The 115,343-nt window shown below is 68.8% G+C and carries 92 protein-coding genes, 1 tRNA gene and 2 pseudogenes (2 of these 95 running past the window's edge); 36 read left to right on the top strand and 59 right to left on the bottom strand.

Annotated elements, in window-relative coordinates; all coding sequences use genetic code 11:
• The 3 genes from BN976_RS16785 to BN976_RS16775 all read right to left on the bottom strand — a co-directional run.
• Positions 1 to 747: the 5' end (the start) of a cation-translocating P-type ATPase gene (locus BN976_RS16785; RefSeq protein ID WP_036372114.1), read on the bottom strand. 2,073 nt of this gene lie to the left of the window's left edge; 747 of the gene's 2,820 nt are visible here — the first part of the coding sequence; it begins with the start codon at positions 745 to 747; the stop codon falls past the left edge of the window.
• Between the two features lie 147 nt (positions 748 to 894).
• A complete protein-coding gene (locus BN976_RS16780) occupies positions 895 to 1,137 on the bottom strand; it encodes a hypothetical protein (RefSeq protein ID WP_011780979.1) in 243 nt (80 codons plus the stop codon).
• A gap of 206 nt (positions 1,138 to 1,343) precedes the next feature.
• Positions 1,344 to 1,419, bottom strand: a tRNA-Asn gene (locus tag BN976_RS16775).
• A gap of 156 nt (positions 1,420 to 1,575) precedes the next feature.
• Between BN976_RS16775 and BN976_RS16770 the strand changes: the two genes are divergently transcribed.
• On the top strand, positions 1,576 to 1,827 hold the full coding sequence (locus BN976_RS16770; RefSeq protein WP_036372111.1) for a hypothetical protein: 252 nt from the start codon (positions 1,576 to 1,578) through the stop codon (positions 1,825 to 1,827).
• Here BN976_RS16770 and BN976_RS16765 read toward each other — a convergent pair.
• From BN976_RS16765 to BN976_RS16755, 3 genes are read right to left on the bottom strand one after another with little or no spacing between them, the layout of a single operon-like run.
• The gene (locus tag BN976_RS16765) at positions 1,824 to 2,129 is read right to left on the bottom strand and encodes a DUF7155 family protein (protein ID WP_036372108.1); all 306 of its coding nucleotides are present in this window, start codon (positions 2,127 to 2,129) and stop codon (positions 1,824 to 1,826) included. The two genes, BN976_RS16770 and BN976_RS16765, sit on opposite strands and share 4 nt — an antisense overlap.
• A 58-nt stretch (positions 2,130 to 2,187) precedes the next feature.
• Entirely contained in the window at positions 2,188 to 4,137 is a 1,950-nt protein-coding gene (dnaG, locus tag BN976_RS16760; RefSeq protein ID WP_036372106.1) for a DNA primase, read from the bottom strand.
• Between the two features lie 4 nt (positions 4,138 to 4,141).
• Positions 4,142 to 5,416, bottom strand: coding sequence for a deoxyguanosinetriphosphate triphosphohydrolase (locus BN976_RS16755; RefSeq protein WP_011780983.1), 1,275 nt, complete (start codon positions 5,414 to 5,416; stop codon positions 4,142 to 4,144).
• Between the two features lie 73 nt (positions 5,417 to 5,489).
• Here BN976_RS16755 and BN976_RS16750 point away from each other — a divergent pair, with 73 nt between their 5' ends.
• Both BN976_RS16750 and BN976_RS16745 read left to right on the top strand, forming a co-directional pair.
• Positions 5,490 to 7,472 (top strand): TPM domain-containing protein, encoded by a 1,983-nt coding sequence (locus tag BN976_RS16750; protein ID WP_036372103.1) that lies wholly within the window; start codon positions 5,490 to 5,492, stop codon positions 7,470 to 7,472.
• A gap of 199 nt (positions 7,473 to 7,671) precedes the next feature.
• On the top strand, positions 7,672 to 8,556 hold the full coding sequence (locus BN976_RS16745; protein WP_036372355.1) for a type IV toxin-antitoxin system AbiEi family antitoxin: 885 nt from the start codon (positions 7,672 to 7,674) through the stop codon (positions 8,554 to 8,556).
• 131 nt (positions 8,557 to 8,687) lie between these two features.
• On the opposite strand, the gene BN976_RS16740 is transcribed toward BN976_RS16745, so the two are convergent.
• Positions 8,688 to 10,094: a glycine--tRNA ligase gene (locus BN976_RS16740; protein WP_036372100.1), complete on the bottom strand. Its 1,407-nt coding sequence runs from the start codon at positions 10,092 to 10,094 to the stop codon at positions 8,688 to 8,690.
• An 85-nt stretch (positions 10,095 to 10,179) separates the two neighbouring features.
• Here BN976_RS16740 and BN976_RS16735 point away from each other — a divergent pair, with 85 nt between their 5' ends.
• Together BN976_RS16735 and BN976_RS16730 are read left to right on the top strand one after the other, a co-directional pair.
• Positions 10,180 to 10,542 carry an ArsR/SmtB family transcription factor gene (locus tag BN976_RS16735; RefSeq protein WP_011780987.1) on the top strand — a complete coding sequence of 121 codons (363 nt, stop codon included), beginning with the start codon at positions 10,180 to 10,182 and terminating at the stop codon, positions 10,540 to 10,542.
• Entirely contained in the window at positions 10,539 to 10,934 is a 396-nt protein-coding gene (locus BN976_RS16730) for a Fur family transcriptional regulator (protein ID WP_036372097.1), read from the top strand. The genes BN976_RS16735 and BN976_RS16730 overlap by 4 nt, the downstream gene beginning before the upstream one ends.
• On the opposite strand, the gene BN976_RS16725 is transcribed toward BN976_RS16730, so the two are convergent.
• From BN976_RS16725 to recO, 4 genes are all read right to left on the bottom strand, one after another.
• Positions 10,931 to 11,122: a hypothetical protein gene (locus tag BN976_RS16725; protein ID WP_036372094.1), complete on the bottom strand. Its 192-nt coding sequence runs from the start codon at positions 11,120 to 11,122 to the stop codon at positions 10,931 to 10,933. The two genes, BN976_RS16730 and BN976_RS16725, sit on opposite strands and share 4 nt — an antisense overlap.
• Positions 11,123 to 11,142: 20 nt before the next feature.
• A complete protein-coding gene (locus BN976_RS16720) occupies positions 11,143 to 11,550 on the bottom strand; it encodes a hypothetical protein (RefSeq protein ID WP_011780989.1) in 408 nt (135 codons plus the stop codon).
• A gap of 97 nt (positions 11,551 to 11,647) precedes the next feature.
• The gene (locus BN976_RS16715; protein WP_036372353.1) at positions 11,648 to 12,535 is read right to left on the bottom strand and encodes a decaprenyl diphosphate synthase; all 888 of its coding nucleotides are present in this window, start codon (positions 12,533 to 12,535) and stop codon (positions 11,648 to 11,650) included.
• The gene (recO, locus tag BN976_RS16710; RefSeq protein ID WP_036372092.1) at positions 12,480 to 13,313 is read right to left on the bottom strand and encodes a DNA repair protein RecO; all 834 of its coding nucleotides are present in this window, start codon (positions 13,311 to 13,313) and stop codon (positions 12,480 to 12,482) included. Before recO ends, BN976_RS16715 begins: the two co-directional genes overlap by 56 nt.
• A gap of 62 nt (positions 13,314 to 13,375) precedes the next feature.
• Here recO and BN976_RS16705 point away from each other — a divergent pair, with 62 nt between their 5' ends.
• The 4 genes from BN976_RS16705 to BN976_RS16690 all read left to right on the top strand — a co-directional run bounded on the left by BN976_RS16705 (position 13,376) and on the right by BN976_RS16690 (position 21,410).
• Positions 13,376 to 14,893: an amidase gene (locus BN976_RS16705; protein ID WP_036372089.1), complete on the top strand. Its 1,518-nt coding sequence runs from the start codon at positions 13,376 to 13,378 to the stop codon at positions 14,891 to 14,893.
• Positions 14,894 to 14,942: 49 nt separating this feature from the next.
• Complete coding sequence (locus tag BN976_RS16700; protein WP_049778244.1) at positions 14,943 to 15,389, top strand: CAP domain-containing protein; 447 nt, start codon at positions 14,943 to 14,945, stop codon at positions 15,387 to 15,389.
• Positions 15,390 to 15,495: 106 nt separating this feature from the next.
• Positions 15,496 to 18,123, top strand: a complete 2,628-nt coding sequence (locus tag BN976_RS16695) for a helix-turn-helix transcriptional regulator (RefSeq protein WP_036372087.1) — start codon at positions 15,496 to 15,498, stop codon at positions 18,121 to 18,123.
• 224 nt (positions 18,124 to 18,347) lie between these two features.
• The gene (locus BN976_RS16690; protein WP_409366017.1) at positions 18,348 to 21,410 is read left to right on the top strand and encodes an ATP-binding protein; all 3,063 of its coding nucleotides are present in this window, start codon (positions 18,348 to 18,350) and stop codon (positions 21,408 to 21,410) included.
• Between the two features lies 1 nt (position 21,411).
• Here the strand turns inward: BN976_RS16690 and BN976_RS32110 are convergent, their stop codons facing one another.
• The 11 genes from BN976_RS32110 to hrcA form a co-directional block, all read right to left on the bottom strand.
• On the bottom strand, positions 21,412 to 22,971 hold the full coding sequence (locus BN976_RS32110) for a PE-PPE domain-containing protein (RefSeq protein WP_051558448.1): 1,560 nt from the start codon (positions 22,969 to 22,971) through the stop codon (positions 21,412 to 21,414).
• A gap of 284 nt (positions 22,972 to 23,255) precedes the next feature.
• The gene (gene era / locus BN976_RS16680) at positions 23,256 to 24,173 is read right to left on the bottom strand and encodes a GTPase Era (protein WP_011780996.1); all 918 of its coding nucleotides are present in this window, start codon (positions 24,171 to 24,173) and stop codon (positions 23,256 to 23,258) included.
• On the bottom strand, positions 24,170 to 24,487 hold the full coding sequence (locus tag BN976_RS16675) for a cytidine deaminase-like protein (RefSeq protein WP_036372083.1): 318 nt from the start codon (positions 24,485 to 24,487) through the stop codon (positions 24,170 to 24,172). The genes era and BN976_RS16675 overlap by 4 nt, the downstream gene beginning before the upstream one ends.
• Positions 24,484 to 25,782, bottom strand: a complete 1,299-nt coding sequence (locus BN976_RS16670) for a hemolysin family protein (RefSeq protein ID WP_011780998.1) — start codon at positions 25,780 to 25,782, stop codon at positions 24,484 to 24,486. Before BN976_RS16670 ends, BN976_RS16675 begins: the two co-directional genes overlap by 4 nt.
• Positions 25,779 to 26,333: an rRNA maturation RNase YbeY gene (ybeY, locus tag BN976_RS16665; protein WP_011780999.1), complete on the bottom strand. Its 555-nt coding sequence runs from the start codon at positions 26,331 to 26,333 to the stop codon at positions 25,779 to 25,781. The genes BN976_RS16670 and ybeY overlap by 4 nt, the downstream gene beginning before the upstream one ends.
• Before the next feature lie 8 nt (positions 26,334 to 26,341).
• Positions 26,342 to 27,397, bottom strand: coding sequence for a PhoH family protein (locus BN976_RS16660; RefSeq protein ID WP_036372079.1), 1,056 nt, complete (start codon positions 27,395 to 27,397; stop codon positions 26,342 to 26,344).
• Between the two features lie 77 nt (positions 27,398 to 27,474).
• Complete coding sequence (locus BN976_RS16655; protein WP_036372076.1) at positions 27,475 to 30,309, bottom strand: MMPL/RND family transporter; 2,835 nt, start codon at positions 30,307 to 30,309, stop codon at positions 27,475 to 27,477.
• Positions 30,306 to 30,725 (bottom strand): MmpS family transport accessory protein, encoded by a 420-nt coding sequence (locus BN976_RS16650; RefSeq protein WP_011781002.1) that lies wholly within the window; start codon positions 30,723 to 30,725, stop codon positions 30,306 to 30,308. Before BN976_RS16650 ends, BN976_RS16655 begins: the two co-directional genes overlap by 4 nt.
• A 109-nt stretch (positions 30,726 to 30,834) precedes the next feature.
• On the bottom strand, positions 30,835 to 31,575 hold the full coding sequence (locus BN976_RS16645; protein WP_036372074.1) for a 16S rRNA (uracil(1498)-N(3))-methyltransferase: 741 nt from the start codon (positions 31,573 to 31,575) through the stop codon (positions 30,835 to 30,837).
• A gap of 18 nt (positions 31,576 to 31,593) precedes the next feature.
• Positions 31,594 to 32,745 carry a molecular chaperone DnaJ gene (gene dnaJ / locus BN976_RS16640; RefSeq protein ID WP_011781004.1) on the bottom strand — a complete coding sequence of 384 codons (1,152 nt, stop codon included), beginning with the start codon at positions 32,743 to 32,745 and terminating at the stop codon, positions 31,594 to 31,596.
• Between the two features lie 51 nt (positions 32,746 to 32,796).
• Entirely contained in the window at positions 32,797 to 33,828 is a 1,032-nt protein-coding gene (gene hrcA / locus BN976_RS16635; protein ID WP_011781005.1) for a heat-inducible transcriptional repressor HrcA, read from the bottom strand.
• A gap of 168 nt (positions 33,829 to 33,996) precedes the next feature.
• On the opposite strand from hrcA, the gene BN976_RS16630 reads away from it, so the two are divergent.
• The 3 genes from BN976_RS16630 to BN976_RS16620 are packed head-to-tail and all read left to right on the top strand — an operon-like array spanning position 33,997 to position 36,206.
• Positions 33,997 to 34,311 (top strand): type II toxin-antitoxin system VapB family antitoxin, encoded by a 315-nt coding sequence (locus BN976_RS16630; RefSeq protein WP_011781006.1) that lies wholly within the window; start codon positions 33,997 to 33,999, stop codon positions 34,309 to 34,311.
• 54 nt (positions 34,312 to 34,365) lie between these two features.
• Positions 34,366 to 35,022, top strand: coding sequence for a response regulator transcription factor (locus BN976_RS16625; RefSeq protein WP_036372072.1), 657 nt, complete (start codon positions 34,366 to 34,368; stop codon positions 35,020 to 35,022).
• Entirely contained in the window at positions 35,019 to 36,206 is a 1,188-nt protein-coding gene (locus tag BN976_RS16620; protein WP_011781008.1) for a sensor histidine kinase, read from the top strand. The genes BN976_RS16625 and BN976_RS16620 overlap by 4 nt, the downstream gene beginning before the upstream one ends.
• Here the strand turns inward: BN976_RS16620 and BN976_RS33825 are convergent.
• The 9 genes from BN976_RS33825 to BN976_RS16575 all read right to left on the bottom strand — a co-directional run bounded on the left by BN976_RS33825 (position 36,200) and on the right by BN976_RS16575 (position 56,204).
• A complete protein-coding gene (locus BN976_RS33825) occupies positions 36,200 to 36,544 on the bottom strand; it encodes a hemophore-related protein (protein ID WP_158498025.1) in 345 nt (114 codons plus the stop codon). The genes BN976_RS16620 and BN976_RS33825 overlap by 7 nt on opposite strands.
• Before the next feature lie 115 nt (positions 36,545 to 36,659).
• The gene (locus BN976_RS33820) at positions 36,660 to 36,890 is read right to left on the bottom strand and encodes an MbtH family protein (protein ID WP_011781010.1); all 231 of its coding nucleotides are present in this window, start codon (positions 36,888 to 36,890) and stop codon (positions 36,660 to 36,662) included.
• Entirely contained in the window at positions 36,868 to 38,175 is a 1,308-nt protein-coding gene (mbtG, locus tag BN976_RS16605; RefSeq protein ID WP_036372057.1) for an NADPH-dependent L-lysine N(6)-monooxygenase MbtG, read from the bottom strand. Before mbtG ends, BN976_RS33820 begins: the two co-directional genes overlap by 23 nt.
• Positions 38,172 to 42,653 (bottom strand): non-ribosomal peptide synthetase, encoded by a 4,482-nt coding sequence (locus BN976_RS16600; protein WP_036372056.1) that lies wholly within the window; start codon positions 42,651 to 42,653, stop codon positions 38,172 to 38,174. The genes mbtG and BN976_RS16600 overlap by 4 nt, the downstream gene beginning before the upstream one ends.
• Entirely contained in the window at positions 42,650 to 47,815 is a 5,166-nt protein-coding gene (locus BN976_RS16595) for a non-ribosomal peptide synthetase (RefSeq protein WP_051558446.1), read from the bottom strand. Before BN976_RS16595 ends, BN976_RS16600 begins: the two co-directional genes overlap by 4 nt.
• Entirely contained in the window at positions 47,808 to 50,726 is a 2,919-nt protein-coding gene (gene mbtD, locus BN976_RS16590; protein WP_036372054.1) for a mycobactin polyketide synthase MbtD, read from the bottom strand. Before mbtD ends, BN976_RS16595 begins: the two co-directional genes overlap by 8 nt.
• On the bottom strand, positions 50,726 to 52,042 hold the full coding sequence (locus tag BN976_RS16585) for a beta-ketoacyl [acyl carrier protein] synthase domain-containing protein (protein WP_011781015.1): 1,317 nt from the start codon (positions 52,040 to 52,042) through the stop codon (positions 50,726 to 50,728). The genes mbtD and BN976_RS16585 overlap by 1 nt, the downstream gene beginning before the upstream one ends.
• Complete coding sequence (locus tag BN976_RS16580; RefSeq protein ID WP_011781016.1) at positions 52,039 to 52,782, bottom strand: thioesterase II family protein; 744 nt, start codon at positions 52,780 to 52,782, stop codon at positions 52,039 to 52,041. Before BN976_RS16580 ends, BN976_RS16585 begins: the two co-directional genes overlap by 4 nt.
• Positions 52,779 to 56,204, bottom strand: coding sequence for a non-ribosomal peptide synthetase (locus tag BN976_RS16575; RefSeq protein ID WP_036372050.1), 3,426 nt, complete (start codon positions 56,202 to 56,204; stop codon positions 52,779 to 52,781). Before BN976_RS16575 ends, BN976_RS16580 begins: the two co-directional genes overlap by 4 nt.
• A 126-nt stretch (positions 56,205 to 56,330) precedes the next feature.
• Between BN976_RS16575 and BN976_RS16570 the strand changes: the two genes are divergently transcribed.
• The gene (locus BN976_RS16570) at positions 56,331 to 57,989 is read left to right on the top strand and encodes a (2,3-dihydroxybenzoyl)adenylate synthase (RefSeq protein WP_036372048.1); all 1,659 of its coding nucleotides are present in this window, start codon (positions 56,331 to 56,333) and stop codon (positions 57,987 to 57,989) included.
• A gap of 325 nt (positions 57,990 to 58,314) precedes the next feature.
• On the opposite strand, the gene BN976_RS33815 is transcribed toward BN976_RS16570, so the two are convergent.
• The gene (locus BN976_RS33815) at positions 58,315 to 58,482 is read right to left on the bottom strand and encodes a hypothetical protein (RefSeq protein WP_158498024.1); all 168 of its coding nucleotides are present in this window, start codon (positions 58,480 to 58,482) and stop codon (positions 58,315 to 58,317) included.
• A gap of 94 nt (positions 58,483 to 58,576) precedes the next feature.
• Positions 58,577 to 59,188, bottom strand: a complete 612-nt coding sequence (locus BN976_RS16560; protein ID WP_036372045.1) for a hypothetical protein — start codon at positions 59,186 to 59,188, stop codon at positions 58,577 to 58,579.
• Between the two features lie 367 nt (positions 59,189 to 59,555).
• On the opposite strand from BN976_RS16560, the gene BN976_RS16555 reads away from it, so the two are divergent.
• The 3 genes and pseudogenes from BN976_RS16555 to BN976_RS32680 form a co-directional block, all read left to right on the top strand.
• A complete protein-coding gene (locus tag BN976_RS16555; RefSeq protein ID WP_036372043.1) occupies positions 59,556 to 60,518 on the top strand; it encodes a DUF6602 domain-containing protein in 963 nt (320 codons plus the stop codon).
• Between the two features lie 26 nt (positions 60,519 to 60,544).
• On the top strand, positions 60,545 to 61,996 hold the full coding sequence (locus BN976_RS33590) for an ApeA N-terminal domain 1-containing protein (protein WP_145977957.1): 1,452 nt from the start codon (positions 60,545 to 60,547) through the stop codon (positions 61,994 to 61,996).
• 39 nt (positions 61,997 to 62,035) lie between these two features.
• A pseudogene (locus BN976_RS32680) lies at positions 62,036 to 62,236 on the top strand (DUF222 domain-containing protein); the annotation flags it as partial.
• A gap of 27 nt (positions 62,237 to 62,263) precedes the next feature.
• On the opposite strand, the gene BN976_RS16545 reads toward BN976_RS32680, so the two are convergent.
• Together BN976_RS16545 and BN976_RS16540 are read right to left on the bottom strand one after the other, a co-directional pair.
• Positions 62,264 to 67,366, bottom strand: coding sequence for a type I polyketide synthase (locus BN976_RS16545; RefSeq protein WP_036372039.1), 5,103 nt, complete (start codon positions 67,364 to 67,366; stop codon positions 62,264 to 62,266).
• Between the two features lie 131 nt (positions 67,367 to 67,497).
• Positions 67,498 to 67,881 (bottom strand): nuclear transport factor 2 family protein, encoded by a 384-nt coding sequence (locus tag BN976_RS16540; protein WP_036372037.1) that lies wholly within the window; start codon positions 67,879 to 67,881, stop codon positions 67,498 to 67,500.
• A 48-nt stretch (positions 67,882 to 67,929) separates the two neighbouring features.
• Between BN976_RS16540 and BN976_RS16535 the strand changes: the two genes are divergently transcribed.
• A complete protein-coding gene (locus BN976_RS16535; RefSeq protein WP_011781022.1) occupies positions 67,930 to 68,790 on the top strand; it encodes an LLM class F420-dependent oxidoreductase in 861 nt (286 codons plus the stop codon).
• Here BN976_RS16535 and hemW read toward each other — a convergent pair whose 3' ends face one another.
• Positions 68,791 to 69,975: a radical SAM family heme chaperone HemW gene (hemW, locus tag BN976_RS16530; RefSeq protein ID WP_036372035.1), complete on the bottom strand. Its 1,185-nt coding sequence runs from the start codon at positions 69,973 to 69,975 to the stop codon at positions 68,791 to 68,793.
• Between the two features lie 146 nt (positions 69,976 to 70,121).
• On the opposite strand from hemW, the gene BN976_RS34610 reads away from it, so the two are divergent.
• The 9 genes from BN976_RS34610 (at position 70,122) to BN976_RS16485 (ending at position 79,122) form a co-directional block, all read left to right on the top strand.
• A complete protein-coding gene (locus tag BN976_RS34610; protein ID WP_145977956.1) occupies positions 70,122 to 71,669 on the top strand; it encodes a PGRS repeat-containing protein in 1,548 nt (515 codons plus the stop codon).
• Between the two features lie 342 nt (positions 71,670 to 72,011).
• Positions 72,012 to 73,685, top strand: coding sequence for a nitrite/sulfite reductase (locus tag BN976_RS16520; RefSeq protein WP_036372033.1), 1,674 nt, complete (start codon positions 72,012 to 72,014; stop codon positions 73,683 to 73,685).
• Complete coding sequence (locus BN976_RS16515; RefSeq protein WP_036372032.1) at positions 73,682 to 74,389, top strand: phosphoadenylyl-sulfate reductase; 708 nt, start codon at positions 73,682 to 73,684, stop codon at positions 74,387 to 74,389. The genes BN976_RS16520 and BN976_RS16515 overlap by 4 nt, the downstream gene beginning before the upstream one ends.
• Before the next feature lie 7 nt (positions 74,390 to 74,396).
• Positions 74,397 to 75,101: a sirohydrochlorin chelatase gene (locus BN976_RS16510; protein ID WP_036372030.1), complete on the top strand. Its 705-nt coding sequence runs from the start codon at positions 74,397 to 74,399 to the stop codon at positions 75,099 to 75,101.
• Positions 75,102 to 75,193: 92 nt separating this feature from the next.
• A complete protein-coding gene (locus BN976_RS16505) occupies positions 75,194 to 76,555 on the top strand; it encodes a hemolysin family protein (protein WP_011781028.1) in 1,362 nt (453 codons plus the stop codon).
• Positions 76,548 to 77,546 (top strand): CNNM domain-containing protein, encoded by a 999-nt coding sequence (locus BN976_RS16500; protein WP_036372028.1) that lies wholly within the window; start codon positions 76,548 to 76,550, stop codon positions 77,544 to 77,546. The genes BN976_RS16505 and BN976_RS16500 overlap by 8 nt, the downstream gene beginning before the upstream one ends.
• Before the next feature lie 114 nt (positions 77,547 to 77,660).
• The gene (locus tag BN976_RS16495; RefSeq protein WP_235622058.1) at positions 77,661 to 78,134 is read left to right on the top strand and encodes a hypothetical protein; all 474 of its coding nucleotides are present in this window, start codon (positions 77,661 to 77,663) and stop codon (positions 78,132 to 78,134) included.
• Complete coding sequence (locus BN976_RS16490; protein ID WP_036372022.1) at positions 78,124 to 78,681, top strand: DUF6529 family protein; 558 nt, start codon at positions 78,124 to 78,126, stop codon at positions 78,679 to 78,681. The genes BN976_RS16495 and BN976_RS16490 overlap by 11 nt, the downstream gene beginning before the upstream one ends.
• 15 nt (positions 78,682 to 78,696) lie before the next feature.
• Positions 78,697 to 79,122 (top strand): Rieske (2Fe-2S) protein, encoded by a 426-nt coding sequence (locus BN976_RS16485; protein ID WP_011781032.1) that lies wholly within the window; start codon positions 78,697 to 78,699, stop codon positions 79,120 to 79,122.
• A 30-nt stretch (positions 79,123 to 79,152) separates the two neighbouring features.
• Here BN976_RS16485 and BN976_RS34690 read toward each other — a convergent pair whose 3' ends face one another.
• From BN976_RS34690 to BN976_RS16465, 4 genes are all read right to left on the bottom strand, one after another.
• Positions 79,153 to 80,550, bottom strand: a complete 1,398-nt coding sequence (locus BN976_RS34690; RefSeq protein ID WP_051558444.1) for a hypothetical protein — start codon at positions 80,548 to 80,550, stop codon at positions 79,153 to 79,155.
• Positions 80,551 to 80,796: 246 nt separating this feature from the next.
• Positions 80,797 to 82,404: a PGRS repeat-containing protein gene (locus BN976_RS33805; protein ID WP_051558443.1), complete on the bottom strand. Its 1,608-nt coding sequence runs from the start codon at positions 82,402 to 82,404 to the stop codon at positions 80,797 to 80,799.
• Positions 82,405 to 82,587: 183 nt separating this feature from the next.
• Entirely contained in the window at positions 82,588 to 84,723 is a 2,136-nt protein-coding gene (locus BN976_RS16470; RefSeq protein ID WP_235622057.1) for an alpha/beta fold hydrolase, read from the bottom strand.
• 29 nt (positions 84,724 to 84,752) lie between these two features.
• Positions 84,753 to 85,826, bottom strand: a complete 1,074-nt coding sequence (locus tag BN976_RS16465) for a class I SAM-dependent methyltransferase (protein WP_036372017.1) — start codon at positions 85,824 to 85,826, stop codon at positions 84,753 to 84,755.
• A 103-nt stretch (positions 85,827 to 85,929) separates the two neighbouring features.
• On the opposite strand from BN976_RS16465, the gene BN976_RS16460 reads away from it, so the two are divergent.
• Positions 85,930 to 88,671 carry an AAA family ATPase gene (locus tag BN976_RS16460; protein WP_036372015.1) on the top strand — a complete coding sequence of 914 codons (2,742 nt, stop codon included), beginning with the start codon at positions 85,930 to 85,932 and terminating at the stop codon, positions 88,669 to 88,671.
• Position 88,672: 1 nt separating this feature from the next.
• Here BN976_RS16460 and BN976_RS16455 read toward each other — a convergent pair whose 3' ends face one another.
• From BN976_RS16455 to BN976_RS16435, 6 genes are all read right to left on the bottom strand, one after another.
• On the bottom strand, positions 88,673 to 89,695 hold the full coding sequence (locus BN976_RS16455; protein ID WP_011781040.1) for a sulfate/molybdate ABC transporter ATP-binding protein: 1,023 nt from the start codon (positions 89,693 to 89,695) through the stop codon (positions 88,673 to 88,675).
• Positions 89,696 to 89,716: 21 nt separating this feature from the next.
• Positions 89,717 to 90,529, bottom strand: a complete 813-nt coding sequence (gene cysW, locus BN976_RS16450) for a sulfate ABC transporter permease subunit CysW (RefSeq protein WP_011781041.1) — start codon at positions 90,527 to 90,529, stop codon at positions 89,717 to 89,719.
• Positions 90,526 to 91,419, bottom strand: a complete 894-nt coding sequence (gene cysT, locus BN976_RS16445; RefSeq protein ID WP_199558959.1) for a sulfate ABC transporter permease subunit CysT — start codon at positions 91,417 to 91,419, stop codon at positions 90,526 to 90,528. The genes cysW and cysT overlap by 4 nt, the downstream gene beginning before the upstream one ends.
• Positions 91,416 to 92,441, bottom strand: coding sequence for a sulfate ABC transporter substrate-binding protein (locus BN976_RS16440; RefSeq protein ID WP_011781043.1), 1,026 nt, complete (start codon positions 92,439 to 92,441; stop codon positions 91,416 to 91,418). The genes cysT and BN976_RS16440 overlap by 4 nt, the downstream gene beginning before the upstream one ends.
• A 118-nt stretch (positions 92,442 to 92,559) precedes the next feature.
• A complete protein-coding gene (locus BN976_RS34785) occupies positions 92,560 to 92,652 on the bottom strand; it encodes an Ms4533A family Cys-rich leader peptide (protein ID WP_356948658.1) in 93 nt (30 codons plus the stop codon).
• Between the two features lie 129 nt (positions 92,653 to 92,781).
• Positions 92,782 to 92,988, bottom strand: a complete 207-nt coding sequence (locus BN976_RS16435; protein WP_011781044.1) for a hypothetical protein — start codon at positions 92,986 to 92,988, stop codon at positions 92,782 to 92,784.
• A gap of 85 nt (positions 92,989 to 93,073) precedes the next feature.
• Here BN976_RS16435 and BN976_RS16430 point away from each other — a divergent pair, with 85 nt between their 5' ends.
• Complete coding sequence (locus tag BN976_RS16430) at positions 93,074 to 95,080, top strand: glycoside hydrolase family 15 protein (RefSeq protein ID WP_036372011.1); 2,007 nt, start codon at positions 93,074 to 93,076, stop codon at positions 95,078 to 95,080.
• A 25-nt stretch (positions 95,081 to 95,105) separates the two neighbouring features.
• On the opposite strand, the gene BN976_RS16425 is transcribed toward BN976_RS16430, so the two are convergent.
• The 4 genes and pseudogenes from BN976_RS16425 to lepA all read right to left on the bottom strand — a co-directional run bounded on the left by BN976_RS16425 (position 95,106) and on the right by lepA (position 99,322).
• Positions 95,106 to 95,831, bottom strand: a complete 726-nt coding sequence (locus tag BN976_RS16425; protein WP_036372009.1) for a sensor domain-containing protein — start codon at positions 95,829 to 95,831, stop codon at positions 95,106 to 95,108.
• A 25-nt stretch (positions 95,832 to 95,856) separates the two neighbouring features.
• Positions 95,857 to 96,600 carry a sensor domain-containing protein gene (locus tag BN976_RS16420; RefSeq protein ID WP_051558442.1) on the bottom strand — a complete coding sequence of 248 codons (744 nt, stop codon included), beginning with the start codon at positions 96,598 to 96,600 and terminating at the stop codon, positions 95,857 to 95,859.
• A gap of 95 nt (positions 96,601 to 96,695) precedes the next feature.
• A pseudogene (locus BN976_RS16415) lies at positions 96,696 to 97,406 on the bottom strand (sensor domain-containing protein).
• A complete protein-coding gene (gene lepA, locus BN976_RS16410) occupies positions 97,403 to 99,322 on the bottom strand; it encodes a translation elongation factor 4 (protein ID WP_372924257.1) in 1,920 nt (639 codons plus the stop codon). The pseudogene BN976_RS16415 and the gene lepA overlap by 4 nt, the downstream one beginning before the upstream one ends.
• A gap of 57 nt (positions 99,323 to 99,379) precedes the next feature.
• On the opposite strand from lepA, the gene BN976_RS16405 reads away from it, so the two are divergent.
• Positions 99,380 to 99,991: a type II toxin-antitoxin system PemK/MazF family toxin gene (locus BN976_RS16405; RefSeq protein WP_036372002.1), complete on the top strand. Its 612-nt coding sequence runs from the start codon at positions 99,380 to 99,382 to the stop codon at positions 99,989 to 99,991.
• A 51-nt stretch (positions 99,992 to 100,042) separates the two neighbouring features.
• Here the strand turns inward: BN976_RS16405 and BN976_RS16400 are convergent, their stop codons facing one another.
• Positions 100,043 to 101,143, bottom strand: coding sequence for an LLM class flavin-dependent oxidoreductase (locus BN976_RS16400; RefSeq protein ID WP_036371999.1), 1,101 nt, complete (start codon positions 101,141 to 101,143; stop codon positions 100,043 to 100,045).
• A 404-nt stretch (positions 101,144 to 101,547) separates the two neighbouring features.
• Between BN976_RS16400 and BN976_RS16395 the strand changes: the two genes are divergently transcribed.
• Genes BN976_RS16395 through BN976_RS16380 form a run of 4 tightly spaced genes read left to right on the top strand, consistent with a single transcriptional unit; the run spans position 101,548 to position 105,597 of the window.
• Complete coding sequence (locus tag BN976_RS16395; RefSeq protein ID WP_036371996.1) at positions 101,548 to 102,558, top strand: methionine ABC transporter ATP-binding protein; 1,011 nt, start codon at positions 101,548 to 101,550, stop codon at positions 102,556 to 102,558.
• Positions 102,555 to 103,238, top strand: a complete 684-nt coding sequence (locus tag BN976_RS16390; RefSeq protein ID WP_011781052.1) for a methionine ABC transporter permease — start codon at positions 102,555 to 102,557, stop codon at positions 103,236 to 103,238. Before BN976_RS16395 ends, BN976_RS16390 begins: the two co-directional genes overlap by 4 nt.
• Before the next feature lie 35 nt (positions 103,239 to 103,273).
• Positions 103,274 to 104,194: a MetQ/NlpA family ABC transporter substrate-binding protein gene (locus BN976_RS16385; RefSeq protein ID WP_011781053.1), complete on the top strand. Its 921-nt coding sequence runs from the start codon at positions 103,274 to 103,276 to the stop codon at positions 104,192 to 104,194.
• The gene (locus tag BN976_RS16380; protein ID WP_011781054.1) at positions 104,191 to 105,597 is read left to right on the top strand and encodes an LLM class flavin-dependent oxidoreductase; all 1,407 of its coding nucleotides are present in this window, start codon (positions 104,191 to 104,193) and stop codon (positions 105,595 to 105,597) included. The genes BN976_RS16385 and BN976_RS16380 overlap by 4 nt, the downstream gene beginning before the upstream one ends.
• Before the next feature lie 6 nt (positions 105,598 to 105,603).
• On the opposite strand, the gene BN976_RS16375 is transcribed toward BN976_RS16380, so the two are convergent.
• Together BN976_RS16375 and BN976_RS16370 are read right to left on the bottom strand one after the other, a co-directional pair.
• Positions 105,604 to 106,212, bottom strand: a complete 609-nt coding sequence (locus BN976_RS16375; RefSeq protein ID WP_036371993.1) for a GNAT family N-acetyltransferase — start codon at positions 106,210 to 106,212, stop codon at positions 105,604 to 105,606.
• Between the two features lie 5 nt (positions 106,213 to 106,217).
• A complete protein-coding gene (locus BN976_RS16370; RefSeq protein WP_011781065.1) occupies positions 106,218 to 106,646 on the bottom strand; it encodes a CBS domain-containing protein in 429 nt (142 codons plus the stop codon).
• A gap of 198 nt (positions 106,647 to 106,844) precedes the next feature.
• Here BN976_RS16370 and BN976_RS16365 point away from each other — a divergent pair, with 198 nt between their 5' ends.
• Entirely contained in the window at positions 106,845 to 107,705 is an 861-nt protein-coding gene (locus tag BN976_RS16365; protein ID WP_036371990.1) for a ribonuclease Z, read from the top strand.
• Here the strand turns inward: BN976_RS16365 and BN976_RS16360 are convergent.
• From BN976_RS16360 to BN976_RS16350, 3 genes are read right to left on the bottom strand one after another with little or no spacing between them, the layout of a single operon-like run.
• Complete coding sequence (locus BN976_RS16360; protein ID WP_036371987.1) at positions 107,689 to 108,528, bottom strand: transglutaminase family protein; 840 nt, start codon at positions 108,526 to 108,528, stop codon at positions 107,689 to 107,691. The genes BN976_RS16365 and BN976_RS16360 overlap by 17 nt on opposite strands.
• Positions 108,528 to 109,502 (bottom strand): alpha-E domain-containing protein, encoded by a 975-nt coding sequence (locus BN976_RS16355; protein WP_011781068.1) that lies wholly within the window; start codon positions 109,500 to 109,502, stop codon positions 108,528 to 108,530. Before BN976_RS16355 ends, BN976_RS16360 begins: the two co-directional genes overlap by 1 nt.
• Before the next feature lie 11 nt (positions 109,503 to 109,513).
• The gene (locus BN976_RS16350) at positions 109,514 to 111,187 is read right to left on the bottom strand and encodes a circularly permuted type 2 ATP-grasp protein (protein ID WP_234935301.1); all 1,674 of its coding nucleotides are present in this window, start codon (positions 111,185 to 111,187) and stop codon (positions 109,514 to 109,516) included.
• Between the two features lie 145 nt (positions 111,188 to 111,332).
• Here BN976_RS16350 and rpsT point away from each other — a divergent pair, with 145 nt between their 5' ends.
• On the top strand, positions 111,333 to 111,593 hold the full coding sequence (gene rpsT, locus BN976_RS16345) for a 30S ribosomal protein S20 (protein WP_011781070.1): 261 nt from the start codon (positions 111,333 to 111,335) through the stop codon (positions 111,591 to 111,593).
• Positions 111,594 to 111,675: 82 nt separating this feature from the next.
• Here rpsT and holA read toward each other — a convergent pair whose 3' ends face one another.
• The 3 genes from holA to BN976_RS16330 are packed head-to-tail and all read right to left on the bottom strand — an operon-like array spanning position 111,676 to position 114,911.
• Positions 111,676 to 112,635 (bottom strand): DNA polymerase III subunit delta, encoded by a 960-nt coding sequence (holA, locus tag BN976_RS16340; RefSeq protein WP_036371984.1) that lies wholly within the window; start codon positions 112,633 to 112,635, stop codon positions 111,676 to 111,678.
• Positions 112,632 to 114,098 carry a ComEC/Rec2 family competence protein gene (locus BN976_RS16335; RefSeq protein ID WP_036371981.1) on the bottom strand — a complete coding sequence of 489 codons (1,467 nt, stop codon included), beginning with the start codon at positions 114,096 to 114,098 and terminating at the stop codon, positions 112,632 to 112,634. Before BN976_RS16335 ends, holA begins: the two co-directional genes overlap by 4 nt.
• 3 nt (positions 114,099 to 114,101) lie before the next feature.
• On the bottom strand, positions 114,102 to 114,911 hold the full coding sequence (locus tag BN976_RS16330; protein WP_011781073.1) for a ComEA family DNA-binding protein: 810 nt from the start codon (positions 114,909 to 114,911) through the stop codon (positions 114,102 to 114,104).
• 113 nt (positions 114,912 to 115,024) lie between these two features.
• Between BN976_RS16330 and BN976_RS16325 the strand changes: the two genes are divergently transcribed.
• Positions 115,025 to 115,343: the 5' end (the start) of a hypothetical protein gene (locus BN976_RS16325; protein WP_011781074.1), read on the top strand. The gene runs 338 nt beyond the window's last position; only the first 319 of its 657 coding nucleotides appear in the window; it begins with the start codon at positions 115,025 to 115,027; its stop codon lies beyond the right edge, outside the window.

The following is a 115,343-nucleotide window of genomic DNA, read 5'->3' as shown; positions in this document are numbered from 1 at the left end:
GAGCTGCAACGGCGTCGGTTCCTGCTGCACCGCCCGCAGCAGGACGACGATCTGCCCCATCTGGGTCGCCATCGCGGTGGCCGTCACCACCGCCCGACCGACACCCCGGTTGACCGCGGAGCCGTTGAAGACCATGTCGAGCCGGTCCCCGAGCGCGGCGGGCGCCGTCAGCGTGCTGGCGTCCTTGAGCACCGGCTCGCTCTCACCGGTCAGCGGTGCCTCCGACACCTGAAGGGTGGACGCCGACAACAGCCGGGCATCGGCCGCCACGGTGTCGCCCTCTGCCAGCACCAGCACGTCGCCCGGCACGAGTTCTCTGGTGGGAACCCGCCTTTGGACCCCGTCTCGGATCACCGTCGCGGTGGCCGCACTCATCCGCATCAGCGCCTCGACCGCACGCTCGGCATGCGCCCGCTGGGCATAACCCAGCACCGCGTTGGCGACGACGATGGCGGCGATCACAACGGCATCCACCGGCCAACCCGACGCCCCGTCCACCGCCCACACGATCAGCGAGATCACGATCGCCACGAACAGCAGGTAGATCAGCGGGTCGCGGAACTGCTCGACGAACTTGCGCCACCGCGGAACGGCCGGTTCGGCGGTGATCTCGTTCGGGCCCACCTCGACGAGTCGCCGCGCGGCCTCCTGCATACTCAGCCCGCGCTCGGCGTCGCTACCCAACCGTTCGACGACGGTGTCACAGTCCAGCAGTGAAGGATCGGTGTCGTCCACCACACTGGTCACGGATCGTCCTCCCTGGAGCCGGGCGATCGACGCGACAGATGTCGGACCACCGCAGAAAACGCAGCCCCAAGCAGATCACACGTTTCCCACACGAGCAGGATAGGCGGGCGCCGCCGCCGGCCACCCGAGCGCTACCGGCCCGGCACCTCAACCGCAGCCGCCGCCCCACGGCGTCGCACCGCACGGGGCCTGGGCGTGGATCTGCGGCGCGAACGACGCGGTGGCCAGAGTCGTCGGGTCCGGAGCCGGCTCGACGGTGGCCCCTTCCCCACCGTCGTGATACGTACCCCCCTTCGGGAAGGTGCCCGCCTGCGCGACGTCCACTCCGACCGCGCCCACCAACGCTGCCGCACCGATGACCGCGGCGATGATCCTGAATCTGATCGACATCTCGAAACCCCTTTTGGTTCCCTGCATCTGCCGGGTACACGGCACCTCGAGAGCCTAAGCACGCCCGCACTGCGAGCTCTCCGCACGGCAGGGGGTTCACATGAACGCCACAGCAACCGGGATGGGTACGAAAAACGCTCGCCGACAACGGCGCTCAAAAAGCCGGGCCACACATACCGGAACGACGTTCGGTGTGTGCGGCCCTGTGGCTCCCCCGGCTGGACTCGAACCAGCAACCCTTCGGTTAACAGCCGAATGCTCTGCCAATTGAGCTACAGGGGATTGCCCTCCCGCGGTCTGCGCCGCGGGCCAGAGAGCACTCTAGCCTACGTCGGCGCGCAGGTGCCAATGCGTTCCCGGCCCGGCGCGCGGTGCCCACCGTGAGGCAGGATGGACCCCGACACGTCAACCCACTTCGAGACCTCCGGGAGGAGCCCTGTGATCGGGTATGTCGCCGCAGCGGCCGTCGGCTACGTGCTGGGAACCAAGGCCGGTAGGCGGCGTTTCGAGCAGATCTCGGGCACCTACCGCGCCGTCACCGGCAGCCCCGCCGCCAAAGCGGTGATCGAGGCCGGTCGACGCAAAATCGCCGAGCGGGTGTCACCCGACCCGGCGATGGTGAAATTGACGCGCATCGACTCCGGCACCGAGGTACTCGAGCCGGAGCAGATGGTGAGGAAGAACCTCTAGTTTCCGCCGATGCCCTGGCTGATCGTGGTCCCGGGCAGCAGCGGGCCGGTGTAGAAGCCGAAGCCGTTGTCACCGAAGCCGATCTGCGGGGTGCCGATCGTGGCGCCCGTTCCGTTGGAGTACGACAGGCAGTTGCCGTCCTCCTTGTTCCCGAACCACGCCAGACACTGCGGCCCGGCGTTCACCTCGGGGGCGGCATCGACGGTGGTCAGAGAGGTGTAGAGCGGGACGGCGACAGCCGCGGCCGCGATGGCCCCGGCGATCAGCCGCGTCTTGTTGGTCTGGATCTTGTCCACCAGCATCACAGCTCGCCTTCTCCCCGACGGTTTAGCAGCCACAACCATAACCCGCCTATCGGATTCATGCAGTCAGGTCGTTACCGCTGGCCTGTTCCAGCAGGCTGCGACGGTAGGCCTCCATCGCCACCAGGTCACCGAAGAGGGCGTGGTATTCGTCGCCCTGCTCCACCGGCGACATCCGCTGCAGCTTCGATTTGACGTCGGCGATCTGCCTGCCGATCCAGACTTCCTGCAGCCGGGCCAGCACGCCGCCGATGTACCGGGGCAGCCGCTCGTCGTCGGCGTTGATGGCCTCCACACCCAGCTCGTTGACCAGGCTGCCCGCCTCGGGGGTGGACGCCTGGTCACGGACCATCTCGATCCACTCTGCGCCCGTCACACCGGCCGCGGTTCCGCCCGCCGCCCCGATCGCCGCGCGCACGGCCGTGTAGCCGGGGTGGGTGAAGCTCTCGGCAGCCAGCGAGTCGAAGACCGGGCCCGCCAGCGCCGGATACTGCAACGCCGATTTCAGGGCCTCACGCTGCGGCCACAGCGTCGGGTCGGCAGGATCGGGCCGGGCCACCGGCGGTACGGCCGACGTGGCAGGCGACGCCGGTGGCGTCTGCGCAGCGGAGGCGCCGCGGCGCCGGCCCCGGTCAGGCATGCCGCGCTTGGCCGCCTCCTCGCGGACGCGGTTGAGCACCTGTCCCTCGTCGTTCCAGCCGGTCCACCCGGCAAGGCGGCGCGCGTACTCGTCGCGCAGCGCGTAGTCCCGGATGCGGGCCACCAGCGGCACACACTGGCGCAGCGCGTCGACCTTGGCCTGCGGGTCGTTGTCGAGGGCATCCCCGCTCGGGATGAGGCTGCGGACCGCGAACTCGAACATCGGGATGCGTCGGGCCACCAGGTCACGCAGCGCGCCGTCACCGGACTTCAGCCGCAGATCGCACGGATCCATCCCGTCGGCGGCGACGGCGACGAACGATTTGCCCGCCACCTGCTGATCACCATCGAACGCCTTCAGTGCGGCCGCCTGCCCGGCGGCGTCGCCGTCGAACACGAAGATCAGCTCGCCGCGGTACCAGTTGTCGTCCATCATCAGCCGCCGCAGCAGCGAGAGGTGGCTGTCGCCGAACGCGGTGCCGCACGACGCGACCGCCGTCGTCTCCCCGGCCAGATGCATGGCCATCACGTCGGTGTAGCCCTCGACCACCACCGCGCGGTGCGACTTGGCGATGTCGCGCTTGGCCAGGTCGAGGCCGAACAGCACCGACGACTTCTTGTACAGCACCGTTTCCGGGGTGTTGACGTACTTGGCTTCCATCGGGTCGTCGTCGAAAATCCGGCGGGCACCGAACCCGATGACCTCCCCGGCGCTGGTGCGGATCGGCCACAGCAGCCGGCGGTGGAAGCGGTCCATCGGGCCGCGGCGGCCCTCCCTGGACAACCCCGCCGCCTCCAGCTCCTTGAACTCAAAACCCTTGCGCTGCAGGTGTTTTGTCAAAGTCTCCCAGCCCGACGGGGCGAAGCCGCACCCGAACGTGGCGGCCGCCGCGGCGTCGAAGTTGCGATCGAGGAGGTATTGACGGGCCGGGGCGGCCTCGGCACTCTGCAGAGCCTCGGCGTAGAACTCCTGCGCGGCGGCGTTGGCCGCCAACAGCCTGCTGCGGCTCCCCCGGTCGCGCTGGACGTTGGTGGTCGACGCCCCGGTGTAGGTGATCGTGTAGCCGACGCGGTCGGCGAGCAGTTCGACGGCCTCGACGAAGCTGACGTGCTCGATCTTCTGCAGGAACGCGTAGACGTCGCCGCCCTCGCCGCAGCCGAAGCAGTGGAAGTGGCCGTGATTGGGCCGCACGTGGAAGGACGGGGACTTCTCGTCGTGGAAGGGGCACAACCCCTTGAGTGAATCGGCGCCGGCGCGGCGCAACTGCACGTAGTCGCCGACGACGTCCTCGATGTTGACGCGTTCGCGGATGGCGGCGATGTCCCGGTCGGGGATCCTGCCCCGTCCTCGAGTCGCTTCGGCCGCCACCCGGTCAGTCTAGAGGCCGGGGCGAGCGCGCCTCGTGCACTCGCTCCAGTCGGCTCTCGGTGTAAGAGGCGATCTGGTCGATCACCACCCGCAGGCGCGCGCCGTCGTCGGGGGCCGCGGCGAACTCCGCCGCGAACTGGGGGTCCAGGCTCCCCGGCGCCTGGCCCCACAGCGCCAGCGCCACCTCGTGGATCCGGTTGCGCTGGTCGGCCTGGATCTGCAGGTGCCGGTGATCGGACATGATGAACTGCAGCGCAAGGGTCTTGAGCAGCACCACCTCGGCACGTACCAGGCTGGGCACCGTCAACTCGGCGTCGAACCGACGCAACGGCCCCGGTCCGGCGACGTCGCGGGTCGCGGTGAGGGCGGCGTTGGCGAACCGCCCGACCAGCTCGCTGGTCAACGTTTTCAGGGCCACCGATGCGGACAGGGTGCCGTCGAACTTGCCCACCGCCGCCACCACAGGAACCTGGGAGAGCCGCTCGGCGGCCGCAACCAGATCGTCGGGGGTCAGCGTCGGGAACGACTGGGCGCCCACGTGGGCGAGGGAGGCCGCCGCATCGGCGTCGGCCAGCACACGCAGGTCGATACGGCCGGAGATGACGCCGTCCTCGACGTCGTGCACCGAGTACGCCACGTCGTCGGCCCAGTCCATCACCTGTGCCTCCAGGCACGGCCGGGCGGCGGGTGCGCCGTGACGCACCCACTGCGCCGCAGCCATGTCGTCGCCGTAGAACCCGAACTTCCGCCGGCCCTCCTGACGCGGCCACGGATACTTCGCCACCGCGTCGAGCGACGCCCTGGTCAGGTTCAGGCCGGCGCTGCGCCCGTGCTCGTCGAGCACCTTGGGCTCAAGGCGGGTCAGGATGCGGAAGTTCTGGGCGTTACCCTCGAAACCGCCGAAGCCCTTGATGATCTCGTCGAGGGCGCGTTCCCCGTTGTGACCGTAGGGCGGGTGACCGATGTCGTGGGCCAGGCCCGCCAGATCGACGAGGTCCGGGTCGCACCCCAGGCCGATCGCCATCCCACGGCCTATCTGGGCGACCTCCAGCGAATGCGTCAATCGGGTGCGCGGCGTCTCGCCGTCCCGGGGGCCCACCACCTGGGTCTTGTCGGCGAGCCGGCGCAGCGCGGCACAGTGCAGGACGCGGGCCCGGTCGCGTGCGAAGTCCGAGCGGTGCTCGGTGTCGGTCCCGGGCAGGCCGGCGCTCTTCGCCGGTTCGGCCACCAGGCGCTGGCGGTCGAACTCGTCGTAGCTGTCCTGCAGTCGTGGGCTCACCGACGCACAGTCTGCCAGGGCTGATCACCCGGTAAACACAGCCGTGCGGGTGTGCCGCACTACATTGGCGGTCATGCGCGTCGCCCGCTTGTTGCCCATGCTGCTCGCCGTCCTGACCTTGGGACTTCTCTGCGCCCCGGGGGTGGCCGCCGAGCCACCGCTGCGGCTGCCCACCTACCTGACCGACAACGCCGGCGCCCTCGACACGGCAGGGACGGCCGAGGTGCAGGCAGCGATCGACCGGCTGTACAACGAGGAGCGCATCCGGCTGTGGGTGGTGTTCGTCGACGACTTCTCCGGCCAGGACGCGCAGACCTGGACGCAAACCACCTTTGCCCGCAGCGATCTGGGCAACCAGGACGTGATCCTGGCCGTCGCGACCGTCGACCGCGCATACGCGCTGATCGCACCTAAGGGGGGTGCGGTGCGCGTCGACATCGACAAAGTCCGCACCCAGCAGGTCGAACCACTGTTGCGCACCGGCGACTGGGCCGGCGCGGCGGTGGCGGCAGCCGAGGGCCTGGCCGGCAGCGGTGGCGGGTCGGTGAGCTGGACGGGCGTGCTCGTCGTGCTCGCGGTGATCGCGCTCGCTCTGGCGGCCCTGGTGCTGTGGCAGCGCCGCCGCAGGCGCAAGCGGCGCGAGGCCGAATTCGAGGCTGCCCAGCGGGTGGACCCGTCGGATGCCAATGCGCTCGCCGCCGTACCCCTGGATGCTCTCGACGAACTGTCCCGCAAGATCGTCGTCGACGTGGACAACGAATTGCGCACCAGCGAGAGTGAATTGGCGCTGGCCGTCGAGGAGTTCGGCGAGCAGGACACCGCACCGTTCAGCCGGGCGGTGGCCAACGCCAGAACCACGCTGGCTCAGGCGCTCAACGTCCGGCAGATCCTCGACGACGCGGTGCCCGAGACCCCGATGCAGCGTCGCGACCTGCTGACCCGCGTCATCGTCGCCGCCGCGAAAGCCGACCGGGAACTCGAAGCGCAGCGGGAGGCGTTCGCCCAACTGCGCGACCTGCTGATCAATGCCCCCAGCCGGCTGGACACGCTGACCCAGCAGATGGTCGACCTGACCGCCCGGCTCACTCCCGCAGAGCAGACGCTGGAGCAGCTGAAGTCCCAATTCGCCGAAACCGCACTGGTTTCGGTGTCCGACAACATCGACGAGGCCAGGCAGCGGCTGGCGTTCGCCGACCAGAGCATCACCACGGCCCGCGGCCTGGTGTCCCGGCCCGCCGACCGGCAGGGCGGACTGGTCGACGCCATCCACGCCGCCGAGGCCGCGCTCGGTCAGGCCCGCACGCTGCTCGACGCCGTCGACAGCGCGTCCACCGACATCAACCGCGCGGTGACCGGCCTGCCCGCCGTCATCGCCGACATCCAGAACGGCATCAACCAGGCCGGCGCCCAGCTGGCGCAGGGCAACGTCGCGGTGGCCACCGAGCTCAGCACCGCCAGAGACGCTGCGGTGCAGGCAGTTTCACAAGCCCAGAGCACCGGCAACAGTGACCCTCTCGGGGCGTTCACCCGGCTTACCCAGGCCGACGCCGATCTCGATCGGCTGCTGGCCGAGGTCGCGGAGGAGCGCGAGACCGCCGAGCGGCTCAGCCGCACCTTCGACCAGGCGCTGTTCAACGCACAGTCGCGGGTGCGTGCGGTGTCCGATTACATCGACACCCGTCGCGGCGCCATCGGTCCCGAGGCGCGGACCCGGCTGGCCGAGGCGGTCCGGCAGTTGCAGGCGGCACGGGACAAGCGCGAGACGAACCTGAACGAGGCCATCGCCCACGCCAACGGCGCCGCGATGCTGGCTGCGCAGGCGCAGTCGCTGGCCAACTCTGACGTCACCGCCGCGCAACGGCACTTCAGCGGGCCGTACGGCGGCGGCGGGGGCGGTCAGATGGGTGCGGTGATCGGCGGCATCCTGATCGGCAACGTGCTCTCCGGGGCGCTGCGCGGCGGCTTCGGCGGCGGCGGGTTCGGCGGCGGGTTCGGCGGCGGCGGTGGCTTCGGCGGAGGCGGCGGCGGATTCAGCGGCGGAGGCGGCCGCTTCTAACCCCCCCCACCTTTGCGCGAGCGTGCGTGTCTGCGGCAGACACGCCGTCCAAATCTCGAACTTCACGCACGCTCGTCGCAAAAATTGCGGCAATTGACGGCAATTGCGATCCCCCAAATCGGTCCCCAATCTGAAGTTCATCCACAGCGGGGCATCTCGACGCGCAGCCCACCCGCACCGTCGGTTGACGATCGTGACCATGACCGATCTCGACGCGGTGTTCCGGGCGCAGGGCGGCGTCGCGACCTCGGGCCAACTCCTGAGGTTCTACAGCCGTAGCCGTCTCGACATCGAGATCCGCGACGGCTGGCTGATCAAGGTATGGCCCGGCGTGTACAGCCGCGACGAACCCGACACCATGACGCGACTGCGGGGCCTCGACCTTCGGGCTGGCGAACCGGTCGCGATCTGCCTGGGCACCGCGGCGGCGGCCTACGGCTTCGACACCGAGGACACCCATGACATCCACGCCCTCAACCCGCCACGCCACCAACTCCGAAACTCCGACGGGCTCATCGTGCACCGCCGCGACGGCGCCCCGCTGGGTGTGGCGGACGGCCGGCCTGCGACCACCGCAGCGTGGACCGCCGTCGAGGTCGCACGGTCGCTGCGCCGTCCGCGTGCCCTGGCAACATTGGACGCCGCGCTGCGCAGCACAAGCTGCACCCGGCAGCAGTTGACGGTGGCCGCCGCCGAACAAGCCGGCAGGCGGGGCATCGTCGCGGTGCGCGAACTCATTCCGCTGGCCGACGCACTCGCCGAATCCCCCATGGAGAGCGAGGCCCGCCTGGCGATGCTCGACGGCGGACTGCCGCCGCCCGTGCTTCAGCACGAGATCGTCGACCTGAACGGGCGCACATGGCGCGTCGACTTCGCCTGGCTCGACGCCAAGGTCGCCGTGGAGTACGACGGGTTCGACTGGCACAGCGACCAGGAGCACTTCGCCAGGGACCGTCAGAAACGCGCCGCGCTCAACGAGGTCAACTGGCGGATGCTGTCCGTGGTGTCGGACGACGTCCGTAAGCAGTCGCACGACATGGTGCGCCGCATCGAACACGAGTTGACGCGCCGGATCGCGGCGTGAGCGTGCGCCGAATCGCGCGTGAGCGCGGGTGAACACGCGCGTGAGCGTGCGCCGAATCGCGCGTGAGCGTGCGCGAACTCCGGGATTCTCGCGGTGTGTCGGCCGCAGACACGCACGCTCGCCGGAGAACGCTAGCTGCCCTTGAGCCGCACTGCGAGGTAGTTGGAAACCTCCGAGATCGCGACCCGCTCCTGCGTCATCGCGTCGCGCTCGCGGATGGTGACGGCGTGGTCCTCCAGCGAATCGAAATCGACTGTGATGCAGTACGGCGTGCCGATCTCGTCCTGGCGCCGGTAGCGCCGACCGATCGCGCCGGCATCGTCGAACTCCACGTTCCACGACTGGCGCAACTCGGCGGCCAGGTCCCGGGCCTTCGGCGACAGGTCGGCGTGCCGGGACAACGGCAGCACCGCCGCCTTGACCGGCGCCAGCCGCGGATCGAGCCGCAGCACCGTGCGCTTGTCGACACCGCCCTTGGCATTGGGGGCCTCATCCTCGGTGTAGGCGTCGACCAGGAACGCCATCAGCGACCGGGTCAGGCCGGCTGCCGGCTCGATCACGTACGGCACGTAGCGGGTGTCGTTGGCCTGGTCGTAGAACGACAGGTCCACACCGGAATGCTTTGAGTGCGTGGACAAGTCGAAGTTGGTGCGGTTGGCGATGCCTTCCAGTTCACCCCACGGGTTGCCGGCGAAACCGAACTTGTACTCGATGTCGGTGGTGCCGTCGGAGTAGTGCGACAGCTTTTCCTTGGGGTGCTCGTAGAGGCGCAGGTTGTCGCGGTTGATGCCCAGATCGACGTACCACTGCAGGCGCGTCTCGATCCAGTACCGGTGCCATTCAGCCGCGGTGGACGGCTCGACGAAGAACTCCATCTCCATCTGCTCGAACTCGCGGGTGCGGAAGATGAAGTTGCCGGGGGTGATCTCGTTGCGGAAGCTCTTGCCGATCTGGCCGATGCCGAACGGCGGCTTCTTGCGGGCGGTGGTCACCACGTTGGCGAAGTTGACGAAGATGCCCTGGGCAGTCTCGGGCCGCAGATAGTGCAGACCCTCCTCGGTCTCGATCGGGCCGAGGTAGGTCTTGAGCATCATGTTGAAGTCGCGCGGTTCGGTCCACTGACCTTTGGTGCCGCAGTCGGGGCAGACGATCTCGGTCATCGCCACCGCGTCGGGGTCGACTGTGACGCCCTTCTTCGCTTCCTTTTCGGCGTAAGCCTCCTGCATGTGGTCCTGCCGGTGCCGCTTATGGCAGTTCAGGCATTCCACGAGCGGGTCGTTGAAGACCTCGACGTGGCCGGAGGCCACCCACACCTCGCGCGGGAGGATGATCGCACTGTCCAGACCGACGACGTCGTCACGGCTGGTGACGACCGCACGCCACCACTGACGCTTGATGTTCTCCTTGAGTTCCACCCCCAGCGGCCCGTAATCCCAGGCAGACTTGGTGCCGCCGTAGATCTCGCCGGACTGGAACACCAGCCCGCGCCGCTTGGCCAGGTTTGCAACGGTGTCGATGATCGAGGAAGACGGAGCCACGGGTTGACAGCGTAGCGAGCCCGCACGGCACTTCTCGCCATATCCCCGATTGACATGCACGGTCACGCATGTATCGTGAGACCTAATGAAAACGGTTTCCAGTATGTCCGGCTCGCCGGACGTCCACAACCATGCCGGCGCCCCGCCGGTCGACCTGCCGTCGCGTGCGGTACTCGACACCGCCGGGGACCTGCTGCGCGCCTTGGCTGCCCCGGTGCGAATCGCCATCGTGCTGCAGCTGCGCGAGGAGGCGCGCTGTGTGCACGAACTCGTGGACGCGCTGGATGTGCCGCAGCCGCTGGTCAGCCAGCACCTGCGCATCCTGAAGTCGGCGGGGGTGGTGGAAGGCTCGCGTTCGGGACGAGAAGTGTTGTACCGCTTGGTTGACGACCACCTGGCCGAGATCGTCGTTGCGGCCGTGACACATTCGGCCGAGGAGGAAAAATGACCGGGGCCGTGCGCTCGACCCGGCAGCGCGCCGCGATCTCTGCGCTGTTGGAGAACATCGAAGACTTCCGGTCCGCCCAGGAACTGCACGACGAACTCCGCCGCCGCGGTGAGGGAATCGGCCTGACGACGGTGTACCGCACCCTGCAGCAGATGGCCGCGGCCGGCGTGGTCGACACGCTGCGCACCGACACCGGCGAGTCGGTGTACCGGCGCTGCTCGGAGCATCACCACCATCACCTGGTGTGCCGCGCCTGCGGATGCACGGTCGAGATCCAGGGCGGTCAGGTCGAGACGTGGGCCGCCGAGGTCGCCCGCGAACACGGGTTCTCCGATGTCAGCCACACCATCGAGATCTTCGGCATCTGCAGTAACTGCGCCGCAGGCAACTAGCGGGGTCCGCCGCTGCGCCAGCCCGCGACGGCAGTGACGACGCCGACGATCGCGATGATCGGCCCGAGGACAGACCATGTCGTGGTGCCGGTCATCGGACTGCCGGATACGGCCCCGAACCCTTGCAGGGCGAACAGAAGACCCGCGAGCGCGACCAGCACTCCGACGGCGATGATCACGATCCGCATACCCGCGACCCTAGTCGCGCTCAGGCGATCAGGGCGCGGCGCACGTCGCCTCCGGTGGCGAGCACCATCATCACCAACGTGCGCAGCGCATCGTCGGTGAGGCCGGCGGCGGGGAAGTTGTACCGCAACAGCACGTCACCGGTCTTCTTCGAGTTCCCCTTGGCGGCGCCGATCTTCTCGACCAGCGACACCGTCCCCAGCAGCGTGTCGTGCGCATGCTTGGCGACCTTCGCACGAATCTTGCTGTCCAGCGGCAGATCCCACGCCAGCACCTGCGTCAGCGACACCAGGTCCAGGTCTTCGGCGATCGTGACCACCCGCAGCGAGGCGAACGTCTCGTCGTGCCGGACCGTCAACGCACCGTCCTCCTCGTGGGTCACGGGGAGGATTTCGGCCAGCACGGCCGCGAGGCGCTCCGACAGTTCCATCAAGCCCTACCGCTCAGGTCCATCATTCTGCTCTGCCGCTCAGTTCCATCAAGCCCTACCGCTCAGGTCCATCATTCTGCTCTGCCGCTCAGGTCCATCATTCGGCTCTGCCGAAGCGCCTGTTGCGGTTGACATACTCTTCGCAGGCGGCCCACAGGTCGCGGCGATCGTAGTCCGGCCACAGCTTGTCCTGGAACACGTACTCGGCGTACGCCGCCTGCCACAGCAGGAAGTTGCTCGCCCGCTGCTCCCCGGAGGTTCGGATGAACAGGTCGACGTCCGGGATGTCCGCGCGGTGCAGGTGCTTGGCGAAGGTGGCCTCGGTGATGCGAGCCGGGTTGATCTTGCCGTCGACTGCCTGCTGCGCGAGTTCGCGTGCCGCCTCGACGATCTCGGTGCGTCCGCCGTAGTTGACGCAGTAGTTGATGGTGATGACGTCGTTGTCGACGGTCATCTGCTCGGCGATGTCGAACTCCTTGATGACGCTGCGCCACATCCGCGGCCGCGAGCCCACCCAGCGCATCCGCACACCCATGTCGTTGAGGTTCTCCCGACGCCGGCGCACCACCTCGCGGTTGAAGCCCATCAGGAACCGCACCTCCTCGGTGCTGCGCTTCCAGTTCTCGGTGGAGAACGCATACACGGTGAGGTGTTTGATCCCGATCTCGATGGCCCCGCAGGTGATGTCGATGAGCACCGCCTCACCCATCTTGTGCCCCTCGGTGCGTCCGAGGCCGCGCTGGGTGGCCCAGCGGCCGTTGCCGTCCATCACCACGGCGACGTGGTTGGGCACCTGGCCGGCCGGGATCTGCGGGGCGGACTCCTTGGAGGTGTGCTGCGGCGGACGGGCGAACTTGCCGTTGGTGCGCTTGGGCAGCTCCGGGAAGACGACCGGCCAGGTCGATTTGTCCGGGAAGGTCGGGTAGTCGTCAGGCGCCGGGGGCAGCTGCGGGTAGCCCTTCTTCCCCGTCCGCTTGGTTACCATGCGCAACATCCTGCCTGATGCCACTGGCAGCCATCCGCTCTGCCCGGTAGACACGCTCCACCAGGGGCAAAGTCCGCAGCTGGCGTTCCAGGTGCCATTGCAGATGGGCGGCCACCAGCCCGCTGGCCTGACTGCGGTGGGCCGTGGTGGAGATCTGGGCATGCTCCCAGTCGCCCTCGTAGAGCGCGGCCATCAGATCCAGCACCGCCTGTGGCGGGGTCACCGAGCCGGACGGCCGGCAGTGCACACACACGCTGCCGCCCGCCGCGACGTGAAACGCCCGGTGCGGCCCCGGGGCGGCGCACCGCGCGCATTCGATCAGCGACGGCGCCCACCCCGCGACTCCCATCGCGCGCAGCAGATAGGCGTCGAGGACAAGCTCGCGGGGGCGGATGCCGTCGGCCACCGCGCGCAGCGCGGCCACGGTGAGCTTGTGCAGCGCCGGCACCGGGGCACGCTCCTCCCCCGCGATCCGCTCCGCGGTCTCCAGCATCGCGCAGGCACAGGTGTAGCGGCCGTAGTCGCTGACGATGTCCGAGGCGAACGCATCGATGGCCTGGACCTGGGTGACGATGTCCAGATTGCGGCCCGGATGCAGCTGAACATCGATGTGCGCGAACGGTTCCAGCCGTGCGCCGAACTTGCTGCGGGTGCGCCGCACCCCCTTGGCCACCGCCCGCACCAGGCCGTGATCGCGGGTGAGAAGACTCACGATCCGGTCGGCTTCGCCGAGCTTGTGCTGCCGCAGCACCACCGCCCGGTCCCGGTACAGACGCATCGGCCCAGTCTCCCACTGCAAGGGGACGATTTCGGCTCGCAGCGCCGATACTCTCGTACGTGATGGCCGACACCGCTTACTCCCGCATCACCTCCCGACGCCGTTTCCCCACCCTGGGCAACCAGTTGTTCCAGCTCGCCAGTGGCACCGCCACCTCGGTCGACCTGGTGAGCCGCTCGCTGCAGGCCATCGAGGCGAGCCAGCCCACCCTCAACGCGTTCCGGGTGGTGCTGACCGAACAGGCGCTGGCCGACGCCGCCGAGGCCGACCGCAAGCGGGCGGCCGGCGCGGACCTGTCCCGTCACCCCCTTCTCGGCGTCCCGATCGCGGTGAAGGACGACGTCGACGTCGCCGGCGTGCCGACCCGGTTCGGCGCCGACGGCGAGGTCCGGCCCGCCGAGGCCGACGCCGAGGTGGTGCGGCGGCTGCGCGCGGCGGGCGCGGTCATCGTCGGCAAGACCAATACGTGCGAGCTGGGTCAGTGGCCGTTCACCAGCGGGCCGGCGTTCGGACACACCCGCAATCCGTGGTCCCGGGAGCACACTCCGGGCGGGTCGTCGGGCGGCAGCGCCGCGGCGGTTGCGGCCGGACTGGTCGCCGCCGCCATCGGCTCCGACGGCGCGGGCAGCGTCCGTATCCCCGCGGCGTGGACGCACCTGGTCGGCATCAAGCCGCAGCGGGGACGCATCTCGACCTGGCCGCTCACCGAGGCGTTCAACGGCATCACCGTCCACGGCGTGCTCGCCCGCACCGTCTCGGACGCGGCGCTGCTTCTCGACGCGGCATCCGGCAACGCCCCCGGCGAGTTGCACACACCGCCGCCGGTGCGCGTCTCCGACTACGTCTCGCGCGCCCCAGGCCCGCTGCGCATCGCGATGTCGACGAAGTTCCCGTTCACCGTGTTCCGGGCCGGCCTGCACCCCGAGATCCGGGCGGCGCTGCAGAACGTCGCCGACCAGCTCACCCAGCTCGGGCACACGATCGTCGCCGCCGACCCCGACTACCACCTGCGCATGTCGTGGAATTTTCTGTCCCGCTCCACCTCGGGCATCCCGGAGTGGATGGACCGGTTGGGCCGCGGCGTGAACTGGGACAGCCGCACCCGGTCCAACGCCCGGATGGGTTGGCTGCTGTCACAGAACGTGCTGCGCAAGGCGCGCGCCGGCGAGGCAGCCAGCCAGCAGCGGATCGGCTGGATCTTCAACCTGGCCGACGTCGTGCTGGCCCCTACCACCGCCCTGCCGCCACCGAAGGTGCGTGCCTTCGACGACCTCGGCGGGCTGGCCACCGACCGAATGATGATCAAGGCCTGCCCGGTGACCTGGCCGTGGAACCTGCTGGGCTGGCCGTCGATCAACGTGCCCGCCGGGTTCACCTCGGACGGCCTGCCGATCGGCGTGCAGCTGATGGGCCCGGCCAACAGCGAGCCGCTGCTGGTGTCGCTGGCCGCCGCACTGGAGGCCATCAACGGCTGGGCGGTGCATCAGCCCGAGGACTGGTGGACGCCGCAGCCACCGCCGGAACCGGATCTGGGCTCGAATGTGGCCGCTCCTGCCTCGGTGGAGGGCCAGGTCGCGTAATCTCCCGGCTGTGACCGTGAGCAATGTCGTGCGCATCGTGCCCGCCGCGATGCTTGTGGGCGCGGTGGTCGCGGGGACGCCCGCGGCGCAGGCAGACAACCGACGCCTCAACGAGAGCGTCGCCGTCAACGTCTACACGATCCAGCAGAACAGCGGCTGCACCACCGACCTCAAAATCAACCCGCAGCTGCAACTGGCCGCGCAGTGGCACACCAACGACGTGCTGCACAACCGGGCGCTGGGCGGCGACATCGGCTCCGACGGCTCCACCGCGCAGGACCGCGCCAACAAGGCCGGATTCGTCGGCACCGTCGCCGAGACGGTCGCGATCAACCCGGCGCTGGCGATCAGCGGCGTCGAGATCATGAACCAGTGGTACTACCGCCCCGATTACATGGCGATCATGAGCAACTGCGCGAACACGCAGATCGGCGTGTGGTCGGAGAACAGCCTGGACCGCTCCGTGGTGGTGGCGGTCTACGGCCAGCCGGGCTAGCTATTTCGGTGTAGTTGGTCACGCCTGGCGGGACCAACGACACCGAAATCGCCTCTAGACGCCAGTTCCCGCACCCCTGCGCCGCTTGCGCTCCTAGGCTCGTGTCGTGCACCTGTCGTGGCCGTTAATTGGTCGTTCGGCGGAGTTGCGGAGTATCGAGGCCGCGCTCTCGGCGCCGGACGTTTCCGGGATCGTCATCTCCGGAGTAGCGGGGGTCGGCAAGAGTCGGGTTGCTCGCGAAGCCATGTCGACTGCGGAGTCGCGGAACTGCGAAACCCGACTGGCTATCGGGACGCACTCGGGGCGGACAGTTCCGCTGGGTGCATTCGCCGCGTGGGCTCTGCCGGGTGTCGGAGATCCAGTGGAGTTGCTGAGAGGCGTGATCGCGTCTCTGACGGCAACGCCCTCGGCTTCCGAGGTGCTGATCGTCGTCGACGACGTACATCTCCTCGATGAGCTGTCGGCGTTTGTCGTCAACCAGATCGTGCAGCGAGACGCGGCGAAACTGATACTCACCGTGCGGGATGCGGAACCGGTTCCCGCGGCAGTGCAAGAGATTTGGCGGATTGGCCGGTTCGACCGCCTCTCACTGCAACCCTTGACACCAGAAGAAACGTCCACGCTCGTTTCCGCAACGCTGGGCGCAGCGGTGGATCCGTGCGCAACGCAGCGACTGTGGGAGCTCACACGCGGTAATGCGCTGTACCTGCGCCACATCGTTGAACAGGAGATCACCGACGGACGATTCGCGCTCCACAACGACGGCAACTGGCGATGGCTCGGCGACATGATCGTGCCGCCGAGCCTTGTCGAGTTCGTCGAATCCAGTGTCGGTGCTCTTCCCACACCCGTCGGCGACGTCGTCGACGCACTGGCCGTCGGTGAGCCCATCGAGTTGGCTGCACTCGCGCGGATCACTGATCGACGCGCAATCGAGGACGCCGAAACCCGCGGACTCATCACCCTCGAACCGACGGTGGCCGGCATAACCGTACGGCTCGCACACCCCATTTACGGAGAGGTACGGCGTAGGCGTGCACCGGCAAGCAAGCTGCGTCGGCTGCGGGGACTCATCGCCGGAGAACTTGCCGAATCCGACGCCGGCGACGAGATCCACGTGCTCGTGCGCCGTGCCACGTTGAGCCTCGACTCCGACCTGACCCCTGACATCGACGTGTTGACGAAGGCAGCACACGGCGCCGTGTGGCTCGCGGACCTCGGCCTCGCTGATCGACTCGCCGATGCGGCAGTCCGGGCAGGCGGCGGACTGGACGCTGAATTTGTTCGCGCGCACGCACTTTCGTGGCTCGGTCGCGGGGAGGACGCCGACGCCGTGCTCACCCGGATCGATCCGGCCGGACTGGCCGGTGGTGACCGTGCCCGATTGGCGTTCCTGCGCGCCAGCAACATGCTGTGGGCGCTCGGTGATCCCCCGCGCGCAAAAGCACTCATCGATGATGCATCTCGCACCGTGCCGTCCCACGAGCGCAGCTACATCGACGCATTCCTGACGGTGTACTGGTTCGCGATGGATCAGCCCGACGCGGCAATGTCGGCATGCGAGGGGCTCGAGACCGATCGGATGCCTGCAGTCGTCGGTGCGGAGCTGGCATGGGCGCTGGCGACGATCGATGCGGACGCCGGACGAACCGCCGCGGCTGTCAGGACCTCAAAAGCAGGGTATTCCGCCGTCGCCCGCTCTCTTGACGCACCGCACATGAGATTCAACATCGCCGACTCACATGTCAGCGCTTTGTTACTGGCCGGGCGGATAGATGACGCCGCAACCGTCGCCGCGCGCGTGCAGCAGCAGGCCGCCGACCTCCCTGGCGCAGCCCAACTGCTCGGTACCGCCGTGGCAGGACGCGCTTCGCTGGCAGCCGGTGACGTCCGTTCTGCATGCGCGTTTCTGGAGCGTGCAACGATCGGATTGTCTACCAACCATTCTCTTGGATGGGGTTACCGCTATCTGATTCCCCGGATACAGGCGCTCGCCACCAGCGGATACACAGATGCGGCCGCAGCCGCACTCGTATCGCTTGACGATATGCAACGCCCCTTTCGATTGCTGGACTACGAGCAGAGCCTTGCCCGCGCGTGGGTGGTCGCCGGACAGGGTGCGGTCAGCGAAGCGATCGGCATCGTGCGGTCGGCAGCCGAGAAAGCGACGTCGCAAGGGCGATTCGCGGCCGAGGTGCTCTGTCTGCAGACGGCTGTTCAGTTCGGTGATCGCAGAAGCGCGCGCAGGTTACACGACCTCGAATCGCTCGTTGAGGGTCCGCGAGTCCGACTGGCATCGCGGTTCGCCGAGGCCCTGCGCGACGATAAAGCCGCTCAACTAGCCATCCTTTCAGCGGAATTCGAGCATATGGGCGACCTTGTCGCCGCGGTCGACACCGCCGCTCACGCCGCGCTGGCATACCGCCGTCACGAAAAGCGCGGATCCGCCATGGGATGTGCGGCGCGCGCGGCGGCCCTCGCCGAGCGGAGTGGCGCTCGTACCCCGGCACTCCTGAGCGCTCTCCAACCTCTGCCCTTGACCGACCGCGAACGGGAGATCGTGATGCTGATCGGTAAGGGCATGTCGAGCCGAGAGATTGCCGAGCGCCTGACTTTGTCGGTGCGCACGGTGGAAAGTCACGTCTATCGGGCGATGTCGAAAACCGGGACGACCAGCCGGCGCGAACTGGCCGCGCTGTTGCCCACGGCGGAAGATCGATCCGGCGACGCATGACGATCCCGCGAGTTCGTCCGACAATGGCGGCGATACGCCAGACACCACTGACCAGCGGTGAAACGATCAGCGGCGTGGACTCCAGCGGAGACTGCGGCGCCGGACCGACTGCGCCGGAGCTGACCTGCGGCTCCTGCTTCGCGCCCTCCAGTTCGACGAGCAGGTTCTGCAGCGAGTGCGGCGCGCGTCTCACACAAGGATCCCGTCGGGCTGAGTACAAGCAGGTGACATTGCTGTTCGCAGATGTGGTGCGGTCGATGGACCTCGCGGCCAGGCTGGATGTGGAGAGACTTCGCGACATCATGACCGAAGTTGTGGAGCGGTCGGCGGCTGTCCTGCGCCGTTACGGTGGCACCGTGGAGTACCACGGCGACGGCGTGATGGCGATCTTCGGCGCCCCGACTGCGCTGGAGGACCACGCTTTTCGGGCGTGCGTGGCAGCCCTCGCGATCCAGGATGAGATGAAGCAGTTGGCCTCCGAGGTGGAGCTCAGCGACGGCGCGGCGTTGCAGGTACGGGTGGGGCTCAGCTCAGGACGGGTGATCGCGGGTGACATCGGTTCTGGATCATTGGGTTACCGCGCGATCGGCGAGCACGTTGGGATGGCGCAGCGGATGGAATCCGTGGCGCCGCCAGGTGGAGTCATGGTCTCAGAGTCAACCGTGCGACTGGTCGAACACAGGGTTGTCCTGGCCGAACCCGAGCACGTGCGCATCAAAGGGGCCGACGAACCGGTGCACGCGCGCCGGCTGCTGGGTATCGGTCCGCGGGTGGGGTGGGTCGGTCGCGCCGAGGCCGGCCTCGTCGGTCGGCACCGGGAGATGGCGACACTCGACGCCCTTGCGGACCGCACCATCGGCGCCCGCGGTGGCGTGGTCAATGTCGTCGGACCGCCAGGCATCGGCAAAAGTCGGGTGGCCAGGGAGGCGGCCGACGCCGCGGCGGCGCGCGGGCTCGAGGTGATCTGGACCTTCTGCGAATCCCACGCCCGGGAGGTTCCGTTCCAGGCGGTGACGCGATTGCTGCGGGCCGCCACCGGAGTGACGGACCTGCAGAGCGATGCCGCCCGCGCCCTGGTGCGGGAACAACTCCGGGACGCCGACGCCCGGGATGTGCTGCTGCTTGAAGATCTGCTCGGCATCGCCGACCCGGATGTGGCGTTGCCGCAAATCGACCCGGCCGCACGACGGCAACGGTTGACAGCCCTGATCAATACCGCATCGCTGGCGCTCACGGACCCGACGCTTCACATCATCGAGGATGTGCACTGGATCGATGCGATCAGCGAGTCGATGCTGGCCGACTTCCTCACGGTGATCCCACAGACCAAGTTGATGGTCCTGATCACCTCGCGCCCCGAATACACGGGGGATCTAACGCAAGTGGATGGCGCCCAACTGATAGCCCTTGCGCCACTGAATGACTCGGATACTGCGACAATGCTGGGTGAACTACTGGGGTCAGATGCCTCGGTCAGAGACCTGACGACAGCCATCGCCGAGCGGGCTGCCGGGAACCCGTTTTTTGCCGAGGAGATGGTGCGCGAGTTGGCCCAGCGCGGGGTGCTAACCGGCGAGCACGGGGAGTACATATGTCGCACGGACATCGCCGACGTCGCGGTGCCGGCGACGGTCCAGGCGGCAATCGAGGCGCGCATCGACCGGATGAGCACCGCGGCCAAGCGGACATTGAACGCCGCGTCGGTGATCGGAGCCCGTTTCGAGGCCGGGCTGCTCGCCGCGTTGGGCATCGATGCGGTGTTCGATGAGCTGCTGGGCGCGGAACTGATCGACCAAGTTCGGTTCACCCCAAGCGCCGAGTACGCGTTCCACCACCCACTGATCCGCGCCGTCGCCTACGAATCACAGCTGAAATCTGATCGCACCCATTGGCACCGACGCCTGGCCACCGCGATCCAAGAGCGTGCGCCGGAGTCGTTGGAGGAGAACGCGTCGCTGATCGCCGGACACCTCGAGGCCGCTGGTGATCAGCGCCCTGCGTACGACTGGCACATGCGCTCCGGCGCATGGTCGACGAATCGCGATCTTGCTGCCGCCCGAATGAGTTGGGAGCGGGCGCGCCGCATCGCCGACCAACTTCCTCACGAGGACCCCGACCAGCTGTCGATGCGCATCGCCCCGCGCACCATGTTGTGTGCCACCGATCTACAAGCCCGAGAAGTCCAGGAAAGCCGGGCCCGCTTCACGGAGCTGCGGGAGTTGTGCAGCGCGGCCGGGGACAACGTCTCGCTGGCCATCGGCATGACCGCGGTCGCCACCGAGGCACTCTATTCCGGGCGCGTGCGTGAGGCGGCGCAACTGTCATCTCAGCAGGTGGCGCTGCTCGAATCGATCGACGATCCCACCCCGACCATGGGGCTGGCGGCCGTAGCCTTCTGCAGCTGGTTGGGTGTCTGTGGTTTCGGCGAAATCTTGCGGTGGTCGAACACCGTCGTCGACCTCGCGGCCGGTGACCCCGTCAAAGGCGCCGGCTACGGCGTCGGATCACCGCTCGCGGTCGCGCTGGCATGGCGCGGCACCGCGCGGTCGTGTCTCGGCCGTCCCGGATGGCGCGCAGACCTCCACGACGCCGTCGCGATGGCCCAGCGCAGCAACCCGGAAACCCTCTCCGGGGTGATCGCGTGGTCCTACGGCATCGCGATGCAGTACGGGGCGCTCGATGCCGACGACTTCGTGATGCGTGCGAGCCAGGGTGCGCTGCAGACCGCCCAAGGGGCGAGCAACGATCGTGCAATGGGCTTGGCCGCGTACACGTTGGCTGTCGGCCTGCTGAAGCAGGACGACGTATCCGACCGTCGACGCGGGCTCGAACTGATGATGCAGGCCCGCGACATCTGGACGCGCAGGCACATCCTCTTTCTCATCCCGGTAACCGACTTGTGGGCCGCCCGAGAAGCGGCCAGGAACGGCGACCACGACGGCGCCCTACCGGTGATGCGCCACGCGGTCGGTGAGCTGCGGCGGGGATACCCCTTCTATGGCGTTTGGGGTACCGGCGTTCTGGTGGAGACGCTGCTGGAGCGCGCCGCCTGCGGCGATCTGACCGAAGCTCGGGAGGCTATTTCCTGGTTCGCGAACCTGGCGGCGGGAGCCCGTTCGGCGATGCCCGGAATCATGCTGATGCGGCTGCGTGCGCTGCTGTCCGGTGCCGGCGGCGACGAAATCGCCTACATGCACCTGGCGACTCGTTACCGCGATATGGCGGAGTCGCTGGGTTTCGACGGACATATTGCGTGGGCCCGGGCAATGGTCGACGGCCACCGCTAGCTCAACTGGAGCCGTCGCCGCCGCCGGACGATTCGCCGGCTGCGGCACTATCCGCAGACGACGAACCGTCCGGCGCCGGCGCTGCTGACGATCCTGACGACGACCCCTCAGACATCGCCTGGTCGACAGCTGCGACCTCACCGGTCGAGATGGCGGCGCCAGGCGAATGCGGCAGCGCGGGGGGATGCGCCCGACTCGATGCCGGCAACACCTGGTCGGAGGTCGCGTCGTCGGTCGACGCCTCGACCGCATCTTCCGTCCCGGTCACTTCAGTCGTCGAAAGCTCCGCGCCGCTCGATGCCTGTCCGTGTTCGGTCGCGGGCTCCGTCGAACTCAACTCCTCGCTAGCGGACGGGTCGGTCGACGTCACATTGTGAGTCATATCGTCCTGAACGGCTTCTGCCTCGACGACTTCGGCGGATCCGCTCACACCGGTGGCCGGCGCGGGCGTGCTCACCCGCGGCGGCAGATCGATCAGGGCTATGGCGTTGTCAATACCCTCGCCGATTGCCTGACCGAAATCGGTGACCACTTCGGCGATGTCAAGCTTCGGAAAAAGCCGCGCCGGGGTCGGTTCCCACGGCGGGATGCTGCGGTCATAGCCAAGTTCGACGAGTACTCGGAAGAACGGCTCGACGATGTCGATCAGCGGCTCAGGCACGCCCAGCATGCGGAGTGGAGCGAACAACGGCAGGTCCTGCGTCTCGAAGAAGTAGAAGCTGCTGTCGCCGTGGGTGCCCTGATAAGCCGGCGACGTCGTGGGGTCTGGGGGCAGGCTGTCGTCGAACGGTCGCGTATGGAGGTACAGAATTCCGAGAACCGCATTCAGGTCGGCGATCACGTTGAGCGGATACAGCGGGAAATCCGCGAAACCGTCGTATTGCCGGGTGATGTAGACGGTGTCGAACTGGGTTGCGGTCGACCCAGGGCCGTCGAACGTCCAGTCGAGAATCGGGATGTGGAGACCCGGGAACCGGGCGGAGAGACCGCCGTTGGGCACATGGGCCGATCCCTGCAGCACGAAGTCGATATCGGGTGCCGCGGCGCCCTCCGGGTGCTTTGCGGCCAGCCGGTTCTTCACCACGTTGGCGACCGCCGCACCCTGTGAAAGGCCGTAGATCACCGTGCGGTCATCGGGGTGTGCGGCCATCGCCGCCTCCAGGTCGGCGGCGCCGGCCTCTATCGACTGATCGGCGGTGAGGTCGAAGAGCCCTGAGAGCTTCCACCAAGGCTCATCCGGCCATGCGGGGCCGCCCGGTCCGAAGATGCCGGGATCCCCGAGCAACAACCCGAGGAGACGAAAGATCCCGGTGAGGGGCCAATTCTCATTCGGCGTTGTCACCGCGATCGGCGTGAAGCTCTGATCCGGGTGGGTCGGGGTGACGAACTTGTCCATGACCGCCTCGACGCCGGCATCGTGAAAGGTGGGACAGGTGGTCCCGCACAACAGCAGGGCCGTCGAGTCGGCGGACAGTTTCATCGCAGGCGAGCCTGGCGAAACAGCCATGGGGACAGCGATGGTCATCGCCGCCAGGATGGAAGCGCCGATCGGCAGCCGCACTGGGGCCAGGCTGCGCCGGAACCTTCGCGATGCCGGCGCGACCGCGCCGCGTCCGTGTTTAGCACCAAGCATGGTCCGTCCCTCCATATTGATCCTGGCGGAACCACGAGCCCCGCGTCCGGGCCCAAGTACCCCGAAGCGAATCTTGCCCATGACCGGTGTGACGGAGCTCAGTAGTGCGCTACTGCACTCTCGCCGACCGGCGGCCTCGGACTACGGAATCGCAGTCTGCGCAATTCGACTGCCTTGCTCCGACACAGAGGGCGTGTATGCCAACGCGAGGACTAGAAGCCCAGTCGCCCAAGCTGTTTGGGATCACGCTGCCAGTTCTTGGCGATCTTGACGCGCAGATCCAGGTACACCTTGGTGCCGAGCAGCTTCTCGATCTGGGTGCGCGCGGCGGTGCCGACCTCACGCAGACGCGCGCCGCCTTTGCCGATCACGATGCCCTTCTGGGAGTCGCGTTCGACGTAGAGGATCGCGTGCACGTCGATCAGCGGATCGTCGTCTGGACGGCCCGGGCGCTCTTCGACCTCGTCGATCACCACGGCCAGCGAGTGCGGCAGTTCGTCGCGCACCCCCTCCAACGCAGCCTCGCGGATCAGCTCGGCCATCAGCACTTCTTCGGGCTCGTCGGTGAGTTCGCCGTCGGGATAGAACGCCGGCCCGGGCGGCAGCTTCGACACCAGCACGTCGATGAGCACGTCGAGCTGGGTGCCCGACGTCGCAGACACCGGCACGATGTCGGCGTCGGGACCGAAAAGCTCACTGACCGCGAGGAGTTGCTCGCCGACGCGGTCTTTGGACACCTTGTCGATCTTGGTGACGATCGCGATCAGCGTGGTCCGCGGGGCGACCGCACGGATCTGCTCGTAGATCCACCTGTCGCCGGGGCCGATCTTCTCGTCGGCGGGGATGCACATACCGATGACGTCGACCTCGGAGTAGGTGTCCTTCACCAGTTCGTTGAGCCGCTGGCCGAGCAGGGTGCGGGGCCGGTGCAGCCCAGGGGTGTCCACGAGCACGATCTGGAACTCGTCGCGGTGCACGATGCCGCGGATCGTGTGCCGGGTGGTCTGCGGCCGGTTCGACGTGATCGCGACCTTGGTGCCCACCAGTGCGTTGGTCAGGGTGGACTTGCCGGTGTTCGGCCTGCCGACGAAACAGACGAAACCGGAACGGAATTCGGCCTCGTCGGTCACAGCGGGTGGCCCGAGCGGTCGGTCACGATGACTGCGGCGTCGGGCGAGAGTTCACGCACCGCCGCGATCCCGGGGTCGTCGGCGGAGCCGCCGACGAGAACCGCGGCCTCCAACAAGGTGGCACCGCTGGACACCGCCGCCGCGATCGCCGCTTGCAACGCGGTCAGGGTGAGCGCGTCGAGAGTGACGGGTGCGCCGGCGTAGGTGCGGCCGTCAGCGTCGCGGACCGCGGCCCCGTCCCCGGCCTCGGCCCGGCTCATCGCGCCTCGTGCCAGTACCACCAGCTTGGCGTCCTCGGGATCGAGCGTGCTCATTCGTGTCCTTCCGCAGTGTCGGGCGCCGGCTCGACGGGGCTGACCAGCACGGTGCCGATCCGCACGCGGCCGCGCGGGTCCGGTCCCCCCTCGGCCCGCAACCGCAGTCCGTCCCAGGTCACCTCGGCCCCGGGCAGCGGGACGCGCCCCAGCTCCAGGGCGACCAGCCCACCGACGGTGTCGACGTCGAGGTCCTCCTCGAAATCAATGCCGTAGAGCTCGCCGAGATCTTCGATCGACAGCCGTGCCGACACCCGGTACTGCTGATCGCCCAGGTCCTCGACGGGGGCCACCTCGTCGGTGTCGTACTCGTCGGCGATCTCGCCGACGATCTCCTCCAGCACGTCTTCGATCGTGACGAGCCCGGCGATCGCGCCGTATTCGTCGACCAGCAGCACCATGTGAACCCGGTCGCGCTGCATGTCACGCAGCAGCGCGTCCAGCGGCTTGGAGTCGGGCACGAACGTGGGCTTGCGCATCACGTCGGACACCGAGGTGTCACGGCCCTGGTTGCTCGAGTAGTAGGTGCGCTGGACGAGGTCCTTGAGGTACACCACCCCGACGATGTCGTCGACGTTCTCCCCGACCACCGGGATCCGGGAGTGCCCGCTGCGCACCGCCAGGGAGGTGGCCTGCCCGGCGGTCTTGTCGTACTCGATCCACACCATCTCGGTGCGCGGGACCATGACCTCGCGGGCGGGTGTGTCCCCGAGTTCGAACACCGACTGGATCATCCGTCGTTCGTCATCGGCCACCACGCCGCGCTGCTGGGCGAGATCAACGACCTCCCGCAGCTCGATCTCAGACGCGAACGGCCCGTTGCGGAATCCGCGACCGGGTGTCAGCGCATTACCGATCAACACCAGCAGCCGGCTGACCGGCAGCAGGAGCACCGAAATGGCTTGCAGTGGAAGCGCTGTCACCAGCGCGATGGTGTAGGCGTTCTGCCTGCCCAGCGTGCGCGGCCCGACACCGATGGCGACGAAGCTGACCACCGCCATGACCGCCGCGGCAGCGACCAGCCCCCAGGTCACGCCCAGGGTTCCGTCGAGGAACGCGGCCAGCAGCACCGTCGCGCTCACCTCGCATGTGATACGAAGCAGCACAATGAGGTTGATGTAGCGGGGCCGCTCCACCATGACCCGGGCCAGGCGCACCGCTCCCGGCCGTTCCTCGCGGACCAGTTCCTCGACGCGGGCCATCGACACCGTGCTCAGCGCCGCGTCGATGGCGGCGAACACCCCGCCGAAAAAGATCAGCACGATGGCGCTGATCAGTTGACCGACCGGACTCACGGAGTGTCGCCGTGGTTCAGTTCATCGAAATATCGCGACTTGTCCAGCAGCCGTTGATCCTTCTGGCTCTGCCGGTCCTGGTGGTACGCCTGGACCTGGTCGGCGACCCACTCTTCGAGCAGCTCGCGCTGCAACGCGAACATCTCTTTTTCCTCGTCGGGTTCGGCATGATCGTAACCGAGCAGGTGCAGCACGCCGTGCACCGTGAGCAACGCCAGCTCCTGCCCCAGCGTGTGTCCGGCGTCGGCAGCCTGCTTGGCCGCGAACTCCGGGCACAGCACGATGTCGCCCAGCATCGACGGCCCCGGCTCGGGAGCGTCGGGGCGCCCGCCGGGCTCCAGCTCGTCCATCGGAAAGCTCATCACGTCGGTCGGGCCCGGCAGGTCCATCCAGCGCATGTGCAGATCGGCCATCGCCGCTGTGTCGAGCAGCAGCATGGACAGCTCGGCGGCGGGGTTGACGTCCATCTTGCCGATGACGAACCGGGCGACGCTGATCAGTTCCTCTTCGGATACGTCGATACCCGACTCGTTGGACACCTCGATAGTCATGGAAATCGTTACCGCCGTGGACGTCCCGAACCGGACGAGCGGCGCTGCGCCCGGTTCATCAAGGTGGGTTCTTCGGCTTTCGCGTAGGCGTCCACGATTTCGGACACCAGTCGGTGGCGCACGACGTCGGCGCTGGTGAGTTCGGCGAAGTGGATGTCGTCGATACCGTCGAGGATCCGCATCGCGGCCCGCAGCCCGGACGCCGCTCCCCCGGGCAGGTCGACCTGGGTGATATCGCCTGTCACAACAATTTTCGAGCCGAAGCCGAGACGGGTCAGGAACATCTTCATCTGCTCTGCGGTGGTGTTCTGCGCCTCGTCGAGGATGATGAACGCATCGTTCAACGTCCTGCCCCGCATAAATGCCAGCGGCGCAACCTCGATCACCCCGGCGGTCATCAACTTCGGGATCAGCTCGGGGTCCATCATGTCGTGCAGTGCGTCGTAGAGTGGGCGCAGGTACGGATCGATCTTCTCGTACAGCGTGCCGGGCAGGAAGCCAAGGCGCTCACCGGCTTCCACCGCGGGGCGGGTCAGGATGATGCGGCTGACCTGCTTGGCCTGCAGCGCGCTTACCGCCTTGGCCATCGCCAGGTAGGTCTTGCCGGTGCCGGCCGGGCCGATGCCGAACACGATGGTCTTGGCGTCGATCGCGTCGACGTAACGCTTCTGGTTCAGTGTCTTGGGCCGGATCGTCTTGCCGCGCCGCGACAGGATGTCCAGGGTCAGGACCTCGGCGGGTGACTCGTCGTCGGCACCGGTCAGCATCGCGACGCTGTGCCGCACCGCGTCCGGGGTCAGCCGTTGACCGCTGCCCACCACCTCGATCAGCTCGGAGATGGCCCGATCGGCCAGCGCGACGTCGGCATGTTCACCGGAGACAGTGATCTCGTTGCCGCGGGCGTGGATGTCGGCGGCGAGCAGTTGTTCGAGTTCGCGCAGATTCTCGTCGGAGGATCCCAGGAGGCCCATGACGTATTCGGGCGGAACTGTGATCGTGCTGCGGACCAGCGGTTCAGAGGATGCTGCCGATGCGTCCGAGCCTGCGTTCTCACGGGGCGCCACGTGTGGTTTTCTGCCTGCTTCCTGGGTCGTGTACCGGAAACCCCAGTTTAGCCCGGCCCACCGCGACGACCCAATGCTTATGTGCGGGGCGGCAGCCGCAGTGGCCGCGACCGCACCACCAGCGGCCACCAGAACCAGCGGCCCAGCAGGGTCGCGATGGCCGGCATCATGAACGCGCGCACGATGAACGTGTCGAACAGCAGCCCGAGCCCGATCGTCGTCCCGACCTGCGCCATCACCCGCAGGTCGCTGACCACCATCGAGGCCATCGTCAGCGCGAAGACCACGCCCGCGACGGTCACCACGCTGCCGGTGCCGCCGATCGCCCGGATGATGCCGGTCTTGATGCCGGCCGGGATCTCCTCCTTGAACCGGGACACCAGCAGCAGGTTGTAGTCCGAACCGACCGCGATCAGCGCGATGATCGACAGCGCCAGCACCATCCAATGCAGTTCGATACCGACGATGTGCTGCCAGATCAGGATGGATATCCCGAACGACGCGCCCAGCGACAGCGTCACGGTCCCGACGATCACCAGCGCGGCGACCAGGCTGCGAGTCAGCACCAGCATGATCATCAGCACCAGACACAGCGCCGAGATCACCGCGATCAGCAGGTCATAGCGTGATCCGTCGGACATGTCCTTGAACGTCGCGGCGGTGCCGCCGAGCTGGATCTCGGCATTCTCCAGCGGGGTGCCCTTGAGCGCCTCGATCGCCGCGATCTTGATCGGCTCGACGCGCTGCAGCGCCTCTTCGGTGGTCGGATTGCCCCGGTGGGCGATCAGCATCCGCACGGTCTTGCCGTCGGGCGAGAAGAAGCTCTCCATCGCCCGCTTGAAGTCCTCGTTCTCGAACACCTCGGGCGGCAGATAGAACGAGTCGTCGTTCTTCGCGGCGTCGAACGCCTTGCCCATCTCGGTGGAATCGCGGGTCAACTCGTCCATCTGGTCGTAGAAGCCGCCCATGGTGGCGTAGGTCGTCAGCATCATCTGACGCATGCTCTCCATGGTCTCGATCATGGGCGGGAACGTCGCCAGCATCTGCGGCAGCAGCGCCTTCATCTCGTCCATGTTCGCGACGGCCTTGTCGAAGGTGTCGGTCATGACGCTGATTCCGTCCATCGAGTCGAACAGCGACCGAAAGGACCAGCACAGCGGAATGTTGTAGCAGTGCGGTTCCCAGTAGAAGTAGTTTCGGATCGGCCGGAACTGGTCGTCGAAGGTCGCCACCATGTCCCGGATCTGGTGCACGGTGTCGCGCATCTCGGTCATGTCGTCGATCATCACGGTGGTGATGTTCGAGAACTTCGTCATCAGCCCGTACATCGTCTTCATCGTCGCGATCGTCTCGCCGATGTCGTCGGCCTGAACCCGCATGTCGGCGATGCGGTCCTTCATCAGCTTCATGTTCTGCTGCTGACCGACGCCCTGCATGCTGATCAGGAACGGGATCGACGTGTGCGCGATGGGCGCGCCGTCGGGCCGGCTCGGCGCCTGCACGCGTGCCACCCCTTCGACGTTGAAAACGCGCTTGGCGAGCCGGTCGAGGATCAGGAAGTCCGACGAGTTGCGCAGGTCGCGGTCGGCCTCGACGATGAGCACCTCCGGGCTCATCCGCGACAGCGAGAAGTATTTGGTGGCCGCCTGCAGGCCCGCGTTGGCCGGGATGGACTCCGGGATGTAGCGGGTGTCGTCGTAGCTGGTCTTATAGCCGGGCAGCGCGGCCAGCCCGATCAATGCCAGCGCCAACGATGCCACCAGGATGGGCCCGGGCCAGCGCACCACGGTCGCACCGACCCGCCGCCACGCCCGGATCCGCATCGCGCGTTTGGGTTCGAGCAGGCCGAAACGGCTGCCCACGGTGACGATCGCCGGCCCCAGCGTGAGCGCGACGGCCACCCCGGCGAGGATGCCGACCGCACACGGCACCCCCATGCTCTGGAAGTACGGCATCCGGGCGAACGACAGGCAGTACATGGCCCCGGCGATGGTCAGGCCGGAACCGAGCACCACGTGCGCGGTGCCACCGAACATCTCGTAGTAGGCGGCTTCGGGGTCGGCGCCCGACGCACGGGCTTCCTGATAGCGGCCGACCAGGAAGATCGCGTAGTCGGTGCCGGCGGCGACGGCAAGTGAGATCAGCAGGTTCACCGCGAACGTGGACAGCCCGATGACCTGGAAGTGCCCCAGCGCCGCCACCACACCGCGCGCCACCGACATCTGGACGCCGACCATGATCAGCAGCAGCACCACGGTGGTGATCGAGCGGTAGAAGAACAGCAGAAGCACGATGATCACCACGAACGTGACCAGCAGGATCAACGCCATGCTGCTCTCACCGGCGATGTTGACGTCGGCGGTCAGCGCAGCCGGCCCGGTCACGTGCACCTGAACCCCCGGCGGCGGGGGCGAGTCGGCGACGATGTCGCGCACGGCCGCGACCGACTCGTTGGACTTCGTCTCGCCCATGTTCCCGGCCAGGTTCAGTGCGACGTAGGCGGCGTGACCGTCGGTACTCTGCGCGGCGGCCTCGGTCAGCGGGTCGCCCCACATGTCCTGGATGTTGCGGACGTGATCCGGTGCGGCCTCGAGCTTCTCGATGAGCTGGTCGTAATACGCGTGCGCGTCGTCGCCGAGCGGCTGCTCGCCTTCGAGCACCACCATCGCGATGGAGTCGGAGTCCGATTCACCGAACAGCCGGCCCATGTCGGACATCGCCTGCATCGCAGGCGCGTCGCTCGGGCTCATCGACACCGCGTTCTGGGCGGCCACCACCTCCAACTGGGGCACCAGCAGGTTCAGCGCCGCGACCAGCAGCACCCACCCGAGGATGATCGGGATCGCCAGGCGCCGGATCCAGCGCGCGACGGGAGTGGGGTCCCGCAGGTCCCTGTCGGCGTGCGCTCTCATGCGGACTTGGTGAAGCAGTAGACGTAGGCGCTGACGTTGTGGGCGGTGCGTTCGTCCTTGACGACGCCGTCGGCGGAGATCCGGCATCCGATGAAGTCGCTGTCACCTTGCGCCACAACGTTTCCGACCATGGCGGGCGAGTTCGTCTCGACCTCGATCGACCAGGGCAGGGTGGCGCCGACGATCTGGTTGGGGTCGCCCTCGTCGTCGATGTAGTTGATGTCCGCGGTGGCCCCTGGATCACCGAAGATCTCGTAGCGCACGATCTTGGGGTCGGACTTGTTGGAATCCTCGGACATGCTTCCCGCATAGGTCGGCAGTTGGTGGGAGCCGAAGATGTTGCGGATCCGCCACACCGCAAGGCCGCCGACGACGAGCACGAGCACCAAGACGAGCGGTATCCACGCTCGGGTCACACGGGTGAGAATCGGGAGTCCTTCTAACTCGGCGCAGCCCTCGGGCTTCCTGCACTTCTGAAAGGGAAGGCTAACCTATCTACTCCCTCGCGGGGCTGCTACCCCCGGGTTATGACCAGCGGGAGGTCAGCACGCCCAGTGCGCCAAGTGCCACCGCCGCGGCCGTCGACGTGCGCAGCACGGAGGGGCCGAGCCGGACCGCCACGGCGCCGGCGTCGATGAGTGCCGCCAGTTCGTCGTCGGCGACGCCTCCCTCCGGGCCGACGATCAGGGTCAACGGATCGTTCTGCCCCACTGCCGCGTCGGCCAGGGGCCGGGTCACGGACTCGTGCAGCACCAGCACCGTGCCGGGCTCCGCGCACCGCGTCGACTCGACCAGGTCGCGGGTGGACACGACACCGTCGACATCGGGGATGAAGGGACGCCGCGACTGACGGGCAGCCGAGCGCGCCACCGCACGCCACCGCCGCAACCCCTTGTCCACCTTGGCCGCACCGTCCCAGCGAGCCACACAGCGCGACGCCTGCCAGGCGACGAACGCGTCCGCGCCCGCCTCGGTGGCCAGCTCGACCGCCAGTTCCGAGCGCTCCGATTTGGGCAGGGCCTGCACGACGGTGACGGTCGGTCGTGGCGGCGCGACGAGGTGGCGGTCCTGCACGCGGGCCGTCAGCCGGCCTTTGGCGACGTCCTCGACGACACAGTGCGCGACGGTTCCGGCGCCGTCGGCGAGGTCGAGCTCCTCGCCCGGGCGGGTCCGGCACACGGTGGCCGCGTGGTGTCCCTCCTCACCGTCGACGACGGCGAGATCGCCTGGGGCGGGGACGACGTCGACGTAGAAGAGACTGCGCATCGGGACGGTAGAGCCGCGCTAGCGACCGGTGAACGTCTCGCGCAGCCGGGAGAAGAGGCCGCCGCCGTGCGACGACCCGTTGCCGCCCTGGGCGGACCGCACTTCGGCGGTGTCCTTGGAGCGTTCCTTGAACGTCCTCAGCAACTCGATGTCTTCATGGTCCAGCCGGGACGGCACCACGACGTCGATGTGGGCGTGCAGATCGCCGCGCACGCCCGAACGCAGATGCGGCATCCCGTGCCCGCGCAGGGTGGTCACGGCGCCGGGTTGGGTGCCGGCGGCGATGGTGATCTCGGTCGGTCCGTCGAGGATCGCGTCGACGGTGACCGTCGTGCCCAGCGCGGCGTCGACCATCGGCACCGACACCGTGCAGTGCAGGTCGTCGCCGTCACGGACGAACACCGGGTGCGGCTTCTCGTGCACCTCGACATAGAGGTCGCCCGCCGGTCCGCCGCCCGGCCCGACCTCGCCCTGCGCGGCCAGCCGCACACGCATGCCGTCGCCGACGCCTGCGGGGATCTTGACGCTGATCTCGCGGCGGGCCCGCACACGGCCGTCACCGGAGCACCGGTTGCACGGGTTCGGGATCACCTCGCCGACCCCACCGCACACCGGGCACGGCCGTGACGTCATGACCTGACCCAGCAGCGATCGCTGCACCGTCTGGATCTCTCCGCGCCCGCCGCACGTGTCACAGGTGACCGGTGTCGAGTCGCCGTGGGTGCCCTTGCCGTGGCACAGGTCGCACAGCACCGCGGTATCGACGGTGACCTGTTTCGTCACGCCGGTGGCGCACTCCTCCAGGTCGAGTCGCATCCGCAGCAGCGAATCGGAGCCCGGCCGGACCCGGCCGACGGGGCCGCGGGAGGTGGCGCCGCCACCGAAGAACGCCTCGAAGACGTCGCCCAGGCCGCCGAAGCCGGCGAAGCCGCCGCCACCGCCCGCTGCCGCGGATTCCATCGGGTCGCCGCCGAGGTCGACGATGCGCCGCTTCTCGGGATCATTGAGCACCTCGTAGGCGACGCTGATCTCCTGGAAGCGCGCCTGCGCGCCCTCATCGGGATTGACGTCGGGATGAAGCTCTCGGGCAAGCTTGCGGTACGCGCGCTTGATCTCCGAATCACTCGCGCCCTTGCTCACTCCGAGCAGCCCGTAATAGTCGCGTGCCACGCTCAACCTTTCCCACCCGACCGATCCGCCTGAACCCCGAGGGGTCGGCGGTCAGCGGTTACCTAAGACCTCGCCAATATAGAGAGCAACTGCGGCGACGTTCGCGATGGTTCCCGGATAGTCCATCCGTGTGGGACCCAACACACCCATGCCGCCGAACACCTTGCCTGCACTGCCGTACGCCGTGCTGATCACCGAGGTGCCCGCCATCTCCTCGGCCTCGGTTTCGTGACCGATCCGCACGGTCACCTTGCCCGCCTCCTGCTGCTTGGCCAGCAGGCGCAGCACCACGACCTGTTCCTCGAGTGCCTCGAGCACAGAGCGCAGCGAGCCGCCGAAGTCGGCGGTATTGCGTGTCAGGTTCGCGGTCCCACCGAGCAGCAGCCGCTCCTCGGTGTGCTCCACCAGCGTCTCCACCAGGACGGTCGCCGACCGGCCGACCGCGTCGGCGAGCCCGCCCTGACCGTTGAGGTGTACCGCCAGGTCCGACACCGCGACCGACGCGGCCGCCAACGGCTTGCCCTCCAGCGCGCTGCCGAGCATGTCACGCAACTGCGCGAGCTGACCGTCGTCGATGCCGTCGCCGAGTTCGACGATCCGCTGGTCCACGCGCCCGGTATCGGTGATCACGACCAGCAGCAGCCGCGCCGGCGTCAGGGCCACCACTTCGAGGCGGCGGACCGTCGAGGTCGTCAGGGTCGGGTACTGGACCACCGCGACCTGGCGGGTGAGCTGGGCGAGCAGACGCACCGCGCGGCGCAACACGTCGTCGAGGTCGACGCCGGACTCCAGGAACTGCAGGATCGCGCGTCGCTCGGCCCCGGACATCGGTTTGACGTCTTGGAGTCGGTCGACGAACTCGCGGTAGCCCTTCTCCGTCGGCACCCGCCCTGAGCTGGTGTGCGGTTGTGTGATGTAGCCCTCGGCCTCCAGTACCGCCATGTCGTTGCGCACCGTCGCGCTGGAGACGCCGAGGTTGTGACGTTCCACGATGGCTTTGGAGCCGATGGGCTCCTTCGTGGCGACGAAGTCGGCGACGATCGCGCGGAGCACCTCGAATCGACGGTCGTCTGCGCTGCCCATTGTTCACCCACCTGAAGAAGACACGTCCTGGTCGCGTTCATTTTACGGTGACCGCGGGGTATGTCACCGACCCAGCGGACCGAGACGCGGCACGGTCGGCGCGGGCAGGTTAACCTGACGGACTAGACCAGACTATTGCGGTGGGCAACGGGCAGCGAAGGCGCGTCGATGATCTTCAAAGGGGTTCGCGATGGCAGGCCCTACCCTGACCACGGACTGTCGCACCGGCAGTGGGCTCAGATCCCGCCTCGGCAGATCCGGCTTGACGAACTCGTCATGACCACCACCGTGCTGGCACTGGACCGGCTGCTGTCCGAGGACTCGACCTTCTACGGCGACCTGTTCCCGCACGCGGTCAAATGGCGGGGCAACGTGTATCTGGAGGACGGCCTGCACCGCGCGGTGCGGGCGGCGTTGCGCAACCGCACGGTGCTGCACGCGCGGGTGTTCGACATGGACATGGCGGTCCCCCAACCCAGCTGAGCACGTGCTGCTGCCTCACAGCGCGCAAACACCATTCCTGTGCACGATGGACGGATGCGGGTTCTTGTGGTCGAGGACGAACGCCTCCTTGCCGACGCGGTGGCCACCGGCCTGCGTCGGCACGCCATGGCCGTCGACGTGGTCTATGACGGCGCATCCGCGCTGGAGCGCGCCGCGGTCAACGCGTACGACGTGGTCGTCCTCGACCGTGACCTGCCCGCCGTCCCCGGTGATCAGGTGTGCGCGTCGCTCGTCGGGGCGGGCGGCGGCCCGCGGATCCTGATGCTGACCGCCGCGGCCGCGGTGCTCGACCGTGTCGAGGGACTGCAGCTGGGGGCCGACGACTATCTGATCAAACCGTTCGCGTTCGCCGAACTCGTCGCCCGGGTGCAGGCGCTGGGGCGGCGGTCCCGCCCTGCCACCCCTCCGGTATTGGAGCGACAAGGTATCCGCGCGGACACCCACCGCCGCACGGTGACCCGCGATGGGAGACCGGTTTCCCTGTCCCGCAAGGAATTCGCTGTGCTCATCGAACTGCTCACGGCCGACGGCGGGGTGCTCTCGGCCGAGCATCTGCTGGAGAAGGCGTGGGACGAGAACATCGATCCGTTCACCGGCGTGGTGCGCTACACGATCATGATGTTGCGCCGGAAACTCGGGGACCCGCCGGTGGTCGAGACCGAGCCGGGCGTCGGGTACCGCATCCGATGACCCCGCGAAGCCCCGCACGTCGTTCGACGATCCGGTGGCGTCTCACAGTCCTGTACGGAAGCGCGTTCTTCATCGCGGGCGCCGTCCTGATCTGCCTGATGTACGTCTTCCTGCAGCAGTCGCTGCACAACCGTCCGGCAGGTGCGCAGGGCGTGGTGAGTCAGTTCCTCGACGACCGCGGGGTGCGCAACCGGCCGGTTGTCGAGGGGCTCCTGCGTGCCGTCGCCACCGAGTCCGAACGGGAACGCCAGGACACGCTGCGCGCCATGTTGACGTGGTCGTTCGTCTCACTGGGCGTCGTCGGCGTGGTGGCGGGCGGGTTCGGCTGGTTGATGGCTGGGCGTGCACTTGCGCCGCTGCAGGACGTCACCGCGACGGCGCGCCGGGTCGCCGACCGGAATCTGCACGAACGCATCGCGCTGGACGGTCCCGACGATGAGATCAAGGAACTCGCAGACACTTTCGACGCCATGCTGGACCGCCTGGACCGGGCCTTCGAGAGCCAACGCCGGTTCGTCGCCAACGCCTCGCACGAGCTGCGCACGCCGCTGGCGATCAACCGGACCCTGATCGAGGTCGCCCTCGAGGATCCCGAAGTCGCCGAGTCCACCCGCACGCTCGGGCGGACGCTGCTGGACGTCAACCTCCGCAACGAACGCCTCATCGACGGGCTGCTGGTGCTGGCGAGCAGCGACCAACAGCTGCGGCACCGGTCCCGGGTCGATCTCGGAGAGGTCACCGGTCGCGCGTTGACGACCGTAGCCGGATTCGCACGCGCCGCCGGGATTCGTATCGACTCCGATCTTCCCCAGGCGCATGTCCACGGGGATGCGGCGCTGCTCGAACGACTGGCACAGAACCTGATCGACAATGCGCTGCGCTACAACGTCCCGGAGGACGGCTGGGTTTCGGTCACGGTGGGGACCCAGGACGGGTTCGCCACACTGCGCGTCGAGAACTCCGGCCCGGTCGTCGCCGCGGCCGAGATTCCAGGCCTGTTCGAGCCGTTCAGGCGCCTGGCCGCAGCCGACCGCGTGGCCGAAAGCCCGGCGCCGGGGCGCGGCGCAGGACTTGGGCTGTCCATCGTCCGGTCGGTCGCGGTTGCGCACGGCGGCGACGTCCGCGCCGAGGCCCGCCCCGCCGGCGGGCTCGACGTGGCCGTCACGCTGACCGCGTGTCAGTAGTCGTGACAGGTCTCGGCGACGCGAGCCATCCGCTGCACCTTCTCCTGTCCCTCCGGGGTGGCCCACTTCTCGTCGATCTTGGCCTGCCACTGCGGATTTTCAGCCAGCAGCCGCGACAGTTCCTGTTGGCGTTGCTCGACCGGCATCGCCGCGAAATCCCTCAGCTTCTGCTGGGCTGCGGGACGCTCGTCCAGTGCGGTGGCCGCGCGCGGCGCTTCGGTCCGGATGGCCGCGTAGAGCTGGTCGTAGCTGCACGTCGTGTGGATCAGCGGCCCGTTGCCGGGCTGGGCCGACGCCACACCGGCCGACGCCAGGAGCGGTGCCGCCACGGCTGTCACGGCGAGGGTCCTCGTCACGAATCTCGATACCACTGCAATGTCCTCTCTCGACGGGTGAAACGGCCGCACATCGCGACCGCACACAGAGTCCAGCAGGCATGCCGTTGGTTGGGCGCTAGCGATCGCCGGCCATCGCGTCGCGCAGGCTGCGCGGGCGCAGGTCGGTCCACGTCTCCTCGACGTAGGCCAGGCAGTCGGCGCGGGTGCTCTCCCCGAACACGACGCGCCAGCCCGCGGGCACGTCGGCGAACGCGGGCCACAGGCTGTACTGCTCCTCGTCGTTGACCAGCACGTAGAAGGTGCGGGCCGAACCAGCCGGGTCGTCATCGAACGGGTTGGTGCTCATCGGTTCTCCTCGTCGAAGGGTGGGGTGCCACATCCGGGTACCGCGCGCCGAGCACGCGATCGGACAGCAGCCCCAGACAGCTCAGGTTCGGGAAGCCGGGACCCTGCGTCAGCCCGGACAGGCCCGGCAGGAACAGCTTCGGGGTCAGCGCGGCCACCGAGAGGTCGTGCCCGATCGACTCCTGCAGTGCATCACCCGACAGCGGGGCCCGCAGCGCCAACTCGATCAGGTCGCGGGCGTCCTGGCTGAACAACGGCTCGAACCACATCGAGTCGGCGCCGGAGCCGTCGATGACCAGGTCGAAGCCGTGCACGGTCTCCAGTGCCTCGCCGCCGCGGTTCGAGCTGAGCGTCAACCGGATCCGCTCGTCGCGAGCGACGGCGTGGGCGACCCGGCCCCGCAGATGACGGATCCGGTCGTCGGCGAGCAGCGCGTCCTGTACCCGCGCGGAGAACACGCCGCGGTCGGTGCGGCCCAGCGCGTCGCGCCGTTCGGCCATCGTCAGGCTGGCCCAGTCCGTCGGATCGGAGAACAGCGTGTTCTCGAAGAAGCTCTCGCCCCGGGTGAACAGGGTGACCTGCGGCGAGATGACGGTGATGGTCGAAACACGGTGCCGGAACAGCTCGTTGAGCATGGACGCGGCCGTCTCGCCCCCGCCGATGACCGCGACCCGCTCGGCGACGATCAGATCCGGCCTGGCGGCGCGCTCCCAGAACTGCGCGATCGACAACACCCGCGGATCGTTCGGCAGAATGGACCGCTGGGCCTGACCGGGCCCGGTGATCATCACGCCGTCGGCATGCACGATCTGCCGGGGTGTGACCAACTCCCACCGCCGGCCGTCAGTCGAGATGCGTTGCACCTCATCGGTGATCACCGACATCCCGATGTTGTCGGCGACCCAGCGCAGGTAGCGGCTCCACCCGAGGTGGGTCGGCGCAGGCCGGCCGCGGTCGACCCAATCCGCGAACTGCGCGCTGGCCACCAGATAGGACTGCCAGCTGTGCCGCATCATGCGCTCGTCGAGTTCGGCGTTGCGGCGGGGCACCAGCGACGACCGGTACGGGAAACCCACGTCCTTCTCGGGGCTGGTGCCGAGCCGGTGCTGGCCGTCGGTCCAGCCGCCGACAGCCTGCCAGTTGGCGCCGACGACGCTGCGTTCGATCGCCACCACGTCGGGCACGTCGACGCCCATGCCACGCAGCTCGGCGGCCTTGGCCGCCACCGCGATCGCCTTCGGGCCTGCGCCGACGACGGCGAGGGTGGGGGTGGGCCGCGTTGTCATAGCGCCTCTCCGAGCACGGTGACCGCCTGCTGCCACAGCGCGGTGAGTCGGTCGACCTCCGTCGAGGTGGACAGCGCCGTGCTCCATCGCCAACTGGTGCGAAGTTGCGGGCCGTCGGCACCTCCGGAGATCACCGAGATGACGTCGAACGTGTAGCGCAGCGGCAGGTCCGGCTCAGCGGCGGCCGGCATGTGCGCGTTGAGGGTCTCGTCGGTGATCAGCGACCAGGCTTGCGACGTCTGGTCGGCGCTGAGGTCGTAGCGGCCGATGTAGTTGAACTCGACCTGCGGCTCCGGAAGCGCGCGAAGAGTCTCGTCGCGCCGCGTGTACCGCAGCAGACCGTAATCGAGTCCCTTGTCGGGCACTTCGGCGAGCTGCTGGATGACCGCCCGAAGCAGGCTGCGGGCCGCGGCGGGATTGCGTGCGGCGGTGTCCACGTCGATCGCGGCCTCCCCCGCGCCGAGGCGGACCGGGTACACCGAGGTGAACCATCCGACGGTGGCCGAGGTGTCCACGCCGCCCCCGACGAGCGCGTCCTCGCGGCCGTGCCCCTCCAGCGCGACGAGCGCACCGTGGTGGGCGGGCTGCCCGCGCTCGATCCGCCACGACGCCAACGTCAATGTCAGTGCGGTGAGCAGGAAGTCCCGCATCTCCAGGCCCGCGCCGTCGAGGCGGTCCAGGATCGCCCGGGTGGCGCCGGCGTCGGTGACGACGTCGGTCGACTGCAGCGTCGACCAGGTGTCGTGCCGCGGGTCGGGCAGCCGGCGGCCGAGCAGCGGGTCTGACCCGGCGAGCTGCTCGACCCAGAATCCGCGCCGGCGCTCAACGGCCTCGGTCCGGCTGCGCTGGTACAGCCGGCGCGTCCACTCCCGGTAGGTGGTGTACTCGGCGGCCGGGTCCGGGGCATGCCCGGCGGCGAGCGTGGCATCGATTTGGGCCAGCGCACCGAGGATGAGGTACCAGGACACCACGTCGGTGGACAGGTGGTGGACACACAGCGCCAGGACCGGCGGACCGTGCCGGAACCAGACCGCCTGCACCATGGCCCCCGATGTGGGGTCGATACGGTCCAGCGCGGCAACGACTTCGGCCGCCAGGACGGTGTGGGCGGGCGCGTCCACCACGCGGAGCACGTCGGCGACGCGCACCGCGCCAGGGGGCCGGGTGACGAGCCGACCCCGCTCGTCGAGGATTGCGCGCAGCATGTCGTGACGGTCCAGCAGCGCCTGCAGGATCTGTTCGAGTCGGCTGTCGGTGATGTCGGCGGGCAGCGAGACGAGCACGTTCTGGGTGAACCGGCGGTAGTTCCCGCACTCGTACATCCAGGACATGATCGGCGCGGGCATGACCTCGCCGAAGCGGTCGTCGGTGACCGCGGCCGGGGCGTGGTCGTGCGCACCGGAGTCGATGGCGGTTGCCAGTTCCCGAATGGTGTTGCACTCCAACATCAGCCGGGCTCGCATCTCGAGGCCGCGCCGACGTGCGGCCTGCACCAGCGTCAGGGCGACGATGCTGTCCAGCCCCATCTCCAGGAAGTCGGCTTCCACGTCGATGCCGTCATCGCCGAGGACCTCCGCCATCAGCTCGACCAGCGCGGTCTCGGTCGGCGTCTCCGGCGCCGCCGACGGAGCGTCCTCGACTGCGATCCCGGCGAGCGCGGCCTCGTCGATCTTGCCGTGTGAGGTCAACGGCAACTCGTCGAGGACGACGACGCGCTGCGGAACCATGTAGCGGGGCAGGCGTTTCGCCATCAGCTCCCGCAGGTCGGCGACGGCAGGCGGGGTCGCGGCGGCGACGTAGGCGATAAGCCGGGTCTGCGTGCCGACCCGGTCGACGACGACGTGTGCGTCGGTGACGGCAGGGTGGCCACTCAGGACCGCGGCGATCTCGCCGGGTTCGACACGGAACCCGCGAATCTTGACCTGGTTGTCGGCCCGGCCGAGGAACTGCAGTCCGCCGTCTGCGCCGCGCCGCACGACGTCACCGGTGCGGTACATGCGCTGCCCCGGGGTGAACGGGTCGGCGACGAACCGTCCCGCGGTCTCGGCGGCACGGCCGAGATACCCCCGGGTCAGCTGCCGGCCCGACAGGTAGAGCTCCCCAGCGACACCGTCGGGCACCGGACGTAGCCAGGCGTCGAGCACGTAGGTGCGCATGGTCCGGGTCGGCTGCCCGATCGAGGGCCGCTGATAGCCGTCGATGGGCGCGACCACCGCCTCCACGGTGGTCTCGGTGGGCCCGTAGCAGTTGAACGCGGTCATCCCGGTGCGGGCGCATTCATCGCCGATGAGGCTCCACGTCGCAGGACTGACGGCCTCCCCGCCCAGCGCCAGCACCGCGAGCGGGACCGTGCTCAGCAGGCCGACGTCGTGAAGCTGGGCGAACATCGACGGCGTCGTGTCGAGCATGTCGATGCCGAACCGCCCGATGCGGTACACCAGCGCTTCTGCGTCACGCTGCGACTCTTCACCGAGGAGGTGTACCGAGTGACCGTCGAGCAATGCCGCGAGTGGCTGCCAGGCGGCGTCGAACGTGAACGACCACGCATGGCCCACGCGCAGCGGGCGCCCGATCCGCGCGGCGGCCGGGCGCAGCACCTGCTCGGCGTGGTCCTCGGCGTAACCCAATACCGCGCCGTGGGTTCCTACGACGCCCTTGGGCCTGCCGGTGGTGCCGGAGGTGAACACGATGTAGGCCGCCCGGTCCGCGGTCACTTCGGCAGGCCGGTACCCGGCCGGGGGCTCGACGTCCGGCACCGCGGCGACGAACGCGTCGTCCACCACCACCGACGCGCGGGACTGCTCGAGGATGTCGGAGATGCGTTCGGCGGGCATCGCCGGGTCCAGCGGGACGATCACCCCGCCCGCCTTTAGCACGCCCAGCATGGTGACGACGTAGTCGGGTCCGCGGCTCAGCAGCACCGCGACCGACGTCTCGGGACCCACCCCCGCCGCGGTGAGCGCGACCGCCATCCGGTCGGCGGCCTCGTCGAGTTGACCATAGGTGAGCGTCCCGCTGTCCCCGCCGGCTTCCCAGGTCAGCGCCACCGAGCCCAGCCGGTCGCCGGCGATGCCGGCGAACCTGTCGTGGATACTGTTGGCTGTCAACGGTTCCGGCACCATCGGCGCGGGGGTGTGCTCGGCGGGTAGCAGCACGCCCACGCTGCGCAGCGGGGCGTCCCAGCAGCTGATCAGCCGCTGCGCGGTGTGCAGCACCCGCCTGCCGAGGTCGCCGGGCCGCAGCGCGCCGAGGGCTCCGTCGATCACCTCGACGAAGACCGTGAGCTCGTCGTCGGCCATGTGCGCCGCGATGGTCACCGGGAAGTGCGACAGGCTCTCCAAAGCGGACGGCACGAAGGTGGCGCCGTTGGCCTCGAACCGGGCCTGACCGACCAGACCGCCGGGCGGGAAGTTCTCGTACACCAGCAACGTGTCGAACAACTCGCCGATGCCGCCGAGCGCACGCAACTCGGAGTGGCTCAGATAGCCGTGGTCACGCAACGCCGCGGCCTCGCGTTGCAGCGCGAGGCATTGCTCACCCGCCGGCGCCGCGGGGTCGAGGCGCACCCGGAGCGGCACCGTGTTGATGAACAACCCGACCATCCGCTCGACGCCCGCGAGTTCCCCCGGACGTCCCGACACCGTCACGCCGAACGACACGTCCGTGCGGTCGGTGATGACCGACAGAACCGTGGCCCAAGCCATCTGGATGAGAGTGTTCATCGTGACGCCACGACTCCTGGCGGCCTCGGCGAGCTGACGGGTGGTCTCCGCGTCCAGTCTCACCTCGGTGAGCCGCGGCCTGCCCGGCGTCGGGGCCGACGACGTCAACGCCGGTGTCAGCAGTGTCGGGCCGTCGACACCCGCCAGGTGCCTCCGCCACAGCGCACGGCCGGTTTCTTCGTCACGACCGGCCAGCCAGCCGATGTAGTCGCGGTAGGGCCGGGGCGGGTCCGGCAGCGCCGTGACGTCTCCGCAGGCGCGGTACAGGGTCAGCAGCTCCCCCATGAACAACGGCAGTGACCAGCCGTCGATCAGAATGTGGTGGGCGGTCACCACGAACCGCCAGCGCTGCGGCGCCTCGATCAGCAGGAACCGGATGACCGGACCTCGGGCAAGCGTGAAAGGCGTTGTGCGTTCCAGCCTTTCCGCCGCCTCCAGCTCGGCATCGCCGGCGACGGTGACGTGCCGCCACGGCAGGTCGACCCGCTTGGGGATGACCTGCACGGCGCGGCTGAGGTTGCCCTTGACGAAGCTGGCCCGCAGGTTGGCGTGCCGGTCCAGCAGCTCTGCCGCGCACTCCCGCAGCAGCCGCGCATCCAGATCGCCGGTCGCGTCGGCGGTCATCGCGATGACGTAAGGGTCGTCGTCGCGCCCTTCGGACAACGTCGCCATGGAGAAGAGCCCCTGCTGAAGTGGGCTCAGCGCCAGCACGTCTTCGATGACGGGCGGCTCGACGCTCTGCTGGATCTGCGTCATTCCCCGGTGCCCCACGATGCGGTCAGCGCGGCGAGTTCGTCCTCGGAAAGCCCCGACACCGACATCGGCGCATGGTGGGTGTCCGGCTGCTCAGCGGCCGCGCCGGTGCCGCTGTCCAGGGCGGCGGCCAACTCGGCCAGCCTCGGGTGCTCGAACACCATCCGTGCGGTCAGGTCCAACCCGGCATCGCGTGCGCGCGCGGCCAACTGCACGGCCAGCACGCTGTCGCCGCCGAGTCCGAAGAAGTCGTCGTGACGACCGACCTCCTCGGTGGCCAGCAGCTCGGAAAGCAGTGCGGCCAGCGCACGTTCGGAGTCGGTCCGCGGTTCCTCGAACTGGACGGCCGGCGGCGCCACCTCGACGACGGTCGCGCCGGGGGCGCGGGCGGCGATCTCCAGCCGGCCGTCGTCGTCCCACCTGGCGCGGTCCCCGGTTCGGTGGCGCTGCGCGAACGGACCGCCGCTCAGGTACAGGTCGCCGAACACCCCGACCGGGGCGGGCGCCAGGTCGGCGTCGAGCACCTGGACCCGGGCTCCGGTGCTCCACTCCTGTGAAACGCGTTGTCTCTCCTCGGCAGAGGCGATGTCGACGTCGCCGAGCGCACGGTCGGGGGTGTCGACGAACGCCGCGACCACCCGGGTCAGCCACCGGCCGAGCCGCTCGATGGTGCGCCGGGCGTACAGCTCCGGCCGGTAGATCAGGTATCCGCGGTAACCGGTCCCGTCGGCCAGGAAGTTCAGCGACAGGTCCGCCTGGGCGATGTCGAATGTCGGTTCCAGCGCGGTGAACTCGGTATCGGTGTCGATCATCTGGCGCTGCGGAAGTTGCTCGCGGACGTGCACCACCACCTGGAACAGCGGGTTTCGGGCCAGGGTGCGTGGCGGATTCACCGCCTCGACGACCTGTTCGAACGGCACGTCCTGATTGGAGTACGCCGACAGCGCCATCTCGCGGGCCCGGGTCAGAACCTCGCGCAGGGTCGGGTTACCCCGTAGGTCGTTGCGCAGCACCACGAAGTTCACGAAGAAGCCGACGAGCTGTTCCAGCTCGGCTTCGGAGCGGCCCGCCACCGGTGTGCCCAGCGGGATGTCCAGGCCACCCCCGACCTTGGCCAGCGTCACCGCCACCGCGGCCTGCAGCAGCATGAACTCGGTGATGCCGAGCTCCCGGCACAGCTCGGTGATCTGACGCCTGACCTGACCGTCGATGGTGAACTCGACCGCATCACCCTTGCCGCTGGGCAGCCGCGGACGGGAGAACTCCAGCGGCAGGCCGGATTCCACGGGCGCGTCGGCGAGCTGACGGATCCAGTACTCGCGCTGCGGCCCGGCGATTCCGGTGTCGTCGCTGAGCAGCTCCGCCTGCCAGGCGCCGTAATCGGTGTACTGCACCGGCAGCGGCGCCCAGGTCGGCCGCTCACCGGCCTTGCGGGCGCGGTAGGCCGCCACCAGGTCGGTGAACAGCACGCCGCCGGACCAGTGGTCGCCCGCGATGTGATGGATCACCACCGACAGGACATGGTCTGAAGCCGGATCGACGGCTCCGCCGTCTGAAGCCGGACTGACGGCTCCGCCGTCTGAAGCCGGACTGACGGCTCCGACGGTGAACACCGCGGCCCGGATCGGCCAGTCCTCCTCGAGATCGAAGGTGTGCTTGCGTTCGCGGTCGAGTTCGGCCTGCAGCCACTGCTCGCCCTCGCCGCGGGCGCGTCGAACCGGCACGTCGGAGATCGGGTTCACGATCTGATAAGGCACACCGTCGATCTCGCGATAGGTGGTGCGCAGGATGGCATGCCGTTCGACGACGTCGCGGATGGCCGCGACGAACGCGTCCACATCGCAGGGGCCGGTCAGCCGGGCGGCGAACGGGATGTTGTTGACCGGGCTGCGGCCCTCGATGCGGTAGCCGAACCACGAACGCAGCTGCGACGACGACAGCGGCGCGGGGCCGTCGAGGGGTGCGGCGACCAGCCGGGGCCTGCGGGTGCCGATCGTGGCGCGCCCCATGGTGTCGAGGTGGGCAGCCAGTCGGGCGATGGTCGCGTTCTCGAAGATGTCGCGCACCTCGACGTCTACACCGAACCCGGCCCGCAGCTCGGCCACGAGTTTGGTGGCCAGCAGCGAATGCCCGCCGAGATCGAAGAACGAGTCGTCGGCACCGACCTTCTCGTGGCCGAGCAGTTCGGCGAACAACTGCGCAAGATGGGCTTCGGTGCCCGCCGCGGGCTCGCGGAACTCGGTGGTGGGCGCGATCTCCGGCTCTGGCAGCGCGGCGCGGTCGATCTTGCCGTGCGCGGTGATCGGGATCTCGTCGACGACCACGTAGGCGGCCGGTGTCATGTACTCGGGCAGCGCGGCGGCCACCCTGGTCCTGATCCTGTCCACGTCCACGCCCGCGCCGTCGGCGGGGGTCAGGTAAGCGACCAGGCTCTTGCCGAGGTTCGGCAGGTCGCTGACGACGACCACGGCCTGCCCGACGCTGGGATCGACGGTGATCGCGGCGGCGACGTCGCCGAGTTCGATGCGGAAACCGCGGATCTTGACCTGTTCGTCGGCGCGGCCCACGAACTCGATATCGCCGTCGGCGTTGCGGCGGGCGAGATCACCGGAACGGTACATGCGTGCGCCGGGGGTGAACGGGTCGGCGACGAAGCGTTCGGCGGTCAGCCCCGGCCGGTGGTGGTAGCCACGTGCGACATGGGTTCCGCCGATGTAGATCTCGCCGATGGAGCCGACCGGCACGGGTTGCAGCGCATCGTCGAGGATGTGGATCGCGGTGTTGATCTTGGGCTTGCCGATCGGCACAATCCGGGTGCCCTGCCTGCCCTCGACCTTGAACCGGGTGGCGTTGATCACGGTCTCGGTCGGGCCGTAGAAGTTGTGCAGCAGCGCATCGAAGGTGGCGCGGAACTTGTCGGCCACCTCGCCGGGTAGCGCCTCGCCGCCGATCGGCACCCGCTGCAGCGTGCGCCACTGGTTCACACCGGGAAGCGACAGGAACAGTCCGAGCAGCGACGGCACGAAGTGCATCGCGGTGATGCCCTCGTCGCGCAGCAGCGCGGTCAGGTAGCCGATGTCGTTGAGGCCACCGGGGCGGTGGATCACCAGCCGCGCACCGCAGGCCAGCGTGCCGAACACCTCGGCGATCGATATGTCGAAGCTGGGCGAGGCGACCTGCAGCATCCGGTCCCCGGCGTCGACCCGATAGTCGCCCTTGAACCAGACGAAATACTCCGCGACCGGACGATGCGGCACCGGGACACCCTTGGGCAGACCGGTCGAGCCCGACGTGTAGATCAGGTAGGCGGTGTTGTATGGACCCACCGGACGCCGCCTGTCGTTGTCGCCCGGGTCGTCGGCACGGTAGCCGTCCAGGCCGGTGACCGGCTCTCGGACAACCACTTTCGCATCGCAGTCGCCGAGAATGAACTCGAGACGATCCTGTGGGTAGGCCGGGTCGATCGGGACATAGACCGCCCCTGCCTTGAGCACACCCAGCGCGGTCACCACCAGTTCGGGAGACTTGTCGAGCATCACCGCGACCCGGTCCTCGGCGCCGACGTCCTCGCCGATCAGCCAGTGCGCGACGCGATTCGCCGCTTCGTTGATCTCGCGGTAGGTGTAATGGCGGCCCTCGTAGACGACGGCGGTGCCGTCGGGGCTGCGCCGGACCTGCGCCTCGATGAGGTCGGTGATGGTGGCGGGCGGGGTGTCGAAGGTCGGGCCCACAGAGACCGCACGGAGCCATTCGAGGTCGTCGTCGCCCATCAGCTGCAGCCCGCTCAGTGTGGTGTCGGGGTCGTCGAGGGCACTGCGGATCAGCACGGCGTAGTGGTCGAGCAGTTGCCGGGCCAGTCCGGGTTCGATGATCTCCACCAGATGCTCGAGCTCGACCACGACCTCGTCGGGGTCGAACTCGACCATGATCCCCAGTGGCAGATGCGTGAGATGCGAACGCAGATCGGCTCTCTCGCACGTGACGCCGGGCGGGGTGAACCCGAACCGGTCGCGGCTGCGGAACCCGAAGCTGACCCGCGTCATCCGCTCGGCGCCGTGGCGCCGGTCCGGGTTCAGCTCGCGCACCATCCGGTCGAGCCCGACCCGCTGGTGCGCGAAAGCACCGAGGGCGGTATCACGGATCTGGGTCAGCAGGTCACGGAACGTCATTGCCGGGTGCGGCCGCAACCGCATCGCGACGGTGTTGCCGAAATACCCGATGACGTCGTCGGTGTCACCGTTGCGATTCAGCACCGGGGTGGCGACCAGGAAGTCGTCGACGTGGCTGTAACGGTGGATCAGCACGCCGAACACCGCGAGCAGCACCGCGTAGGGTGTCGCGCCGACCTCGTCGGCCAGGGCCGTGACGCGTCGCGCAGTCTCGCCGTCCAGGCGCAGCGTGGTGCGCTGTGAGCGCCAGCTCGTCGGGACGGCCGACCCGGTCGGGCCTGGCAGCTCCAGCGGCTCCGGCGGATCGGCCATCACCGCACGCCAGTACGCGACGTCGTCCTCGTCGGAACCGCCGGCCGCGACGACCGGACGTCGCGCCGGCCGCAGTTTCTCACCGACGTAGGCGCCGGTCAGGTCGTCGAAGAACACCTCCCACGAAGCGTCGTCCCAGGCGATGTGATGGGCGACCAGAAGCATCACGTATTCGGCTGGGGCGGTGCGGATCACCGTGATCCGCAGCGACGACTCGGCGCCCAGGTCGAACGGCCTGCCGAACTCGCGCTGCGCGAGCACCTCCAGCCGCAGCCCGCGGGCCCGCTCGGAGAGTTCGGACAGATCGTGCTCGGCCCAGCCGGGCATCAGGCCGGTGTGCACGGTGGGGACCGGCATTCCGCTGTCGCCGGCAGCGGTGCTCTCGGTGCGGTACGTCGTGCGCAACACCCGGTGACGCCGGGCCACCGCGTCGACCGCGCTGTGCAGCCGCGCGACATCGATCTCGCCGGACAGGCGGTAGGAAAGACACACGTTGAGCAACGCGCCGCTGGGATCGGCGTTGTGCACGAACCACATCCGCAGCTGGCCTTCGGTCAACACGTCGGTGTCGCCGGCGGGTTCGGCCGTGTCGGTGCCTGCGCTCAGCCCACGCTCCTGCATCCGGCGTCGCAGCAGTTCCAGCCGACGCTCGTCGAGCAGGGCCCCGGTGTCGATGTCAGTCACTCGAAGTGTTCACTTTCTCTGATAGGCCGGCGATCAGGTCCGTCCCGGTGATGCCCCCGAGCAGTGTCGCCAGCGGCACCGTGTGCCCGGTCAGCCGTTTCAGACGTTTGCGGAGATCCAGCGCCAGCAGCGAGTCGACCCCGAGGTCGAACAGCGGCGAGTCCAGGTCCAGGGCGGCCGCGTCCACGTCGAGAACGGCAGCGAGTTGGGTCCGCACCGCGTCCGGCGGCGCCATCGATGCGGGGCCGGCACCGGTGTCGGCCTCCCCCGGCTTCTCAACGGGCTTCTCGCCGAAGAACATCCTCATCCGATCGCGATCCGCCGCGAGCACCAGCGGATCCCGCGGGAAGTCGCACAGGCTCGCCTCGACCGCGAGCTCTGGCTTCATCTGCCGCAGACCCGTGCGTTCCACCCGCGCGATCTCCGCAGCGTCGACGATGCCGCTGCCCTCCCAGAGTCCGAAGCGCACGGCCGTGCAGTTTCGTCCGTCGGCACGCAGCCTGGCGGCCATCACGTCGAGCATCCGGTTGGCGGCCGCGTACCCGCCGACGCCCTTGCCGCCCCACACGCCGGTAACCGACGAGCACAACAGGATTCGGGCGTCGTCGCGGATCGGCCAGGTGCGGGTCAGCGCCTCCAGGCCGATGATCTTGGCTCCGGCCATGTCCGCCAGGGCGGCGCCCGTGATGTCGGCACGGTTGGCGAACGTCGCTGTGCCCGCGGCGTGGATGATCAGCGACGCCGGTCCGCCTGCGAATTCGGCGACCGTGGCAGCGAGTTGGCGAGGATCCCGCAGATCGCAGGCGGGTGCGATGATCTCGGCACCGAGATTGTCCAGTGGGGCCGGGCCGGCACCGCGGCGGCTCAGCAGCACGATCCGCCGGGCGCCGCGGGCCGCCAGGAAGCGGGCAAAACTGAGCCCGATGGCCCCCGAGCCGCCGGTGATCACCACGTTGTCGAGGGTTCCGGAACTCAGGTCCCACGGAGGCGCCGTGGACGTGTCGTCACCGAGGGTGCGTTCATACACCTGCCCATCGCGGCGCAGGGCGAGTTCGCCTGCGCCGTCGACCATCACGTCGACGGCGCCGAGTGCATCCGTGGCCCCGGCCGGCAGGTCCAGATGGTGGAAGCTCTGGTCGTGGTGCTCGAACCCGATGCAACGGTGCAGTGCGGCCACGCCGGCCTGGCCCAGATCGGGGGCCGGGTCCTCGGCGGTGACGTTCTCGGCGCCGACGGTGACCAACCACACGTCCCGGCACCGGGGTCCGAAGGTGTCGGCGTAGCCAAGCAGGCCGGTGTCGATGGCGCCGGACAACTCGTTGACGCAGCCGGCGGCGTCGGCCCCGGCGAAGGTCGGGGCGACCACGATCGCGAGGTCGGCATCGGCGGCGCCGGCCACGGACAGGTCGGCGCGCCGGTCGATCGCCTGCCGCAGAGATCTGGAAATTGCTGTACCGGAACAGCTTTCGATCACCGCGACCCGCCGGGACACCTTCGCCGACACCCGGCGCGGCCTGCGCTGCCGCCAGGTCTCGGTGGTCACGGTCAGCCCCGGCGCCACAGGAAGCGGCTCGGGTTCGGCCCACAGATGCTCCGCACGCATCGGCGCGCCGGGGAAGCCGAACAACGGCTCCGGCTCGCCGGTCAGCAGGTCCCCCCACCGGTACGCGGGGTCCGCCGCCGCAGCGGTGACGATGTTGGCGGACAACCGGTCCGGCACGGACTCGTCGCGGTGCCCCGAGCCGACGAGCACCGCCGCCGCAGCGCCGACTCGTTCGATGCCGTCTTCGACGGCGAACAGCAGCGACGGATGCGCAGACAGTTCGACGTACACGCCGGCGCCGAGCCCGATCGCCGTCTGGACAGCCTGGTCGAATCGGATCGTGTTGCGCAGGTTGGCATACCAGTACGCGCCGAACTCGGTGCCCGCTCTCACAAGCTGTCCGGTCGCCGACCCGACGAACTGCACCGGCGAGTCGGCGAACACCGACGTGGGCAGCCGGCGCACCAACTGCTCGCGCTGGGTCTCCATTGCGGTGGTGTGCGCCGGAAAACTCATCGCCAACTCCTTGGCGAATCGGCCACGGGCACGGGCGGCCGCGGCGATCGCGGCCACCGCGGACCGCTCCCCCGACACCGCGACCGAATTCTGCGCGTTCACCGCGGACAGCTCCAGCCAGCCGCCGGTGGCGGCGATCAGCTCGGCCGCTTCGGTGGCGTCCACACCCAGCACCGCAACCCCGTTGTCGCCGGGGATCGCCTCGATCGCGGCGGCCCGCGCGGCCAGCACCGTGACTGCGGCGACGAGGGTGACGGTTTCGGCGACGTAGGCCGCGGCCACCTCCCCGAGGCTGTGCCCGACCGTCAGGTCGGGCACGATGCCGCACGAGCGCCACACGGCGGCCAGCGCGACGGAGTGCACGAACTGAGCCGCCTGAAGGTCGTACTGCGACACCGGTTCTCCGTCGGTGTCGGCAGTCAGGAACGGCAGCGGTGACGTCAGCCCCGCCGCCAGGAAGGCCTCGGTGAGCCGGTCGGCCTCGGCGCGGTACACCGGCAGCAGGCGATAGGCTTCGCCGCCCATCCCGGGCCACTGGCTGCCCTGTCCCGGGAACACGAACGCGGTGCGGGCGCCCGCGCGTCCCGCGGACCGCGCGACCAGCGGATGGTCACGGTCGTCGGCGACCGCTTGCAGACCCGCCGCGAGTTCATCGCGGTCGCCTGCGCGCACGATCGCGCGGTGGCGGCGCAGCCGTCGGGTGCGCACCAGCTGGGCCGTGACCTGACCGGGTTCGCTCGGGTTTCGCTGCAGGTGGCCCAGGATGTCCCGCGCGGTGGCGGACACCAGCGCCTCGTGGTGTGCGCTGAGCGGGACCGCGACCCGCCCGTCGGGCAACCGGCCTGCCGACATCACGCCGCCCTGCCTTCGACGCATGTGTCCGGTACGGCGACGACGACGTGGGTGTTGGTGCCGCTCATGCCGAACGCCGACACCGCACCCGTGCGGGCCCCGTTGACGGCCGGCCATGGCGTCAGCTTGGCGGCCAGGCGCAGACCGGTGTTTTCCCAGTCGATTTCGCGGCTTGGCTCGTCGACGTGCAATGTGGCCGGGACGGCGCCATGCTGCGCGGCGAGCAGGACCTTGGCCAAGCCGAGGGCGCCTGCGGCGGCCTGGCTGTGTCCCACATTGGATTTGACCGAGCCGAGCAGCGGTCCCCGCCCCGCAGCGCCTGCCCCGTAGGTCGCGGCCAGGGAGTTGAGCTCGGTGCAGTCTCCCAGCCGGGTGCCCGTACCGTGTCCTTCCACCATCCCGACGGTGTCGACGTCGACGCCTGCGGTGGTCAGGGCTCGCCGGAACAGCCGGATCTGCGCCTCCTGACTGGGCGCGGTCAGCCCCACCGACCTGCCGTCGGAGTTGACGCAGCTGGCCAACACCTCGCCGAGGATGCGGCGGCGGTCCCGTACCGCGGCCGACTTCCGTTGCAGCACGAACATTCCGGCGCCTTCGGCCCACACCGTGCCGCTGGCGTGCGCGCTGTAGGGGCGGCAGTGCCCGTCGTCGGACAGCGCGTGCTGTTTGGAGAACTCGACGAAGTAGCCGGGCGAACCCATCACGCAGACCCCGCCGGCGAGGGCGAGGTCGCAGTCCCCGGATCGCAACCCGGCAACGGCGACGTGGAAGGCGGACAGCGCCGACGAACACGACGTATCGACGGTGATTGCCGGACCGGCGAGGCCCAGCGTGTAGGCGATGCGCCCGGAGATCACACCCAGCGACGTGCCCGTGATGAGATGCCCGCTGTGGTGCGAGAATTCGTCCATGGCGGGCCCGTACCGCATGTCCGAGGCGCCGACGTAGCAGCCGACGTCGTGGCCGGCGAGGTCGTCCGGGTTGATCTGCGCGCTCTCCAGCGCCCGCCACGAGACGCGCAGCGCGACCCGCTGCTGCGGATCCATCGCGACAGCCTCGCGGCGGGAGATGCCGAAGAACTCGGGATCGAAGGATCCAGCGCCGGTGAGGAATCCGCCGAGGTTGTGAATACGTTTGAACCCGTCCCGCCGAGACCCGTCGAAAAGGGCGCGCAGGGACCAGCCGCGGTCGTCCGGGAACGAACTCAGCGTCTCCCGCTGCTCCGCGAGCAGGGTCCAGTAGTCGTGGGCGTTCTCCACGCCGCCCGGCGCCTCGACGGCCATCCCGACAATCACGACGGGGTCGGCGTCGCTCATGTGCAACTCACCAGCTCGGCGACCTCGTCGAGATGGTCATCGAGGTAGAAGTGACCGCCGTCGAACATGGTGAACGTGAACGCGGCGTCGGTGTGGATCTCCCACTGGCGCAACAGATCCTGATCGACCCGATGGTCGGCCTGACCCCCGAGCACGTGGATGTCGGCATCGACGCGGATGTCGCGACCGCAGGAGTACCGGTTGAACGCCTGGTAGTCCGCGCGGACCGCGGGAAGTAGCAGTTCGAGGAAGTCCTCGTCCTCCAGCAGGCGCGCGTCGGTGCCACCCAGGTCGACGATGTCGGCCAGCAGTTCGCGGTCGCTGGTCGGCACGGGCCGCGATCCCTCGACGGTCGAGGGCGCCTGGCTCGCCGAAGCCCACAGTTCGCGCACGGTGACGCCGCGCTGCGCGGCCAGCCGGGTGAACTCGAAGCCGACCAGCGCCCCCATGCAGTGCCCGAACAGCCGCAGCGGACCCAGCTGTGCCCAATCAAGGGCGCCGAGCATGTCTGCTGCCAGGTCGGCGACCGTCTCCGCGGCAGGGTGTGCCAGCCGCTCCCCGCGTTGGGGGTACTGGACCACGAAAGTGTCCACGCCTCTGTCGGACAACGCCGATGCGAAGCTGCGGTAGGCCGCGGCGGCACCGCCGGCGTGTGGGAACACTATCGTCGAGGTGCCCTGCTCACCCGGGAACCTCTTGATCCACGGTGCGAGTTCGAGCTGGTCGTGTCCGCCGATCATCGCCCGGATTCCAGCGCGGAGACGACCTCCGCGCCGTCCATTCCGGCGACCTGCAGGTACAGTTCGGCCACTTCGGCCAACCGCGTGCCCTCGGGTTCGCCGGCGGACAGTCGGGCTGCCAGCGCTGCAGCCGTGCGGGTCGCGAAGATATCGGCGACCGCCACCGCGGGTGTGTCCAGCCACGTCCTCACCCGCGCGACGACCTGGGTGGCCAGCACGGAATCACCACCGGAGGCGAAGAAGTCGTCGTCGGCCCCGACCGCCGCCCGCCCGAGCACCGTGCCGATGATGTCGCAGAGCGCGGACTCCAACGGCGTCGCGGGAGCCCGGTAGCCGGTGCCGCACTGCAGGTCGGCATCGGCGAGCATCCGCGTTACCGCCGCCCGGTCGATCTTGCCGCCGAGCGTGTACGGAATGTGGTCGGCGGCCACGATGATCTGCGGGATCATATGCGGTGGAACGACTTCAGCCATCGCCGTGGTGACCTTCTGCGGGTCCGCGACGCCGCTGATGAGCGCGGCGAGCACGTCGCGACCCCCATCGGCGGCGACGACCGCCGCGACCGCCGAGTCGACGCCCGGGATCCGCCGCAGCGCGGACTCCACCTCGCCGAGCTCGACACGGTAGCCGCTGATCTTGATCCTGTGGTCGGCACGGCCGACGAACTCGATGACACCGCCGGGCCGGTACCGGACCAGGTCTCCTGTGCGGTACCACGTTCGGCCGTCGTACTCGACGAACCGCTCCGCCGTCAGATCGGGCCGCGCGCAGTAGCCCCGGGCGACGCCGCGCCCGCCGACCCACAGTTCGCCGGGCACCCAGTCCGGGCAGTCACGGCCGTCGGGGCCGACGACCCGGCAGGTGTTGTTGGGCAGCGGCACGCCGAGCGGCACCGACGTCCACTCCGCGGGGATGTCTTCGACCTCGCAGATCGTGTTGTGGGTGGCGGTCTCGGTGGCGCCGCCCAACCCGGCGAACCGCATGTGCGGAGCGCGCTTTCGCAGCGCCCTGACCATCTCCGGGCGCACCCAGTCCCCGCCGGTGGGTACCACTCGCAGCGATGACAGGTCGCCGTCGACCTCCGCGAGCATCTCAAGCCAGCCTGGCATGAAGTGCAGCACCGTCACGCCGTGGCGCTCGACGAGGCGGGCCCAGACATCGGGATCGCGGCGGTGCTCCTCGTCGACGACGACGATCGAACCACCGGCGCCCAGCATGCCGAACACGTCGAGCACGGACAGGTCGCATTCCAGCGTCGACAGTGCCAGGCAGCGGTCGGCGGGGCCGATGTCGAAGTGGGCGTTGATGAACTCGACGGTGTTCATCGCGGCGTCGTGCGACATCTCCACACCCTTGGGTTCACCGGTCGAGCCGGACGTGAACAGGATGTACGCCAGGTCGGCCGGATCCACGGCAGGAAGCGTGAACTCGGTCTCCCGCCGGCCGACGCGCAGCGCTTCGGCGACAGTCAGGGCGGGCAGCGTCGTCGGCGGCCGGTCACCGCACACCAGCGCCATCCGGACCGCGCCGTTGGCCAACATGCGCGCGGCACGCTCGGCGGGGTGGTCGACGCCGACGGGGACGTAGGCCGCGCCGATCGCCGAGATCGCGAGCAGGGCGACGATCTGCTCGAAGTTCTTGGGGCCCATCACGGCGACGGTGTCGGCGCGCCGCACCCCGGCCACGTGCAGTGCCGCCGCGACAGCGAGCACCTGCTCGCGCAGTTCGCCATAGGTGAGGTCGCCGTCGCGGCACCACACCGCGGGGGCGTCGGGGTAGGCCTCGGCGTTGCGGAAGAAGCCGGCGTGCAGGACGTCACCGCTCGGTGTGCGCGTCACCGCGTTGACGACGTCGCGTGCCGCCTGCTGTTGCGCCGTGACCGCCGACGGATCGGCGGCGTCCCAGGCCGATTCGTCGGTGGCGAGGCGCTCGAGCTCGGCGAGGTGATAGGCGAACATCGCGTCGGCCACCCCCGGGCGAAACGCGTCCTCGCGGGTGTCCCAGTTGATCATCAGCCCTTCGGCGACGGGGGTGGCCTGGGCGTCGAGCAGCACCTGGGGGCCCTGCGAGATCGTCCACACCGGCCTGCCGAAGTGCTCGGTCACTTTGCCCGCGAACAGATCTCCGAGCCCGAGCGCACTCGTGTACACCACAGGCGCCAGGGTCGGAGTCCCGTGATGCCGGGTGAGGTCGCGCAGCACCGACAGCCCGGAATAGCTGGAGTGCTGCGCGGTGGTGTGCAGCGTCTCCTGCAGCACCCGGCAGCGAGCCATCGGGGTGTCGGCGCCGGAGAGGTCGACGTCGAGCATCAGAGACGACGTGAAGTCCCCCACCAACTTGTCGACGTCGGGGTGGAACTGCTCGCGGCCGAACATCGGCAGGTTCAGCAGAAACCGGCGGTTGGTGGACCACCGCGCGAGGGTGCCCGCGTAGGACGCGGCCACCGCCATCGCAGGTGTGATGCCGCGGCGGTGCGCCGCCGCGAAGAGAGCGTCGCGCGTGGCGACGTCGAAGATGTGCCAGCGCCGTCTGGCCCGCTTCGGGTCGGCCTGCTCGGATCTGGGCACCAGCGGGAGTGCGGGCCCTTCCGGCAGTCCGGGCACCCGCTCGGCCCACCACCGGCGGTCTTCATCGGACTCGACCGTCGTCGACGTCAATGCCGCGCGGTATTCGCGGTAGGTGTAGCCGAGCTCGGGAAGGGTGACGCCACTGTAGAAGTCGGCGAGGTCGGCCATGAAGTTGCGGTAGCTCACCGCATCCGCGGCCTGCATGTCCATGTCGACGTGCAACCGGGTTCGCCCGTCGGCCAGCAGCGACAGCGAGATCTGCAGCACCTCGCCGTGCATCATCTGATGCGACTTCTCGTCACGGATCCCTTCGAGGCGTTCTGCGGCCGCGAGCAGGTCGAGGTCGCGCAGGTCGTAGACCGTGACCGGCAGTCCCCGGTCGCCGATGCGCTGGGTGCCGTCGGGCAGGATCTCGACCCGCAGCATGCGGTGCCGTGCCGCGAGCTTGGCCGCCGCGTCGCGAAGCCGATCGGGATCCACGCCCGCACCGTCGAATTCGACATAGAGATGGGCCGCGACACCACCGAGCTGCTGATCCTCGTTGCGGCCGATCCACATCGCGTGCTGGATCGGCGCGAGCGGGAAGGTGTCGCCCTCACCAGGTCCTGTCGTCGCGTCCGGCGCCGGGTCCGCGGCGGGCGGCGCGTCGCGACCGGACACCAGCTCCGTCCATGCCGCCACCGTCGGGTTGGCGGCCAGCGCCGCGAATCCGACGTCGACACCCTGTCGGCGCCACCGTCCGGACAGTGTCATCATCCGGATCGAGTCGAGACCGGATGCGATCAGATCGGCCTGCGGATCGAGCTCGGCCGGGCTCACACCGAGCAACTCGGCAACCTCGTCACGGACAGACATTGCAGTCGTCGACGCCAAACCCACGAAGCCTCCCACCGAGAATTAGCTCAGGCTGCCCTAACTTTGTGGAGGCTACCCTATATTCGGTTCACCGAGAACTCCTACCCAGAGCGGTGACAGCAACTGATGAACACTGGATTACCGGCCGATCAAGGCAATGACCTGACCCGCGGCTTCGTCCCCTTCCCCCCGGACAGAGCCGAGGTGTACCGCCGGGCCGGCTACTGGACGGGCCGTCCGCTCGACTCGATCCTCACCGAGGCGGCTGCGACGTGGCCCGACAAACCGGCGGTCATCGACTCCGCACAGACGTACACGTTCAGAGAACTCGACGCGGCGGCCGACCGGGTGGCCGCCGGGCTGGCCGCCCTGGGGATCCGCCCCGGCGACCGGGTGCTGCTGCAGCTGCCGAACTCCTGCCAGTTCGCGATCGCCCTGTTCGGGCTGCTCCGCGCGGCAGCGGTTCCGGTGATGTGCCTGCCCGGGCACCGGACCGCCGAGCTCGGCCACTTCGCCGAGGTCAGCGGAGCGGTCGCGCTCATCGTCCCCGACGAGGCGGGCGGCTTCGACTACCGCGACATGGCCGGCCGACTCGCCGCCGAGCACCCGTCGCTGCAGCACGTGATCGTCGACGGCGAGAACGGACCGTTCGTCGCATGGTCGTCGATCCGCGATTTCGACGGACCTGCCGTCGAGCGTGCGGCGGTGGACCCGGGTCTTCCCGCGCTACTGCTGGTCTCCGGCGGGACCACCGGTCTGCCGAAGCTGATCGCGCGCACTCACGACGATTACGTCTACAACGCCGTCGCGTCCGCACAGGCCTGCGAGATGACCGCCGAAGACGCGTACCTCGTCGCCCTGCCCGCCGGCCACAACTTCCCGCTGGCGTGCCCGGGGATGCTCGGCTCGATGACCGTCGGCGCCCCCACCGTCTTCACCGCGGATCCCAGCCCGGAGAACGCCTTCGCGCTGATCGACAAGTTCAGGATCACCGTCACCGGGCTGGTCAACGCGCTGGCGAAGTTGTGGGCGCAGGCCTGCGAATGGGAACCGGTGCTGCCGACCTCGCTGCGGTTCGTGCAGGTCGGCGGATCCCGGATGAGCCCCGAGGAGGCCCGTTTCATTCTCGAGCGGCTGACGCCCGGCATGTCGCAGATCTTCGGCATGGCCGAGGGAATGCTGAACTTCACCAGGCCCGGCGACCCCGAGGACGTGGTGGTGCACACGCAGGGACGTCCGATGTCCCCGCACGACGAGATGCGGGTGGTCGACGAGAGCGGCGACGAGGTGCCGCCCGGGCAGGAGGGAGAGCTGCTGGTGCGCGGGCCCTACACCCTCAACGGCTACTACCGCGCCGACGACGCGAACGCCCGCTCGTTCTCCCCGGACGGCTTCTACCGCACGGGCGACCGGGTGCGGATCTTCGCCGACGGTCCGCGGGCCGGGTATGTGGAAGTGGTCGGCCGCATCAAGGACGTCATCCATCGCGGCGGCGAGACCGTATCGGCGACAGATCTGGAGGACCATCTGCACACCCACCCGGCGATCTACGCGGCGGCCGCGGTCGCACTGCCCGACCAGTACCTGGGCGAGAAGATCTGCGCCGCAGTCGTTTTCCATGGAAGGCCGATCACGCTGGCCGAGCTGAACGGGTTTCTCGACGAGCGCGGGGCGTCAAAGCACGCGCGTCCCGACGTGCTGATGCCGGTGCCGTCGCTACCGACGACGGCGGTGGGCAAGGTCGACAAGAAGCAGTTGGTGGCCCGGCTGACGCCCTGCCTTTGATCCGCTGGGATTGGCGGGTGTCGGCGCGTTGATCCTGGACTGTCGGTCTACGCGATGGTGCGCGGAGACGGGCAGGCGGCCTTCATCGGCATCGATGTGTCGGCCGTCGGTGTCGCGCATCTGGTAGAGAGCAAGCGAGATCGCGGTCGAAGGTTTCACGACGGCCAGGACCTATACGCGTGTCGTGAAGGTGGCGCTATTGCGTGAAGCCGGACCCCTCATCGCGGTGACCCCGTGGCGGCAACTCGGCGATGCGGTCGCCCACGCGGCTGTGCTGCTGCAAGCGTTGGAGGTCGGCAAGTCCCGCCTGGCCGGTCCTCACACTTCAGCGGGAAGAGGCAGCGATCAGCTGGGAAGCCGGACCCGCTTGCATCAGCCTGACCGTGTCGCTGCTCTTGTCGTCGCTCACGATGCCTTGCTCAAGGGTGCGGGTGTACAGATGCAGGTCGTCGTGCCGATGGGCCGTCTCGGCGATCGCAGCAGACGTGAGCACGCTCCCGGCATCAGCAACGGGGCGACGAACCACTTCAACCCGTGGGCGCGTCAATCAGGTAGCTAGTCGATCAGCTGACGGTCGCGTGAGCGCGTCAGCACAGAGCAGGGGCGCTGAACGCCGTTACGTGCCGCGCCAAAGCTTCTTCGAGTAACTCGCTCAACGGTGAGTCCGGCGTAAGGCCTAACGATTCGAAATCCATCAGTGGCTCAGCGCTGGCGTCCTCAGTCGCGGCCCCGGCGAAGACGAGGAAGATGTTCTGCACCTTGTCGGGGCCGCGGTAGCGCATGGCCAGGATGAGGTGATCGTGAACCGTCATCTGCTCCAAAATGCTGCTCAGCGGTGCGTCGGGTATGGCATTGACGATCACGGGGTCGCCCCCGGCTGTCGGATGAGCCATGAACCACTCGCGATCGTCGGGTTCGATCTGATCCTTCGCGGTGTTGACGATCGTGTCGTAATGCCCTTGGCCGACGGGCATCCGCAACCAGATGCCGAGGTCGCCGATCTCTTGCTCGATGTACTCGTGGACGGCGGGCAAGTCGTCCGTTTCGAGCGTGAATCGCAGTGCGTCCTGGTACTGAGCGCGTGCGTCATCTAGCGTCTGACCACCGCCGACGATGCTTTCCGGCATCGAGTAGAACTGCCATGCCGGATTGTGCGCCGCGTCGAGGCGGTAGACGACACTCTGGGCCTGCTGTCCCATCTAGCTCACCTCGTCTCTAGCTTCCGCATCGGTTAGACCGACATCATCAATTAAGACACGCCGCACGTTGTTCCCACTCACTTCGGCACTGTCATGGTATGCGAACGTGAACTGTTTGTATCGGCCTTGATACCGGCGGTGGCTGCCTGACCTGCGCATAGGCGATCCGCAATGCTTCTCGACAATGCGGGCCAACCGTGACCCCCGTAGCGAAGGCCACCGTTCACCCACAAGGCACTCGCCGCTGAGTCATCCCCCGAGTCACACGCCGGATCGTAGCGACGAAGCGGTGCGAACCGGCGCATTTGCGTCCCGGCGACGTCCGAGCGGCGTGCTTGCTGTCGGTGCGCTCGCGCATACTCCGGGCATGACCGACGACGAGAGTCAAGAGCGCCGTTTCAGCATTGACCTCCGGTTCCACAGCCTTCTCGCGACCGTTGAGAAGGAACTCCAGACGGCGCTGGCGAAAGCGCGCCTGGAATCCGACCACGGCACCACTATCGGGGACGGGGCTGAAGAGGCGGTGCGCAACACACTGCGCACCTATCTGCCGTCGGGATACGGGGTGGGCAAGGGCATCGTCTACGACGCGTTCGGCGACGGCTCACGTCAGACCGACGTCGTCATCGCCAGCCCCGATCACCCGCTTTCATTCCCGGAGGGCAAGTCGGGAACCTACGTCGTGGACGGTGTCGCCGCTGCCGGGGAGGTCAAAGCTTGTCTGGACGTCAACGCGCTCGGTGACTGCATCAAGAAGGGCACGGCCTTCAAGCAGCTGCGGATGACAGTCAACGAATCCGATCACGTGATGACGACCAAAGACCAGGCGTACATGAAGCAGATCGGCATGGTGCCGCCGTACTTCGTGATCGCTTTCGAGAACAAGATCGCGAGCGACACGATGGGCGAGCGGCTGCAGAACGTCGGATTGATCGAACCCCCGGCGGGCAAGTCGATGGGCGAAGAGGACTGGGCGAACACCCCTCAACCACCGCTCGACGCCGTGTGCATCCTCGGCCGGGGAGTCTGGCTTTACATAAGGCCCGACAATCCGATGGGGTTCCAAGTCGGCTTCGACAAAGCGGACGGTTCGAAGACCATCCGAAACGACCTGTCGGGTTGGGGTTTCGTCGAAACCGACGCGCCGCTGGTGATTACGATGATCTGGCTGCATGCCGCGATGCCGCGAATCTTTCGGGGCCGGTCGGCTTTCTCGCCCTACCTCATCCCGCCGACGCGGCATCTTCAGTACATGCAGAGCCGTGACGCCGCAGCTGCCGATGTCGACAACTCAGAACAGGACAAAGTCGACTCGACCAATGACGACTAGCGACGCTATCGAAAGGGACACCCGATATGCCGGTTGTGAATGCGAAGCGATACGTCGGTAAATGGTGGCTACCTGAAACTCCAGCTCAGGCTGTCGGCGGGGTCCTCGAAGTCGATTTTCAGTCGTCTCGACTTCGTCTGGAACTTACCGACGAGCTTCAAGTTGAGGCCGGCAGGGCGGACGAACCGATACCGCTGATCCACGGAGCCGCCAACGGGCGACACGTCACGCTGATTGAGTGCACGCAAGCCAACGGCGGGCAAATAACAATCGCGCAGGTGATGACGACCACTGAAGTCTTTCGTCCACGGATTGCATTAGTCGGCGTGCACCTCGATCAGCCCGACGATGCGATCTTCGACGGTTTTCAAACGAGCTTGACCGGTCTCACAGCGTGGGCTGATCGCAGCGGTCTGGACTTCGAGCAATGGGTCGGAAATGGCGAGACAAGTGAACGGTGGCGCATGACGGTCAATTGGACTGATGCGGTGAGGACCGAACTGGATGAACCGCCCGAGACGATGGAACTATTCTGGAGCATCTCTTCGAATGGGCCGAAGACGACACGATCGGAAACCCGCTACCGAACGACAGAGCGCGTAGTTCTACGGTTGGGAGCAGAATCCCCGCTCCCGTGGAATGGGTTCCTGGATCGCAGTCGAGCTGTCCAGGATCTGGTAACCATCGCGACTCAGACGCCCTCTCGGGTCATGGAGTGCAAGCTGCTGATAAACACCGACAGGCCGATACCGAAGCCATACGAAGTTGACCTCTTCTACGACGGTATCGGGCTATCAAACGACGACGATGATGACGACCGAACGCTCCGACCCCTTTTCACGTTGAACGACGTCGACTTCGCCACATTGATCCGTGACTGGCTTTCACTTCGAGACAAAATTGGCATGCCGCTCGCCGTCTTGCTTGGCCTGGACTACGTAAGTGGCGGCGCTTACCAAAATCGACTTTTCAACGCTGGGTCCGCTGCCGAAGGCTTTCATACGGCCCTCTTCCCGGACTCCAATGGCCTAGCGCCTGACAAGCACTCAGCTGTAGTGCGGCAGGTGACGCGCGCGCTGTTCTACTTCCTTAAGGATGATCGAAACTGGGCACTGATTCGCATCAAGGACAATCGGCCTGGCTTGAAGGACCGTCTCGTTGAACTCGTCACCAAAGCGGACACCGAGGCCGTGACCAAACTTCTGACTGATGTTGATACATGGGCCAAATGGTTGAAGAATGCCCGAAACGCCATCGGGCATCTCAACACTGGTGAACTCGAAAAGAAGGTGCCGCTCGAAGAGGCGCGTTACCGACTTGAGTACGTCACGCGCGCGCTCCTACACCTAGTCATTCTCGCTGAGCTGGGAATCAGCAGTGAGAAACAGCGCGAAGTAGTTCGCGACAATTGGCAGTATTCGGCAGACCGATTCGGATTCGCGGTCAAGGCTTCGCAAGACTCCTCATCCACTGCGTAGGGGATCGTCGAAATGCACGCACGTGAAATCCGTACGACGACGGTGATCGCGTCGGCGTCGTTGCAGGAGCTGGAGAAAGGCGCCGGGGTCGCGGTCACCGGCGGCGGAAGCCTGATGCCGATGCCCGACCTGATCCGGCTGGCCGCCCGGGCCCACCACTACCTCTACGTCTACGACCAACACACCGGCCAAAGCCTCTACCTGGGCCGGGCCAAACAGTTGGACCACCCGCAACAACGCCAGAAACCAAACCGTAGCGTCCGAAAGTCAACTGACATCGACCTTTTCGGGCTGCGGCGTGAGCAGATCGATGATCCGCTCGGTCACCGCGGCGGCGGTCGGATGCTCCCACAGCAGCGTCGGGGGCAGCGTCAGGCCCGTGCGTTTCTCCAGCGCGCGCCGTAGCGCGACGGTCATGATCGAGTCGACGCCGGCCTCCACCAGCGGAACCCGCGGATCGACGTCGGATTCCGGCAGGCCGAGTTCGGCCGCGACCGCGGCGGCAACCTCCCGCGCCACCCATTCGTCGAGATCGGCATCACCGGGGCCTGCCGGGAGTGCGTCGTCGACATCGTCCCCGCCCGTCGGGGCGACATCGGACAGCATCGGCACTGCGGCGGCGCCCGGAAGCACGGGCAGCACAACGACGTTCGGCTCTTCGCCGCGCATCACCGTGTCCAATGCCCGCATCGCGTCGTCGGCGCCGACGGTGCCCATCCCCAAGGCTTCGAGCTGGGCGGCGACGAACCCGGATGTCGACCCCATGCCGAGACCGCGCCACGCGGTCCACGCCACGCTGACGGTGCGGTCACCCAGAGCGCGCCGGTGCCGCGCAGCCGCATCCAGGAACGCGTTGGCGCACGCATACGCAGCCTGTCCGGGGAAGCCCGCGAGGTAGCCGCACGACGAGAACAGCACCATCCAGTCCAACTGCTCGGGCGGGAACAGCTCGTGCAGGGTGAGCGTGCCCGCGACCTTCGGCCGCATCGCGGCCCGGATGTCGTCCGCCGACGTATCGAGCAGCAGCGCACCGGCTTCCACACCTGCGGCGTGTACGACCCCTCTCACCGGGGGCAGCTCCCGCAACACCGCCCGCAGCTGATCGCCGGCACCCGCCGCGCCGATGTCGATCGCGGCGACGTGCACGGACACCCCGCGCTCCTCCAGCGCCGCCACCGCGCGGACCGCCTCGCTCTGGTTGTCCGTCCACTGGTCGCGGTGCGGTAAACCCGACCGCGACAGCAGCACCAGGCGGCGCGCACCGAGGTCGGCGAGGCGTTGCGCGATCCGAAGGCCCAGCGCGCCGGTACCGCCGGTGACCAGATACGTCCCGCCCGGCGTGCACGTCATCGGGGCGCCGCCGCCGGATTGCGCATGGGACAGCCGCGCCGTCATCGCGACGCCGTCGCGGGCCACCACGACACCGTGGCCATGCAGCGAAGCGAGCACACCGAGGGGCACTCCCCCGCAGGCGACGTCGAGCACCCCACCCCACAGCTGCGGGTGTTCGGCCGCGGCGATCCGCGACATCCCCCACAGCGGCGCGTGCACGAGGTTGCCGCCCTCGTGCACGCGGTTGGTCAGCACCCACAGCCTGGCCTGAGAATTGTTGTCGCAGAGATGTTTCAGAGTATCCAGCACCTGCTCGGCGGCAGCCTCCGGCGAGTCGTCCCGCGGCAGCAACAGCACCACCGACCGCTCTCCGGTGTCCCCGGGCACCTGCCCCGGACTCCCATAGACGCGATGCGGTACACCCGCATCGGAGAGATCCCGCACGACCGGGTCGATGTCCACGCCGCCACCGATCACGGCGACCTCGGTGGGCCGGTCGTCCGCACAGAACGGGGTGACATGCCACGCCACGTGGTGCAGCATCCGCGAGGGGTCGGCACCGGTGGCGCTCTCGAGTTCCTCGAACGTCATCGCCGTGATGGAGGCGCGCACCGCTCCCGATTCGTCGGCTATCGCGACATCGGTGGCCGTTCCCTGCCGCCGTCGCACATGCAGCAGCGCGACCGCGGGAGGGTTGCCGCACACGTGCACCCGCTCGATCCGCGCGGGCATCCGCAACCGGGGCGGCCCGTCGAACACCGTGGACGCCGCCGAGGTCGCCGCGTCGAGCAACCCGGCCCAGCTCCGCGGTGTCGAGCCGTCCGCCTCGGCGCGGACCCGCAGCAGCAGTTCCCCTGCGCCACGGCCGATGTCGAGCACCTGCCAGCCGAATCCCATCGCCGCCACACCGACACCGGCGAGCGTGTCGATGACATGTCCGGGCGGCAACTGTTCGGCACAACGCGCCTGGGTGTCCGCGCCGACACCGCCGCCCATCAGTTCGTTGAGTTCGCCCTCGAAGTCCTCGTCGGTGGCGACGACGGCGCTGCTGTGGGTGAGCCACCCGTTCCCGTCGCCGCCGTCGGCCAGGCGCGACGATATCCGCAACGAGCCGTCCTGCAGCACCACCTGGATGTCGCGGACCCGACCCGGAGGCACCGGTGTACGCAGCCGCACGTCGGTCAGACCCGAGCCTGCCGCGGTCAGGAATGTGTTGAGAAGCACTGCGGCAGGGACGATCTCGGTCTCGCGGACGGGGTGGTCACCCGGGTACGGGCGGCTGCCCATGTCCAGGCGGGTCTGCCAGACGCGGGCCGGCACCTCGCCGGTGACGTCGACGACGCCGCCGAGCAGGGTGTGTGACGACGGGTCGTGCAGCGCGCGGGTGTTCGGTGGCGGGGTCGGGGTGCGCCAGAACCGCCGGTGCTGCCACTGCGTGCCCGGCAGATCGGCGGCCCACGGCATCGTCGCCGTGAACCCGTGCGCGACCGGCGCACCGTGGCAGTAGAGGGCACCGACCGCCGCGGCGACCGCACGTCGCTGCGGCTGATCACGTCGCAGCACCGGCAGCACGGCATGGTCGTCCATGCCGAGGCTGGTCAGCGTCTCGACGATCGAATGCGACACCACCGGATGCGCCGACACCTCGAGGAACAGCCGGTGACCGTCCCGGGCGGCAGCCTCGACGGCCTCGGCGAAGCGCACCCGTCCACGCAGGTTGGCCACCCAGTAGTGCTCGTCGCGTGCGGCCTCGGACCGCGGGTCCTCCAGCGCGGTCGTGTACAGCGGCACCCGGGCGCGACCCGGCGCGGGCAACGCCGCTACGAGACGCCCGAGTTCCCCGGTGAGCCCGTCCATCGCCGGACTGTGGAAGGCCACGTCGGTGTTGACCCGGCGGACCATGACGCCCGACGCCGTCCACGCCTCCACGATCTCGTCGACAGCGGCGACCGTGCCGGACACCACGGTGGACTCCGTCGACGCACTGATGGCCGCCACCACATCGGTGCGCCCACCGAGTCGGCGCTCGGCCTCGTCGAAAGGTAAGCGCGCCAACGCCATTGCACCGTCACCGGCCACCGACAGGAAACCACGCGCCCGGTAGCACGCGATCGACGCGCCGTGCGCCAGGTCGAACACCCCGGCCACGACACAGGCCGCGACCTCGCCGACCGAGTGCCCGATCACCGCGGCCGGCGCCACTCCCCGCTCCCGAAGCACCGCGGCGAGCCCGACCTGCGTCGCGAAGGTGAGCGCCTGTACCCGATCGGTGCCGCCGAGCTCTCCGGAGGCCAGGGCGCCGCGCGCCGAGAACCCGAGCTCCCGGCGGAACACCTGGTCGACCTCGTCGATGACGGCACCGAACGTCGGCTCGCCGGCCAGCAGCTCACGACCCATTCCGGGCCAGTGCGACCCGTGTCCGGAGAACACCCACACCGCGCCGTCGGCGGCGCCGGGTACGACGGAGCCGGTCACCACGCGCGGATCCCGCTGCTGCGTCGCCAGCGCGTCGAGGCCGTCGGCAACGCCTCCGTCGTCGACGAGCACCGCCGCGCGCACCGGTTCGTGGCCACGGCGGGTCCACAGCGTCGCGGCGAGTTCGTCGACGGAGAAGTCCGCCGACCGCAGATGCCCGGCCAGCGCGCCGGCCTGCACGGCGAGCCTGGCCTCCGAGCGCGCCGACAACGGGATGAACGACATTTGCGCCGAGACGGTTTCGCGTGATGGAGCCGGTGGCGCCTCCTCGAGCAGAACGTGCGCGATGGTGCCGCCGTAGCCGTAGCTGCACACCGCGGCCCGGCGCGGTTCGGCGGCGCGGGGCCACGGCTCGGCCTCGGTGGGCACGCGCAGCCCGCTGGCGGCCCAATCCACGGCAGTGGTCAGCGTGCGCACGCCCGCGGTGGGCGGCAGTTGCTCGTGGTGCAGCGCCAGGGCAGCCTTGATCAGCCCGACGACGCCCGCGCCGCCTTCGAGGTGCCCGGTGTTTGGTTTCACCGACCCGACCGCACAGGGGTTGTCGGCACGGCCCCGACCGTAGACGGCGGACAATGCGCCGATCTCGACCGGATCGCCTGTGGGAGTTCCGGTTCCGTGGGCTTCGAGATAGCCGACACTGGCCGGTGTGACACCGGCGGCGCGGCACGCGATCCGGAACAGGTCCTCCTGGGCCTGCCCGTTGGGAGACATGATGCCGACGGTCCTGCCGTCCTGTGCGACCGCCCCGCCGCGCACCACGGCGAGCACCCGGTCACCGTCGCGGACTGCGTCGTCCAACAGCTTGAGCACCACCACGGCCGCGCCCTCGCCGCGCCCGTAACCGTCGGCGTCGTCGTCGAACGTCTTGCAGCGGCCGTCGGGGGCCGTCGCGCCCGCGACGTCGAGCACGCGGGTCAGCCCGGGACCGATCAACGCGCTGACACCGCCCGCAAGTGCCAGCGACGTCTCACCGGCGCGCAGCAACTGGCAGGCCTGGTGGACCGCGACGAGTGAGGCCGCGCACGCCGCGTCCAGCGCGACGCTGGGCCCGCGCAGGTCGAGCAGATGCGACACCCGGTTGGCGACGCCGCACAACGACGTGCCGATCCCGGTCCACGCCTCGATCCCGGCGATGTCCTCCATCAGGAGCTTGCCGTAGTCGTCGGAGTTCACGCCCATCAGCACCGCGGTGTCGCTGCCGGCCAGTGCCCGCGGCGAGATGCCGGCATGCTCGAGCGCCTCCCAGGACACCTCGAGCGCCAATCGCTGCTGCGGGTCCATCAGCTCGGCTTCGCGCGGCGACACCCCGAAGAACTCGGCGTCGAAGCCGGCCAGGTCGTCCAGAAAGGTGCCCCACCGTGTGGTCTCCCGCAGCAGGGCCGCGTTGCGCGGGTCGCGGTGCAGGTAGGGCTCCCACCGTTCCGAAGGGACCTCGGTGACCTTGCTGCCACCCGTGAGCAGGAACGACCAGAACTCCCGCGGGGTGGTGATGTCGCCCGCGAGTCGGCAGCCGATGCCGACGATGGCGACCGGCGCGGCGGGCGCGGCGACGCTCAGCGCCACAACGGAAGCGGCTGCACGGTGTGGATAGCCTTGCCTAAGCTTCTGTCGGACATGCCGGACATCCTGACACAGCGAATTCGCGCACAGGGAGCTACCCGGGCCTGTCCGGGCGCATCGCCATGCGGCGTCGGTCACATGTGCGGCGGCGGCTGTGCCCCGGGGTCGGCGGGGTCGACCTCGACGGCGTAGGACGTGATCGCGGCGATCTTGTCGTCGGCGAACTCGTAGATGGCACAGCTGGCGACGGCGGTCACCCCGTCGGGGCGCACGTATCGGGCCACGGTGTCCACCGCGACGACGTCCGCGCCGCCCGCCGTGACGCGACGGTCGAACTCCACCGATGTGCCCTTCAGGCTCTCCAGGGTGTCCCGGCAGGTCCGCCGGACGGCGTCGGCGCCCTCCAGGACCATGCCGCCGACGATCGTCCACTTGACGTCGGCGGCCAGGTGGTCGAGCGCCTCGTCGAACCGGTGCTCGGAGAACGCGCGGGCGACGGCGACGGGATCGAATGCCATGCGCACGACCGTAGCGCCCGCGCCCCGCCGCACGGTATGAGTAGACATATGAATCTGTCCGGCGTCGGCCTGTGGAGTTCGCAACTGCGGTATGGAAATCCGGACGAGGCGGCCGATGCCGCCGCCGAGCTCGACGGGCTCGGTTTCACCGCCCTCTGGATTCCCGATGTCGGCGGACCGGTGCTGGACTCCGTCGACAACCTGCTGTCGGCGACCGAGAAGACCGTGATCGCGACGGGGATCCTGAACCTGTGGATGCACGAGCCCGCCGAGGTCGCCGCCCGCTACGCAGCGTTGACCGAGACCCACGGCGAGCGGTTCCTGCTCGGCATCGGGGTCAGCCACGCGCCGTTGATCGACTCGAACGAACCGGGCCGCTACCGCAAGCCGCTGGCCGCCACCAAGGCGTTCCTCGACGGGATCGACGCGTCGCCGCAGCCGGTGCCGACGGCCAACCGGGTGCTGGCCGCGCTCGGCCCCAAGATGTTGCAGCTGTCGGCGACGCGCGCCGGCGGTGCGCACCCGTACCTGACCACCCCCGAGCACACCCGCCAGGCCCGTGAGGTGCTCGGGTCAGGACCGCTGCTGCTTCCCGAGCAGTCCGTACTGCTCACCGACGACCGCGACCAGGCACGTGAGGTCGGAATCGATTGGCTGCGTTCGTATCTGGCGCTACCCAACTATGCCAACAACCTGCTGCGCCTCGGGTTCAGCGAGGATGACGTGTCGTCGGTCAGCGATCGGCTGTTCGACGCGCTGATCGCATGGGGTGACGAAGACGCCGTCCGGCGCCGGGTTCAGGAGCACCTCGACGCGGGCGCCGATCACGTCTGCGTGCAGGTCCTCACCGCGGATCCCCGCGAATTCCCCCGCGAGCAGTGGCGCAGGCTCGCCGAGGCTCTGCTGTAGTCAGCCCAGCAGGTCCCGCACCACGGCATCGGCGAGCAGTCGGCCCCGGTCGGTGAGCACCAGAGCATCCCCGTCGGTGCGCAGCAGACCGTCCGCGACCGCCCGTTCGGCGCGCCGGCGCTCGGGCGCCGAGAGCGCCGCGGCGGGCAGGCCGGTGCGCAGCCGCACCCTCAACATGACGTCCTCGATGTGCGCGGTCGGTTCGTCCAACGCCTCGAAGTCGGCGACCGGCAGCTCGCCTTTATCCAACGCTGCGGCATATGCGTTGGGGTGCTTGACGTTCCACCACCGGACGGAGTCGACATAGCCGTGCGCGCCCGGCCCGGCTCCCCACCATTCGCCGCCGTCCCAGTACCCGATGTTGTGCCGGCACTGCCCGCCGGGTCGGCTCCAGTTCGACACCTCGTACCAGTCGAAGCCGGCGTCGGCCAGCCGTCGGTCGAGCAGTTCGTAGCGGCGCGCAAGCACGTCGTCGTCGGGGGCCGGCATCTCACCGCGCCGCACCCGGCGGGCCAGCGCGGTGCCGTCCTCGACGATCAGCGCGTACGCCGAGACGTGGTCGACGCCGGCTTCAACGGCCGAGCTCGCCGACCTTACGAGGTCGTCGTCGGTCTCCCCCGGTGTGCCGTAGATGAGGTCGAGGTTGACGTGGTCGAAGCCCGCCTCGCGGGCTTCCCGTGCGGCGTCGAGCGCCCGGCCCGGTGAATGCACGCGGTCCAGCGCAGCCAACACGTGCGGCGCGGTGGACTGCATGCCCAGCGATACCCGGGTGTAGCCGGCTCGCCGCAGCCCGTCGAAGAACCGGGGCGAGGTGGACTCCGGGTTCGACTCCGTGGTGACCTCGGCGCCGGGCGCCAGCGTGAAGTCCTCGCGTATCGCGTCGAGCACAGCGGTCAGACCTGCCGCGCCCAGCAGCGACGGGGTACCGCCTCCGACGAACACGGTCTGCACGTCGGGCGGTTCGCCGAGGTGTGCCGCGGCCAGCCGCAACTCCGTGCGCAGCGCGGACAGCCAGCCGTCGGGGTTGGCGCCACCCAGTTCGGCGGGCGTGTAGGTGTTGAAGTCGCAGTATCCGCAGCGCACCGCGCAGAACGGCACGTGGACATAGATCCCGAAAGGCTGCGACGGACGACGCCTCCCTGCCGCCAGCTCAGGCAGCTCCGCGACCGCGGCATCGACACCCATGGTTCAGATTGTCCAGCAACGCGGGATCTCGGGCCAAAATGCGCGCGAGCCCGCGCCGCGGGCATATAGGTACGGGCCGCTCGGGCCGGAACATGGGCATCGGCTGCCGATGTACGTTCCTCTCGGATCACCGACCGTCGGTGTTCATGAAGAACCCAACCAGGCAGACGGCACTGATCACAGCTGCACTCACCGCGGGCCTCCTCGCGACCGCCGCCACAGGAGCCGCCGGCGAGACCCGACCGGCCGCGGCCGGCGCGGATTTCACTCCGGCAGCGACTCCGGCAGCCCCGCCGGCCTTGGCACCGGCGCCGACCCCGAACGCGTTGTACGCGGCGACCGGGTCGTCACCGATCCTCGCGCCTACGTCGAACGTCGGTCTGCAGAACTTCGCCACCACGCTCGCCGCGGTGCCGGCCCACCGCGGCGAGCGTGGTCCGGCGACGCACGAAGTTGGCTCCGGCCCAGCGGTCGACGACCGCGCGACGGATGTACGGATGCCCGGCATCGAGCTTCTCCTGGCGGCCGCGAGACCGAACGGCGACCGAGACCGGGCCGGCGCCGATTCAGCCACCACTGCCGATGCAGTCAACCCGATCGCCGGCGTCATCAGGATCTTCATCGGCAACGGTGACGAACCGGGCGAGAACGGCGGACTGCTGTTCGGCAACGGGGCCGACGGCGCACCGGGCCAGAACGGCGGCCGCGGCGGCTTGTTGTTCGGCAACGGCGGCCGCGGCGGAGACGCTGTCCTGCCCGGTCAGAAGGGCGGCGACGGCGGCAACGCCGGGCTCATCGGCTTCGGAGGCGCCGGCGGTGCAGGCGGTGACCACATGACCAGCACCGGTGGCGTCGCCGCTGTCGGCGGCGCCGGTGGTGCGGGCGGTGACGGCGGCGCGGTCTTCGGCGACGGTGGTTCGGGCGGTCGAGGCGGTATCGCCAACCAGGTCGGCACCGACCCGAACAGATTCGACCCCGCCAAGGGTGGTGCGGGCGGAAAGGGCGGCAGCGCAGGACTTTTCGGGCGGCCCGGTAGCGGCGGCAGGGGCGGCGATTCGCACAGCCGCACCGACTACGCGGAAGGTGGCGCCGGCGGGGCCGGAGGAGCGGGCGTTGGTGGTGCAGGCAACGGCGGCGCCGGCGGTAAGGGCGACGCTTACTTCGTGGCGATCGGCGGCAACGGCGGCAACGGCGGCCGGGCACTGCTCACCGGCGCCGGTGGCGATGGTGGGGACGGCGGGACCGGCTTCAGTCAGGTGAGCGGAGCCCATGGCGGCGACGGTGGTGACGGCGGCGGCCCCGGTGGTGACGGCGGCAACGGCGGCGACGCCGGCGGCAAGGACGAAGCCTACGGCGGATGGGGTGGCGACGGTGGCCCCGCAGGGGTCACCGGAGATGGCGGCAAGGGCGGCAACGGCGGCAACGCCACGTCGGCGTCGGCTACGGCCTACGGGGGACGCGGCGGCAACGGCCGCGACGGTGGCCTCGGCGGTGACGGCGGCGCAGGCGGAGATGGCGGCACCGGCAAGTCCTCGACAGGCCGTGGCGACGGCGGCAACGGCGGCAACGGTGGCAACGGTGGTCTCGGCGGCCGGGGCGCAGACGGCGGCAAGGGCGGCGCGGGCAGCACCAACAACGGCAAGCCGGGCGGCGGCGGCAACGACAACGGCGGCCCGCCGGGACTGGCGGCATGACGTCGAGACTGCGTCCACGCAGGCCCACACGCCGGGGTTTCCGCGTGGACGCAGTCTCGGTGACTTGGGCTCACGGTGAGCACAAATATCGGCCGGTTAGGGCCCTCACCGCTGTTCGTGGCACAATGGCCGACGTGATCGACGCACGCCTCGTGTCCACCCGCGTTTCGCTGGTGGTGCGTCGTCATGTCGACTTCAAGCGCGTGTGTAGCTGTTGCTGTCTTCGTTGACGCCGTAGAACCTGCCCATCAGCACCTCAAGCTGGCCGCCGGATCTGCGCCGCCGGACAGCCCACCGGTGTGAAGCGCTATCTGAACGCCGGCTCCGACCAGGAGCCCATCTATGACCACAGCACAAGACAAGCCCGTCAAGCGGCCGCGCGGTGAGGGCCAGTGGGCGCTCGGCTACCGCGAGCCGCTCAACCCCAACGAGCGGTCCAAGCGGGACGACAACCCGCTCAACGTGCGGGCGCGCATCGAGAACATCTACGCCCAGGGCGGCTTCGACAGCATCGACAAGGGCGACCTGCGTGGCCGTTTCCGCTGGTGGGGCCTCTACACCCAGCGCAAGCCCGGCTATGACGGCACGTGGACCGGCGACGAGAACACCGACATGCTGGAGGACTCGTACTTCATGCTGCGGGTGCGCAGCGACGGTGGCGCGCTGAGCGCCGAGGCACTGCGGACCCTCGGCGGCATCTCCACCGAATTCGCCAGGGACACCGCCGACCTGTCCGACCGGCAGAACGTCCAGTACCACTGGATCGAGGTCGAGAACATGCCGGAGATCTGGCGCCGTCTCGACGCGGTGGGTCTGCAGACCACCGAGGCGTGCGGCGACTGCCCCCGCGTGGTGCTCGGCTCGCCGCTGGCCGGCGAGTCGCTCGACGAGGTGATCGACGGAACCCCGGCGGTCGACGAGATCGTCAAGCGCTACATCGGCAAGCCGGAGTACTCGAACCTGCCGCGCAAGTTCAAGACCGCCATCTCCGGTCTGCAGGACGTCGTGCACGAGGTCAACGACGTCGCGTTCATCGGTGTCAACCACCCCGAGCACGGCCCCGGCTTCGACCTGTGGGTCGGCGGCGGTCTGTCCACCAACCCGATGCTGGCCCAGCGGGTCGGGGTGTGGGTGCCGCTCGACGAGGTGCCCGACGTGTGGGAGGGCGTGGTCAGCGTCTTCCGCGACTACGGTTACCGCCGCCTGCGGTCCAAGGCACGGTTGAAGTTCCTGATCAAGGACTGGGGTGTGCAGAAGTTCCGCGAGGTGCTGGAGACCGAGTACCTGAAGCGCCCGCTCATCGACGGTCCCGCTCCCGAGCCGGTCACCCGGCCGATCGACCACGTCGGTGTGCAGAAGCTCAAGAACGGGCTCAACGCCGTCGGCGTCGCGCCGATCGCAGGCCGTGTGTCGGGCACCATCCTGACCAAGGTCGCCGATCTGGCCGAGGCCGCCGGTTCCGACCGGATCCGGTTCACGCCGTATCAGAAGCTGATCATCCTGGACGTCGCCGATGAAAATGTGGCGAAGCTCGTCGAACAGCTGGATGCGCTCGGCCTGCCGTCCACCCCGTCGCATTGGCGGCGCAACCTGATGGCGTGCACCGGTATCGAGTTCTGCAAGCTGAGCTTCGCCGAGACCCGCAGCCGCTCCCAGGTGCTGGTGCCCGAGCTGGAGAAGCGGCTCGACGACATCAACGCCCAGCTGGACGTGCCGGTGACGATCAACATCAACGGCTGCCCGAACTCGTGCGCCCGTATCCAGGTCGCCGACATCGGTTTCAAGGGTCAGATGGTTGACGACGGCAACGGACCCGAAGAGGGCTTCCAGGTGCACCTGGGCGGCAGCCTTGGCCTCGACAGCGGCTTCGGTCGCAAGCTGCGCCAGCACAAGGTGCTCGCCACCGAGCTCGGTGACTACATCGAGCGGGTGGTGCGCAACTTCGTGAAACAACGTGAGGACGGCGAGCGTTTCGCTACGTGGGCGTTGCGAGCTGACGAGGCGGACTTGAGGTGACGGACGTGTACACAGAGCAGGATCTGAGGCAGTTGGCCGAACGTGGGGCCGCCGAACTCGGCGAGCACGCCACCGCGGAGGAGCTGTTGCGCTGGACCGACGAGCACTTCGGCGGCGACTACATCGTCGCCTCCAACATGCAGGATGCGGTGCTCGTCGACCTCGCGGCCAAGGTGCGTCCCGGGGTGGACGTGCTGTTCCTCGACACCGGCTACCACTTCGTCGAGACGATCGGCACCCGGGACGCCGTCGAGGCGGTCTACGACGTGAACGTCGTCAACGTGCGACCCGAGCACTCGGTCGCCGAGCAGGACGCCCTGCTGGGCAAGAACCTGTTCGAGCGCAACGCCAACGAATGCTGCCGGCTGCGTAAGGTCGAGCCGCTGTCGAAGGCGCTGCGCGGCTATTCGGCGTGGGTGACCGGCATCCGGCGTGTCGAGGCCCCGACCAGGGCCAACGCGCCGTTGATCAGCTGGGACAGTGCTTTCGGGCTGGTGAAGATCAATCCGCTGGCGGCGTGGAGCGACGACGACATGCAGGACTACATCGACGCCAACGGGATTCTGGTGAATCCGCTTGTCGACGAGGGGTATCCGTCGATCGGCTGCGCGCCGTGCACCAACAAGCCGGTCGAGGGGGCCGACCCGCGCAGCGGACGCTGGGCGGGTCTGTCCAAGACCGAATGCGGGCTGCACGCATCGTGAGGTCGGCGTGACACTCATCCTGACCGCGCACGGCAGTGCCGACCCACGGTCGGCGCAGACGGCACGCGCGATCGTGGACTGCATCCGTCGCCTGCGTCCGACGCTGGACGCTCGCATCGCGTTCTGCGAGCAGAGTTCTCCGAATCTGCGTGACGAACTCGCGGCGTTGCGCCGTCGGCAGGCGGTGGTCGTCCCGCTGCTGCTTGCCGACGCGTATCACGCGCGTGTCGACATCCCGGAGATGATCGCCGCGTCCGGCGCCGACGTCCGTCAGGCCGGCGTGCTCGGCGAGGACGACCGCCTGATCCATGTGCTGCGGCAGCGCCTCGAGCACGCGGGGGTGTCACGGCTGGATCCGAGCGTCGGTGTCATCGTCACGGCGGTCGGGTCGTCCCGCCCGGCCGCCAATGTGCGTACCGCCACGGTGGCGCGTGAGCTGACGCTGACGACGCGCTGGACCGCGACGACGGCGTTCGCCACCGGGCCGCATCCGAGCCCGGCCGAGGCGGCCGACGAGTTGCGCCGTCGCGGCGCCACCCGGCTGGTCATCGCGCCCTGGTTTCTCGCGCACGGTCGGATCACCGACCGCGTCGCAGATTTCGCAGCGGCCCAGCGCATCCCGATGTCGGCGCCGCTGGGCGCGCACCGGCAGGTCGCCGAGACGGTGCTGGACCGTTTCGACGCGGCGCTCGCGGTGCACGCGGCCGCCTGATCCACAGCACTCTCCCAGCTTCGGTACTGTTGAGGGAGTCATCCCCACCCGAGCAAGGACTCGATGCAACCTCATAGACCCGGGGCGGTCGCATGCTGACCGCCGTTCTCGGAATCTTCATCGGCTTTCTCGTGGTGCTGGCGATCACCGCGCTGACCGGATACTTCGTCGCGCAGGAATTCGCCTACATGGCTGTCGACAGGTCCCGGCTCAAGGCCCGGGCCGAGGCCGGTGACGGCGCGTCGGCCCGCGCGCTGACGGTCACGCGGCGCACGTCGTTCATGCTGTCGGGCGCGCAGCTCGGCATCACCGTCACCGGTCTGCTGGTCGGTTACGTAGCCGAGCCGCTGATCGGGCGCGGCCTCGAGATCCTGCTCGGCGGGGCGGGCATCCCGACCGTGATCGCCGTGGCAGTCGGTGGTCTGTTCGCGATCGCGGTGTCGACCGTCGTGCAGATGCTGTTCGGCGAGCTGTTCCCGAAGAACCTCGCGATCGCCCGGCCGGAGCCGCTGGCCCGCTGGCTGGCGTGGTCCACAACGCTCTACCTGAAGGTGTTCGGCTGGCTGATCTGGCTTTTCGACCAGTCGTCGAACCTGCTGTTGCGGGCGCTGCGCATCGAACCGGTGCACGACGTCGAACACTCCGCCACGGTGCGCGACCTGGAACACATCGTCGCAGCGTCCCGTGAGGCAGGCGAGATCCCCGCCGAGCTGTCGGCATTGCTCGACCGCATCCTCGACTTCCCCACCAGCACAGCCGAACACGCGATGATCCCGCGCTCCCGTGTCGACACCGTCCCGGCCGGCGAGTCGATCTCGTCGGTGCTGCAGCGGATGGCCACCGGCCACACCCGTTACCCCGTCATCGGCTCGAGTCCCGATGACATCGTGGGCGTGGTCGAGCTGCACGACCTGCTGGGGCCGGTGCCCGCCACCGATACCGCCGGCGCACATTGCCGGTCGGCGGTGGTGGTGCCCGAGACATTGCCGTTGCCCAACGTGGTGCGTGAACTTCAGCGGGCCGACGCCGAGATGGCGATCGTCATCGACGAGTACGGCGGATTCGCGGGCATCGTCACGATCGAGGACCTCGCCGAGGAGCTGGTCGGCGAGATCGACGACGAACACGACACCGACGCCGAGGCCGACGTGGTCGCCGACGGCGTCGGCTGGCTTCTCGCCGGAGACCTGCCCCTCGACGAGGCCGAACGCACCCTCGACCTGGTTCTGCCGCCCGGCGACTACGAAACGGTTGCGGGAATGGTGATCGCGCACGCGGTGGGCCTACCCGCGGTCGGCGACGAAGTCGTGATCGCGCTGCCCGCCGACCCGGCGGATCTGCTCGGCGACGGAGTGCCCCCGATACGGTCGCTGACGGCGCAGGTCCGCTCGATAGAGCGGCGCGTCCCGGCATCGGTGTTCGTCACCGTTTCCGAGGGGACCGGCCATGAGTAGCCCGTGGGTCGTTGCCGCAGTCACCGTCGCCTTGATCAGCCTGAGCGCCTTCTTCGTCGCGGTCGAGTTCGCGTTGATCGCCGCGCGGCGCAGCCGACTCGAAGACGCCGCGGCCACCAGCGCCGCCGCCCGCGCCGCGCTACGCAGCGCCGGCGAACTCTCGCTGCTGCTGGCCGGCGCCCAGCTCGGTATCACCGTGTGCACACTGCTCCTCGGTGCGATCACCAAACCCGCTGTGCACCACGCCATCACACCGCTCATCCGCGATCTGGGCGCCCCGGCATGGGCGGCCGACGTCGGCGGCTTCGTGCTGGCGTTGCTCATCGTGACGTTCCTGCACCTGGTGGTCGGCGAGATGGCGCCGAAGTCGTGGGCCATCGCCCATCCGGAACGGTCCGCGACGCTGCTCGCCCTGCCGATGCGCGGGTTCATGTTCGTGACCCGACCCCTGCTGCGCGGGCTCAACGCCGCCGCGAACTGGTGCCTGCGCCGCGTCGGCGTCACGCCGGTGGACGAACTGGCCGACACCCAGGACCCCGACACGCTGCGCCAGCTCGTCGAGCACTCGGCGACCGTCGGCACCCTCGACGAGCGCTACCACGCCAACCTGACCAGTGCGCTGGAACTCGAGGCGTTGACCGTCGGCCAGCTGGCGCGCCGGGACATGCGGTACAGCGAAGTGCCCGCCGACGCGACTGCGGCGCAGATCCAGGCAACCGCCAAAGCCACAGGCCATCTGCGGCTGCTGGTGCGCGACGGCACCGCAACCGTCGGCGTGCTCCATGTGCGGGACAGCCTGTCCAACACCGGCACCGCGCGCGATCTGATGAGGCCGATCCTGGCGATGCCGGAGAACACGCCGGTCTACGAAGCCCTGCGCACCATGCGGGAGACGCGCAACCATCTTGTGGTGGTCGACGGCCCGTCGGGGCGCGGCCTGCTCACCCTGACGGACCTGCTGTACCGGCTGCTGCCGACGGAAGCGGCCTGACCTCAGGACACCGGAAGCGGCGCGTCGTCCGCCAGGCGATCTCCTGGCGATCTCCTGGCGATCTCCAGGAATTCTCCAAGCTAGGCCCACTCGCCGGCGCGCATGCTCGTCGGCATGAGCATCGCAGGCCCCATCGTCACCCTCGGCGCGGTCGCCGCACTCGCCACCGGCATACTCCTGGCCGACATCACGCTCAACCCGAACCCGCAGCCTCCGGCGCCGCCCAGTCCGGCCGCCGTCGCTGCGCCGGCTCCCGCCGCCCCGGTGCCGCCTCCCCCGGTGCCGCCTCCCCCGGTGCCGTTCGGCCCGCAGCAGGATTTCGTCGCCGACATCTCCACCAAGACCGACACCCTGCCGCTGCACATCAGGGTGGTCGGCGACACCGCCGATGCCTACGCCTGCGACAACGCCGGCATCGAAACCTGGCTGTCGGGCAGCGCCGTCGGCGGGGTGCTGAAACTGACGAGCACCGACAGGACCGCCCGATTGGACGGCCGACACCGGGACGGCACCGTGGTGGGCACCTTGTGGATCGGCGACAGGCACTGGGATTTCACCGCCGTGCCGGGGGCCACCGATGCGTTCTGAACCCGCCGCATCCCACCGCGCCACCACCGCGGTGCTGGCACCCGTGCTGACAGGGTCGGCAGCGGCGATCACCCTGGGGGTGTTCGGCAAAGTCCATGAGCCGCAGTTCTTCTCGATCAGCCTCGCTGGGTTCTCCAGCGGCACGGCGGTGAAGTCGTGGCTGGCCACGCTCGCGGTCGCACTCGCCGTCTTCCAGCTGGTGTCCGCGTTCGTGATGTACCGACTGACCCCGGGAGGCCGCGCACCGTCGTGGATCGGGCCCGCGCACATGTGGTCCGGCCGACTCGCCGTGCTGGCCAGCGTCCCGGTCGCGGTGCACTGCCTGTACGCGCTGGGCTTCTCCTCCTCGGACTCGAGGGTGTTCTTCCATTCGCTGTTCGGCTGCTTCTTCTATGGCGTCTTCGTCACCAAGATGCTGCTCCTCACCCGAAAGGGTCTGCGGCCCTGGGTGATCCCGGTGACAGGCGGGTTGCTGTTCTTCGTGCTCGTCTACGTCTGGCTCACCTCGGCGCTGTGGTTCTTCCAGACCACCGGCCTCACCGTGTAGAAAGCAGGTTCCCTGATGTCCCTCTCCCGCCGGCACGCCCTGCTCGGCACCGGGATCACGCTCGCCGCGAGCGCGGTCGCCGGCTGCGCCACCTACGGAAGATCGGTTACCCCGGCCCCGGCCGCACCCGAGTCACCCGGGCCGGAGGAAACGACCGAGACCACCGCCGCCTTGGCCGCCACCGCCGACGTTCCGGTCGGCTCCGGGATCGTCGTCGGCGACGTGGTGCTCACCCAACCCAACACCGGGGAGTTCAAGGCGTTCTCCGCGGTCTGCACCCATGCCGGATGCACGGTGTCCGAGGTGATCGGCGCGTCGATCACCTGCCCGTGTCACGGCAGCAGCTTCCACCTCGACGGCACGGTGGCCACCGGCCCGGCCAAGCGAGCCTTGGACACCACACCCATCACCGTGCAGGGCGACTCGATCACCCGCGCCTGACCGTGGCCGGCCGGCGACCGGACGTATGGATCAGTCGGCCGGGCCGCCGTCGGGACCGTCGGCGCCGTTGTTCGTGGAGCCGACACCGCCCTTACCGCCGAGACCGCCGTCCCCGCCGGGGCCACCGTCTCCACCGCGGCCGCCACTACCGCCGTTGCCCGGCGCGGTAGCGGAGAGACCGTTGCCGCCGGCACCGCCGTCACCGCCACGCGAGAACGCTCCGCCGCTGCCGCCGTAGCCTCCGGCCCCGCCCTCGGCGGGCCCGGTGCCGATGCTGGTGGCATAGCCGCCGATTCCGCCGTCACCACCATTGCCCGACAGCACCCCACCGCGGCCGCCGTCTCCGCCGGACCGTCCGGTGGCCTGGTTCTGCGAACCCGCATAGCCGCCGAAGCCGCCGTCGCCGGCGTCACCGAAGACCGCGACGCTGCCGCCGTGTCCGCCGCCCCCGCTGGTGGCGGGACCGCCCTGGCTGGTGGCGTCGCCGCCCACCCCGCCCTGGCCGCCGCTGCCGACGACCGCATCTCCGCCGTCGCCACCGCGGCCGGCGTACACCTGGCCGTCAGGTCCGTTGCCTGTGCGGACTGCGGCACCGCCCGCACCGCCTGCGCCGCCGTCACCACGGAACAAGCCGGCTTTGCCACCGTCACCGCCATGTCCACCGCTGGTGGGCCCGTTCACCGTCGAGCCGTTCCCGCCGGCACCCCCGGCACCGCCGTTGACGGCGAAGAACCCGCCGTTGCCGCCGGCACCCCCGGCGCCCCCTGCCACTCCCGGAGCACCGGCGCCGCCGGCGCCGCCGTTACCCATCAGCAGGCCGCCGTTGCCCCCCTTGCCGCCGGCTTCACCCGGCAACACGCCCGGAGCACCGTCGGCACCATTGCCGATCAGCAGACCGCCGTTCTGTCCCGGCAGCACACCGTTGCCGATCAGCAGCCCGCCCGGTCCGATCAGACCGAGGAAGGCGCCGGTGGGACTCAGCAGCGAGACCGGCTCGTCGGCCTGAGCAGCGCCAGGAGCCGGTCGATCATTGAAATTGTTGTGCAGCAGTGGATTCAGTTCGCCAGGGGACGACGCCGAGGTAAGGCGCCCCAGCGGGACACCGGTATCCGTCGGCCAGACCCGGTGGTGAACCGCCGCAACGCCAATCGTCGGTTGCGCGATGTCCGGCACAGTCCCGGGCACCGGAGTCGGCATCCGGCCGACCGGTTCGACCACCGCAGCGGGTCGACCCGTCACCGGCGAATCGACGATCGCCGCCAACAGCCGGGGAGGACTCACCGCCATCGCAGCGGACGAGGCGTGCGCGCCGCGATGCTGCACAGCTGGCGACGGGGTCCGCTCAAGTGCGTTGTCGGCCAAGCCTCCTGACGTGAGCAGCCCGGCGGTCAACGCGACGGCCAGGCCCGCTCGGGGATAACACTTCATGACGTCTCCTTTGTCTACAGCCCGGCTTCAGCGGGCCCGGACCACACAGTGGCAGCCGCAGCGGTGCCCGCGAATCCGGTGACCCCCCTAGTTGTCTGCGCGATAAGCGCCCCGGTTTCCGGCGCACGGTCCAACCACTCACCACTCCGACGAATTCGTTACAGCACAGCTGAATTCGTTACAGCACAGCGCATTCCCGTGGCGCTGCGGCTTTGCGCGTACGCCGGCCCGAGACTCACGACACCATCAGGCGCTGGCGCCGTCGCTTCCGCGACTGCCGCCGCTCGTCGTGCCTTGGCCGCCTTCCCCACCGGAGCCGCCCGGATTTCCGCCGCCGCCGTTGCCTCCGTTGCCCCCGCGCCCTTTCCCGGTGGTCGACGTTCCGATGCCACCGTCACCTCCGTCGCCTCCGCTCCCGCGCGATCCGGTTCCCCCGTCGCCGGCGAAACCGCCCTGCGCGTTGCCCGATTTCGAGTGGGCGGCGCCGCCTGTGCCGCCGATCCCACCGCGGGAACCGTCACCCCCGACCCCACCGGAGCCGCCTGCCGCGTCCAACGTGTCGCTGACACCCGAACCCCCGGCACCACCCGCACCGCCGGTGCCGGTGACACCCGACCGTCCGCCCGCACCGCCGACGCCGCCGAATCCGCGGGCATCCTTCGACTGCCCGAGTGCACCGACTCCGCCACGCCCGCCGTCGCCGGCCCCGCGAGCGTTCCCGCCGTCACCGCCGGAACCGCCGGAACCGGTGCCTGCTGCGCTCAACGCAGTGCCCCCGCCACCGCCTGCACCTCCGTCGCCGCTGACGAAACCACCTGCACCCCCTGAACCTCCGGCACCGCCGTTGGCGCTCCCGGCACCCTGCGCGGACCCGCCCTTTCCACCCGAGCCGCCATTTCCGACGGTGCTCGTGGCGGCGCCGGCGCCGCCGGCACCGCCCGAGGCGGGGCCCTTCTCGCTGTATCCGCGGCCGCCATCGCCGCCGCCGCCGGCGTCGCCTCCAAGGACTCCGGCATTCCCCCCGCGACCGCCGTTTCCTCCGTTCGCCGGGCCTTCGGCGCTGATCGCCCGGCCGCCGGTGCCGCCCTTACCGCCGTCACCCATCAGCAGTCCGCCGTTGCCGCCTGCCCCGCCGGTTCCGCCGCTTGCCGCGTTGGTCCCGGCGGCTGAGCTGACGAAGCCGGTGCCGCCGTCGCCGCCATTGCCGAACAGCCCTGCGTCACCGCCACGGCCCGCCGGCCCACCCGACGTCAACGCGTCACCTCCGCGACCGCCGTTGCCGAATAGCAGTCCACCACGGCCGCCGTCCTGACCCGGACCACCGTCTGCTCCGTTACCGATCAGCCAACCGCCGTTCTCGCCGGGTTCGTCACCGTTGCCGATGAGCAGACTGAACAAGCCGGGCGCCGCCGCGCCTGCCGGCCCGGTCGATCCGACCGACGGTGTCGTCGCACGACCCAGCCGCAGCGCAGGACCCGATGTCGTCGGCGCGGACACCATCTCGATGTCGGTGTTCACCCGTTCCGGCAAAGGGTGAACACGCGACGTGTCGAGGCCGGTCGACAGTTCGAGGCCTCCACCCACCGCCCGGCTGGCACCCGACAGAGCCCCTGCCTGCGGGACACCGCGGGGCTCACCGACGGCGAGACTGCCATGCGCACCCAACACCACCACATCGGACGCCGGGGCCGCGGAGTAGAGCGCGTTGGGTGTGACGACCGCGGTCAACCTGGTCGCCGACACGTGCCTGTTCGCAGTGACATTCACTGTCGGCGGCGCGTCTCCCAGGGCGCCCGCGCCCGCGGTGGCCGCAATGCCGACCGCCATTGCGGTCGCCAGAATCGGATGAGGCATGACGTTGTCCTTTCACGTGATGAATCGTCGAACTACGTTGCTGTCGGCGCGTCCCGCGCGCATACGGACCGAGTCCTGTTGCTCCCCAGCCATTCACGGCTGGTCACCATGTCACCGTCACACGACGAGTACGCGCTCCGAATCGGGTGACCCCCCTAGTCCTTTGGGGGACGAAATCCGTAGCTACAGCAGATCGGCGAGCATCGCCGCGGCACGCCTGGCTCCGTCGGTCTCGACGGGAAGGACCCGTCGCGTCGCGGACAGTTCATCGAAGATGATCTTGGCCAGCAGGTCCGGATCGGCAGCCTCCGCGTAGCGCATCGGACGGCCGCCGCCGTAGCGCTCCAACCGGTGACGCACATGGAAGTTCTGTTCGAAGTGATTCTCCAGTGGCACATAGACGAACGGCGTTCCCGCCGCCGTCAGCTCCATGCACGTCGTCAGTCCACCCTGCACCAGCGCGATGTCACAGGCGGCGAGGTAGTCGGCGAGGTCGGGGACGAAGCCACGGACCCGGACGCCTCGCGGACGAGGCAGCGTCGCGGGGTCGATGCGAGGACCCGTCACGACCAGGAAGTGAAGCTCTGGCATTGCCCGGCGAACGATGGGCACCGCATGCAGAATGCGTTGCAGCAGCGACTCCCCTACCGAGGTGCCGCCCACGGTGACGACGCACAGTCGCTGATCCGGCTGCAACCCGAGTTTCCGACGCAGTGCCGCCCGCTCCGGACCCGCCGGCGGCACCGAGCCTGTGACATATCCGGAGAAGTCGAAGTTCTGGCCGGTCCACTCCCTGATGTCGGGCAGCCCAGGGCCGAAGTCCTGTCGCACAACGTCTTCGGGATTGCCGACGAATATCGACCGGTCCCGAAGTCGCGGAAACCTCGCGCGCTGCTCGATCATCTCCGCGTTGTAGTCGGCGGTCAGCGCTGCCTCCCGCGGTCCACCGTCCGGCATGGGCAACCAGCCGACGAAGTCGGTCAGCCAGGCGAACGAGAACCGCTTGAGTTCCGGATTCTCGTGCAGGAAGTAGTCCACCTCCCACGCTTCGTCGGCGATCACCAGATCGAAGGGTTCCTCGGCGATCAGGTCGGCGAACACCATGAAGTTGGCGACCAGGATCTCGTCCATCCGGCGCAGCGCCTCGAACGCGTGCAGGTCGTGATCACCGGATTCGTGTTCGACGTGCGTCGATTCGTTGAGCAGCTGTGCCGATGCGGGATGAATCCGCTCACCGGCTGACGCGAGCACCCGCGTGACGGGGTCCTGCGCCAGCCACTCGATCTCCAGATCTTCTGTTGCAGAACGTAGCTCGGTGGCGATCGCGACATCTCGGCGGGCGTGGCCGAGCCCGATCGGCGAGGACAGGTACAGAGCCTTCCGCCGTCGGCGGGGCGCGTGGACGCGCTGCTTGAGGCGCGGCGACGGCGCGACCGTCGCGACGAAATCGTGGATCATCGTGTTGATCAGCACCGGATCTCGGGCCAGCGGCGCGTGGCCGGCACCCTCGATCAGCGTCAGCGAGCCGCCGGTGAGCTCGGCGAGCTGCTCGCCGACCGCGGGGCTGCTGATCCGGTCCGCTGTCCCGTGCACCACATGGACCGGGCAGCCGACGGCCTTCGCGAGATCCTCGAATGGCTCCGCCGCGAGGAAGTCCGGGTCCAGCCGGGCATCCGTGGTGTCCACGAGCGTGGCGGCATCGACGTCGGCCGACCAGGCCAGCATGTCCTCGATGTGCTTGGTGGAGTGCGGTTCCGGGATCATCATGTCGAAGAAGAACCGCCGGAACTCGTCCAATCCGTCGTGCAGCCAGTGCTCGCGGCTGTAGGTCTGCCAGCCCCTGGGCGTTTCAACATGCTGGTGCCACAGGAACTCGCGTTCCACATCCAATTTGGCGGCCGGAACCGCGCAGGACGGCGCGATCGCGAAAATCCCTGCGACCCGCGCAGGCTGATCCACGGCCACCCGCACCGCCCACTCGGCACCGCGCGACAGGCAGACCAGGACGCTGCTCGCGGTGCCGGTCGCGTCGAGCACGGCCACCGTGTCGGCGGCATACTCGCGGTGGGCGTAGGCCGCGGGGCCGCGCGGCCGATCGGATTGCCCGCAGCCGCGACCGTCGAACGTCACGACGCGGTGGTGACGCGCCAGAAACGCCACCTGGGCCTTCCAGAACCGTGAGTCGACGATCGACCAGCTCGGCATCAGCAGCACCGTGGTCGGCCCGTCTCCATAGACGTCGTAGTGCAGCGACACGCCGTCGCGGACCACCGAACCGGTCGAGTCCGGTGGTCGGGCCCTGCGCTGCGGACCGCGCACGCCACCCATCATCGCCGGATCGGCGCTGTTCAGGGCCGAACCTGGAAAACGTGGTTGAACGGTGTCTGTGCCGCCACCCTGAACCGGGTGAATCCCGCCGCGGTGACCACATCGCGGATACGCGCGGGCCCCGCCTGGGTACCCAGCGCCAGACCCACCGGCTGCGCCAACGACGACGGCGTGCACAGCAACGTCGAGAACCCGTAGTAGGCGCGACCGATGGGATTGAAGTTGTCCTGCACCCGGTCACCGGCGGCCGGCTCGACGATCATCCACGATCCGTCCTCGGCGATCACCTCGCGAACCCGCCGGGCCGCCCCGATCGGATCGCCCATGTCGTGCAGGCAGTCGAACATCGTGACCAGGTCGTAGGGGCCGCCGCCGAGTTGGTCGGCGCTCCCCACTTCGAAGCTCACGCGCCGGTCCGCGTTTGCCTCCCGAGCCCGCTGCCTTGCGGTCTCGACGGAGCCGGCGTGCACGTCGGTGCCCACAAAGGTGGAGTTCGGGAACGCCCGCGCCATCAACAGGGTCGAACCGCCGTGCCCGCACCCCACGTCTGCCACCCGTGCGCCGTCGGCAAGCCTGTCGGCGACACCTTCCAGCGCGGGAATCCAGTTGTCGACGATCTGCGCCGCATAGGTCGGCAGGAAGAACCTCTCGCACCCGACATGGACGTCGGAATTGTGTTCACCCCAACCCATTCCGTCGCCCGTCCGTGCCACCTCGACGATGTGGGTGGCATCCCGCAGCGTCCCGTACGCGAGCTGGAACAGCCCGCCGACGAACGCCGGGCTGGTCTCGTCGTACAGCGCCGTGGCCTGTTCCGGCGGCAGATGGTAGCGGCCGGTCGAGTCGTCGTAGGCGACGAACGAACCGGCGGCCTGCGCGTTGAGCCATTCGCGGGCGTAGTGCTCGTCGGTTCCGGTGTGTTCGGCCAGTTCTGCGGGGGTGCACGGCCCGTGTTCGACAAGGCATCGGTAGTAGCCGAGCCGCTGCCCCATGACCACGAGCGCACAGTTCAGGGCCGCCCCCGCCTCCTCGACGGAGCGCAGCACGAAGCCCATGAGTTTCTCCGGATCGACCGGAATGGTGGTGGTATTCATCGTGGTGTCCTTCCTCCGATGGGACTACACACACCAGCGTGGACCTGCGGAAGCTCCGGCGAATCAGGTGGCCCCCCTAGTTCGCGCCGCCTAGTATCGGCGCATGCTTCTCGGCCGCGAATCCGAGCAGCAGCGCATCGCCGAGCTGGTGGCCGGCGCGCGTCTCGGCCAGAGCGGGGTGTTGGTCGTCCGCGGCGAAGCCGGAATCGGCAAAACCGCGCTGCTCGAGGACACCGCTGCACACCTCGGCGACATGACGCTGGTCCGCGCCTCCGGAACAGAAGCCGAGTCGACCCTCGAATTCTCCGGACTGCATCAGCTGTTACGGCCCGCACTGCATCTCATCGATCGCCTGCCGGCGCCGCAGTGCGACGCTCTCGCGGTGGCTCTGCTGATGCGTGACGGTCCCGCACCCGAACGGTTCGCAGTCGGCGCAGCCACGCTGAGCCTGCTCAGCAGGTATGCCGAAGACTCTGCGCTGCTGGTGCTGGTCGATGACGCGCACCTGCTCGACTCACCGTCGGCCGACGCGTTGACGTTCGTCGCCCGTCGCCTGCTGGCCGATCCGATCGCGATGGTGATCTCGACCCGCCCCGAGCCACACGCCGCGTTCACGGCGACCGACCTCCCGATACTGGATCTCGGCGGTCTGGATCTTGCCGCGGCGTCGGAACTGATCTCGCGGTCGGCGCCGAACCCGGCGACCGCCGAGGACGCCGCGCACCTTCACCGGGTCACGTTGGGCAGCCCGCTGGCCCTGGTCGAACTCTCCCGCGACATCGAACGCGTCCGTGACTCGCCACCCGTGCTGCCGGTACCGGTGTCCGACGCCGTCGCGCAAACCTTCGGGCGACGGATCACCGCGCTCCCGGACCCGACGCGGTTGGCTCTTCTGCTCGCGGTGGTCGCCGACGGGGATCTCGGGCTGGCGTCTCGCGCTGCCGCCGAGATGGGTACCTCGCTGGCCCCGATCGTCGAGGCCGAGTCGATCGAGCTGATGCGCATCAACGCCGGTCGAGTCGACTTCCGGCATCCGTTGGTCAGATCGGCCGTCTACGCCGCCGCCGATGCGCAGACCCGCCGGGACGTCCACCGCGCCGTCGCGGCCGCGATGCCCGCGGCCGCACACACCCGCCGGGTCTGGCACCTGAGCGAGGCGGTCGTCGGACCCGACGACGCGGTGGCCGACGATCTCGTCGATCTGGCCGAAAAGGCCACTGCCCGTGGCGCACACGGCGTGGCGGCCAACGCTCTGACCAGAAGTGCAGAGCTGACCAACGACGACGCGCTGCGCTGTGCGCGGTTGATCCGTGCCGGCGAGGCGGCCTGGTTCGCCGGGCACCTCACCCGTGCCCGGGGGCTGATCGATGATGCGGAGGCGATCGCCGCGGGGCCCGACACTCTCACCCAGATCAGCGCGCTGCGCGGCCATATCGCGTTGCGCAGCGGTTCGCTCCGCGACGCTCACGACCTCCTCGTCGACGCGGCCGCGAGAACCGATGCGGCAGAAGCGGATGCCACCGTGGGCCTGTTGGCGGACGCGGTCACCGCATGCTTCTACATGTGTGACACCGCCGCGGGCCTGGCCCTGGCCGACCGCATCGAAGTGCTTCTACCGGCGTGCCGCACGGGTTCGGCACGCACCCGCGGCCAGTTGGCCATCGGAGTCGCCCGCGTCATTGCCGGTGGCGACGGGATGCGGTGGCTGCGGATCGCCGTCGAGACACTCAACAACGAACCGTCGGTGCTCGACGACCCCCGCCGCCCGGACTGGTCGATCGTCGGCGCCCTGTTTCTCCGTGAAACCGCCGCCGGCAGAGATCTCATGCAACGGGTCGTGCAGGATCGCAGGAAAAGGACGGCGATCGGTGCGCTACCGAATCTGCTGTTCCACACGGCCCGTGACGACGCGACCACCGACAACTGGCAGTCAGCGCTGGCGAGTTACACCGAAAGCGTCGCGCTGGCAAGAGAAACCAGTCAAAGCACCGACCTGGCCGCATCACTGGCGGGGCTGGCATGGTTGCAGGCGAGAATGGGCCGCTTTGCCGAGTGTCGCGTCAATGCCGCCGAGGCACGGCAGTTGGCGCGGCGCCACCACATCACGTTCGCCCACCTGTGGGCACAGTTCGCCCTCGGCGATTCCGCACTGGCCGAAGGCAACGCCGGCGAGGCCATCGTGCACTACCAGGGAATGGAATCATTGTTGACCGACAACAGATTTCGTGACGTCGACCTGGCACCAGGGCCGGAACTCGCCGAAGCACACATGCGGCACGGCGACGCTGCCGCCGCGCACGAGGTCGCCGTGGGTTACCTGGGCCGGGCACAGGAGAAGAGTCAGCCGTGGGCGTTGGCGCGCGCGCACCGGGCGATGGCACTCACCGCCGGAGAGCCCGGGGAATGTGAGGCACACTTCTCGGAAGCTCTACGGCTGCACGAACTCAACCCCGACAGGTTCGAGGCCGCGCGCACCCGGCTTGCGTTCGGCTCCAGCCTTCGCCGCATCAAGAAGCGGGTCGCCGCGCGACCCCATCTCCGTGCGGCCCTCGAAGACTTCGAACGACTCGGGGCCCGCCCGTGGGCTGACGCCGCCGCAGATGAGCTCGAAGCCACCGGCGAACGCGCTCGGCGCGGTGGTACCGAGTATTCGGCCCTGCTGACGTCGCAGGAGCTTCGGATCGCCCAGATGCTCGGCCGGGGAGCGACCACGAAGGAAGCCGCCGCGGCACTGTTCCTGAGCCCGAAGACGGTCGAGTACCACCTGCGCAACGTGTACCACAAGCTCGCGATCAGCTCCCGGTCCGAGCTGAAAGCGGTGGTGCAGGACCGGGCGGACGGCTGAATCAGGCCACCGGCAGCGGAACGCCGTCCGGCAGCGACGGCACCCGGGTGGCGCGCACGTACACCGTGTCGCCCTCCTTGAGGCCGAGCGCCTCGGCGTCGCCGCGGGTGATCTGCGCGGTGAACGGCGTATGCGTTGCCGCACTGGTCAGTTCGACGCGAACCTCGAAGCCCAGCACCACGATCCGATCGATCGTCGCCCGGGTGACACCGGTGGCCTGGACTGAGTCGTCGCTGGCGCCGATCGCCATCTCCGGGCTGCGGCCCACCCGGATGTCGTGCGGACGCACCAGCACACCGTTGAGGGATGACACCGCGCCGAGGAACGACATCACGAACGCGTTGGCAGGAGCGTCGTACACCTCGGTCGGTGAACCGACCTGCTCGATACGGCCCTTGTTGAGCACCGCGATCCGGTCGGCGACGTCGAGTGCCTCCTGCTGATCGTGGGTCACCAGCACGGTCGTAACGTGCACCTCGTCGTGCAGTCTGCGCAGCCACGCGCGCAGATCCTCTCGGACCTTGGCGTCGAGAGCGCCGAACGGCTCGTCGAGCAGCAGCACCTGCGGGTCGACGGCCAACGCCCGCGCCAGCGCCATGCGCTGACGCTGACCACCGGAGAGCTGGTTGGGGTAGCGGCTCTGGAAGCCCGCCAGCCCGACCACCTCCAGCAGATCGTCGACCTTGGCCTTGATCTCGGCCTTGGGCTTCTTGCGGATCTTCAGGCCGAAGGCCACGTTGTCGCGGACGGTCAGGTGCTTGAACGCGGCGTAGTGCTGGAACACGAAGCCGATGCCGCGCTTCTGCGGCGGTATCCGGGTGACGTCGCGGCCGTTGATGGTGATCGTGCCGGTGTCGGGCTCGTCGAGGCCGGCGATGGCCCGAAGCAGCGTCGATTTCCCCGACCCGCTGGGCCCCAGCAGCGCCGTCAGCGAACCCGCGGGCACGACGAAGTCGACGTTGTCCAGCGCGGCGAAGTCGCCGTAGCGCTTGTTGGCGCCTTCGACGGTGATCGCGTGGGTCATCAGATGTCAGCTCCTAGGGGCCTATTTGGCGGTGCGCGTCCGGCGGGCGTCGAGGATCACCTGGGCGATGAGGACCAGGACGGCGACGGTCATCAACAGCGTCGAGATCGCGTAGGCGCCGTACTCGGCGCCCCGGGTGTACCGGTCATGGACCAACAGCGTCAGCGTCTGCGACGAACCGGGCAGATTCGCCGCGACCATCAGCACCGCACCGAACTCGCCGAGGGTGCGGGCGATCGTCAGCACGATGCCGTAGGTCAGACCCCAGCGGATCGACGGGAGCGTGATCCGCCAGAACGTCTGCCACCACTGCGCGCCGAGGGTGGCCGACGCCTCCTCCTGATCGGTGCCGATCTCGTGCAGCACCGGTTCGACCTCGCGGATCACGAACGGCACGGTGACGAAGATGCTGGCCAGCACGATGCCGGGGAAGCCGAAGATGATCCTCCACCCGAAGTCGTTCTCGAGGAAGCCGAACAGGCCCGCCGAACCCCACAGCAGGATCAGCGCGACACCGACGACCACCGGCGACACCGCGAACGGCAGGTCGATGACGGCCTGCAGCGCACTCTTGCCGCGGAACTTGTTGCGCGCCAACACCAGCGCCGTGGGAACCCCGAAGAGCACGTTGAGCGGCACCACGATCGCGACGACGAGCAGCGACAGCTGCAGAGCCGAGATCGCCGCCGGGGTGCCAACGGAGGCGAAGAAGTCGCCGACACCGGGTGAGAAGGTGCGCCACAGGATCAGCCCGACCGGCACGATCACCAGGACCGCGACGTAGGTCAGCGCGATCCACCGCAGAAGGTGACGCATCACCGGCGAGAGCGTCATGCCGCCAGCGCCTCCCGTTTGGCTGCCCTGGCGCCGATGGCCCGCAGGATGAACAGGATCACGAACGAGATCGCGAGCAGCACAATGGAGATCGCGGCCGCACCGACCTTGTCGTCGTTCTCGATCAGGGTGCGGATCCACTGCGAGGACACCTCGGTCTCACCGGGGACCGCGCCGCCGATCAGCACCACGGAACCGAACTCGCCGATGGCGCGGGAGAACGCCAGCCCCGCGCCCGAGAGCAAGGCCGGCAGCAATGCGGGCAGGATCACCTTGGTCAGGATCGTGAAGTTGTTGGCGCCCAACGATGCCGCCGCCTCCTCGACCTCACGGTCGAGCTCGAGCAGCACCGGCTGCACGGAGCGCACCACGAACGGCAGCGTCACGAACAGCAGCGCGATGCCCACGCCCCACTTCGTGTGTTGCAGGTGGATTCCCACCGGGCTGGCGGGGCCGTAGAGCGCGAGCATCACCAGGCTGGCGACGATGGTGGGCAGCGCGAACGGCAGATCGATGACCGCGTCGACCAGACGCTTGCCGGGGAACTCGTCGCGGGTCAGCACCCAGGCGACCAGCAACCCGAAGAACCCGTTGACGATGGTGACGCCGATCGAGATGGTGACCGTCACGCGCAGCGAGGCCACCGCGGCCGGAGAGCTGACAGCCGACCAGAATGCGCCGAACCCGCCCCCCGCGGACTGCCAGAGGATCGCGGCGAGCGGCAGCAGCACGATCAGCGACAGCCACATCGTGGCGGCCCCGACGCGCAACGACGTCGATCCGTGCCTGGGGGTGAGCAGCCGCGAGGACCGGCCCGAGCCACCGTCGTCGGTGAGCTCGGGCCGGATCGCCTCAGGGTTCGGGTCGACCACCCTGGGAGAAGGGGTCATCCAGTGGCCTGCTTGTAGATCTTCGTGATCGTGCCGTTCTCCTTGTCGAACAGCTCGGAGTCGACCTTAGACCAGCCACCCAGGTCCTCGATGGTCCACAGCTTCTCCGGCGTGGGGAACTTGTCGGCGAACTCGGCGAGCACCGCCGGGTCGACCGGCCGGAAGTTGGCTTCCGCCCACAGCTTCTGGGCTTCCGGGGTGAACTGGAAGTTCACGAACGCCTGGGCCTGGTCCGGGTGCTGGCTGGTGTTCACCACCGCGGTCGGGTTCTCGATCTTGAAGGTCTGCGCCGGGTTGACGTGTTCCAGGTCGAAGTTCAGCGCCTCGTTCTCGTAGGCCAGCAGCACGTCACCGCTGCCCTGGCGGAACACGTCGGTGGCCTCACGGCCCGAGCCGGGACGCAGCTTGACGTGCTCGGTGACCAACTTGTTGACGAAGTCGATGCCGGCCTGCGGATCCTTGCCGCCGTTGCTGGCGTAGGCGTACGGCGCGAGCAGGTTCCACTTGGCCGCGCCGGAGCTGAGCGGACTCGGCGTGATGACCTCGATGCCCGGCTGCAGCAGGTCGTCCCAGGTGCGGATGTTCTTGGGGTTGCCGGGGCGCACCGCGAAGCTGACCACCGAGCCGAACGCGATGCCCTTGTTGGGGCCGGCGTTCCAGTTCTCGTCGACCTTGCCGGCCTTGACCAGGCGGGTGATGTCGGGTTCGACCGAGAAGTTCACGATGTCGGCGGGCTTGCCGGACTCGACGGCGCGGGACTGGTCTCCCGAGGCACCGTAGGAACCCGTGACCGCGACGCCCTTGCCCTCCTCGGTGGCGGCGAACGCAGGTGACACCTTCGACCAGCCCGGCTCGGGAACCGCGAACGCCACCAGCGTCAGCGTGGTCTCTGCGTCGCTGTTGCCGCCTTCCTCGCCCACCACATCACTGGCGCCGCCGCCGCAGGCGGCCAGCACCGCCGCCGACAGCGTGAGTGCGGCCGCTGTCCGCCAGCGTCTCGTGGATTTCAGGATCTTGCGCATCGATGGCCTTTCCGGGTGTCGGATATCGGTGGTGGTGACCGTTCCGGAAAGGCAGGCTCAGCACTGAGGCAGGTATGCCGCAGCCGTCACCGACACCGAACCACGAACGGGCAGGGAGTCAGCGACAACAACAGACATCGGCAACGGCGCACAGACCCACGGCGATGAGGGCCACGATGTGGCCGCTCTTGTTGCCGGACGCCGATTGCATGGCGCGAAGCGTAACAGAGGCGACCGTGCGGGTCGTCGCCGGTATTTCAGCGCGTGACGAACCACATCACGACGACGAGCACGATCAGCGCCACCAGCACGAGGGTGACCCGCGAACGCGGCATCCCGCTCATAGATCGCCACCCTCTCTGTCGTCGTCGACGTGTCTGATCCGGTGCAGGATCCTGATGCCGTTCCCCAGAAGATGGTCCAGAATCACCGCGGTCACATAGGCCAGCGCCAGCACCACCGGCATCACCACCACCGTCTGCGCCAGGAACGGCAGCCCGGACAGCCACAGCTCCACCCCGTCCCACCAGTTGAGGAAGCTGTCCACCCGGCCAGGGTATGCGCAGCAGGACAATGCAGGGCACGGGGTGTCCCAGTAGACGCCGAGGTATCCCGCAGTCGATGATGAGCAAATGGTTCTGCCGCAGACCGAGACCTCCGACGGCGTGTCCCCCAACGGTGACGGAGGGGCGTTCGCGCTGTCCAGCCCGGCGGCGTATCCCAGCTCCGGGCCGCTGCGCAACCCGTTCCCGCCGATCGCCGACTACGCGTTCCTGTCCGACTGCGAAACGCAGTGCCTGATCTCGTCGGCCGGCTCGGTGGAGTGGCTGTGCGTGCCGCGGCCCGACTCGCCCAGCGTGTTCGGCGCGATCCTGGACCGCGGCGCCGGCCACTTCCGGCTCGGTCCGTACGGGGTGTCGGTGCCCGCGGCGCGGCGCTATCTGCCCGGCAGCCTGATCCTGGAGACCACCTGGCAGACCCCCACCGGCTGGGTGATCGTGCGCGACGCCCTCGTGATGGGACCGTGGCACGATCTCGACACCCGCTCCCGGACCCACCGCCGCACGCCGATGGACTGGGATGCCGAGCACATCCTGCTGCGCACCGTCCGGTGCGTCAGCGGCACGGTGGAACTGGTGATGAGCTGCGAGCCGTCGTTCGACTACCACCGCACCAGCGCGCACTGGGAGTATTCGGCGCAGGCCTACGGCGAGGCCATCGCGCGGGCCACCAAGAACCCGGACTCCCATCCGACGCTGCGGCTGACCACCAATCTGCGGATCGGTCTGGAGGGTCGGGAGGCCCGGGCCCGGACCCGTTTGAAGGAAGGGGACAACGTCTTCGTCGCGCTGAGCTGGTCCAAGCACCCGGCGCCTCAGAACTACCAGGAGGCCGCCGACAAGATGTGGACGACCAGCGAATGCTGGCGCCAGTGGATCAACGTCGGTGACTTCCCCGACCACCCGTGGCGGGCCTACCTGCAACGCAGTGCGCTGACGCTGAAGGGTCTGACCTACTCCCCGACCGGCGCGCTGCTCGCCGCGCCGACCACGTCGCTGCCGGAGAGTCCTCAAGGCGAACGCAACTGGGACTACCGCTACGCCTGGGTGCGCGACTCCACGTTCGCACTCTGGGGCTTGTACACGCTGGGCCTGGACCGCGAGGCCGACGACTTCTTCGCGTTCATCGCCGACGTGTCGGGCGCCAACAACGGAGACCGGCACCCGCTGCAGGTGATGTACGGCGTCGGCGGGGAACGCAGCCTGGTCGAGGAGGAGCTCAACCACCTGTCGGGCTACGACAACGCCCGACCGGTCCGCATCGGCAACGGCGCCTACAACCAGATGCAGCACGACATCTGGGGCACCATGCTCGATTCGGTCTACCTGCACACCAAGTCGCGCGAGCAGATCCCCGAGACACTGTGGCCGGTGCTCAAGGAACAGGTCGAGGAGGCGGTCAAGCACTGGCGCGAGCCCGACCGCGGCATCTGGGAGGTGCGCGGAGAACCGCAGCACTTCACCTCCAGCAAGATCATGTGCTGGGTGGCGCTCGACCGGGGCGCCAAGCTCGCCGAGTTCGAGGGCGAGAAGTCCTACGCCCAGCAGTGGCGCGCGATCGCCGAGGAGATCAAGGCCGACATCCTCGAACACGGCGTCGACGAGCGCGGTGTGCTGACCCAGCGCTACGGGCACGACGCGCTGGACGCGTCACTGCTGTTGGCGGTGCTGACCCGGTTCCTGCCACCCGACGATCCGCGGATCCGGGCGACGGTGCTGGCCATCGCCGACGAGCTGACCGAAGAGGGCCTGGTGCTGCGCTACCGGGTCGAGGAGACCGACGACGGGCTGTCCGGCGAAGAGGGCACGTTCACGATCTGCTCGTTCTGGCTGGTGTCGGCGCTGGTCGAGATCGGCGAGATCCATCGGGCCCGGCATCTGTGTGAGCGGCTGCTGTCGTTCGCCAGCCCGCTGCACCTCTACGCCGAGGAGATCGAACCGCGCACCGGGCGGCACCTGGGCAACTTCCCGCAGGCGTTCACCCACCTGGCGCTGATCAACGCCGTGGTGCACGTGATCCGCGCCGAGGAAGAGGCCGACAGCTCCGGGGTGTTCCAGCCGGCGAACGCCCCCGTATAACGGGGCCCTCGCGTCCTGAACGCCCCTACTTCGTCGCCGCGTTCTCGATCATCGCGACGGCGATCTCGGCCGCCTCGTCGCTGATGCTGTATCCGCACGCCCACGCCTCGACCGTCAGATTCGACACCACTGACAGCGCGTGCTGGCAGGCCCAACCGTCGGCGCCGTCCTGCGTAACCCGCTGGGTGAGCACTGTGTCGTCGACCTGGGCGGCGTCGAGCTCCCACAGGTAGTCGCCGTCGCCGGTCGTGATCGTGGCGTTGGCGCAGTCCTGCCAGGTGACCGACGAACGGTCGAAAAAGTCCTGTGCGTTCCTGGCCGCCGGGTAGATCACCGCGGTCTGTTCCACCCAGTGGTCGTTGTCGCCGTCGGGTTCACGCGCCACCTGGTCCCGCACGGCCGTCCAACCGGTGCCCGCGTATGCCGGTTCCTCGGCGGCGTACACCGTACCGAGGCAGTCCGGGTTCGACACCTCGGCGGTGTGGTCGGTCATCTCGTCGAGCTCGCTGGAGACCTTCATCCGTATCGAACCCATGATGGAGTTGAGTTCGTCGACGCTCAGCAGCACCCGTTCCAGTGCGGCTTCGTCGAGCGGCGGGACGTCGAGTGTGGCCGCGCCCGGGTGGCGCACCGCGGCCCCCTCCACTGTGCTCACACACGCGCAGAGCAGCACCGATGCGGCGAGCCCGGCTCCGGCGGCGTAGGCGCAACGGACTGCGCCGACGTTGTTCACCAAGCCATTGTCTGCCATGGACTGCCACCCGGCGGCGGAGCCGTCAGCGCACCGCGGCGATCTTGTCCAGGATCGCGTCGGCGACAGCCACCGCGGACCGCCCATCCGCCGCCGCGCGGGGGTCGATGAGCTCCACCTCCACGATGCAGTCGCCCGCCAGACCGACGGCGCGCATGCCCGTCGGGGACTCCGTCCCACCCGAGGCGTGCAGCACGTGCGCCGACACCACCCGCTGGTCGAACGCGACCCCGGTGATCCGGCTCATCTCGCCTGCGCCGTGATCCGGTGACTGCAGGGAGACGGTCTGGCCGTTACAGCGGCGCCACTGGTCGGTGAGCGAGGCGAAGAACTCCTGGGCGGCGCCGGGGTCGGTCATCTGCACGACGCCGAAGAACCCCGACACCGGCGGACCGTCGAAACCGCCGCCGGCCCACGTGTTGCTGGCCACCGACTGGACCGGACTGGTGTCGTACACGATCTCCTGCATCCGGTAGGCGGCGCTCACGCACTCCGCCGGCGCCACCTGGGCGTCGGCGACACTGCGCAACAACACGTCGGCGTCACCTTCGACCGGCCGGCCGAGCAGCCCGTTCGGCCCGGTGGCCAGCAGGGTGGCCAACTCCTGCCCGGTGGGCAGGAACGGACCGAGCGGGATCGCCGGTGAGGGTTGGGCGGCCTCGACGATCCGCACCACGGGGCGCTCGTCGGCGGGAACGCCGGTGCAGCCCGACAGTGCGACGCACGCGCACGCCGCGGCTGCTGCCGCCGCCGCCAGATTCCCCGACATACTCCTTCGATAGCATGCCGGGCCGCGACGCGCGACCGCTTCGGGTTTTCCGAGACGCCGCCGGGCGGTGTGCGGGCGGGATCCCCAGGCCGTCGTCACCGCGTGCGCGCGGAAGCTTTGGCGATCATCTCGGCCACCACCGTCGTCGCCTCGTCGTGGATGCGCTCGGCGCACACCGACGCCTCGATGATCAGGTTCGAGACGGAGACGACGGTGTGCTGACACTGCCAGTCGATCGAGTCCAGGATTGTCGACTGCTGGCTCACCATCCCGCCGTCCCGCACCACCGCGTCCAGCTCTCAGTCGAACCACTCCTCGCCGTCGCTGATCGAGACCTGCCGGCCCGCGCAGTCGTCCCACTCGCGGGCCGACCGCTCCACGAACTGCTCGGCGTCCTCGGCGGTCGGCACCAGCACCGCGCTCTCTTCGACCCAGTGTTCGTTGTCGTCACCCGGCTCACTGGCCAGTCGGGTGAGCACGGCGGTGTACCCGGTGGACTCGTACACCGGGTCTTCGGCGGTGTAGAGCGCGCCGAGACATTCGGGGTGGGAGACATCGGCGGAAGTGTCGGTCATCTCGTCGATTTCGTCGGTGACCTCGATGTCGGGACTGTTCAGCAGCGCGGCGATCTCGGCGCTGTCGAGCAGCACGGCATCGAGGTCACGCTCGGTCAGCACGCCCGCCACCGCCGACGGGGCGGCGTCGGGCCGCACCGCGGTGCCGTCCACGGTGCTGGTGCATGCGGTCGCCCACAGTGACACCGCGAGCCCGGCAAGAGCCACGCCGCGGCGCCACCTGCGCGTCATTTCTTCGGCTTGTCCGCGGTGGATTCGGTGGACAGCGCGGCGACGAAGGCCTCCTGCGGGACGTCGACCCGGCCGATGGTCTTCATCCGCTTCTTGCCTTCCTTCTGCTTTTCCAGCAGCTTGCGCTTACGGGTGATGTCACCGCCGTAGCACTTGGACAGCACATCCTTGCGGATCGCCCGAATGTTCTCGCGGGCAATGATTCTCGAGCCGACGGCGGCCTGCACGGGCACCTCGAACTGCTGGCGCGGGATGAGCTCCTTGAGCTTGGTGGTCATCTTGTTGCCGTAGGCCGAGGCCCCGTCCTTGTGCACGATCGCCGAGAACGCGTCGACGGCCTCGCCCTGCAGCAGGATGTCGACCTTGACCAGGTCGGCCTCCTGCTCGCCTGCCTCCTCGTAGTCCAGGCTGGCGTAGCCGCGGGTGCGCGATTTCAGCGAGTCGAAGAAGTCGAAGATGATCTCGCCCAGCGGCATGGTGTAGCGCAGCTCGACGCGCTCGGGCGACAGGTAGTCCATGCCGCCGAGTTCACCGCGCCGCGACTGGCACAGCTCCATGATCGTGCCGATGAACTCGCTGGGCGCGATGACCGTCGTCTTGACCACCGGCTCGAACACCGACCGCACCTTGCCCTCCGGCCAGTCCGAGGGGTTGGTGACGATGATCTCGGTCCCGTCGTCCTTGACGACGCGGTAGACCACGTTCGGCGCGGTCGAGATCAGGTCCAGGTTGAACTCGCGTTCCAGGCGTTCCCGGGTGATCTCCATGTGCAGCAGCCCGAGGAACCCGCAGCGGAACCCGAACCCGAGCGCCACCGACGTCTCGGGTTCGTACGTCAGCGCCGCGTCGTTGAGTTGCAGCTTGTCCAGCGCCTCGCGCAACACCGGGTAGTCCGAGCCGTCGACCGGATACAGGCCCGAGTAGACCATCGGCCTGGGCTCCCGGTAGCCGGTCAACGCTTCCTTGGCGCCGTTACGTGCCGTCGTCACCGTGTCGCCGACCTTGGACTGGCGCACGTCCTTCACACCGGTGATGAGGTAACCGACCTCGCCGACGCCGAGGCCGTCGGAGGGCTTGGGCTCGGGTGAGACGATGCCCACCTCGAGCAGTTCGTGGGTGGCGCCGGTCGACATCATCGCGATGCGCTCGCGCGGGGTGATCTTCCCGTCCACCACCCGCACGTAGGTCACCACGCCGCGGTAGATGTCGTAGACCGAGTCGAAGATCATCGCGCGGGCAGGCGCGTCCGGGTCGCCCTGCGGCGCCGGGATCTCCCGCACCACGTGGTCGAGCAGCTCGGCCACACCCTCACCCGTCTTGCCCGACACCCGCAACACGTCCTCGGGCTCGCAGCCGATGATGTGGGCGATCTCGGCGGCGTACCGGTCCGGGTCTGCGGCGGGCAGATCGATCTTGTTCAGCACCGGGATGATCGTCAGGTCGCGGTCGAGCGCCAGATACAGGTTCGCCAGCGTCTGCGCTTCGATGCCCTGGGCGGCGTCGACCAGCAGCACCGCGCCCTCGCACGCCTCCAGCGCGCGGGACACCTCATAGGTGAAATCAACATGGCCAGGCGTGTCAATCAAATGCAGCACGAACTCCTCACCGTTGACCACCCACGGCAGCCGCACGTTCTGCGCCTTGATCGTGATCCCGCGCTCACGCTCGATGTCCATCCGGTCCAGGTACTGCGCCCGCATCGAGCGCTCGTCGACCACACCGGTGAGCTGCAGCATCCGGTCGGCCAGGGTGGACTTTCCGTGGTCGATGTGGGCGATGATGCAGAAGTTCCGAATCTGCGCCGGCGCAGTGAACGTCTTGTCGGCGAAGCTGCTGATGGGAATCTCCTGGTGAGCGGGTCGTGGCGGCCTGAACAGGCCTGTCCAGAGTATCGAGCGCACACCCCCGCGACACAATCGAGCCGTGATCGAGGCGGCTTCGGGGCACCGGGGCACCGCCTATGCTTGGCGGGTATGGCGTCATCGTCCTCGTATCTGAAGGCGTTTCAGCGCTTCCTGGTGAAAGGCACCGAGAACCTCGTATTCAACGAGGCCCCGAAACTGGTCCGCCAACTTCAGAAGTCCGACACCGTGGCGCGCGGTATCCAGCAAGGCATCCGGATCGGCCTCGATGTCCTGGCCGGACAGGCGCAGACCGGGGCACCCGCCCTGCCCGCCGGCCGGCCCGTCTCCAGCAACTTCGTCCCGACCGCGCACCGCGCTCGCAAGGTGTCGTACGCCCCGAACCTGGACGGACGCGCGGATCCGGGCGAGATCGTGTGGACCTGGGTGGCCTTCGAGGACGACCCGACCCAAGGCAAGGACCGTCCGGTGCTGGTCGTCGGCCGGGACCGCAACATCCTGTTCGGGCTGATGCTGTCCAGCCGGGATCATCACGGCGACGATCCCAACTGGGTCGGGATCGGCGCCGGGTCCTGGGACTACGACGGAAGGCCGAGCTGGGTCCGGCTGGACCGCGTGCTGGACGTCCCCGAGGAGAGCATCCGACGCGAGGGCGCGATCCTGGAGCGCGTGGTGTTCGACGTCGTCGCTGCACGCCTGCGCGCCGAATACTCGTGGACCTGATTCCCGCCTCCGGCGGGGTGTCCTGATCCCGCCTCCGGCGGGGTGTCCTGATCAGGCAGGCGCCGGCTGGCGCACCAGCGGCAGGACACCCCCGCCGACGTGGCGGATCTCCTCGGCCTGCGGATACCCCGACAGCACGAACTCGCTGATCCCGATGCGGGTGTACTCGGCGAACACGTCGGCCACCTGCCGGTAGCTGCCGATCGCCGCCGTCCCGGCACCGTCGCGCAGCAGGCTCGGGCCGGCCCACAGACCCGGGTGCACCTCGAGGCTGCGGGCACCGACCAATTCGCCGGTGGTCAGCGCCGCCATCCGCCGCTGCCCCTCCGAGCCGCTGGCCAGATACCGTTCGTGCGCCCGTCGCACCTCGTCGCCGGACAGGCCGGCGATCAGCTCGTCGGCGCGCCGCCACGCCTGCTCCTCGGTGGGCCGGGCCACGGTGTGCAGACGCAGTCCGAATCGCAGCGTCCGCCCGCGCCGGGCCGCAGCGGCCCTGACCCGCTCGATCTTCTCGGCCACCTGCGCGGGCGGTTCACCCCAGGTCAGATAGACGTCGGCGTGGTCGGCGGCGACCTCGATGGCCTCCGGAGAGGAGCCGCCGAAGTAGACGGTCGGCACCGTCTCGACCGGGTAGGCCAACCGGGCCTTGTCGATGTCGTAGAACTCACCGCGGTAGGAGAACTCGGGGTTGCCCCACACCCCGCGCACGACGGCGAGGAACTCGGCGGTCCGCCGGTACCTGGCGGACTTGTCGATGCCGTCGCCGTAGCGGCGCATCTCGTCGTCGTCGCCTCCGGTGACGATGTTGATCGCCAACCGGTTACCGGTGAACCGCTGATAGGTGCTGACCTGCTGGGCGGCCAGCGTCGGGGACAGCACCCCGGGACGGAAGGCCACCAGGAACTTGAGCCGACGGCTGTGCTGAGCCAGCGCCGCGGTGGCCAGCCACGAGTCCTCGCAATGCGAGCCGGTGGGGGTCAGTGCAGCCTCGAACCCGTAGTCCTCCGCCGTGCGCACCAGCGCGGTCAGATTCTCCAGCGACGGCTCCAGGTGCGATGCCGTCCGCGCTGCGGCGCTGCCGCGGTTGTCGGCGATCGTCGCCGTGTCACCGTGGGTGGGCAGATACCAGTGGAACTTCAGCCCGTCGGTCATCACGTCGGACTTCGGTTGAGTACTCATGTAATCCGCTCGATTCCAATCGGTTTCGTCCTTCGGTTGGCCATCTTGGCGCACCGGCTGCCTCGTCGGCAGCCGGGGGCACGGCACCGGTGCGCAGCGACGGGACGGGCGTTGCCAGCGAATAGCATTGCTGGATAGCGCCTTTCAGCTGGGAAGGGGCGGTAACTCACTGAGCCGACTGCGACGGTCGGCGGTGTTCTGACCGGCATTCGGATCAGGCAGATCGGTAATCTCGCCGAGCTCCCCGACCCCGCCTAGGTTGGGTCCGTCGTCTGAACACCTCACCAGCCGCCCCAGTCGGCTTCCCCACCAACGGCTCGCCGTCGCGCTCGTTGTTGCGCGTCACCGCAGGCCCTTCCACTGTAGAGAGCTTCCCCGTGATCGAGATCGAGAACCTGACCAAGCGGTTCGGTGACCGCACCGTCCTCGACGACATCTCCCTGTCCGTCGGCAGCGGTGAGATCCTGGCCGTCGTCGGCCCCAGCGGCGCAGGCAAGAGCACGCTGTCGCGCTGCGTGAGCTTTCTGGAGCGTCCGACCAGCGGCACGGTCCGGGTCGACGGCAAGGACTTCACCCGACTCGACGGTGACGAACTGCTCGCGGCCCGCCGCAACGTCGGCGTGATCTTTCAGACCGCACCGCTGCTGCGGCGCCGGACCGTGGCCCAGAACATCGCGCTGCCACTGCAATACCTGCACGCCACCGAGGGCTCGGCCGGCACGCGGATGAGCGAACTGCTCGACCGGGTGGGCCTGGCCGACCGCAGAGACTTCTACCCCGCCCAGCTCTCCGGCGGTCAGAAGCAGCGGGTCGGGATCGCCCGGGCGCTGGCGCTCGGCCCGTCGAACCTGCTGTCCGACGAGGCGACGTCCGGGCTGGACCCGGCCACCACCAAGTCGATCCTGGCGCTGCTCAGTCATCTTCGCGACGAGTTCGGCCTGTCCATCATCCTGATCACCCACGAAATGGAGGTGGTCCGGGAGATCGCCGACTCGGTGGCCCGAATCGAGGACGGCCGCATCATCGAGAGCGGTTCGGTGCAGGACGTCATTCTCGACCCGGCCTCCGAGCTGGCGCGCGAACTGCTGCCGGACCGGCCGAGTGTGCCGCTGGACGGTGCCGGGGAGATTTGGGAGGTGTCGCACGCCTCCCGCACCGTCCCGCTGGACTGGCTGACCTCGATTCAGTCCGCGCCGGGCCTGTCCGGCGCCGCGGTCAGCGTGCTGAGCGCCAGCGTCGAGTCCATCCGCGGGGTGGCGGTGGGCCGGGCGGTCCTGGCTATCACACCCTCCGCCCCTTCCGGTTTCGTGGAATACCTCACCGAACGCGGGCTGCACGTCCGCCCGGTCGAGAAGGTCGCTGCCGGATCCGCGGAGGCGGCGGCGTGAATTACCTGGCCCTCGACGACTTCAGCACACCCTGGCTGAAGGTTCCCGACCTGCTGTTGCCCGCCTATGGTGAAACGTGGGTGATGGTCGGGGTCACCATGGTGCTCGTCGTGCTCATCGGCACCCCGGCAGGGATCATCCTGCACAACACCTCGACCCTCGGGCTGTTCCCGAACCCGCGGGTGTTCACGGTGCTCAACACGGTCGTGAACGTCGGCCGGTCGCTGCCGTTCCTGATCCTGATGGCGGCCATCATCCCGGTGACCCGTTTCCTGGTCGGCACCACGATCGGTATCGCGGCCGCGATCGTGCCGATGACGGTGGCAGGCATCCCGTTCTTCGCCCGGCTGGTCCAGAATGCGTTGCGCGAGGTGCGATCCGATGTGACCGACATGGGCCTGGTGTCCGGCGGGTCGCACGTGCAGGTCATCCGGTCGGTGCAGCTTTCCGAGGCGTTGCCCGCGCTGGCCGGCGCGCTCACCGTCAACACCATCGCGATGATCGAATACTCGGCCATCGCCGGCTCCATCGGCGCCGGCGGTGTCGGCCATCTGGCGATCACTTACGGCTACAACCGATTCGACGACAACATCATGATCGCGACGGTGATCGCGTTGATCATCACCATCCAGCTCGTCCAGTTCACCGGTGACCGCGTGGTCCGGGCGCTCACCCGCTGAACCCTCCCCTCCCCCAACAACCAGAAGGAAGACCCGTGGCAGAGCAGAGCAACCCCGCCGTCGACATCGAGATCAAGAAACGCAGACGCCGGCCGTGGATCGCCGGCGCGGCGGCGGCCGTCGTCGTCATCGCCGGCGGCGTGACCTACGCCCAACTCGCCAACCAGGACAGGCAGTTCGGCACCACGCTGGAGGTCGCCACCTGGAGCACCGATATCGCCGCGGAGAATCTGCTGGCCTATATCGCCGAGAATGTCGCGCCGGAGCACGGCATCACCATCGAGCCGGTGCAGATCGACAATCTCATCGAGATCAACCGTGCCGTCGACGCGGGCGACGTCGCAGGAAACTTCTTCGAACACCAGCCGTTCCTCAACGACGCCATCGCGGCCAACGGCTTCGAACTGACCCTTGCGGCACCGACATTCACCTGGGATCAGGCCACCTACTCGGACAAGTACGACAGCTGGGACGAATTGCCCGACGGCGCCAAGATCGCCCTGCGCGACGACCCGGCCGGGCAGGCGATCGCGCTGCTCGATCTCGCCGAGGCCGGCCAGATCACCCTCAAGCCGGGCAAGGACGACCTCAAGGGTCTGCCGCAGCTCTCCGACGTCGAGTCGAATCCCAAGAACTATCAGTTCGTCCAGGTGCCGATCGGTCAGCTCGCGCGCAGCCTCGCCGATGTCGACGCCGTCACCGTGCACATCTCCGACGTGTACGCCTCCGGCCTCACCGAGGAACAGATCCTCGACCGTCATCCGGCACCGGTGGGCAGCGAGGGCGGTCTGGTGGTCAGCGACAAGCACCTTGACGACCCGAACGTGCAGAAGCTGATCGACACCTTCTCCGATCCCAGGATCGCCGAGTTCCTGGAGACCACCGACAACGCACTGATCCGGGACACGCTGGGCCCGATCGGCGCGTCCGACTCGGAGTCAGGAGCCGACTCGTGACAAAGCGTCCGCTCTACTACTCAGCGTTCGTGATGAACACCGCATCCCATGTGCTGCACGGGTTGTGGCGAGCGCCGGACGCGCAGAACCACAGGTTCAATTCGCTGCGGCACTGGACCTCGCTGGCCGCCGAGGTCGACAAGGCCGGCTACGACGTGCTGTTCTTCGCCGACGTGTTCGGGTTGCGGGCACCGTGGAACGGCAACTGGCGCAAGGCTGTCGAGGGCGGGATCCAGGTCCCGGTGAACGACCCGTCGGTGCTGGCGTCGGCAATTGCCGCCGCCACCGAGAATCTCGGCATCGTGTTCACCAGCTCGATCGTGCAGGACCATCCGTTCAACTTCGCCCGGCGGATGTCCTCGCTGGACCACTACACCGACGGCCGTCTCGGCTGGAACATCGTGACCAGCTTCAACGCGAACATGTTTCGCAGTTTCGGCCACGAGGGCACACTGGCCCACGATCAGCGTTACGAGTGGGCCAACGAGTACGTCGACGTCACCTACAAGCTGTGGGAGGGATCCTGGGACGACGACGCGCTGGTGCAGGACAAGGAGCGCAGCGTGCACTCCGATCCGTCGAAGATCCACAAGATCAACCATGTCGGCCGGCGCTACACCGTCGAGGGACCCCATTTCACCTCGCCGTCACCACAGCGCACCCCGGTGCTGTTCCAGGCAGGGTCCTCCCCTGCCGGCCAGCTGTTCTCGGCGCGCAACGCCGAGGGCGTCTACATCAGCAGCCCAACCCCTGCCGATGCGCACAAGCTGACCGGCGAGACCCGGGCGCTGGCCGCGGCGAACGGCCGCGACCCGCAGGACATCACCTTCGCGCAGGGATTGTCCTTCGTGATCGGCGACACCCACGCCGAGGCGGTCCGACGCAACGACGAACTCAAGCGCTATCTCGACGTCGAGGGCGTTGCCCTGCACGCCCTCGGCGACGCCGGGATCGACGCGGGCAACCTGCCGCTGGACACCCCGATCAGTGCGCTCGGAGAGTTCACCGGCATCCAGAGCTTCTCGCGCTGGGCCGCCGAGATCTCCGGCAACGACGAGCCGACGATCCGCGACATGGCCTGGGCGCTGGAGGGTGCGAACCGCGTCGTCGGCACCCCGAAGGAGATCGCGGACCGCCTGGAGGAATGGCGCGAGGCCGGCGTCGACGGCATCAACGTCTATCACGCGACGCTGCCGGCATCGTTCCGGGAAGTGGCCGACCGGCTGTTCCCGACGCTGCGCGAGCGGGGCCTGATCGGCACCGACAAGTCCGGCACCTTGCGGCACAAGCTGCTCGGGCGCGGGGATCGGCTGCCGGACACCCATCCGGCGGCACGCTACCGCGGCGCGTTCAGCGACAACTCGCTGGCCGACCGGGTTCCGGAAACCGTGGGAAGTGTGTGACGGGCCTCAGGCGGGGCGGCGCCACATCTGCCACATCGTCGGGCCGCCGCCCGGGATGGTGAGCTCGCCGGTCACCTCGAAGCCGAACCGCATGTAGTAGGGCACGTTGGATTCCTTGGTGGACTCCAGGTAGGCCGGCGCCCCCTCGGCGTCGCAGCGGTCCAGCCTCGAACGCATCAGTGCGTGCCCGAGGCCGGCACCGCGCATGTCCGGGTCGGAGCCGATCACCCCGAGATACCAGTGCGGTTCTTCGGGATGGTGCTCCTTCATCAGCTCGGACACCTGCAGACCCCGTCCGACCTGCGTTCCCATCGCGAGCAGGAAACTCGGCATCATCCGGACTTCCTCGCCTTGGGTCTGCTTCCACCGTCCGGGTGGGTCCCACAGCGCCGCCGCGCCCACCGCACCGGCCCGGGACGACACCTCGACCGCGTCACCGGCCAGGAAGTGGTGCCGCGTCATCGCGCCGAAGACGCGAGGCAGGGCCTTGGCGCGTCTGGCGTCGTCGGGCACCATCCACATCATCACGGGGTCGTCGAAGAACGCCCGGCCCAACACGCGCGCCAGTGCCTTCACGTCCGGCTTCTTGGCGAGGCGGACATCGATTCCGGACACCGGCATCAACCCTGGGTGATGTAGGCCTGAAGGTGCTGCTGCTCGCGTTCGAGCTCCTCCATCCGGGTCTTGACGACGTCGCCGATGCTCACGATCCCGGCCAGCCGGCCGTCCACAACGACGGGGACGTGCCTTACCCGGTTGTTCGTCATCAACGCGCTCAGGCTGTCCACCGTGTCGTCCGGCGTGCAGGTGGCCACCAGCGTCGACATGATCTCCGACACCGGGCGGCGCAGCAGGTCAGCACCCATGTCGTGGAGCTTACGCACCACGTCGCGCTCGGACACGATGCCGAGCAGCCCGTCCGGCGAGACGACCACCATCGCGCCGATGTTGTGCACGCTCAGCTCGGTCAGCAAGCCGGCGACCGAGGTCTCGGGTGTGATCGTCGCGACGGTCGCGCCCTTGTTGCGCAGTACATCGGAAATGCGCATCGACTACCCCCTGGGTGACGTAGCTCACCCCAGGTTACCCCCAGCCGGCGCCCCGCCGGGCCGAAACCGGGGCGAGCCGACCGGACGCGCCGTCGCGGTGACCAATTGGCCGATGGCGCAGAGGTTTTCGCAGGCGTCCGGGACGGGTTCGCCGATATGTCGCCGGTTGGCCGCCCGCCGAGGGTAACTTCTGGCCTCATGATCGAAGTCACCCTGCTCGGCACCGGAAGCCCGATCCCCGACGCCAGGCGCGCCGGGCCGTCGACACTTGTGCGCGCGGGCGGGCAGACGTTTCTGGTGGACTGCGGCCGCGGCGTGCTGCAACGCCTCGCCGCGGTCGGGGTCGGAGCCAACAACATCACCGCACTGCTGTTGACACACCTGCACAGTGACCACATCGCCGACCTCGGCGACGTCCTGATCACACGGTGGGTGTCGAACTTCGCACCCGATCTGGCGCCGCTGCCGATCATCGGGCCGCCGGGGACCGCCGAGGTCGTCGAGAACACGCTCAAGGCCTTCGGCTTCGACATCGGGTACCGCATCGCCCACCACGCCGACCTGACCACGCCGCCGCCGGTGGAGGTCGAGGAGGTGACCGAGGGCGTGGTGTGGGGCCGCGACGAGGTGTCGATCCGGGTCGGCCCCACCGATCACCGACCCGTGACGCCGACCATCGGGTTCCGCATCGAACACAACGGCGCCTCGGTCGTGCTGGCCGGCGACACGGTGCCGTGCCGGGGGCTCGACGAGCTGGCGGCCGGAGCAGGGGCGTTGGTGCACACGGTGATTCGACCAGACCTGATCGAGGCGATGCCCGTGCAGCGCATCCGTGACATCTGCGACTACCACTCGTCGGTCGAGCAGGCCGCCGACACCGCGACACGCGCCGGCGTCGGGATACTGATCCTCACCCACTACGTGCCGACGCTGCAGCCCGGCCAGGAGGAGGACTGGCGGGCGCTGGCCGCGTCGGTGTTCGACCGGCAGATCGAAATCGGCGACGACCTGCACCGCGTCGAGGTGCACCCCGGGGTCGGTGCTAGGCCAGCCGGGTGATCTCCACGATGACGTCGAGGTCGGTGGACCCCTCCCCGGAGTAGATGCCCTTGAGCGGGGTGACATCCGAATAGTCGCGCCCCACACCGACGCTGATGTACTGCTCGTTGATGTCGGCGTCGTTGGTCGGGTCGTAGTGCCACCACTCCCCCGTCCACGCCTGGATCCAGGCGTGACTCTGGCCCTCGACGGTGTCGCCGATCTTCGCGTTGCGCTTCGGGTGCAGGTAGCCGGACACATATCGCGACGGGATCCCCATGCCGCGCAACAACATCAGCGTCAGATGTGCGAAGTCCTGGCACACGCCCTTACCCTCGCGCAGCGCGTCGACGGCCGACGTGTGCACGCCGGTGGTACCGGACACGTACTTCAACTCGCCCTGGACCCAGCGTGCGGCCTCCAGCACCGCTTCGGCCGGTTCGTGGTACTTCGCGATGCGCCGGCCGACCCGTTCGATGCGCTTGCTCGACGGCGCGTAGTGCGTCGGGGCGAGCACCTCGTCGTACTTGTCGACCACGGCTTCGGTCGCCAGATCGGCCCAGGTGGCCTTGGTTTTCGGCTCCTCGGGCCGGTCCGTCTCGACCACCGAGGACGCGGTGACCTCAAGCTCGGTGTGCGGCGCGTGCAGGTCGAAGGCCGTCACCGCGGTGCCCCAGTAATCGACGTAGCGGTAGGACCTCGTCGCGGGCACGGTCTCCACCCGGTTGAGGATCACGTTCTGCCGCGAGTCCGACCGCGGAGTCAGTCGTGCCTCGTTGAACGACGCGGTGACCGGCGACTTGTAGGCATACCCCGTCGAATGCACGACCCGCATCCGCCACATCAGATCTCTCCCTCTTCGATCACCAGCGCATTGCGTCCCGCGTCCGTCCACGCCACCCACGGCGCGGAGTGGAAGTACTGCAGCGCCAACGCCTCTCCGACGTCAAAGATTGTCTTCTGCAGCCCGGCCAGCCGCTCCTCCAGCGAATCCAGCAGCACACCCGGCTGCAGGAACTCGAGCTCGCTGCGGGCCCGGCCGAGCAGGCGCTGGGCTTCGGCGGTGGTGCCGAGCCGGTTGTGCGGGCGGTTCATCAGCTCGTCGAGGCTGTGCTCGGCCAGCCGCAGAGAATAGAAGATCGACCGTGGGAAAAGCCGGTCCAGCAGCATGAATTCGACCACGCGGCCCGCGTCGAGCACACCGCGGTAGGTGCGCAGATAGGTGTCGTGCGCACCGGCTGAACGCAACAGCGTGACCCATGCCGGCGAAGACGCGCTGTCCCCGACGCGGGACAGCAGCAGGCGCACCGTCATGTCCACCCGCTCCAGGGCGCGCCCCAGGACCATGAACCGGTAGCCGTCGTCACGGCTCAGCGTCGAGTCCGCCAGCCCGGCGAACATCGCCGCCCTGCCCTCGACGTAGGACAGGAACTCGTGCGGCCCGAGCCGCTTGGCGGCGCGTTCCCGCTCGGCCAACGCATTGTAGGTGGTGTTGAGGCACTCCCAGATCTCGCTGGACGTGACTTCCCGTGCACCGCGGGCATTCTCGCGCGCCGCCGAGATCGCCTCGACGATCGAACAGCCGCCGTAGGTCTCCCGGCTGAAGGCGACGATGTCGGTCAACGACCACACGTCGAGCTGCCCGTCGGGCGGATCGATCCCGAGCACCTTGAGCAGGGTGCGCGAGGCCTGGTCGGGATCCACGCTGGACTCCTCCAGCAGCTGGTGCACCGTCACATCGAGGATGCGTGCGGTGTCGTCGGCGCGCTCGACATAGCGGCCGATCCAGTACAGCGACTCAGCGTTGCGTGCCAACATGATTGAGCCCCCTACTGTTGGTTCTGCTGTTGCTGCTGGTCCTGGCTGCTCTCGGCTTTGCCGCCCTTGCCCGTGGCCGCCGTGGGCAGTGAGCGCACCACTTCGGCCGCGGCGAGTTCGCGGTCGGCGATCGACGTTCGCGAGGCCAGCACCCAGGTGTCCTTCGAGCCGCCGCCCTGGCTGGAGTTCACCACCAGTGAGCCCTCGGGCAGTGCGACCCGGGTGAGCCCACCGGGCAGCACCCACACCTCGTCGCCGTCGTTGACGGCGAAGGGGCGCAGGTCGACATGGCGGGGTGCCAGCTCGTCGCCGATCTGGGTGGGCACCGTCGACAGCTGTACCACCGGCTGGGCGATCCAGCCGCGCGGGTCGGCGATGATCTTCTTGGTGATCGCGGCCAATTCCCGGTCGGAGGCGTCGGGACCGAACACGATGCCGTAACCGCCCGAGCCCTCGACCGGTTTGATCACCAACTCCCCGACGCGGTCGAGCACCTCCTCGCGTTCGTCGTCGAGCCAGCAGCGGAAGGTGTCGACGTTGGCCAGCAGCGGCTTCTCCCCGAGGTAGTACTCGATGATCGTCGGCACGTAGGTGTAGACGAGTTTGTCGTCACCGACGCCGTTGCCCACGGCGCTGGAGATCACCACGTTGCCCGCCCGGGCGGCGTTGAGGATGCCTGCCACGCCGAGCACCGAGTCCGGTTTGAACTGCATCGGGTCGAGGAAGTCGTCGTCGATGCGCCGGTAGATCACGTCGACCTGGCGCTCACCTTCGGTGGTGCGCATGTAGACGAAGTTGTCGCGGCAGAACAGGTCACGGCCCTCGACGAGCTCCACGCCCATCTGTCTGGCCAGCAGCGAATGCTCGAAGTACGCGGAGTTGTAGACACCGGGGGTCAGCACGACGACCGTCGGGTCCGCGACGTTGCTGGCCGCGGCATTGCGCAGCGCGCGCAACAGGTGCGACGAGTAGTCGCCGACCGCCCGCACCCGGTGGGTGGCGAACAGGTTCGGGAACACACGGGCCATGGTGCGGCGGTTCTCCATCACGTAGGAGACGCCCGACGGGGAGCGCAGGTTGTCCTCCAGCACCCTGAAGTTGCCCTGCGCGTCGCGGATCAGGTCGATCCCCGCGACGTGGATGCGCACCCCGTTGGGCGGGACGATGCCGACGGCTTCGCGGTGGAAGTGCTCGCACGAGGTGATGAGCCGGCGCGGGATGACGCCGTCACGCAGGATCTCCTGTTCCCCGTAGATGTCGTCGAGGTACATCTCCAGCGCCTGAACCCGCTGCCGGATGCCGCGCTCCAGCCGCGTCCACTCGGCCGCCGAGATGACCCGCGGCACCAGGTCCAGCGGGAACGGCCGCTCCTGACCCGACAGAGAGAACGTGATGCCCTGGTCGGTGAACGCTCGGCCCAGCGCGTCGGAGCGTGCCTCCAACTCCGAGGCGTCGGAGGGGGCGAGTTCCTTGTGGATGCCCTTGTACGGGCCGCGGACGTTGCCCTGCGCATCGAACATCTCGTCGAAGGCCTGGGAGTACGACCCCAGTTTGTTGTAACCGCCGAACACGCCGTCGTGCCGCCTCGCCCGTTTCACGGCGCTACGGGTCGTTCGTACGGTTTCGGTCGCCAAGATGTCCCCTAATCTTTCCCGGACGCCCGCCGCGCGAGCGTCGCCTGCCATGCTGCAGCATTCCGGCCGTTTCGGCAGGCCAGCCGAGCTCGCTTTGGGACATCCACCCGCTCGCTGCTACCCTGAACAGTCGCTGCCCCCTTGCGGGCGCCCACAGACTCAAGCAACTCAGTCGACATTTAGAAGGAATACACGCGTGGCCAACATCAAGTCGCAGCAGAAGCGGATCCTCACAAACGAGCGCCGCAGACTGCGCAACAAGTCGGTGAAGTCGTCGCTTCACACGGCGGTTCGCGGGTTCCGGGCTGCTGTCGAGGCCGGTGACAAGGACAAGGCCGGCGAGCTGCTGGCTTCGACCAGCCGCAAGCTGGACAAGGCCGCCAGCAAGGGCGTGATCCACAAGAATCAGGCCGCCAACCGCAAGTCGGCGCTGGCCAAGGCCCTCCAGAAGATCTGAGCTCGGGCTCAGGCTCAGTCCGTCCCGCTCAGTCGCCAACCAGCTGTCCAGCTGCCTACTCGCTGGCCAGCTCTCCAGCTCCCTACTCGCTGGCCAGCTCGGCGACTGAGCGGACTGCTTTCTCCAGCGCGTAATCCGCATCGGCCGCCGCGCCCTTGACGTCGGCGTTCAGCGCGGCCACCAGCCGCAGGGCCTGCGCCACTGAATCCCGCGACCAGCGCCGCGCCTGCTTCTGCGCCTTCTGGACCCGCCACGGCGGCATGCCCAGCTCACCGGCCAACCGGTACGGGTCACCGGAGAGCGGCCCCACCCGGGCGATCGTGTGCACAGCCTCGGCGAGGGCGTCGGCGAGCACCACGTGCGGCTCGCCGGCCATCATCGCCCAGCGCAGCGCCTCGGCGGCGCCCGCGACGTCGCCGACGACAGCCTTGTCCGCGATGTCGAAACCCTTCACCTCAGCCCGGCCGGAGTAGTAGCGGCGCACCGCCGCCGCGTCGACCGCTCCGCCGGTATCCGCCACCAGCTGTGAGCACGCCGCGGCGAGCTCCCGGATGTCGGAACCCAGCGCGTCCAGCACCGCCGTCACGGTCGCCTCGTCGACCTTGACGCGCAGCGTGCGGAACTCTTTGCGGACGAAGTCGGCGCGCTCCGAGGCCTTCGTGATGCGCGCGCACGGATGGACTTCGGCGCCGAGTTTTTTGAGCTGGTCGGCCAGCGCTTTGGCCCGGCCCCCGCCGGAGTGCACCACCACCAGCAGCGTCCCGTCGGGCAGGTCTGCCGCAGCGGTCTGGATGAGTGCCACCGCGTCCTTGCCGGCTTCCGCGGCGGATTCGAGCACCACGACGCGCTCGTCTGCGAACAGCGACGGACTGAGCAGTTCGGCGAGCTCGCTGACGCTGACCTCGCCGGCGCGGAGCCGGTCCACCGGCACATCGCTGGTACCCGCCGACGCGCGGGCGGTGCGCAGCACCTCGGCGACGGCGCGCTCGACCAGAAGTTCCTCGTCACCCAGGACCAGGTGCAAACCCGTCACTCCACTCACCGCACGATCGTGTCACGCCGATGCGACACCACCCAATGCCACGTCGCCGCCACCGCCACCGCCGCGATCGCCACGGTGAGCACCCCGGCGGCGCCCGACGGCACGGGAACCGCGGCGATGGGCAGCCCGGCGGCCCACCGTGCCACACCGAGCAACCACCACACCTCCGGACCGGTGAAGCGGATCAACAGCTCCGCACCGGCGGGCCACAGCGGGCACAGCGCGGCGGCTGCGCAACCGATCACCGTGATCGGCGGAATCACGGGCGCCACCACCAGGTTCGCCAGCACCGCCACCACGCTCACCGAACCCGAGATGCCGGCCACCAGCGGCGCGGTGACCAGTTGCGCGGCGACGGCCACGCTCACCGCGTCCGCCACGGGTTTGGGCCAGCCCCGCCCGGTGAGCCGCCGCGACCACGCCGGTGCGAGGACGACGAGCGCGGCGGTGGCCGACACCGACAGCGCGAAGCCCACGTCGACCGCCAGCTCGGGAACCCCGATCATCAGCGCGATCACCGTGGCGGCCAGCGCAGGCAACGCCTGGCGCCGTCGGTGCGAGAGCACGGCCAGCAGCGTGATGGCACCCATCACCGCGGCCCGCAGCACGCTGGGTGACGGCTGCACCACCACGACGAACCCCACCAAGGTGAGCGCAGCCAGCGCGACCGCCGCCCGCGGTCCGATCAGCACCGCCGACAGCAGCACCGCGCCGCAGACGATCGTCACGTTGGCGCCCGACACCGCCGTCAGGTGGGCCAGCCCCGACCTGCGGAACTCGGCGGTCGTCTGCGCCGACAACGCCGACGTGTCGCCGAGCACCAGTGCGGGCAGTGTCGCGGCCTGGTCCGGGGGCAATGCCAGCCGCGCCGATTCGGCGAACCGGGCGCGCAGTCGGTGCGCCGCCCGGTGGATCGGCGCCGCCTCGCCGGGGACGGGCTCACCGTGGGCCGAGAGCACCGCCACGGTCAGGTCGCGGCGTTTCGGTCGGCTGACCCGGGCGCGAAACGCCGCGGGCTGTCCCGCCGTGAGGTTCGCATAGCCGGCCCCTGAGGCGAAGACGAGCACATCGCCCGACGACGGTGCACCGGCGAGCGCCACCAACGCGCCGCGGATCATGGTGCGCCCACCGTCGAGCACCCGAGGCGTCTCGGACGGCGTCACGACCACCGAGGTGTCGCTGCCGAAGTAGCCGGTGATCGCGTGTTCGGCCGCCGCGTCGACGCGCAGGCTCCCCGCCACGGCGAAACCGCTGCCGACCACCGCCACCGCCACGACCGCCGAGGCCAGTGCCCTGCGGTCCGCACCGCCGCGGAGCCGCCGGCGCGCGGCCCACCACCCGATCAGCGCGGCGGCGGCCACCGCGGTGAGGGTCGCGGCCACCGCTCCGGCCCGCAGCCACACGATGCCCGCCGCCGTCACCGCCCAGCTGGTCAGCGCGGCCGGCACCAGCCGCAGGTCCATCACTCACACCCGGACGAGTGCGCGCAGCTTGTCCAGCCGGGCCGGCCCGATGCCGTCGACGTCGCCGAGCTGTTCCACACTGCTGAAGCGGCCGTTGGCGTCGCGCCAGGCCAGGATCGCCGCCGCCGTGACCGGCCCGACGCCGGGCAGCGTGTCCAGTTGTTCGGCGGTGGCCGTGTTCAGATCGACCAAACCCGTTGATGCCGCGGGGGTTTGCGGAGACGCGGCGCCGGGCTCGGCGGCCTGGGAGACGATGCTGCTGCCCATCTCCGTGGGCTGCCCGGCTGGCGCGCCGATTCCCACCACGATCTGCTCACCGTCGGCCACCCGCCGCGCCATGTTCAGACCGAGCACGTCGGCGCCGTCGAGCGCTCCGCCTGCGGCGTCGAGTGCGTCGGCGATCCTGGCTCCCGGCGCCAGCGTGACCAGACCCGGTGTGTGCACCAGCCCGACCACGCTGACCACCACGGGCCCGGCAGGCCCCGGCGCCGCCGGGCCCGCCCCCGGAGCGGGTGACGAGACCATCTCCACCGGCGGAAGTTTGGCCGACACCACGGCGGGCGGACTGTCCCGGATCAGGCTCAGCACCGTCACCAGCACCGCGACGATGCCGATGACCCCCAGCGCGACCACCCCGGCTCGACCGGGATCGGCACGGACCCTGGCCATCAGGGCCGACGGGCCACCCGGTGCGGACGCGGGCAACCACCGGGACAGCGTCGTGTCGGGTGGATCCTCGTCGTCGCCGGTGTCGGCGTGGCCGTCGGCTCCGAGGCGTCGACGCAGCCGTTCGGCGGGCAGTTCGGTGGACATGCGGCGACGGTATGTCCGTGCGGCGACGGCACCGGCCCGACGCGGTGGCCGCGGCCGCCGCCTGGGGATGAAGGCGGCATTGGGGACAGCGGTGGCTAGCATGGCTTCCTGATATGAACCGCCGAGCCCCGATGATCGCAGGTGTCGCGTTCGCGGTGCTCTATGCGACGGCGGTGCTGCTGCTCCCCGCCGTTCCCGGATCCGACAGCGGGATCGCCCGGGTTCAGGCCCTGTTGCTGGCGTCCTCGGTGCTCGCCCTCGTCGTCGTGCTGGCGTTCGCGCGCGACCGATTGACCGGGCCGCCGGCACACCTGTTCACCATCGGCTCGTCCCTGCTGGCGGCCCAGCTGTGCGTGTCGGTCTGGTTCACCGCCGGGCCTGCGTTGCGACCGGGACAGGTGACGGTGGGGACCGCGCGCGCCCTCGACGACC

The sequence above is a fragment of the Mycolicibacterium austroafricanum genome, assembly GCF_000612725.1.
Taxonomy (GTDB): domain Bacteria; phylum Actinomycetota; class Actinomycetes; order Mycobacteriales; family Mycobacteriaceae; genus Mycobacterium; species Mycobacterium austroafricanum.
Note: the sequence above shows the minus strand (reverse complement) of the source record. Positions and strands in the feature narration are given on the sequence as shown.

Coding starts and splice junctions, on each gene's coding strand:
- cysT (WP_199558959.1), bottom strand. CDS start 91,419: ATGACCCCTTCTCCCAGGGTGGTCGACCCGAACCCTGAGGCGATCCGG.
- BN976_RS34610 (WP_145977956.1), top strand. CDS start 70,122: ATGAAGAACCCAACCAGGCAGACGGCACTGATCACAGCTGCACTCACC.
- BN976_RS34785 (WP_356948658.1), bottom strand. CDS start 92,652: ATGCAATCGGCGTCCGGCAACAAGAGCGGCCACATCGTGGCCCTCATC.
- BN976_RS16455 (WP_011781040.1), bottom strand. CDS start 89,695: ATGACCCACGCGATCACCGTCGAAGGCGCCAACAAGCGCTACGGCGAC.
- BN976_RS16750 (WP_036372103.1), top strand. CDS start 5,490: ATGCGCGTCGCCCGCTTGTTGCCCATGCTGCTCGCCGTCCTGACCTTG.
- ybeY (WP_011780999.1), bottom strand. CDS start 26,333: ATGACTATCGAGGTGTCCAACGAGTCGGGTATCGACGTATCCGAAGAG.
- BN976_RS16465 (WP_036372017.1), bottom strand. CDS start 85,826: ATGAATACCACCACCATTCCGGTCGATCCGGAGAAACTCATGGGCTTC.
- BN976_RS16330 (WP_011781073.1), bottom strand. CDS start 114,911: ATGTCCACCGAACTGCCCGCCGAACGGCTGCGTCGACGCCTCGGAGCC.
- BN976_RS16425 (WP_036372009.1), bottom strand. CDS start 95,831: ATGGCAGACAATGGCTTGGTGAACAACGTCGGCGCAGTCCGTTGCGCC.
- BN976_RS33805 (WP_051558443.1), bottom strand. CDS start 82,404: ATGCCTCATCCGATTCTGGCGACCGCAATGGCGGTCGGCATTGCGGCC.
- BN976_RS16520 (WP_036372033.1), top strand. CDS start 72,012: ATGACCACAGCACAAGACAAGCCCGTCAAGCGGCCGCGCGGTGAGGGC.
- BN976_RS16460 (WP_036372015.1), top strand. CDS start 85,930: ATGCTTCTCGGCCGCGAATCCGAGCAGCAGCGCATCGCCGAGCTGGTG.
- mbtD (WP_036372054.1), bottom strand. CDS start 50,726: ATGTCGGCAGGCCGGTTGCCCGACGGGCGGGTCGCGGTCCCGCTCAGC.
- BN976_RS16620 (WP_011781008.1), top strand. CDS start 35,019: ATGACCCCGCGAAGCCCCGCACGTCGTTCGACGATCCGGTGGCGTCTC.
- BN976_RS16780 (WP_011780979.1), bottom strand. CDS start 1,137: ATGTCGATCAGATTCAGGATCATCGCCGCGGTCATCGGTGCGGCAGCG.
- BN976_RS16490 (WP_036372022.1), top strand. CDS start 78,124: ATGCGTTCTGAACCCGCCGCATCCCACCGCGCCACCACCGCGGTGCTG.
- BN976_RS16560 (WP_036372045.1), bottom strand. CDS start 59,188: ATGGGACAGCAGGCCCAGAGTGTCGTCTACCGCCTCGACGCGGCGCAC.
- BN976_RS16575 (WP_036372050.1), bottom strand. CDS start 56,204: ATGTCTGTCCGTGACGAGGTTGCCGAGTTGCTCGGTGTGAGCCCGGCC.
- BN976_RS16585 (WP_011781015.1), bottom strand. CDS start 52,042: ATGAGCGACGCCGACCCCGTCGTGATTGTCGGGATGGCCGTCGAGGCG.
- BN976_RS16720 (WP_011780989.1), bottom strand. CDS start 11,550: ATGGAACTGTCGGAGCGCCTCGCGGCCGTGCTGGCCGAAATCCTCCCC.
- BN976_RS34690 (WP_051558444.1), bottom strand. CDS start 80,550: ATGAAGTGTTATCCCCGAGCGGGCCTGGCCGTCGCGTTGACCGCCGGG.
- BN976_RS16625 (WP_036372072.1), top strand. CDS start 34,366: ATGCGGGTTCTTGTGGTCGAGGACGAACGCCTCCTTGCCGACGCGGTG.
- BN976_RS16495 (WP_235622058.1), top strand. CDS start 77,661: ATGAGCATCGCAGGCCCCATCGTCACCCTCGGCGCGGTCGCCGCACTC.
- BN976_RS16350 (WP_234935301.1), bottom strand. CDS start 111,187: ATGGCAGGCGACGCTCGCGCGGCGGGCGTCCGGGAAAGATTAGGGGAC.
- BN976_RS16335 (WP_036371981.1), bottom strand. CDS start 114,098: ATGGACCTGCGGCTGGTGCCGGCCGCGCTGACCAGCTGGGCGGTGACG.
- BN976_RS16485 (WP_011781032.1), top strand. CDS start 78,697: ATGTCCCTCTCCCGCCGGCACGCCCTGCTCGGCACCGGGATCACGCTC.
- BN976_RS16535 (WP_011781022.1), top strand. CDS start 67,930: ATGAATCTGTCCGGCGTCGGCCTGTGGAGTTCGCAACTGCGGTATGGA.
- BN976_RS16555 (WP_036372043.1), top strand. CDS start 59,556: ATGACCGACGACGAGAGTCAAGAGCGCCGTTTCAGCATTGACCTCCGG.
- BN976_RS16405 (WP_036372002.1), top strand. CDS start 99,380: ATGGCGTCATCGTCCTCGTATCTGAAGGCGTTTCAGCGCTTCCTGGTG.
- BN976_RS16745 (WP_036372355.1), top strand. CDS start 7,672: ATGACCGATCTCGACGCGGTGTTCCGGGCGCAGGGCGGCGTCGCGACC.
- recO (WP_036372092.1), bottom strand. CDS start 13,313: ATGCGTCTGTACCGGGACCGGGCGGTGGTGCTGCGGCAGCACAAGCTC.
- BN976_RS16645 (WP_036372074.1), bottom strand. CDS start 31,575: ATGCGCAGTCTCTTCTACGTCGACGTCGTCCCCGCCCCAGGCGATCTC.
- BN976_RS16500 (WP_036372028.1), top strand. CDS start 76,548: ATGAGTAGCCCGTGGGTCGTTGCCGCAGTCACCGTCGCCTTGATCAGC.
- cysW (WP_011781041.1), bottom strand. CDS start 90,529: ATGACGCTCTCGCCGGTGATGCGTCACCTTCTGCGGTGGATCGCGCTG.
- BN976_RS16440 (WP_011781043.1), bottom strand. CDS start 92,441: ATGCGCAAGATCCTGAAATCCACGAGACGCTGGCGGACAGCGGCCGCA.
- BN976_RS16430 (WP_036372011.1), top strand. CDS start 93,074: ATGGTTCTGCCGCAGACCGAGACCTCCGACGGCGTGTCCCCCAACGGT.
- mbtG (WP_036372057.1), bottom strand. CDS start 38,175: ATGACAACGCGGCCCACCCCCACCCTCGCCGTCGTCGGCGCAGGCCCG.
- BN976_RS16365 (WP_036371990.1), top strand. CDS start 106,845: ATGATCGAAGTCACCCTGCTCGGCACCGGAAGCCCGATCCCCGACGCC.
- BN976_RS33820 (WP_011781010.1), bottom strand. CDS start 36,890: ATGAGCACCAACCCGTTCGATGACGACCCGGCTGGTTCGGCCCGCACC.
- BN976_RS16765 (WP_036372108.1), bottom strand. CDS start 2,129: ATGCTGGTGGACAAGATCCAGACCAACAAGACGCGGCTGATCGCCGGG.
- BN976_RS16540 (WP_036372037.1), bottom strand. CDS start 67,881: ATGGCATTCGATCCCGTCGCCGTCGCCCGCGCGTTCTCCGAGCACCGG.
- BN976_RS33590 (WP_145977957.1), top strand. CDS start 60,545: ATGCCGGTTGTGAATGCGAAGCGATACGTCGGTAAATGGTGGCTACCT.
- hemW (WP_036372035.1), bottom strand. CDS start 69,975: ATGGGTGTCGATGCCGCGGTCGCGGAGCTGCCTGAGCTGGCGGCAGGG.
- BN976_RS16570 (WP_036372048.1), top strand. CDS start 56,331: ATGAACACTGGATTACCGGCCGATCAAGGCAATGACCTGACCCGCGGC.
- BN976_RS16655 (WP_036372076.1), bottom strand. CDS start 30,309: ATGAGAGCGCACGCCGACAGGGACCTGCGGGACCCCACTCCCGTCGCG.
- BN976_RS16700 (WP_049778244.1), top strand. CDS start 14,943: ATGCTTGTGGGCGCGGTGGTCGCGGGGACGCCCGCGGCGCAGGCAGAC.
- BN976_RS16725 (WP_036372094.1), bottom strand. CDS start 11,122: ATGCGGATCGTGATCATCGCCGTCGGAGTGCTGGTCGCGCTCGCGGGT.
- BN976_RS16675 (WP_036372083.1), bottom strand. CDS start 24,487: ATGAGCACGCTCGATCCCGAGGACGCCAAGCTGGTGGTACTGGCACGA.
- BN976_RS16735 (WP_011780987.1), top strand. CDS start 10,180: ATGAAAACGGTTTCCAGTATGTCCGGCTCGCCGGACGTCCACAACCAT.
- hrcA (WP_011781005.1), bottom strand. CDS start 33,828: ATGGGCAGCGCAGACGACCGTCGATTCGAGGTGCTCCGCGCGATCGTC.
- BN976_RS16360 (WP_036371987.1), bottom strand. CDS start 108,528: ATGTGGCGGATGCGGGTCGTGCATTCGACGGGGTATGCCTACAAGTCG.
- BN976_RS16600 (WP_036372056.1), bottom strand. CDS start 42,653: ATGACGCAGATCCAGCAGAGCGTCGAGCCGCCCGTCATCGAAGACGTG.
- BN976_RS16505 (WP_011781028.1), top strand. CDS start 75,194: ATGCTGACCGCCGTTCTCGGAATCTTCATCGGCTTTCTCGTGGTGCTG.
- BN976_RS16420 (WP_051558442.1), bottom strand. CDS start 96,600: ATGTCGGGGAATCTGGCGGCGGCGGCAGCAGCCGCGGCGTGCGCGTGC.
- BN976_RS16630 (WP_011781006.1), top strand. CDS start 33,997: ATGATCTTCAAAGGGGTTCGCGATGGCAGGCCCTACCCTGACCACGGA.
- BN976_RS16580 (WP_011781016.1), bottom strand. CDS start 52,782: ATGATCGGCGGACACGACCAGCTCGAACTCGCACCGTGGATCAAGAGG.
- BN976_RS16370 (WP_011781065.1), bottom strand. CDS start 106,646: ATGCGCATTTCCGATGTACTGCGCAACAAGGGCGCGACCGTCGCGACG.
- BN976_RS16400 (WP_036371999.1), bottom strand. CDS start 101,143: ATGACCGACGGGCTGAAGTTCCACTGGTATCTGCCCACCCACGGTGAC.
- BN976_RS16355 (WP_011781068.1), bottom strand. CDS start 109,502: ATGTTGGCACGCAACGCTGAGTCGCTGTACTGGATCGGCCGCTATGTC.
- BN976_RS16730 (WP_036372097.1), top strand. CDS start 10,539: ATGACCGGGGCCGTGCGCTCGACCCGGCAGCGCGCCGCGATCTCTGCG.
- BN976_RS16715 (WP_036372353.1), bottom strand. CDS start 12,535: ATGGTAACCAAGCGGACGGGGAAGAAGGGCTACCCGCAGCTGCCCCCG.
- BN976_RS16705 (WP_036372089.1), top strand. CDS start 13,376: ATGGCCGACACCGCTTACTCCCGCATCACCTCCCGACGCCGTTTCCCC.